The organism is Pseudomonas sp. TE36184 (assembly GCF_054060055.1).
Genome location: NZ_JBSSCU010000001.1, coordinates 3,970,764 through 4,086,106, shown reverse-complemented (window position 1 = coordinate 4,086,106; position 115,343 = coordinate 3,970,764). Strand labels below are relative to the sequence as shown.

At 62.7% G+C, this 115,343-nt stretch carries 90 protein-coding genes, 5 pseudogenes and 1 riboswitch (2 of these 96 cut by a window edge); of the genes and pseudogenes, 50 read left to right on the top strand and 45 right to left on the bottom strand.

The window, feature by feature from the left end; translation table 11 throughout:
- Window positions 1-1,164, bottom strand: partial view of a penicillin-binding protein 1A gene (locus ACVWZP_RS18365; RefSeq protein ID WP_457370397.1) — the start only. It extends 1,299 nt beyond the left edge of the window; only the first 1,164 of its 2,463 coding nucleotides appear in the window; its start codon is at window positions 1,162-1,164; its stop codon lies beyond the left edge, outside the window.
- Window positions 1,165-1,384: 220 nt separating this feature from the next.
- On the opposite strand from ACVWZP_RS18365, the gene pilM reads away from it, so the two are divergent.
- The 11 genes and pseudogenes from pilM to ACVWZP_RS18310 all read left to right on the top strand — a co-directional run bounded on the left by pilM (window position 1,385) and on the right by ACVWZP_RS18310 (window position 16,544).
- Entirely contained in the window at window positions 1,385-2,038 is a 654-nt protein-coding gene (gene pilM, locus ACVWZP_RS18360; protein ID WP_046385359.1) for a type IV pilus biogenesis protein PilM, read from the top strand.
- The gene (locus ACVWZP_RS18355; protein ID WP_046384969.1) at window positions 2,035-2,589 is read left to right on the top strand and encodes a PilN domain-containing protein; all 555 of its coding nucleotides are present in this window, start codon (window positions 2,035-2,037) and stop codon (window positions 2,587-2,589) included. Before pilM ends, ACVWZP_RS18355 begins: the two co-directional genes overlap by 4 nt.
- A complete protein-coding gene (locus tag ACVWZP_RS18350; RefSeq protein ID WP_128192086.1) occupies window positions 2,586-3,557 on the top strand; it encodes a pilus assembly protein PilP in 972 nt (323 codons plus the stop codon). Before ACVWZP_RS18355 ends, ACVWZP_RS18350 begins: the two co-directional genes overlap by 4 nt.
- A 141-nt stretch (window positions 3,558-3,698) precedes the next feature.
- Window positions 3,699-4,952 (top strand): annotated as a pseudogene (locus ACVWZP_RS18345) (type IV pilus secretin PilQ); the annotation flags it as partial.
- 4 nt (window positions 4,953-4,956) lie between these two features.
- The gene (aroK, locus tag ACVWZP_RS18340; RefSeq protein WP_026140392.1) at window positions 4,957-5,475 is read left to right on the top strand and encodes a shikimate kinase AroK; all 519 of its coding nucleotides are present in this window, start codon (window positions 4,957-4,959) and stop codon (window positions 5,473-5,475) included.
- A 125-nt stretch (window positions 5,476-5,600) separates the two neighbouring features.
- Window positions 5,601-6,701 (top strand): 3-dehydroquinate synthase, encoded by a 1,101-nt coding sequence (aroB, locus tag ACVWZP_RS18335; RefSeq protein ID WP_017849857.1) that lies wholly within the window; start codon window positions 5,601-5,603, stop codon window positions 6,699-6,701.
- Between the two features lie 10 nt (window positions 6,702-6,711).
- On the top strand, window positions 6,712-8,280 hold the full coding sequence (locus ACVWZP_RS18330) for an SPOR domain-containing protein (protein ID WP_057003635.1): 1,569 nt from the start codon (window positions 6,712-6,714) through the stop codon (window positions 8,278-8,280).
- A 351-nt stretch (window positions 8,281-8,631) separates the two neighbouring features.
- Window positions 8,632-13,077 carry a glutamate synthase large subunit gene (gene gltB / locus ACVWZP_RS18325; protein ID WP_457369996.1) on the top strand — a complete coding sequence of 1,482 codons (4,446 nt, stop codon included), beginning with the start codon at window positions 8,632-8,634 and terminating at the stop codon, window positions 13,075-13,077.
- Between the two features lie 32 nt (window positions 13,078-13,109).
- Window positions 13,110-14,528: an FAD-dependent oxidoreductase gene (locus ACVWZP_RS18320; RefSeq protein WP_017849854.1), complete on the top strand. Its 1,419-nt coding sequence runs from the start codon at window positions 13,110-13,112 to the stop codon at window positions 14,526-14,528.
- 241 nt (window positions 14,529-14,769) lie between these two features.
- On the top strand, window positions 14,770-15,837 hold the full coding sequence (hemE, locus tag ACVWZP_RS18315) for a uroporphyrinogen decarboxylase (protein WP_017849853.1): 1,068 nt from the start codon (window positions 14,770-14,772) through the stop codon (window positions 15,835-15,837).
- 197 nt (window positions 15,838-16,034) lie between these two features.
- On the top strand, window positions 16,035-16,544 hold the full coding sequence (locus ACVWZP_RS18310; protein ID WP_017849852.1) for a cytochrome b/b6 domain-containing protein: 510 nt from the start codon (window positions 16,035-16,037) through the stop codon (window positions 16,542-16,544).
- Between the two features lie 11 nt (window positions 16,545-16,555).
- Here the strand turns inward: ACVWZP_RS18310 and ACVWZP_RS18305 are convergent, their stop codons facing one another.
- Entirely contained in the window at window positions 16,556-17,824 is a 1,269-nt protein-coding gene (locus ACVWZP_RS18305; protein WP_108526045.1) for an MFS transporter, read from the bottom strand.
- Window positions 17,825-17,948: 124 nt separating this feature from the next.
- On the opposite strand from ACVWZP_RS18305, the gene ACVWZP_RS18300 reads away from it, so the two are divergent.
- Entirely contained in the window at window positions 17,949-18,863 is a 915-nt protein-coding gene (locus ACVWZP_RS18300) for a LysR family transcriptional regulator (RefSeq protein ID WP_017849850.1), read from the top strand.
- A gap of 108 nt (window positions 18,864-18,971) precedes the next feature.
- On the opposite strand, the gene ACVWZP_RS18295 is transcribed toward ACVWZP_RS18300, so the two are convergent.
- The 20 genes from ACVWZP_RS18295 to ACVWZP_RS18200 are packed head-to-tail and all read right to left on the bottom strand — an operon-like array spanning window position 18,972 to window position 36,272.
- Window positions 18,972-19,367, bottom strand: a complete 396-nt coding sequence (locus ACVWZP_RS18295) for a hypothetical protein (RefSeq protein WP_017849849.1) — start codon at window positions 19,365-19,367, stop codon at window positions 18,972-18,974.
- Between the two features lie 27 nt (window positions 19,368-19,394).
- Window positions 19,395-20,621, bottom strand: coding sequence for a beta-ketoacyl-ACP synthase (locus ACVWZP_RS18290; RefSeq protein ID WP_046384962.1), 1,227 nt, complete (start codon window positions 20,619-20,621; stop codon window positions 19,395-19,397).
- Complete coding sequence (fabG, locus tag ACVWZP_RS18285) at window positions 20,621-21,349, bottom strand: 3-oxoacyl-ACP reductase FabG (protein ID WP_057003639.1); 729 nt, start codon at window positions 21,347-21,349, stop codon at window positions 20,621-20,623. Before fabG ends, ACVWZP_RS18290 begins: the two co-directional genes overlap by 1 nt.
- On the bottom strand, window positions 21,346-21,807 hold the full coding sequence (locus ACVWZP_RS18280; protein ID WP_017849846.1) for an ApeP family dehydratase: 462 nt from the start codon (window positions 21,805-21,807) through the stop codon (window positions 21,346-21,348). Before ACVWZP_RS18280 ends, fabG begins: the two co-directional genes overlap by 4 nt.
- Window positions 21,804-22,970, bottom strand: coding sequence for a beta-ketoacyl-[acyl-carrier-protein] synthase family protein (locus tag ACVWZP_RS18275; RefSeq protein WP_457369995.1), 1,167 nt, complete (start codon window positions 22,968-22,970; stop codon window positions 21,804-21,806). Before ACVWZP_RS18275 ends, ACVWZP_RS18280 begins: the two co-directional genes overlap by 4 nt.
- The gene (locus ACVWZP_RS18270) at window positions 22,967-23,449 is read right to left on the bottom strand and encodes a hypothetical protein (protein WP_017849844.1); all 483 of its coding nucleotides are present in this window, start codon (window positions 23,447-23,449) and stop codon (window positions 22,967-22,969) included. Before ACVWZP_RS18270 ends, ACVWZP_RS18275 begins: the two co-directional genes overlap by 4 nt.
- Entirely contained in the window at window positions 23,446-24,180 is a 735-nt protein-coding gene (locus ACVWZP_RS18265) for a class I SAM-dependent methyltransferase (protein ID WP_261754549.1), read from the bottom strand. The genes ACVWZP_RS18270 and ACVWZP_RS18265 overlap by 4 nt, the downstream gene beginning before the upstream one ends.
- Window positions 24,177-25,424: an NAD(P)/FAD-dependent oxidoreductase gene (locus ACVWZP_RS18260; RefSeq protein WP_026140390.1), complete on the bottom strand. Its 1,248-nt coding sequence runs from the start codon at window positions 25,422-25,424 to the stop codon at window positions 24,177-24,179. Before ACVWZP_RS18260 ends, ACVWZP_RS18265 begins: the two co-directional genes overlap by 4 nt.
- A gap of 33 nt (window positions 25,425-25,457) precedes the next feature.
- Entirely contained in the window at window positions 25,458-27,788 is a 2,331-nt protein-coding gene (locus ACVWZP_RS18255; RefSeq protein ID WP_457369994.1) for an MMPL family transporter, read from the bottom strand.
- Window positions 27,760-28,446, bottom strand: a complete 687-nt coding sequence (locus tag ACVWZP_RS18250) for an outer membrane lipoprotein carrier protein LolA (protein ID WP_046490798.1) — start codon at window positions 28,444-28,446, stop codon at window positions 27,760-27,762. Before ACVWZP_RS18250 ends, ACVWZP_RS18255 begins: the two co-directional genes overlap by 29 nt.
- The gene (locus ACVWZP_RS18245) at window positions 28,440-28,868 is read right to left on the bottom strand and encodes an acyl-CoA thioesterase (protein ID WP_079442692.1); all 429 of its coding nucleotides are present in this window, start codon (window positions 28,866-28,868) and stop codon (window positions 28,440-28,442) included. Before ACVWZP_RS18245 ends, ACVWZP_RS18250 begins: the two co-directional genes overlap by 7 nt.
- Window positions 28,861-30,402 (bottom strand): HAL/PAL/TAL family ammonia-lyase, encoded by a 1,542-nt coding sequence (locus ACVWZP_RS18240; RefSeq protein WP_457369993.1) that lies wholly within the window; start codon window positions 30,400-30,402, stop codon window positions 28,861-28,863. Before ACVWZP_RS18240 ends, ACVWZP_RS18245 begins: the two co-directional genes overlap by 8 nt.
- On the bottom strand, window positions 30,386-31,321 hold the full coding sequence (locus ACVWZP_RS18235; RefSeq protein WP_057003644.1) for an LpxL/LpxP family acyltransferase: 936 nt from the start codon (window positions 31,319-31,321) through the stop codon (window positions 30,386-30,388). The genes ACVWZP_RS18240 and ACVWZP_RS18235 overlap by 17 nt, the downstream gene beginning before the upstream one ends.
- Window positions 31,318-32,052 (bottom strand): glycosyltransferase family 2 protein, encoded by a 735-nt coding sequence (locus tag ACVWZP_RS18230; protein ID WP_079442695.1) that lies wholly within the window; start codon window positions 32,050-32,052, stop codon window positions 31,318-31,320. The genes ACVWZP_RS18235 and ACVWZP_RS18230 overlap by 4 nt, the downstream gene beginning before the upstream one ends.
- A complete protein-coding gene (locus tag ACVWZP_RS18225) occupies window positions 32,045-33,715 on the bottom strand; it encodes an ApeI family dehydratase (RefSeq protein ID WP_457369992.1) in 1,671 nt (556 codons plus the stop codon). The genes ACVWZP_RS18230 and ACVWZP_RS18225 overlap by 8 nt, the downstream gene beginning before the upstream one ends.
- Window positions 33,712-34,257 (bottom strand): COG4648 family protein, encoded by a 546-nt coding sequence (locus ACVWZP_RS18220; protein WP_017849834.1) that lies wholly within the window; start codon window positions 34,255-34,257, stop codon window positions 33,712-33,714. Before ACVWZP_RS18220 ends, ACVWZP_RS18225 begins: the two co-directional genes overlap by 4 nt.
- Entirely contained in the window at window positions 34,254-34,508 is a 255-nt protein-coding gene (locus tag ACVWZP_RS18215) for an acyl carrier protein (RefSeq protein ID WP_017849833.1), read from the bottom strand. Before ACVWZP_RS18215 ends, ACVWZP_RS18220 begins: the two co-directional genes overlap by 4 nt.
- Before the next feature lie 9 nt (window positions 34,509-34,517).
- The gene (locus ACVWZP_RS18210) at window positions 34,518-34,787 is read right to left on the bottom strand and encodes a phosphopantetheine-binding protein (RefSeq protein WP_046384951.1); all 270 of its coding nucleotides are present in this window, start codon (window positions 34,785-34,787) and stop codon (window positions 34,518-34,520) included.
- Entirely contained in the window at window positions 34,765-35,577 is an 813-nt protein-coding gene (locus ACVWZP_RS18205; protein WP_017849831.1) for a lysophospholipid acyltransferase family protein, read from the bottom strand. Before ACVWZP_RS18205 ends, ACVWZP_RS18210 begins: the two co-directional genes overlap by 23 nt.
- Window positions 35,553-36,272 (bottom strand): beta-ketoacyl synthase chain length factor, encoded by a 720-nt coding sequence (locus ACVWZP_RS18200; protein ID WP_126588444.1) that lies wholly within the window; start codon window positions 36,270-36,272, stop codon window positions 35,553-35,555. Before ACVWZP_RS18200 ends, ACVWZP_RS18205 begins: the two co-directional genes overlap by 25 nt.
- 337 nt (window positions 36,273-36,609) lie before the next feature.
- Here ACVWZP_RS18200 and ACVWZP_RS18195 point away from each other — a divergent pair, with 337 nt between their 5' ends.
- Window positions 36,610-37,380 (top strand): ParA family protein, encoded by a 771-nt coding sequence (locus tag ACVWZP_RS18195; RefSeq protein WP_017849829.1) that lies wholly within the window; start codon window positions 36,610-36,612, stop codon window positions 37,378-37,380.
- A gap of 41 nt (window positions 37,381-37,421) precedes the next feature.
- Here the strand turns inward: ACVWZP_RS18195 and trxC are convergent, their stop codons facing one another.
- Complete coding sequence (trxC, locus tag ACVWZP_RS18190) at window positions 37,422-37,856, bottom strand: thioredoxin TrxC (protein ID WP_017849828.1); 435 nt, start codon at window positions 37,854-37,856, stop codon at window positions 37,422-37,424.
- A 238-nt stretch (window positions 37,857-38,094) separates the two neighbouring features.
- Here trxC and ACVWZP_RS18185 point away from each other — a divergent pair, with 238 nt between their 5' ends.
- Complete coding sequence (locus ACVWZP_RS18185) at window positions 38,095-38,391, top strand: type II toxin-antitoxin system HigB family toxin (RefSeq protein ID WP_457369991.1); 297 nt, start codon at window positions 38,095-38,097, stop codon at window positions 38,389-38,391.
- Window positions 38,388-38,789, top strand: a complete 402-nt coding sequence (locus ACVWZP_RS18180) for a helix-turn-helix domain-containing protein (RefSeq protein ID WP_046384949.1) — start codon at window positions 38,388-38,390, stop codon at window positions 38,787-38,789. The genes ACVWZP_RS18185 and ACVWZP_RS18180 overlap by 4 nt, the downstream gene beginning before the upstream one ends.
- Before the next feature lie 6 nt (window positions 38,790-38,795).
- On the opposite strand, the gene selO is transcribed toward ACVWZP_RS18180, so the two are convergent.
- From selO to ACVWZP_RS18155, 5 genes and pseudogenes are all read right to left on the bottom strand, one after another.
- Entirely contained in the window at window positions 38,796-40,259 is a 1,464-nt protein-coding gene (gene selO / locus ACVWZP_RS18175) for a protein adenylyltransferase SelO (protein ID WP_057003646.1), read from the bottom strand.
- A 48-nt stretch (window positions 40,260-40,307) separates the two neighbouring features.
- Window positions 40,308-43,691 (bottom strand): mechanosensitive channel MscK, encoded by a 3,384-nt coding sequence (gene mscK / locus ACVWZP_RS18170; RefSeq protein ID WP_046384947.1) that lies wholly within the window; start codon window positions 43,689-43,691, stop codon window positions 40,308-40,310.
- A gap of 49 nt (window positions 43,692-43,740) precedes the next feature.
- On the bottom strand, window positions 43,741-45,483 hold the full coding sequence (locus ACVWZP_RS18165) for a potassium/proton antiporter (RefSeq protein WP_046384946.1): 1,743 nt from the start codon (window positions 45,481-45,483) through the stop codon (window positions 43,741-43,743).
- Between the two features lie 231 nt (window positions 45,484-45,714).
- Window positions 45,715-46,314, bottom strand: a pseudogene (locus tag ACVWZP_RS18160) (methyl-accepting chemotaxis protein); the annotation flags it as partial.
- Between the two features lie 303 nt (window positions 46,315-46,617).
- Window positions 46,618-47,274, bottom strand: a pseudogene (locus ACVWZP_RS18155) (MCP four helix bundle domain-containing protein); the annotation flags it as partial.
- Between the two features lie 342 nt (window positions 47,275-47,616).
- On the opposite strand from ACVWZP_RS18155, the gene ACVWZP_RS18150 reads away from it, so the two are divergent.
- Complete coding sequence (locus ACVWZP_RS18150) at window positions 47,617-47,847, top strand: hypothetical protein (RefSeq protein ID WP_017849821.1); 231 nt, start codon at window positions 47,617-47,619, stop codon at window positions 47,845-47,847.
- Complete coding sequence (locus ACVWZP_RS18145) at window positions 47,844-48,137, top strand: cell division protein ZapA (RefSeq protein WP_017849820.1); 294 nt, start codon at window positions 47,844-47,846, stop codon at window positions 48,135-48,137. The genes ACVWZP_RS18150 and ACVWZP_RS18145 overlap by 4 nt, the downstream gene beginning before the upstream one ends.
- Here the strand turns inward: ACVWZP_RS18145 and ACVWZP_RS18140 are convergent.
- Both ACVWZP_RS18140 and putA read right to left on the bottom strand, forming a co-directional pair.
- Window positions 48,134-49,936, bottom strand: a complete 1,803-nt coding sequence (locus ACVWZP_RS18140) for an acyl-CoA dehydrogenase (protein ID WP_261754550.1) — start codon at window positions 49,934-49,936, stop codon at window positions 48,134-48,136. The two genes, ACVWZP_RS18145 and ACVWZP_RS18140, sit on opposite strands and share 4 nt — an antisense overlap.
- Before the next feature lie 243 nt (window positions 49,937-50,179).
- Window positions 50,180-54,133 (bottom strand): trifunctional transcriptional regulator/proline dehydrogenase/L-glutamate gamma-semialdehyde dehydrogenase, encoded by a 3,954-nt coding sequence (gene putA, locus ACVWZP_RS18135; protein WP_457369990.1) that lies wholly within the window; start codon window positions 54,131-54,133, stop codon window positions 50,180-50,182.
- Window positions 54,134-54,214: 81 nt separating this feature from the next.
- Here putA and ACVWZP_RS18130 point away from each other — a divergent pair, with 81 nt between their 5' ends.
- Window positions 54,215-54,472: a hypothetical protein gene (locus ACVWZP_RS18130; protein WP_457369989.1), complete on the top strand. Its 258-nt coding sequence runs from the start codon at window positions 54,215-54,217 to the stop codon at window positions 54,470-54,472.
- 123 nt (window positions 54,473-54,595) lie between these two features.
- On the top strand, window positions 54,596-56,080 hold the full coding sequence (gene putP, locus ACVWZP_RS18125) for a sodium/proline symporter PutP (RefSeq protein WP_046384943.1): 1,485 nt from the start codon (window positions 54,596-54,598) through the stop codon (window positions 56,078-56,080).
- A gap of 81 nt (window positions 56,081-56,161) precedes the next feature.
- Here the strand turns inward: putP and ACVWZP_RS18120 are convergent, their stop codons facing one another.
- Both ACVWZP_RS18120 and ACVWZP_RS18115 read right to left on the bottom strand, forming a co-directional pair.
- Window positions 56,162-56,536, bottom strand: a complete 375-nt coding sequence (locus ACVWZP_RS18120; RefSeq protein WP_017849815.1) for a hypothetical protein — start codon at window positions 56,534-56,536, stop codon at window positions 56,162-56,164.
- A 229-nt stretch (window positions 56,537-56,765) separates the two neighbouring features.
- Window positions 56,766-58,043, bottom strand: a complete 1,278-nt coding sequence (locus ACVWZP_RS18115; protein WP_017849813.1) for an O-acetylhomoserine aminocarboxypropyltransferase/cysteine synthase family protein — start codon at window positions 58,041-58,043, stop codon at window positions 56,766-56,768.
- 250 nt (window positions 58,044-58,293) lie between these two features.
- Between ACVWZP_RS18115 and ACVWZP_RS18110 the strand changes: the two genes are divergently transcribed.
- Window positions 58,294-59,130 carry a 23S rRNA (adenine(2030)-N(6))-methyltransferase RlmJ gene (locus ACVWZP_RS18110; RefSeq protein WP_017849812.1) on the top strand — a complete coding sequence of 279 codons (837 nt, stop codon included), beginning with the start codon at window positions 58,294-58,296 and terminating at the stop codon, window positions 59,128-59,130.
- A gap of 129 nt (window positions 59,131-59,259) precedes the next feature.
- On the opposite strand, the gene msrA is transcribed toward ACVWZP_RS18110, so the two are convergent.
- The 4 genes from msrA to aceE all read right to left on the bottom strand — a co-directional run bounded on the left by msrA (window position 59,260) and on the right by aceE (window position 67,288).
- The gene (gene msrA, locus ACVWZP_RS18105; protein WP_017849811.1) at window positions 59,260-59,907 is read right to left on the bottom strand and encodes a peptide-methionine (S)-S-oxide reductase MsrA; all 648 of its coding nucleotides are present in this window, start codon (window positions 59,905-59,907) and stop codon (window positions 59,260-59,262) included.
- Window positions 59,908-59,980: 73 nt separating this feature from the next.
- On the bottom strand, window positions 59,981-62,674 hold the full coding sequence (locus tag ACVWZP_RS18100) for a putative bifunctional diguanylate cyclase/phosphodiesterase (RefSeq protein WP_079442701.1): 2,694 nt from the start codon (window positions 62,672-62,674) through the stop codon (window positions 59,981-59,983).
- 304 nt (window positions 62,675-62,978) lie between these two features.
- On the bottom strand, window positions 62,979-64,631 hold the full coding sequence (gene aceF, locus ACVWZP_RS18095) for a dihydrolipoyllysine-residue acetyltransferase (RefSeq protein WP_457369988.1): 1,653 nt from the start codon (window positions 64,629-64,631) through the stop codon (window positions 62,979-62,981).
- A gap of 11 nt (window positions 64,632-64,642) precedes the next feature.
- The gene (gene aceE, locus ACVWZP_RS18090; protein WP_046384939.1) at window positions 64,643-67,288 is read right to left on the bottom strand and encodes a pyruvate dehydrogenase (acetyl-transferring), homodimeric type; all 2,646 of its coding nucleotides are present in this window, start codon (window positions 67,286-67,288) and stop codon (window positions 64,643-64,645) included.
- A gap of 383 nt (window positions 67,289-67,671) precedes the next feature.
- Between aceE and glnE the strand changes: the two genes are divergently transcribed.
- The 15 genes from glnE to ACVWZP_RS18015 all read left to right on the top strand — a co-directional run bounded on the left by glnE (window position 67,672) and on the right by ACVWZP_RS18015 (window position 85,491).
- On the top strand, window positions 67,672-70,611 hold the full coding sequence (gene glnE, locus ACVWZP_RS18085) for a bifunctional [glutamate--ammonia ligase]-adenylyl-L-tyrosine phosphorylase/[glutamate--ammonia-ligase] adenylyltransferase (RefSeq protein ID WP_457369987.1): 2,940 nt from the start codon (window positions 67,672-67,674) through the stop codon (window positions 70,609-70,611).
- A gap of 204 nt (window positions 70,612-70,815) precedes the next feature.
- Window positions 70,816-71,850 carry a lipopolysaccharide heptosyltransferase II gene (gene waaF, locus ACVWZP_RS18080; RefSeq protein ID WP_017849806.1) on the top strand — a complete coding sequence of 345 codons (1,035 nt, stop codon included), beginning with the start codon at window positions 70,816-70,818 and terminating at the stop codon, window positions 71,848-71,850.
- Window position 71,851: 1 nt separating this feature from the next.
- Window positions 71,852-72,913: a lipopolysaccharide heptosyltransferase I gene (gene waaC, locus ACVWZP_RS18075; protein ID WP_046384936.1), complete on the top strand. Its 1,062-nt coding sequence runs from the start codon at window positions 71,852-71,854 to the stop codon at window positions 72,911-72,913.
- Window positions 72,913-74,037, top strand: a complete 1,125-nt coding sequence (locus ACVWZP_RS18070; RefSeq protein ID WP_046384935.1) for a glycosyltransferase family 4 protein — start codon at window positions 72,913-72,915, stop codon at window positions 74,035-74,037. Before waaC ends, ACVWZP_RS18070 begins: the two co-directional genes overlap by 1 nt.
- Complete coding sequence (gene rfaP, locus ACVWZP_RS18065; RefSeq protein WP_046384934.1) at window positions 74,034-74,840, top strand: lipopolysaccharide core heptose(I) kinase RfaP; 807 nt, start codon at window positions 74,034-74,036, stop codon at window positions 74,838-74,840. Before ACVWZP_RS18070 ends, rfaP begins: the two co-directional genes overlap by 4 nt.
- Window positions 74,840-75,574, top strand: coding sequence for a lipopolysaccharide kinase InaA family protein (locus ACVWZP_RS18060; protein ID WP_046384933.1), 735 nt, complete (start codon window positions 74,840-74,842; stop codon window positions 75,572-75,574). The genes rfaP and ACVWZP_RS18060 overlap by 1 nt, the downstream gene beginning before the upstream one ends.
- A complete protein-coding gene (locus ACVWZP_RS18055; RefSeq protein WP_046384932.1) occupies window positions 75,571-76,323 on the top strand; it encodes a lipopolysaccharide kinase InaA family protein in 753 nt (250 codons plus the stop codon). The genes ACVWZP_RS18060 and ACVWZP_RS18055 overlap by 4 nt, the downstream gene beginning before the upstream one ends.
- Window positions 76,323-77,774 carry a lipopolysaccharide kinase InaA family protein gene (locus ACVWZP_RS18050; RefSeq protein WP_046384931.1) on the top strand — a complete coding sequence of 484 codons (1,452 nt, stop codon included), beginning with the start codon at window positions 76,323-76,325 and terminating at the stop codon, window positions 77,772-77,774. The genes ACVWZP_RS18055 and ACVWZP_RS18050 overlap by 1 nt, the downstream gene beginning before the upstream one ends.
- A 399-nt stretch (window positions 77,775-78,173) precedes the next feature.
- On the top strand, window positions 78,174-78,482 hold the full coding sequence (locus ACVWZP_RS18045) for a hypothetical protein (RefSeq protein WP_424800626.1): 309 nt from the start codon (window positions 78,174-78,176) through the stop codon (window positions 78,480-78,482).
- A gap of 341 nt (window positions 78,483-78,823) precedes the next feature.
- Window positions 78,824-79,177, top strand: a complete 354-nt coding sequence (locus ACVWZP_RS18040) for a YceK/YidQ family lipoprotein (RefSeq protein ID WP_057003658.1) — start codon at window positions 78,824-78,826, stop codon at window positions 79,175-79,177.
- 142 nt (window positions 79,178-79,319) lie between these two features.
- Window positions 79,320-81,077 carry a carbamoyltransferase family protein gene (locus ACVWZP_RS18035; protein ID WP_288082088.1) on the top strand — a complete coding sequence of 586 codons (1,758 nt, stop codon included), beginning with the start codon at window positions 79,320-79,322 and terminating at the stop codon, window positions 81,075-81,077.
- A complete protein-coding gene (locus ACVWZP_RS18030) occupies window positions 81,078-81,974 on the top strand; it encodes an antimicrobial resistance protein Mig-14 (RefSeq protein ID WP_457369986.1) in 897 nt (298 codons plus the stop codon).
- On the top strand, window positions 81,971-83,377 hold the full coding sequence (locus ACVWZP_RS18025; RefSeq protein ID WP_457369985.1) for a PIG-L deacetylase family protein: 1,407 nt from the start codon (window positions 81,971-81,973) through the stop codon (window positions 83,375-83,377). Before ACVWZP_RS18030 ends, ACVWZP_RS18025 begins: the two co-directional genes overlap by 4 nt.
- Before the next feature lie 87 nt (window positions 83,378-83,464).
- Window positions 83,465-84,613 carry a glycosyltransferase family 4 protein gene (locus tag ACVWZP_RS18020; protein WP_017849794.1) on the top strand — a complete coding sequence of 383 codons (1,149 nt, stop codon included), beginning with the start codon at window positions 83,465-83,467 and terminating at the stop codon, window positions 84,611-84,613.
- Complete coding sequence (locus ACVWZP_RS18015; protein WP_017849793.1) at window positions 84,610-85,491, top strand: glycosyltransferase; 882 nt, start codon at window positions 84,610-84,612, stop codon at window positions 85,489-85,491. The genes ACVWZP_RS18020 and ACVWZP_RS18015 overlap by 4 nt, the downstream gene beginning before the upstream one ends.
- Before the next feature lie 54 nt (window positions 85,492-85,545).
- Here ACVWZP_RS18015 and ACVWZP_RS18010 read toward each other — a convergent pair whose 3' ends face one another.
- Entirely contained in the window at window positions 85,546-87,414 is a 1,869-nt protein-coding gene (locus tag ACVWZP_RS18010; protein ID WP_457369984.1) for an O-antigen ligase family protein, read from the bottom strand.
- A 159-nt stretch (window positions 87,415-87,573) separates the two neighbouring features.
- On the opposite strand from ACVWZP_RS18010, the gene msbA reads away from it, so the two are divergent.
- On the top strand, window positions 87,574-89,379 hold the full coding sequence (msbA, locus tag ACVWZP_RS18005; protein ID WP_046384924.1) for a lipid A export permease/ATP-binding protein MsbA: 1,806 nt from the start codon (window positions 87,574-87,576) through the stop codon (window positions 89,377-89,379).
- Window positions 89,380-89,506: 127 nt separating this feature from the next.
- On the top strand, window positions 89,507-90,931 hold the full coding sequence (gene hldE / locus ACVWZP_RS18000) for a bifunctional D-glycero-beta-D-manno-heptose-7-phosphate kinase/D-glycero-beta-D-manno-heptose 1-phosphate adenylyltransferase HldE (protein WP_026140386.1): 1,425 nt from the start codon (window positions 89,507-89,509) through the stop codon (window positions 90,929-90,931).
- A 33-nt stretch (window positions 90,932-90,964) separates the two neighbouring features.
- Here the strand turns inward: hldE and ACVWZP_RS17995 are convergent.
- From ACVWZP_RS17995 to ACVWZP_RS17980, 4 genes and pseudogenes are all read right to left on the bottom strand, one after another.
- A pseudogene (locus ACVWZP_RS17995) lies at window positions 90,965-91,934 on the bottom strand (metal ABC transporter ATPase).
- 40 nt (window positions 91,935-91,974) lie between these two features.
- Window positions 91,975-92,787 (bottom strand): aldo/keto reductase, encoded by an 813-nt coding sequence (locus ACVWZP_RS17990; protein WP_017849788.1) that lies wholly within the window; start codon window positions 92,785-92,787, stop codon window positions 91,975-91,977.
- On the bottom strand, window positions 92,784-93,959 hold the full coding sequence (locus ACVWZP_RS17985) for an NAD(P)/FAD-dependent oxidoreductase (RefSeq protein ID WP_046384922.1): 1,176 nt from the start codon (window positions 93,957-93,959) through the stop codon (window positions 92,784-92,786). The genes ACVWZP_RS17990 and ACVWZP_RS17985 overlap by 4 nt, the downstream gene beginning before the upstream one ends.
- An 86-nt stretch (window positions 93,960-94,045) precedes the next feature.
- Window positions 94,046-94,381, bottom strand: coding sequence for a DMT family transporter (locus ACVWZP_RS17980; RefSeq protein WP_026140385.1), 336 nt, complete (start codon window positions 94,379-94,381; stop codon window positions 94,046-94,048).
- 103 nt (window positions 94,382-94,484) lie between these two features.
- Here ACVWZP_RS17980 and ACVWZP_RS17975 point away from each other — a divergent pair, with 103 nt between their 5' ends.
- Both ACVWZP_RS17975 and waaA read left to right on the top strand, forming a co-directional pair.
- Window positions 94,485-95,375 carry a LysR family transcriptional regulator gene (locus ACVWZP_RS17975; RefSeq protein ID WP_017849785.1) on the top strand — a complete coding sequence of 297 codons (891 nt, stop codon included), beginning with the start codon at window positions 94,485-94,487 and terminating at the stop codon, window positions 95,373-95,375.
- A 23-nt stretch (window positions 95,376-95,398) separates the two neighbouring features.
- A pseudogene (waaA, locus tag ACVWZP_RS17970) lies at window positions 95,399-96,677 on the top strand (lipid IV(A) 3-deoxy-D-manno-octulosonic acid transferase).
- 62 nt (window positions 96,678-96,739) lie between these two features.
- On the opposite strand, the gene ACVWZP_RS17965 reads toward waaA, so the two are convergent.
- A complete protein-coding gene (locus ACVWZP_RS17965) occupies window positions 96,740-98,179 on the bottom strand; it encodes a TolC family outer membrane protein (protein WP_057003665.1) in 1,440 nt (479 codons plus the stop codon).
- 195 nt (window positions 98,180-98,374) lie between these two features.
- Window positions 98,375-98,480, top strand: a riboswitch (TPP riboswitch).
- 148 nt (window positions 98,481-98,628) lie between these two features.
- Here ACVWZP_RS17965 and thiC point away from each other — a divergent pair.
- Entirely contained in the window at window positions 98,629-100,518 is a 1,890-nt protein-coding gene (thiC, locus tag ACVWZP_RS17960; RefSeq protein ID WP_457369983.1) for a phosphomethylpyrimidine synthase ThiC, read from the top strand.
- Window positions 100,519-100,662: 144 nt separating this feature from the next.
- Entirely contained in the window at window positions 100,663-101,952 is a 1,290-nt protein-coding gene (cytX, locus tag ACVWZP_RS17955; RefSeq protein WP_448125714.1) for a putative hydroxymethylpyrimidine transporter CytX, read from the top strand.
- On the opposite strand, the gene ACVWZP_RS17950 is transcribed toward cytX, so the two are convergent.
- A complete protein-coding gene (locus ACVWZP_RS17950) occupies window positions 101,921-102,667 on the bottom strand; it encodes an RsiV family protein (RefSeq protein WP_046384917.1) in 747 nt (248 codons plus the stop codon). The two genes, cytX and ACVWZP_RS17950, sit on opposite strands and share 32 nt — an antisense overlap.
- Before the next feature lie 192 nt (window positions 102,668-102,859).
- On the opposite strand from ACVWZP_RS17950, the gene ACVWZP_RS17945 reads away from it, so the two are divergent.
- The 8 genes from ACVWZP_RS17945 to ACVWZP_RS17910 all read left to right on the top strand — a co-directional run bounded on the left by ACVWZP_RS17945 (window position 102,860) and on the right by ACVWZP_RS17910 (window position 111,698).
- Window positions 102,860-103,477 (top strand): NUDIX domain-containing protein, encoded by a 618-nt coding sequence (locus ACVWZP_RS17945; RefSeq protein WP_017849779.1) that lies wholly within the window; start codon window positions 102,860-102,862, stop codon window positions 103,475-103,477.
- Entirely contained in the window at window positions 103,468-103,917 is a 450-nt protein-coding gene (locus ACVWZP_RS17940; protein ID WP_003209507.1) for a DUF1249 domain-containing protein, read from the top strand. The genes ACVWZP_RS17945 and ACVWZP_RS17940 overlap by 10 nt, the downstream gene beginning before the upstream one ends.
- A gap of 98 nt (window positions 103,918-104,015) precedes the next feature.
- Window positions 104,016-104,831, top strand: a complete 816-nt coding sequence (gene cpdA, locus ACVWZP_RS17935) for a 3',5'-cyclic-AMP phosphodiesterase (RefSeq protein ID WP_457369982.1) — start codon at window positions 104,016-104,018, stop codon at window positions 104,829-104,831.
- A gap of 82 nt (window positions 104,832-104,913) precedes the next feature.
- Window positions 104,914-105,522, top strand: coding sequence for a YqiA/YcfP family alpha/beta fold hydrolase (locus tag ACVWZP_RS17930; protein ID WP_017849777.1), 609 nt, complete (start codon window positions 104,914-104,916; stop codon window positions 105,520-105,522).
- Window positions 105,523-105,576: 54 nt separating this feature from the next.
- Complete coding sequence (gene parE / locus ACVWZP_RS17925) at window positions 105,577-107,481, top strand: DNA topoisomerase IV subunit B (protein ID WP_057003668.1); 1,905 nt, start codon at window positions 105,577-105,579, stop codon at window positions 107,479-107,481.
- The gene (locus tag ACVWZP_RS17920) at window positions 107,481-108,476 is read left to right on the top strand and encodes an esterase-like activity of phytase family protein (protein WP_457369981.1); all 996 of its coding nucleotides are present in this window, start codon (window positions 107,481-107,483) and stop codon (window positions 108,474-108,476) included. The genes parE and ACVWZP_RS17920 overlap by 1 nt, the downstream gene beginning before the upstream one ends.
- A 73-nt stretch (window positions 108,477-108,549) precedes the next feature.
- Window positions 108,550-110,814 carry a DNA topoisomerase IV subunit A gene (gene parC / locus ACVWZP_RS17915; protein WP_017849774.1) on the top strand — a complete coding sequence of 755 codons (2,265 nt, stop codon included), beginning with the start codon at window positions 108,550-108,552 and terminating at the stop codon, window positions 110,812-110,814.
- A gap of 173 nt (window positions 110,815-110,987) precedes the next feature.
- Window positions 110,988-111,698, top strand: coding sequence for a PqiC family protein (locus ACVWZP_RS17910; RefSeq protein ID WP_026140384.1), 711 nt, complete (start codon window positions 110,988-110,990; stop codon window positions 111,696-111,698).
- Window positions 111,699-111,879: 181 nt separating this feature from the next.
- Here ACVWZP_RS17910 and ACVWZP_RS17905 read toward each other — a convergent pair whose 3' ends face one another.
- On the bottom strand, window positions 111,880-113,409 hold the full coding sequence (locus ACVWZP_RS17905; protein ID WP_079442718.1) for an AhpA/YtjB family protein: 1,530 nt from the start codon (window positions 113,407-113,409) through the stop codon (window positions 111,880-111,882).
- A 134-nt stretch (window positions 113,410-113,543) separates the two neighbouring features.
- Here ACVWZP_RS17905 and serB point away from each other — a divergent pair, with 134 nt between their 5' ends.
- Window positions 113,544-114,758, top strand: a complete 1,215-nt coding sequence (serB, locus tag ACVWZP_RS17900; RefSeq protein ID WP_017849771.1) for a phosphoserine phosphatase SerB — start codon at window positions 113,544-113,546, stop codon at window positions 114,756-114,758.
- Between the two features lie 131 nt (window positions 114,759-114,889).
- Here serB and asd read toward each other — a convergent pair whose 3' ends face one another.
- Window positions 114,890-115,343 carry the 3' portion of an archaetidylserine decarboxylase gene (gene asd / locus ACVWZP_RS17895; protein ID WP_017849770.1) on the bottom strand. The gene runs 407 nt beyond the window's last position, so the window shows 454 of its 861 coding nt (coding positions 408-861); its start codon lies off the right edge, out of view; its stop codon occupies window positions 114,890-114,892.

Genomic DNA, 115,343 nt, shown 5'->3' with positions numbered 1-115,343 from the left:
CATCGGCCCCATGCTGTTGGTGTTCAGGAATGGGCGCGCCCATTTCATGCTGTCCCACGCCACATGCGCTTCGCCGGTGCGGGTCAGTACCTGCACGCCGTCCTTCTTCACCTGGGTGACGATGGCCGGTTCCAGGCCGCTGATCGTGCGCTGTTTGCCGAGTTCGGTGGTCCAGGCGCTCAGGGTCTTGCCCGGCAGGCGCGATTCGGGGCCGCGGTAGCCATGGCGCTGGTCGTAGGAGATCAGGCCTTCATGCACCGCGTTGTTGGCGATTTCCTGCAAGTCGCTCGGAACGGTCGTGGTCACACGGAAGCCTTCGGTGTAGGCCTCGCTGCCATAACGGCCGACCATCTCGGCCCGTGCCATCTCCGCGATATAAGGGGCGTTCACTTCCGGGGTCGGTACGTGGTAACTGGCGTTCAGCGGCTCGGCCACTGCGCTTTCATAGGCGCTCTGGCTGATTTTGCCCAGCTTGTACATGCGCCCCAGAATCCAGTCGCGCCGCTCTTTGCTGCGTGCCGGGTTGGCCAACGGGTTGAAGCGCGAGGGTGCCTTGGGCAGGCCGGCAATCATGGCCATCTGCGCCAGGCTGGCGTCGCGAATCGACTTGCCGTAGTAGACCTGGGACGCGGCTTCGATGCCGTAGGCGCGGTTGCCCAGGTAGATTTTATTGACGTACAGCTCAAGGATCTCGTCCTTGGTCAGCTGTCGCTCGATCTGCAGTGCCAGCAGGATCTCGGTGGCTTTGCGTGAAAAGCTGCGTTCGCTGGTGAGGAAGAAGTTCTTCGCCACCTGCATGGTGATCGTGCTGCCGCCGGATTGAATGTGTCCGCTTTTTACCAATTGCGTGGCGGCCCGCACCAGGCTGCTGGGGTCGACGCCGTAGTGGTTGGCGAAATTATCGTCCTCGGCCGACAGCAGGGCGTTGATGAAATTGGGTGGAATATCCGCGAAACGAATCGGGGTACGGCGCATTTCGCCGAACTCCGCGATCAGTTTTTCATCGCTGCTGTAGACCCGCAAAGGAATCTGCAACTGGATGCTTCTCAGGGCCTCTACGGAGGGCAAACCCGGACTAAGGTAGAGGTAGGCGCCGCTGAGGACGAGCAGCAGCCCGCAAACGATGGCGACAATGGAGTACCCGAAAAACTTCAGCAGACGAATCAAGGCTTTTGGATTTCCAGAGAAAAGAATGGGTTAGGCGCCGGGGCATGCATGGCAAACGATGAATCGACCCTGGCTGCAGATAAAAAGCGGGAAAAAACGCTGGGCATTAAAGCATTTTCGGCTTGGGGCGTCATTCGCGCCTCGCAAACAAGGCGACCGAATGCACGCTGCCACGCGCCAATCAGGCGGTATGACAGGGAAAGTTTTAGGGAGTTTTATGGAAAAGGGATTTTTCAGGCGAAAAGTCGATACCGTCCTGGGCGTCGACATCCAGGACACCGGCATCCGGTTGATCGAGCTCGGCCGCTCGCCCACTGGCTACAACGTGCAAAGCTACGCCACACAGGCGCTACCGCCCCAGGCGGTGGTCGACAGCAGCGTGCTCGACCTCGACGGCGTGGGGCAGACGTTGTCCCAGGCATTGGCCCGCTCGCGCACCTCGGCCCGCCACGCGGCCGTGGCCGTGGCGGGAGCTTCGGTGATTACCCGGGTGATCGAGTTGGAGGCGGGGCTCAGCGAGGAAGAAATGACCTGGATGATCCAGATGGAGGCCGACCAGTACATCCCTTATCCGCTGGATGAGATGGCCCTGGATTTCCAGGTTCGCGGGCCATCGGCCCAGAACCTGGCGCGGGTTGATGTATTGCTCGCGGCGTGCCATAAGGCCCAGGTAGAGGCTCGGGTCGCGGTTTTGACCCTGGCTGGGCTGGTGCCGAAGGTGGTGGATGTGGAAGCATTTGCATTCGCACGCGCTTGCAGTCAGGATTTCGCCAGCTTCACGCCGGGCCATCGAGTCGATGGCGCACAATGGGCCGCGGATGCCCGCGGGATGGGAATTGCTTGCGGGTTGGCCCTGAGGAGTTTCGCTTGAAGACACTAATCAACCTTTTGCCCTGGCGCCAGGCGCTGGCGGAACGGCGGCGCAAATTCTTTCTGGGGTTGCTGCTGGCGTTTGCCTGCGTGGCGTTCGCAACCGTGTGGTTGGCCGATCAGGTGATCGACCGGGCGATTGATCGACAGGTGACGCGCAATAGCCACCTGGACAAGGACGCTGCCGTCCTCGACTCGCGCATCAAGACCATCGATGACCTGCAGGAACAAAGCCAGCAATTGGCGGAGCGCATGAAGGTCGTGCAGGACTTGAACGAAGCCCGCTCGGCCGGTGCCCAGCTCTTGGATCAGTTGGCCCGCGCGGTGCCAGACGGCGTGCATTTGCACGAGGTCGTGGCGAAGGGCGATACGGTCAGCATCCGTGGCAGCGCCGATTCCAGCCAGGACATCGCCCAACTGATGCGCCGCCTGCAAGCCTCCGAAGGCGCCCATGCCACTCGGCTGCAACATGTGCGGATGGAAGATGGCCAGGGCAGCAACGAGTTTCAATTGATGGTGCGCCAGGGAGAGTCCGCCGAGGCTCAACCGTGAGCCTGCCCAGGCTCGACTTTTCCGCTCTCACCCACAACGCTGCGAAATGGCCCTTGCCCGCCAAGGTCGTGCTCGGCTGCGCGCTCGCCGGCCTGGTGCTGTGGGTGGGCGATGGGACGTACCTGAGTCCCTCGCGGCAACGGTTGCAGGCGGTCGAGGCGCAGGGCGTCGTCTTGCAGCGACAGGTGGCCCAGAAGGCTGGCCTTGCCGCCAGCCTGGAGGCGCGCAGCCAGCAGCTTCAGGCGATGCAGGCGCGTTTTGCCGGGCTGATGCAGCAGTTGCCCGGTGCATCCGGGGTACCCGCATTGCTCGAAGATATCGCCCGGCTGGGGGCGGCCAATGGGGTGCTCGTCGACGCTATCGTGGTGTTGGATGAGCAGCCCCGGCCACTCTATATCGAGCAGCCGTTACGCCTGGACGTCACCGGGGCTTATCACGACCTGGCGATGTTTGTGAGCGCTTTGGGCGGCTTACCGCGCATCGTCACGGTGCATGATGTGGCGCTTCGGGCTGATGCGGCCGGGTTGCGCCTGGAGTTGGTGGCCAAGACCTATCGCAATCCGTCGTCGGGCGGTCAGTCGACCCCGGCCGTCGAGCCGGGGCCGCGCTTTGTCTATGACGCGCTGGCCTTGCGTGATCCGTTCCAGCCGCGCGCCTTGCAGGTCGGTCACGTACCCGGCCGGCCCGCGCTCGCACCGGACCTCGGGCGTGCCCGCGGTGCCCTGGAAGGTATCGCCGTCGACCAGTTCGAAATGGTCGGCACGCTGTCCCGAGGCGCGCAGACCTTCGCTCTGCTGCGTGCCGCTGCCAGCGTCCACAGGCTGGCGGTCGGCGATTACCTGGGGCCGGACCACGGTCGGGTCACGGCTATTGATGAGGGCCATGTGGAATTGCTCGAATTGTTTCCCGATGAACAGGGCGCGTGGCTGGAACGCCCGCGGACCCTCGTGCTGAACGTCAACTCATAACGGAATCAAACAATGAAAAGGACTTTCTCGTCCTTCGGTGTGGCGCTATGGATAGCGTTCACGGCACCGATGGCTGCTGCTGTGCCCAATCGTGTGGATCTGATCCAGCTGCCGCCTCCCGGCGGTGCGGCATCAGGTACCTATACCGGCGACAAGCTGAACCTCAACTTCCAGAACATCGAGCTGCGCGCCGTGTTGCAGCAGATTGCCGATGTGGCGGGCCTGAATCTGGTCGCCAGCGACGATGTGCAAGGTTCGATCACCCTGCGGCTCAAGGACGTGCCTTGGGACCAGGCGCTGGACCTGGTGTTGCAAAGCAAGGGGCTGGACCAGCGGATAAAGGCCGGGGTGCTGTTGGTGGCGCCCGCCGACGAGTTGGCCGCGCGCGAGCTGCTGACGCTGGAGTCGCGCAAGCAGATGGCTGAACTGGCGCCATTGCGGCGCGAACTGTTGCAGGTCAATTACGCCAAGGCTGCGGACCTGGCCAAGTTGTTCCAATCGGTGGCCGGCCTGGAAGGCACCACCGACGAACGCGGCTCGGTGGCGGTGGATGACCGCACCAATAACATCATCGCCTACCAGACCGGCGAACGCCTGGAAGAGCTGCGACGCATCGTGGCGCAGCTGGATATTCCGGTGCGCCAGGTGATGATCGAGGCGCGGATTGTCGAGGCCAATGTCGACTACGACAAAAGCCTGGGCGTGCGCTGGGGAGGGCGGATCAATCGCGGCAACTGGGGCGCCGGCGGTGTCGAGAAACCTCCGGAGCCAGGCACCGAGCCTGTGGAAAACCCGTCCGGCTCGCCCTTTGTCGACTTGGGGGCGCTCACCAACACTTCTGGCCTGGGTGTCGCGTTTATCACCGACAACCTGCTGCTGGACCTGGAACTGACCGCGATGGAAAAAACCGGCAACGGCGAGATTGTCTCGCAGCCCAAGGTGGTCACGTCCGACAAGGAGACCGCGCGCATCCTCAAGGGCACCGAGATTCCCTACCAGGAGTCCAGCTCCAGCGGCGCCACCTCGGTGTCGTTCAAGGAGGCTTCGCTGTCCCTGGAAGTCACCCCGCAAATCACCCCCGACGACCGCGTGATCATGGAGGTCAAAGTCACCAAGGATGAGCCGGATTACCTGAACAAGCTCAACGACGTACCGCCGATCAAGAAAAACGAGGTCAACGCCAAGGTGCTGGTCAGGGACGGCGAGACCATCGTCATCGGCGGAGTTTTCTCCAATACCCAAAGCAAAGTGCTAGATAAAGTGCCATTTTTGGGCGATGTGCCGTATCTTGGCCGCCTTTTCCGGCGCGATGTGCTGGCAGAAAAAAAATCCGAGCTGCTGGTATTCCTGACTCCGCGTATTATGAATAACCAGGCGATTGCTGTGAGTCGTTGATTCTGTGCGAAATTTGATTCTTGTAGGACCGATGGGGGCTGGAAAAAGCACCATCGGCCGTTTGCTGGCCAAAGAGCTGCGCCTGCCATTCAAAGACTCCGATAAGGAAATTGAAGTGCGCTCGGGTGCCAATATCCCGTGGATCTTCGATAAGGAAGGCGAACTGGGCTTTCGTGACCGTGAGCAGGCGATGATTGCCGAGCTGTGCGCTTGCGATGGCGTGGTCCTGGCGACCGGCGGCGGTGCCGTGATGCGCGAGGAGAACCGCCGGGCATTGCATGCCGGTGGTCGGGTGGTCTATCTGCATGCGTCGGTCGAGCAGCAGGTGGGGCGCACCGCGCGTGATCGCAATCGCCCACTGCTGCGCACCGCCGACCCGGCGAAGACCCTGCGGGATCTGCTGGCGCTGCGCGATCCGCTGTATCGGGAAATCGCCGATCTGGTGGTGGAAACCGATGAGCGGCCACCTCGGATGGTGGTGCTCGACATTCTCGAGCGCCTGCAACGGCTGCCACCCCGTTAAAGCCAGGCCCGAAATGCGCTATTCTCGGCGGCGCGTCATCACCCTGCGGGGTGTGGCGTAGAGCCATCAGGCGACGTCGGATCACGACGTTGCCGGTCGTTAATACATCTTCAACGCGGGGACACATGCAGACACTTAAGGTCGATCTAGGCGAGCGCAGCTACCCGATCCATATTGGCGAAGGTCTGCTCGACCAGCCCGAGTTGCTCGCACCGCATATTGCCGGGCGGCAAGTGGCGATCATCTCCAACGAAACGGTCGCGCCGCTGTATCTTGAGCGTCTGAGCCGCAGCCTGGCGGCGTACTCGGTGATCTCCGTGGTGCTGCCCGACGGCGAAGCCCACAAGAACTGGGAAACCCTGCAACTGATCTTCGATGGCCTGCTGACCGCACGCCATGACCGGCGCACCACCGTGGTCGCCCTCGGTGGCGGCGTGATTGGTGACATGGCCGGTTTTGCGGCCGCCTGTTACCAGCGCGGCGTGGATTTCATCCAGGTGCCGACCACCTTGCTGTCCCAGGTCGATTCGTCGGTGGGCGGCAAGACCGGCATCAACCATCCGCTGGGCAAAAACATGGTGGGCGCGTTCTACCAGCCCCAGGCTGTGCTGATCGACACCGCGACCCTCAACACCTTGCCCCCGCGCGAGCTGTCGGCGGGCCTGGCGGAAGTCATCAAGTACGGGCTGATCTGCGACGAGCCGTTCCTGACCTGGCTGGAAGAACATGTCGACGCCCTGCGCGCGCTGGACCAGGTGGCGCTGACCGAAGCGATCTCCCGTTCCTGTGCGGCCAAGGCGCTGGTGGTGAATGCCGACGAACGGGAGTCCGGTGTACGGGCCACCTTGAACCTGGGCCACACCTTCGGCCATGCGATCGAAACGCACATGGGCTATGGTGTGTGGTTGCATGGGGAAGCCGTAGCGGCTGGCACAGTGATGGCATTGGAGATGTCGCAACGCCTGGGCTGGATCAGCGCCCAGGAGCGGGATCGGGGCATCCGCCTGTTCCAGCGCGCCGGGTTGCCGGTGATCCCGCCCGAGGAAATGAGCGAGGCGGATTTCCTCGAACATATGGCGATAGACAAGAAAGTGATCGACGGTCGACTGCGACTGGTGCTGCTGCGCCGCATGGGCGAAGCGGTGGTGACCGACGATTATCCGAAAGAGATTCTACAGGCCACGCTGGGAGCGGATTACCGCGCCCTGGCCCAGCTTAAAGGTTAATAAGAGCCCGATGACTAGTTTGCATGCCGACGAGGCGTTCCTCGGCCATTACCAGTTAAGCCACGACCCCTTCGCTCCACGGGTGCCTGGTTTCAAATTCTTCCCTGCGCAGCGCAAGCCGGTGCTCGGGCAGTTGCATCACCTGGCGCGCTACAGCCAGTTGTTGCTGGTCGTCACCGGCCCGCTGGGCAGCGGCAAGACCTTGCTGCGCCAGGCGCTGGTCGCCAGCACCAACAAGCAATCGGTGCAAAGCGTAGTGGTGTCGGCGCGTGGCGCCGGCGATGCGGCGGGCGTGCTGCGTCAGGTGGCCCAGGCCCTGGACGTTGCCAGCGCCGAGCCGAATGCGATTCTCAAGCAAGTGGTGCAACTGGGCCTGACCGGCCAGGAAGTCTACCTGCTGGTGGACGACGCCGAGCAGCTTGACGAGTCGGCCCTCGAAGCGCTGCTGGCGCTGGCGGCGGGTACGCCGGAAGGTCGTCCGCATGTGTTCCTGTTCGGTGAATCGTCCCTGATCGCCGCTCTGGAGCAGATCAGCGGCGAGCAGGAGCTGTTCCACGTCATCGAATTGCAGCCGTATGAAGAGGAAGAAACCCGCGAATATCTGGCACAACGCCTCGAAGGCGCCGGGCAGGGCATCGAACTTTTCTCCGCTCAGCAGATCTCTGATATTCACGAAAGCTCCGACGGCTGGCCTGGCACCATCAACCAGGTTGCCCGCGATGCGATGATTGAAGCCATGATTGCCAGCCGCTCTGCGGTCAAGCGTCCAAAGATGGGGTTCACTATGCCTAAAAAGCACGTATTGGCTATTTCCGCCGTTGTCGTGGTCGCTGTCGCCGCCGCCTGGTTGATCCCAGGTCGCAGCAAGGCACCGACGCCTGCCGGCGCGCCAACCGAACAGGCGCAGTTACCACTGGGTAAACCCACGCCGAATGTCGAGTTCGCCAACTCCGGCCAACCGACCAACCTGCCGATGGTCGGCCAGCCCGTCATGCGCGGCCCGCTCGCCGAAGCGGCCGGCGGTATCTCCGAAGGCGACGACGGCGTGCCAGTGGAAGGCTCCAGCAGCACACCGCCGACCGTGACCACCACCGCGCCGCCAGTGGGCGTGCCTGCCGGTCAACCGGCGGCAAAACCAACGCCTGTGCCTGTACCTGCGCCTACGGTCGCGACCGCCAAACCGGCGCCTGTCGCCAAGCCGGTCGCGCCAGCGCCTGTCGCCAAGCCAGCTCCGGCCCCGGCCGCCAAACCGGCGGAAAAACCGGTGACTGTCGCCAAGGCCGGCGCCACCGGCAGCAGCTGGTACACCAGCCAGCCCAGCGGTAACTTCGTGGTGCAGATCCTCGGCACCAGCTCCGAAGCCAATGCTCAAGCCTTCGTCAAAGAGCAGGGCGGCGAGTACCGTTATTTCAAGAAGGTGCTCAACGGCAAGCCGCTTTACGTGATCACTTACGGCAGCTTCTCCAGCCGTGCCGCCGCCGATACCGCTATCAAAGCCTTGCCAGCGAAGGTTCAGGCTGGTAAACCTTGGCCTCGCACTGTTGCCAGCGTTCAACAAGAACTGGCAGCAACTCGCTGAAGATTCGGCGGCCTTACCCAGGCCGCCCTCCCGGCACCTCAAAAAAAACCGCAAGTGCGTGCAGCCCTCAAGGCCGCGCGCATTGTGGTGTCTGCGTCACAGTGGCTTTTGAGTCGTAGCGGTCAAAATTAAAAAAGTTTTGACTAGCACAGCATATCGCTTTAAACCTTTCATAAATGCGACATAGATTTGCGACATCTCGTCGCTAAATTTGTGAGCGTCTGTGTCGGTGTGTACAATGACCTCCCTTTTGCCCCTGCAAAGCCGGCGAACGTTCGGCGTGGAAGGTAACTGGTTGAATTGAAAAGAAATTTGCCTCGATATAAGAGGCAGCCTGGTGAGAAAGTGTCTATGAAAGCAGGTCTGTACCAACCCGATGAATTCAAGGATAACTGCGGTTTCGGCCTGATTGCCCATATGCAGGGCGAGCCCAGTCATACCCTTTTGCAAACGGCCATCGAGGCCCTGACCTGCATGACCCACCGCGGTGGGATCAACGCCGACGGCAAGACCGGTGACGGTTGTGGCTTGCTCATTCAAAAGCCCGACCTGTTCCTGCGCGCCATCGCCAAACAGCATTTCGCGGTCGAGCTGCCCAAGCAGTACGCCGTGGGCATGGTGTTTTTCAACCAGGACCCGGTCAAAGCCGAAGCCGCTCGCGAGAACATGAACCGCGAAATCCTCGCGGCCGGCCTGCAACTCGTCGGCTGGCGCAAAGTGCCGATCGACACCAGCGTGCTCGGCCGCCTGGCCCTGGAGCGCCTGCCGCAGATCGAACAAGTGTTCATCGCAGGCGACGGCCTGAGCGACCAGGACATGGCGATCAAGCTGTTCACCTCGCGTCGTCGCTCGTCCGTGTCGAATGCCGCCGACACCGACCACTACATCTGCAGTTTTTCGCACAAGACCATCATTTATAAAGGCCTGATGATGCCGGCGGACTTGACCGCCTTCTATCCGGACCTGAGCGATGAGCGCCTGCAAACCGCGATCTGCGTGTTCCACCAGCGCTTCTCCACCAACACCCTGCCGAAATGGCCGCTGGCCCAGCCATTCCGCTTCCTCGCCCACAACGGCGAGATCAACACCATCACCGGCAACCGCAACTGGGCCGTGGCCCGTCGCACTAAGTTCGCCAACGATTTGATGGACCTGGAAGAGCTCGGCCCGCTGGTCAACCGCGTCGGCTCCGACTCCTCCAGCATGGACAACATGCTCGAACTGATGGTCACCGGCGGCATCGACCTGTTCCGTGGCGTGCGGATGATCATTCCGCCTGCGTGGCAGAACGTCGAGACCATGGACCCCGATCTGCGGGCGTTCTATGAGTACAACTCGATGCACATGGAACCGTGGGACGGCCCGGCCGGCGTGGTCATGACCGACGGCCGCTACGCGGTGTGCCTGCTCGACCGTAACGGTCTGCGCCCGGCGCGTTGGGTCACCACTACCAACGGTTTCATCACCCTCGCGTCGGAAATCGGCGTGTGGAACTACCAGCCGGAAGATGTGATCGCCAAAGGCCGCGTCGGCCCTGGCCAGATCCTCGCCGTGGACACCGAAACCGGGCAGATCCTCGACACCGATGCGATCGACAACCGCTTGAAGTCCCGTCACCCGTACAAGCAATGGCTGCGCAAGAATGCCCTGCGCATCCAGGCGACCATGGAAGACAACGACCACGGTTCGGCGTTCTACGACATCGACCAGCTCAAGCAGTACATGAAGATGTACCAGGTCACGTTCGAAGAGCGCGACCAGGTGCTGCGTCCGCTCGGCGAGCAAGGCTACGAGGCGGTCGGCTCGATGGGCGACGACACGCCGATGGCCGTGCTGTCCCAGCGCGTTCGCACGCCATACGACTATTTCCGCCAGCAGTTCGCCCAGGTGACCAACCCACCGATCGACCCGCTGCGTGAAGCCATCGTGATGTCCCTGGAAGTGTGTCTCGGCGCCGAGCGCAACATCTTCCAGGAATCGCCTGAGCACGCCTCCCGTGTGATCCTCAGCTCGCCGGTCATTTCCCCGGCCAAGTGGCGTTCGCTGATGACCCTGGAGCGTCCGGGCTTCGACCGCCAGATCATCGACCTGAACTACGACGAGAGCCTCGGCCTTGAAGCCGCGGTGCGCAATGTCGCGGACCAGGCCGAAGAAGCCGTGCGCGCCGGGCGTACCCAGATCGTGTTGACCGACCGTCACATCGCACCGGGCAAGTTGCCGATCCACGCCTCCCTGGCCACCGGCGCGGTCCATCACCGCCTGACCGAAAAAGGCCTGCGCTGCGACTCCAACATCCTTGTGGAAACCGCCACCGCCCGAGACCCGCATCACTTCGCGGTGCTGATCGGTTTCGGCGCCTCGGCGGTGTACCCGTTCCTCGCCTACGAAGTGCTCGGTGACCTGATCCGTACCGGTGAAGTGCTGGGCGACCTCTACGAGGTGTTCAAGAACTACCGTAAAGGCATCACCAAGGGCCTGCTGAAGATCCTGTCGAAGATGGGCATCTCCACCGTCACTTCCTACCGTGGTGCGCAGTTGTTCGAGGCCATTGGCCTGTCGGAAGAAGTCTGCGAGCTGAGCTTCCGTGGCGTACCGAGCCGCATCAAGGGTGCGCGTTTCGTCGACATCGAAGCCGAGCAGAAAGCCCTGGCGGCCGAAGCCTGGAGTGCGCGCAAGCCGATCCAGCAAGGCGGCCTGCTCAAGTTCGTACACGGTGGCGAGTATCACGCCTACAACCCGGACGTGGTCAGCACCCTGCAAGCCGCCGTGCAGCAGGGCGACTACGCCAAGTTCAAGGAATACACCGCGCTGGTGGATAACCGCCCGGTGTCGATGATCCGCGACCTGTTCAAGGTGAAAACCCTGGATACGCCGCTGGCCCTCAGCGAAATCGAACCGCTCGAATCGGTCCTCAAGCGCTTCGACTCCGCCGGTATTTCCCTGGGCGCCTTGTCGCCCGAGGCGCACGAAGCCCTGGCCGAAGCCATGAACCGCCTGGGTGCGCGTTCCAACTCCGGCGAAGGCGGCGAAGACCCGGCGCGCTATGGCACCATCAAGAGCTCGAAAATCAAGCAAGTGGCGACTGGCCGTTTCGGTGTAACCCCGGAATACCTGGTCAACGCCGAAGTGCTGCAGATCAAAGTCGCCCAGGGCGCCAAGCCCGGTGAAGGCGGCCAGCTGCCAGGCGGCAAGGTCAACGGTCTGATCGCCAAGCTGCGTTATGCGGTGCCGGGCGTGACCCTGATCTCGCCACCGCCGCACCACGACATCTACTCGATCGAAGACTTGTCGCAGCTGATTTTCGACCTCAAACAAGTCAACCCGCAGGCCCTGGTCTCGGTGAAACTGGTCGCCGAAGCCGGCGTGGGCACGATCGCCGCCGGTGTGGCCAAGGCCTATGCCGACCTGATCACCATCTCCGGCTACGACGGCGGCACCGGCGCTTCGCCGCTGACCTCGATCAAGTACGCCGGCGCTCCGTGGGAGCTGGGCCTGGCCGAGACGCATCAGACCCTGCGCGGCAACGACCTGCGCGGCAAGGTCCGGGTGCAGACCGACGGCGGCCTGAAAACCGGCCTCGACGTGATCAAGGCCGCGATCCTCGGCGCCGAAAGCTTCGGCTTCGGCACCGCGCCGATGATCGCCCTGGGCTGCAAATACCTGCGCATCTGCCACCTGAACAACTGCGCCACCGGCGTCGCCACTCAGAACGAGAAGCTGCGCAAGGATCACTACATCGGCACCGTCGACATGGTGGTGAATTTCTTCACCTACGTCGCCGAAGAAACCCGTGAGTGGCTGGCCAAGCTGGGCGTGCGCTCCCTCGAACAGCTGATCGGCCGCACCGATCTGCTGGACATCCTCGAAGGCCAGACCGCCAAGCAACAACACCTGGACCTGACGCCGCTGTTGGGCAGCGATCACATCCCGGCCGACAAGCCGCAATTCTGCCAGGTGGACCGCAACCCACCGTTCGACAAGGGCCTGCTGGCCGAGAAGATGGTCGAGATGGCCGCTTCGTCGATCAACGACGCCAGCGGCGGCGAATTCAGCCTGGACATTTGCAACTGCGACCGTTCCATCGGCGCACGCATCTCCGGCGAAATCGCGCGCAAGCACGGCAACCAGGGCATGGCCAGGGCGCCGATCACCTTCCGCTTCACGGGCACCGCGGGCCAGAGCTTCGGCGTGTGGAACGCTGGCGGCCTGCACATGTACCTGGAAGGTGACGCCAACGACTACGTGGGCAAGGGCATGACCGGCGGCAAGCTGGTGATCGTTCCGCCTAAAGGCAGCGTCTACAAGACCCAGGACAGTGCCATCATCGGCAACACCTGCTTGTACGGCGCCACCGGTGGCAAGCTGTTCGCCGCGGGGACCGCCGGTGAGCGTTTCGCCGTGCGTAACTCCGGTGCCCACACCGTGGTGGAAGGCACTGGCGATCACTGCTGCGAGTACATGACCGGGGGCTTTGTCGCAGTACTGGGCAAGACCGGTTACAACTTCGGTTCGGGCATGACCGGCGGTTTCGCCTACGTGCTCGACCAGGACAACACCTTCGTCGACCGGGTCAACCACGAGTTGGTCGAGATCCAGCGGATCAGCGGCGAAGCGATGGAATCCCACCGTAACCACTTGCAGCACGTGCTGGACGAGTATGTCGAGGAAACCGGCAGCGAATGGGGTCGTAACCTCGCCGAGAACCTTGATGATTTCCTGCGTCGTTTCTGGCTGGTCAAGCCCAAGGCTGCCAACCTGAAATCGTTGCTTTCCAGCATCCGTGCCAACCCGCAGTGATATGCGCCTGAAGAGTTTGATGAGGTTTTAACATGGCTGAACGTCTGAATAACGACTTCCAGTTCATCGATGTCGGGCGCAAAGATCCGAAGAAGAAACTGTTGCGTCAACGCAAGAAAGAGTTCGTGGAAATCTACGAACCCTTCAAACCCCAGCAGTCGGCCGACCAGGCCCACCGCTGCCTGGGGTGCGGTAACCCGTATTGCGAATGGAAGTGTCCGGTACACAACTTCATTCCCAACTGGCTGAAACTGGTGGCCGAGGGCAACATCCTCGCCGCCGCCGAGCTGTCGCACCAGACCAACACCCTGCCGGAAGTCTGCGGCCGGGTGTGCCCGCAGGACCGTCTGTGCGAGGGTGCCTGCACCCTCAACGACGGTTTTGGCGCGGTGACCATCGGTTCGGTGGAGAAGTACATCACCGACACCGCCTTCGCCATGGGCTGGCGCCCGGACATGTCCAAGGTCAAGCCGAACGGCAAGCGCGTCGCGATCATCGGCGCGGGCCCGGCGGGCCTGGGCTGTGCCGACGTGCTGGTGCGTGGCGGCGTGACCCCGGTGGTGTTCGACAAGAACCCGGAAATCGGCGGCCTGCTGACCTTCGGCATCCCCGAGTTCAAGCTGGAAAAAACCGTGCTGAGCAATCGTCGTGAAGTGTTCACTGGCATGGGCATCGAGTTCCGCCTGAACACCGAAGTCGGCAAAGACGTGACCATGGAACAACTGCTCGCCGAATACGATGCGGTGTTCATGGGCATGGGCACCTACACCTACATGAAGGGCGGCTTTGCCGGCGAGGACCTGCCGGGCGTGTACGACGCGCTCGACTTCCTGATCGCCAACGTCAACCGCAACCTGGGCTTTGAAAAGTCGCCGGAAGACTTCATCGACATGAAAGGCAAGAAGGTCGTGGTGCTGGGCGGTGGCGACACCGCGATGGACTGCAACCGTACCTCGATCCGCCAGGGCGCCAAGTCGGTGACCTGTGCGTATCGTCGTGACGAAGCGAACATGCCAGGCTCGCGCAAAGAGGTGAAGAACGCCAAGGAAGAAGGCGTGAAATTCCTCTACAACCGCCAGCCGATCGCGATTGTCGGTGAAGACCGCGTCGAAGGCGTGAAGGTGGTCGAGACCCGTCTCGGCGAACCGGACGCCCGTGGCCGTCGCAGCCCTGAGCCGATCCCGGGTTCCGAAGAGATCATCCCGGCCGACGCCGTGGTCATCGCCTTCGGCTTCCGCCCAAGCCCGGCGCCGTGGTTCGAGCAGTTCCAGATCCAGACCGACAGCCAGGGCCGCGTCGTCGCCCCGGAACAAGGCCAGTACAAGCACCAGACCAGCAACCCGAAGATCTTCGCCGGTGGCGACATGGTGCGCGGCTCTGACCTGGTAGTGACGGCGATCTTCGAAGGCCGCAACGCCGCCGAAGGTATCCTGGACTACCTGCAGGTCTGACCCATTTCATCTTTGAAATGTGGCCAAAATGTGGGAGGGGGCTTGCCCCCGATAGCGGTAGTCCAGTTAAAGATACTGAGACTGACACACTGCAATCGGGGGCAAGCCCCCTCCCACATTTGGTTTTGATGTGCCCAAGAGATTGTCGTAAATCAACCCGATAGATAAAAGGCACGGCTCATCCCGTGCCTTTTGCGTCGCGCTCTGAGAAAATGCCCGTACTTTTTTTGCGGATGCCGACATGACTGCCCTCAAGAACGACCGTTTCCTTCGTGCCCTGCTCAAGCAGCCCGTAGACGTCACCCCTGTGTGGATGATGCGTCAAGCCGGTCGCTACCTGCCGGAATACCGCGCCAGCCGCGCCCAGGCCGGCGATTTCATGAGCCTGTGCATGAACCCGGAGTTCGCCTGCGAAGTCACCCTGCAGCCGTTGGACCGCTACCCGGAGCTGGATGCGGCCATCCTCTTCTCCGATATCCTCACCATTCCTGACGCCATGGGCCAAGGCCTGTACTTCGAGACCGGCGAAGGCCCGCGTTTCAAGAAAGTCATCAGCACCCTGGCCGACATCGAAGCGCTGCCGATCCCGGACCCGCACAAAGACCTCGGTTACGTGATGGACGCCGTCAGCACCATCCGCCGCGAGCTCAATGGCCGCGTGCCGCTGATCGGCTTCTCCGGCAGCCCCTGGACCCTGGCCACCTACATGGTCGAAGGCGGCTCGTCGAAAGACTTCCGCAAGACCAAGGCCATGCTCTACGACAACCCGCAGGCCATGCACCTGCTGCTGGACAAGCTGGCGCAGTCGGTCACCTCGTACCTCAACGGCCAAATCATGGCCGGCGCGCAAGCGGTGCAGATCTTCGACACCTGGGGCGGCAACCTGTCGGCGGCGGCGTACCAGGAGTTCTCCCTGGCCTACATGCGCAAGATCGTCAGCGGCCTGATCCGCGAACACGAAGGCCGTAAAGTGCCGGTGATCCTGTTCACCAAGGGCGGCGGCCTGTGGCTGGAAAGCATCGCCGATGCCGGCGCGGATGCCCTGGGCCTGGACTGGACCTGCGACATCGGCGACGCCCGCCGTCGCGTCGGCAACCAGGTTGCGCTGCAAGGCAACATGGACCCGACCGTGCTGTACGCCAAGCCAGAAGCCATCTGCACTGAAGTCGGGCGCATCCTGGCCAGCTACGGCAAGGGCAGCGGGCATGTGTTCAACCTGGGTCACGGCATTACGCCGGAAGTGAACCCGGAACATGCCGGCGCGTTCTTGCGCGCGGTGCATGAGTTGTCGGCGCAGTATCACGAGTAACAGCGTCCCCGCCTGAATCGAGCCCCCGTCTGCCCGGCAGGCGGGGGCTCGTTGCGCTTCAGCTCTTGTTAAGTCCTGCCTTGGTAGTCTGTGGTCTTTAGGACTTCTCCTACGGCTGCCGTTGTCCGCCCAAGAAAAAATCCTGCCCAACTTTTCCACTCGCCAGTGATTGGCGTCCGTTGTCAGGTGATCGCTGGATGAATACCGCTGACTATTCAACGTGCCAGAAACTGCTGCATTGGGTTTCGGCCGTCATCATCGTGTGGGCGCTATTGTCAGGTTCTGTCGTGGCGATATTCGCCGTGCCGGCCTCGGTCAAAGCGTGGGTGTTTTTTTTCAATGTGTCATTGACCACCCTGTACATCCCGGTGTTTGTCGTGCGGGTTTATTGCTCCTTTACCCACGGCCTGGATTTTTCCGTCAGGCGTTCACCACGGGAATACCTGGCGCTATGGGTGCATAAGGCCATGTATGTGGTGTTGGCAATGGTGCTGGCAACAGGGGTACTGATGATGGATCGCCCGATCAACCTCTTTAACCTGGTCTCCTTCGCACCGTTTCACAGTGACCCGGCCAGCATCGTCTGGTACTCCCGCGTGCATGTGCTGTCCTGCGTGGCCTTGTTGCTGATGCTGGTGATGCACATCGGTGCCGTGGTTATGCACGAGCGCCGGGGCAAGCGGGTGATGGTGCGGATGTCGTTCTAGGGCGCTGCGCCTCAAGCCGAGGCCAGCGGCGGCAATTTCGCCAACTTCAACGCCACCAGCAACGCGCCGAGCAACAGCGCGACGATAAACCCGCCAATCCCGTTCCACCCGGCCAAATGCCAGAAGAACCCCCCCGTGGTGCCGGCGACGCTTGACCCCGCGTAGTAGCAGAACAGGTACAGCGACGACGCTTGCCCCTTGGCTTTCACCGCGCGACGGCCGATCCAGCTGCTGGCCACCGAGTGCGCGCCGAAGAAACCGAAGGTGAACACCAGCATGCCGGGTATCACCAGCCACAGCGGAGTGAACAGGGTCAGGCCGATGCCGCCAAGCATCGACACGATGGTGGCCCACAGCACACGGCGGCGGCCGAGGCGGTCGGCCAGCGCGCCGATTTTCGCCGAGCTGTAGATGCCCGAGAGGTACACCAGCGACAGCAGGCCGACCACGGCCTGGCTCAGGTCATACGGGTCGGCCAGCAGGCGATAGCCGATGTAGTTGAACATCGTCACAAACGCGCCCATCAGCAGGAAGGCTTCGAGGAACAACCACGGCAGGCCCGCGTCCTTGAAGTGCATGACGAAGCCGTCCACCAGGCTGCGCGGCTTGAGGCTGCTGGCGCGGAAGTTGCGCGATTCGGGGAGGATTTTCCAGAACACCGTCGCGGCGATCAGGGCCAGGGCGCCGATGATCAGCACGGCGGTGTGCCAGCTGACGAAGTCGATCAATACGCCGATGATCAGGCGCCCGCTCATGCCGCCGATGGCGTTACCGCCGATGTACAGGCCCATGGCCAGGCCGATGTGCTGCGGGTGGATCTCTTCGCTCAGGTAGGTCATCGCCACGGCGGCCAGGCCACTCAGCGACAGCCCCAGCAGCGCGCGCATCAGCAGAATCCCTTCCCAGCTCGGCATCAGGCCGCTGGCGATGGTGGACAGGGCGGCACAGAACAACGCGGCGACCATCACCGGCTTGCGCCCCAGGGTGTCGGAAATCGGCCCGGTGATCAGCAGGCCCAGGGCGAGCATCGCCGTGGACACCGACAGCACCAGGCTGCTTTGCGCCGCGTTGATGGAAAATTCGTGGGACAACGCCGGCATCATCGGCTGCACGCAATACAGCAGGGCAAACGTCGCGAAGCCGCCGCAGAACAGCGCCAGCACGGTCCGCATGAACATCGGTGTACCTTTTTCGATGTACGTGTCAGTGAGCTGCTCCACCCTCTTATCCAGGGCGGTCGGCGGGACTTCTTGAGCGAATGGAGCGACAGCAGATTTCACGGGGACCTCGGGGAGGAAAAGCCTGCCAGGACCGGCAATGCAAAAAAGAATATAGCTGCCTAATGATTCTTTCCAATATATTGTTCGACCTGTTTGATAGCTTTAACGACCTAATGAGGCTGCTATGGAATTACGTCACCTGCGGTACTTCATCGCCGTCGCCGAAGAGCTGCATTTTGGCCGGGCCGCGCAGGTGCTGGGCATCTCGCAACCGCCTCTGAGCCAGCAGATCCAGGCGCTGGAGCACGAGGTGGGCGCGCGTTTGTTCGAGCGGACCAACCGTCGGGTCGAACTGAGCGAAGCCGGGCGCTTGTTCCTGCACGAGGCGCGACTGGTGCTGGCGCAAGTCGATAAGGCCGCGGATGTGGCACGCCGGGCGCAGTTGGGTGAGCTGGGCGAACTGAAGATCGGCTTCACGTCGTCGGCGCCGTTCAATTCGAGCATCCCCCAGGCGATCTTTGCGTTTCGCCAGGCGTTCCCGGCAGTCCACCTGAGTTTGCAGGAAATGAGCAGCACCGAGGTGGCCGAGTCGCTGGTGGATGAGTCGATCCAGGTCGGCTTGATGCGGCCGTTGCCGTTGCCGGACTCGCTGAGTGTGGTGGAGTTGATGCGCGAACCTTTGGTGGCGGTGCTCAACGCCGATCATCCCTTGGTGCAAGGCAGCGAGCGGGGCTTGCACCTGGCGCAGTTGGCCGAGGAGCCGTTCGTGTTTTTCCCGCGCAGCTACGGCAGCGGTCTCTACGCGCAACTGCTCAACCTGGCCCGCGACGCCGGCTTCAGCCCGCGCTTTGCCCAGGAAGCCGGGGAGGCGATGACGATCATCGGGTTGGTCGCGGCGGGGTTGGGCGTGTCGGTGCTGCCGGCGTCTTACCAGCGCATCCGCATCGATGGCGTGGTCTATCGCACCCTGCTCGACCAGGAGGCGGTGACGGCGGTATGGCTGGTGCAGCGCAAGGGCGCGCAAACGCCGATGGCGCAGGCGTTCGTGGAGTTGTTGACGCGTAAGGCGGCGGTTCGCAGCGCGCTTGGGGGGCGGTGAGTTCAGCTGTGTTTTGCCAGCGCTTGCAGAGCCAGGCAGGACGCGGCGATGACAAGCCCACCGGTTTGTGAAGAGGGCGCCGAACGGCGCCCTTTGTCGTTTCCGGGGTTACTGCATCCCCGCTGAACGCAACCCCGCCATGATGTCCCGATCCAGCATGCTCACCCAACGGTTGTAGTTGCGATGGATCTTGCCGTCCTTGTAGCCCAGGTCGCGGCTGTCGCGGTAAGTGATGGCGTAGCTGTTGCGGGTGTAGCGGATGTCGATGGCGGCGTAGAACTGATTGCGCACGGTGATCTCGGCCTGCACCAGTTGCGGGCTCAGGCGTTGCACGGTCCATTCGCGTTTTTGCAGGGCGGTGACGATCACCTGTTTGACTTGTTCTTCGCTGACCTGGGCACCCGCCGGCAAGTCGTGCTGGGTGTTGAGCACCGGTTTGCTGGTGCAACCGGCGCCGGTCAGCAGGGCCAGGGTGATCAGGGTGGCGCGTAGCAAGGAAGACATTCCGTTTTCTCCAGTCGATGTAAAAAGTCAGGACCAGCGGCGGAAGATCAACGAGGTGTTGACGCCGCCGAAGGCAAAATTGTTGTTCATCACGTAGTCGTGATGCATCTCGCGAAACTCACCTTGCAGGTAATCCAGCTCGCCGCACTGCGGGTCGACGGAATCCAGGTTGAAGGTGTGTACGTACTGGTCGCGGTTCATCATCTCGATGCTGAACCACGACTCCAGCGCCCCGCACGCGCCCAGGGTGTGGCCGAGGAAGCTCTTCTGCGAGCTGATGGGCATGCGGCTGCCGAACAGGCTGTTGGTGGCCAGGGTTTCGGCGATGTCGCCCTGGTCGGTGGCGGTGCCATGGCCGTTCACGTAGCCGATGACCGAGGGCTCGAGCCCGGCGTCTTCCAGGGCCAGCTCCATGGCGCGGCGCATGGTTTTCTGTTCCGGGCGCGTGGTGTGCTGGCCGTCGGCGTTGCTGCCGAAACCGACAATTTCGGCGTGGATATGCGCGCCACGGGCCAGGGCGTGTTCCAGTTCTTCGAGCACCAGCATGCCGCCGCCTTCGCCGATCACCAGGCCGTCGCGGCCGCTGTCGTAGGGGCGCGGGCTGGTCTGTGGCGCATCGTTCTTCAGGCTGGTGGCGTAGAGCGCGTCAAACACCATGGCTTCGGTGGGGCACAGCTCTTCGGCGCCGCCGGCGAGCATCAGCGGCAGGCGTCCGAACTTGATCGCCTCATAGGCATAGCCGATGCCCTGGCTGCCGCTGGTGCAAGCGCTGGACGTGGGAATCAAGCGCCCGGTGAGGCCAAAGAAGATGCTGATATTCGCCGCCGTGGTGTGGGGCATCATGCGGACATAGGAGTTGGCGTTCAGCCCCTCGGCCACCGAGTTGAGCAGCATGTTGCCGAACGCCTTGATCTCGTCGGTGCTGCCGGTGGACGAGCCGCAGGCCACGCCCATGCGCCCGTCCTTGATCGACTCGTCACCGAGCAAGCCGGCGTCTTTCAGCGCCTGCTCCGCCGCCCACACCGCCAGGCGCGATACGCGGCCCATGCTGCGCAGTTGCTTGCGGGTCCAGTGCGCGGGCACGACGAAGTCGTCGATCGGCCCGGCCAGGCGCGTGTTCAATTCGCTGAAACGGTCCCACTCGTCCATGCGCCGGATGCCGCTGCGGTTGGCGCGAAAGTTGGCGGCGATGGTGTTCCAGTCGCTGCCCAGGGAGGTGATGCCGGCCATGCCGGTTACGACCACGCGCTTCATCAACACAGACCTCCGTTCACGGCCAAGACCTGGCGGGTGATATAGCCGGCTTCGGCCGACATCAGGAAATTCACCGCGCCGGCCACTTCTTCCGGCGTGCCCATGCGCTGCGCCGGGATCATTTTCATCAGCTCTTCGACCGGTACGTTTTCATCGAGCATCGCGGTGTCGATCAGGCCCGGTGCGACGCAGTTGACGGTGATCTTGCGCTTGCCCAGCTCGATGGCCAGGGCCTTGGCCGCGCCGATCAGGCCGGCCTTGGAGGCGCTGTAGTTGACCTGGCCGCGATTGCCGATCAGCCCGGACACCGAGGTGATGCACACGATACGCCCGGCGGCGCGACGGCGGATCATCGGCATCATCACCGGGTGCAGCACGTTGTAGAAACCGTCGAGGTTGGTACGCATCACCACGTCCCAGTCGTCTTCCGACAAGGCCGGGAACGCGCCGTCGCGGGTCAGGCCGGCGTTGAGCACCACGCCGTAATACGCGCCGTGTTGTTCCACGTCGGCTTCGAGGATTGCCTTGCACTCGGCCCGCTCGGAAACGTCGAATTGCAGCACCCGCGCCTTGCGGCCCAGGGCTTCGATCTCGACCTGCACCGCGTCGGCTTCTGCTCGACCGCTGCGGCAATGCAACACGATGTCGTGCCCGGCCTGCGCCAGGCGCAGGGCAATGGCGCGGCCGATGCCACGGCTGGAGCCGGTGACCAGTACGGATTCAGTCATGGCGTTTCGTCCTTCGATTCATCTAAATAGGTGGCCGCCTGGGGCGGTCGAAATACGTTCAAGCGGGCGCTGGCGTGGATACCGTCGCCGGTCAGGTGGCATTCGAACACACCCATGCCGTTGTCGTCTTCCAGGGAGCGCAGGCCGTGGATGGTCAACTCGGCACCGGCCGGGAAGTGCTCCACGTTGCACTCGAACTTACGCGTGCCCAACAGGAAGCCCAGCTCCACCGCCTGGCCGTTCTGGCGCGCGCGGCAACCGGCATAGGCGGCAACGCTTTGCGCCATCAGCTCGATGCCGACCCAGGCCGGCAGGCTGCCGTCGGGGCGGTTGAACAAGCCACCGGGCTTGACGGTGAGGCGGGTGTGAATCTGCTCTTCGTCGAACGACAGCACCTGGTCGATCAGGATCATGTCGCCCGCGTGGGGCAGCAGTGCGGCGAGTGGCCAATCGATCATGGGGCCTCTGCGATAATCAGGCTGACATTATTGCCGCCGAAGGCAAACGAGTTGCTCATCAGGCAGCGTTTTTTCAAGGTGTCACCTCGGCGTGCCCACTGCAAGGCGGGCAGCGCCGGGTCAGCCTGGCCGTCCCATACGTGGGGCGGCAGCCGGCCGTGGGCCAGGCTCAGCCAGCAGAACGCCGCTTCCAGCGCGCCGGCCGCGCCCAGGGTGTGGCCGCTCATCGGTTTGGTCGATGAACAGGCCACGCCGTCGGGGAACAGGTTGGCGACGGCCAGGCTTTCCATGGCGTCGTTGTGTTGGGTGGCGGTGCCGTGCAGGTTCAGGTAGCCGATCTGCTCCGGCTTCAAGCGCGCGCTGGCCAGGGCCTTGCGCATCGCCAGCAACGCGCCTTTGCCAGAGGGCTCCGGCGCGGAAATATGGTGTGCATCGCAACTCGCGCCACTGCCCAGCAGCGCGATGGGGGCGGGCTCGCGAGTCATCAAAAACAACACCGCCGCTTCGCCGATGTTGATGCCGTTGCGGTTCACCGAAAACGGGTTGCAACGCTCGCTCGAGACCGCCTCCAGCGCGGTAAAGCCGTTAAGCGTCAGCTTGCACAGGCTGTCGACGCCGCCGCAGATCACCGCATCGCACAGGCCCAGCTCCAGCAGGCGCCGGGCACTCATCAACGCGCGGGCGCTGGAGGTGCAGGCGGTGGAAATCACATAGGCCGGGCCGCTCAGTTGCAGCCAGTCGGCGAGGAAGTTCGCCGGGGCGCTGAGTTCCTGTTGCTGGTAGTCGTAGTCGTCGGGGAACCGGTGATCGCTCAGGTAACGGGCAATGCCGCGACTGGCTTCGTCGATGCCCGAGGTGCTGGTGCCGAGCACAATGCCGACCCGCGCCGCGCCGTAGCGTTGGATCGCCTGGCGGATCTCGCCGTCGATCTGCAACGCGGCTTCGAGCAGCAACTGGTTATTGCGGCTGCTTTGCTGGCCCAGCTCGGGCGGGATGGTCGCCAGTGCGCCCGATACGCCGGCAACCGGCAACACGCGCTCCAGCACCCAGTCGCTTTCGGCGCGCATGCCGGAGCAGTCGCCGGCAAACAGGCTGCGGCTGACGTCGGCCTGGCCGCGCCCGAGAGCGCAGATCACGCCGAGGGCATTCAGATACGCGGTCATCGCGCCATTCCCAGCGGGGTGATGCGATAGCTCAGCGGTTGCCCGTGCATGTTCACGCTGAACACCTCGGATGACTGATAGACGATTTGCCAATGGCCCGGCAGGGTGCGTGTCAGGTCCATCGCTTGGGCGTTCGGGTACAGCGCGCGGAGGTCATCCGCCGAAGTCAGTGCAAACAGCAACGCGGCGAACAGCTCGCGCGCCTGGGGATTGGGCGGCAGCAACCCGTCGGCCTGCCACTGGCCGTCGATCAGCTTCTGCCGGGCCTGGGGGATGCCCAGCGGGTCCATCATCGACCAGCGGATCGCGTTGCCTTCGTGCTGGATCACCAGCAACCAGTCCTGGCTCTGGCCGTCCGCCAGGCGCTGCACGTGCAGTTGCATCGGCAGGGCCAGGGCCGGGTTTTTTGCCGGCAAGGGCGGTTGGCTGGCGCAGGCGCTCAGCAGCAACAGGCAGCCGATCAGCAGCGCACGCATCATGGTGCCGCGCTCGCCAGGGGTTTGCGTGCCACGCAGTTGACCAGGGTTTCTTCGCGCTGGCCCACCGGCGGAGCCTGGCGCAGGCCCCAGCGTTCCAGCAGGCCGAAATCGCTGGCCCGGCTCCACCACAGGTATGGGTAGGAGACGTTCTGCGCGCCGAATTCAAAGCCCTGCTCGTGCAGCATCTGCAGGTACTCTTCGGCGCTTTTCTGCACCTGCATAGGGTGGCGGAACAGCCAGCGAATCACCCAGGTGTCGATATAGGCTTCGGTGGACTCGGCAAACAGCAGGTAGCCGCCGGGCTTGAGGACCCGGTAGAACTCTTTCAATGCACGGTGCTGCTCAACCAGATGATGGAAGGTCTGGTGGCAGAACAGGATATCGACGCTGGCGTCGGCGATGTCGAGGGTGGCGCAGTCGCTGCCGATCAGCTCGACGTCCAGCCCCTGGTGCGCGGCTTCCGCCTTGCTCAGCTCAAGGCTGTGCGGGTCGGCGTCCAGCCCGATCAGGCGGGACGGCGCAAACACTTGCTGCAACAGCTTGAAGGATTTGCCCTGGCCGCAGCCGGCGTCCAGCAGTACCGGCGCCACCGGCAGCGGTTCGCTGAACAGGCTGCGCAGGTCGTTGATCGCCACGCGCAACACATGGTGCTGCCAGGTGTGGCTGCGCAGGAACCAGAAGCCGAACTTGGTTTCTTCGACGTAGTTCTTACTCAAGTACTGACTGCTCACACGGCATCCCCTGCACAAATTTCCGACAACATCCGTAACCGCCGCTTGGGCTCGCTGACAAACGGGTTGCGCTCGTCCCAGGCGTAGCCGGCGAGGATCGAACTGATCATCCGGCGAATCTCCGGCGAGCTGCCGGCGTGAAAAATAACATCCTGGAACGTCCCGGCGTACCAGCCTTCGACGTAGCAGCGGAAGGTGTCGACGCCGCGCTTCAACGGCTCGGCAAACTCGCGCTGCCAGTCCACGGTTTCGCCGTTGAGCTGACGATGCAGCACGCCCGCGGCCATGCTCGCCGAACGCATGGCGATGGTCACGCCGGAGGAGAACACCGGGTCGAGGAATTCTGCCGCGTTGCCCAGCAGCGCGAAGCCCGGGCCGTGCAAGGTTTTGACGTTGGCCGAGTAGCCGCCGATGGTACGCGCGGGGGTATCCCACACGGCGTTCTGCAGCACGCTGCTGAGGCTTGGGGTTTCGTCGATGAACCCGCGCAGGCACGCGTCCAGGTCGTTGTCGCGGCCGGCGAAATGTTCCTTGGCCGCCACTACGCCCACGGAGCAGCGGCCGTTGCTGAACGGGATGGTCCAGAACCAGATGTCGCGCTGGGTCGGGTGGGTCGTCACGAGGATCTTGGTGCGGTCGAAGCCTGGGTGTTCGATGCGGTCCTCGACATGGCTGAACACCGCCTGGCGCAACGGGAAATCCGACGGCGCTTCCAGGTCCAGCAGGCGCGGCAGGACGCGGCCGTAGCCGCTGGCGTCGAGCACGAACTTGGCTTTGATGTGGTACTCGCTGCCGTTCTCCCGGCGCACATGCAGGTAGTGGGTTTCACCGCTGAAATCCACGCCGACGATGGTTTCGCCGTAACGGATGTCGACGCCTTGCAGCGCCGCCTGATCGGCCAGCAACTTGTCGAACTCGCCGCGCTGCACCTGGAAGGTGGTCGGCTTGCCGTGGCTGAACGTATCGCCGAAATCAAACGCACTGTAGCGCTCGCCCCAGGCGAATGCGGCACCGGTTTTCACCTGGAAACCCGCGGCCTGCACGGCGTCGAGCATGCCGGCCTCTTCGATAAAGTCGATGCAGTGCGACAGCAGGCTTTCACCGATCGAAAAGCGTGGGAAATGCTGGCGCTCGATAATCAATACATCATGCCCTTTACGCTTTAACAGCGCTGCAGCGATGGCACCGGACGGGCCGGCACCGATCACCACCACCTGGCGACGTTCCATTTCAACTATGGGCACGAGGGCTCCTTGCCGCTTTGGCGATAATCACATTCATGAGGCGTGCTTCTGTCGGCCGGCCCAGGGCGCCAGCATAAAGCTGAAGGCCAGGCCCAGGCTGACCGACAGGCCGAAATTACTCACCGCGGGTGTACTCGACAGCGCCAGCAGGCCGAACGACAACCAGGTCGTCAGTGCCGCCAGCAGTGTTCCTAATAGGCTGACCGCAGGCCCGCCGATCTGTTCACGCATCAGGATCGCGTAGTCGACGCTGATGGCGGTGACCAGCAGCAGGCCGAACAGGCTGAACAGCGTCAGCGGCTGGCCCAGCCAACCGAGGCTGGCCAGGCTGCACAGCGCGGCCAGCAACGGCAGGGCGACGATGCGCAGCGCGCCGCCAAAGCCGAAGGGCACGATCAGCAACAGCACGATCAGCCCGCACGACATCAACTTCAATTCAGCCGCGCTGATCTGCGTGGCGGCGAACACCCGGTTCAACTCCCCCAGGCGATCCACCAGTTGCACCCCCGGCAAATCCGCGGCCTGCACCTGCAGCAGCGCCGGGTCGCTCAAGCCTTGCAGGCTGATCATGGCTGCCACACCGCCGTCGACCGGGCCCAGCCACAGCGTGCGCCAGGGTTCGGCCAGTGGCCCGAGCAGCGCAGCGTCGATGTCTTGGGTGGGCAGCGCTTGCAGTTGAGCGACTTCGGCTTGCAGCGCGCCGACGGGCACGCCGAGGTCGAGCAGCGGTTGCCAGTGCGCGGGAAGTGCATTCAGCGCCTCGCGCAGCTGTTGTTGCTCGGCGGGCAGGTTGACCAGCTGGTTCAGCGCCAGATAACCCTGGAGTTTGTCCATATTCACCAGCTGTTCCAGGCGCTGGCCCAGGGCGGCCTGGCGTTCCAGCAACTGCTGCTGATTGTCGGCGCGCACCAGGAAGAACTGGCTGGTGGGTTGGAACCCGGTGATCCGCGCCACGGCCTGGGCTTCCTGCAGCAATTGCGGCGGGGCGCCGATCCACTGGCGCAGATCGTTTTTACTGTTCAACTGCCACAAGCCGCCGGCGCAAAACAGCAGCACCCACACCAGCAGCACGGCGCTCGGCACACGCTTGATCAACCCGGAACGCATCAGCCACAGGCGCTCGGCGATGTGCAACGGCCATTGCGCCGGGCGCAGGTCGACACCCTGGAGCAGCGCCGGCAACAGGCACACGGCCGACAGGTACGCACCGACCAGGCCGGCAGCGGAGAATACGGCGATCTGGGTCAGCGCCGGGAACGGCGTCCAGGCCAGCGCCAGGTAACCGATGCAACTGGTCGCCAGGCTCAGGCTCAGGCCCGGCAGGGTCAGGCGCAACGCCGGCCAACTGCGCCACGGCTGCAGGCTCCAGCTTTTCGACAAATAGTGCAGCGGGTAGTCCACCGCCACGCCGATCAGGCTGGAACCGAGCACCAGTGTCATCACATGCATATGCCCGAACAGCGCCACACAGGCCACTGCGCCGAACAGCATGCCCACCAGCACCGGCACGAAGGCCAGCAGCACGCGCCAGCGGCGGAACGCCAGGAGCAACAGCAGCAGAATGCCGAGGGTGGCGCCGCCGCCGACCCAGGTGATTTCGCGGCTGGCTTGCTGTTGCCCGCTGGCAGCGTAGAGCAAACCGCTGGCCGCGAGCAGTTGCGCGCCGTGCTCGGTGGCTTGGGCGCGACTGGCCTGGAGCAGGTCCGCGACCTGCAGCGGCAGTTTCATATCGAAGGCATTGCCGGTGGTGCGCGCACGCAACAGCACCCAGCTCTTGCCGTCGGCATCGGCGATCAATGCGCCGCTGCCGATATCCAATTGCACCGCGCCGCTCTGCGGCTGGCTGTTCTGAATGCGTCCGGTCAGGCCCAGCCAGTCGTCCTGGCTCGGCACCAGGCTGAACCCGGTGAACGGGTCGAACAGCGCTTGCACGCGCTGCTGGATGAAGGCGTCGGGGTGGTCGATCAGTTGCTCGCGGTCCTTGGCCGCGAGCATCGACAAACGCCCGCGCAACAATTGCGCGCGCAGTGCCGGCAGGTCGGCTTGCAGGTTCCATTGGACCTTTTCAAACAGGCCGCTGGCTTGCCAGCGCGCGCCCAGTTGCTCGGCCACGTTGACCGCCTGCTGGCGGTCGGCGTGCCCCACGAGGACCAGGATTTCGCGGTTCAACGGTTCCTGCATGCGCTGTTCGGCTTGCAGTTCGAGGGCGTCCGGCGTGTTGCCCGGCACCAGTTCCATCAGGTTGGCCGACAACGGCGCGCCATGGCGCCATTGCCAGCCGGCCAGGGCCAGCACGGCCACCAGCAGGATCAGGAACAGGCGCGGCAATAAACGCTCACTGGGCAAAGTCGTGTTGCTCCGCATCGCTCAGAGGAAGGTCGGCGCTGCTGTCCTGCATGCGCAGCACGGTGCTGTCGCCCTGGGTTTCCAGCAGTTCGATGCTGTGGACCAGCGTGCCGCCGTCGATATTGATCTGCTTGAACACTTGCTTGAGCAGCAGCGAGCGCGGGGTCAGCGTCAACTGCCACTGCTCGGCTTCGCCCTGCAGTTGCAGGTCGAAGTCACGCTGCAAGCCGCTGCTGTCGCCCTGCAGCACGGCGAGGAACAGGCGGTTCTGCTCGGCCCCGGCGCTCTTGTTCGGCAGCGTCTGCCAGCCGTTGGCGTCACGCCGCGCAATGCCTTGGGTACTGATGCGGTAATCCTGTTGCAGCGGGGTTTTGAGCAGCCACAGCAGGCCGTGGTCTTTGGCCAGGACGAAGGTGCCTTTGCTGACCAAGGGCTGCGGCAGGGCGCGCAGGTGTTTTTCCTGGATGAAGCTGCCGTGGATCACGCTGGGTTTGGCCAACTGATCGCTCAGTTGCTGTAAGTCGAACCCATGGGCCGCCGCCGAAAAACCAAACAACGCGAACACTGTAGGAGCGAGCTTGCTCGCGAAAAACCGGAGGGCACCACGGGGTGTCAGGTGGCCAGCGTTATCGTTGACGATCTTCGCGAGCAAGCTCGCTCCTACAGGGGTCAGCATTTCAGGGCCCTTTCGATCGCGTCGATGAAGACGGTAGGGGACGCCAGTTGCATCTCGCGGCTGGCGATTTGTACCGCTACTTGTACCGTGCTGGCACGGGTCAAACGCTCGCCGCTGGTACGGTCGGTGATCAGGTAATTGACCTTCAAACGGTTCTCCCACTCCACCAGGCTGGCGCGCACGTTGAGCGTCTGGCCGAAGGTGGCGCCGCGCACATAGCGCAGTTGCATGTCGATCACCGGCCAGGCGTAGCCCGACTCGAGCATCGCTGCGTAGTTATGGCCGATCTTGTCGAGCAGGGCGCAGCGGGCGATTTCCAGGTACTTCACGTAGTGCCCGTGCCAGACCACGTTCATGGTGTCGATGTCGAAAAACGGCACGAGGATTTCAGTGTCGCAATGCAACACGCCCGGGCTACGCATGCAGCCTCCAGTGTTGCTCGGCGATGCGTTTGAGGCACAGGCGCAGCTCGCCTTCGAGGGCGCGGTCTTCGATCACCGGCGGGAAGTCCTTGGCCAGCTCGCTGTGCATCGCTGCCAACGCCGGCGGCAATGGGCGCGCCTCGACGGCCTGGGCGCGCAGCCACACGCCCTGGTTGGCGGCGAGCAGGGTGGCGGCGGCGACCTGTTCGGTCAGCTCCAGCACACGGATCGCATCGCGGGCGGCGATGGTGCCCATGCTCACTTTGTCCTGGTTGTGGCACTCGGTGGAGCGTGAAAACACGCTGGCCGGCATGGTGTTCTTCAGCGCTTCGGCGGTCCAGGCGCTGGTGCCGATCTGCACCGCCTTGAAGCCGTGGTTGATCATCGCGCGGTCGGCCGGGGCGCCGGACAGGTTGCTCGGCAGGCCGTGGTTGTAACGCACGTCCACCAGCAGGGCGAGCTGGCGGTCGAGCAGGTCGGCGACGTTGGCCACCAGGGTCTTGAGGCTGTCCATGGCGAAGGCGATGTGCCCGCCGTAGAAGTGCCCGCCGTGCAGCACGCGCTCTGCTTCGGCGTCGATGATCGGGTTGTCGTTGGCGCTGTTGAGTTCGATCTCGATGAACGAGCGCAGCCAGTTCAGGCTGTCGGCCAGCACGCCGAGAACGTGGGGCGCGCAACGCAGCGAGTAGCGGTCCTGCAAACGGTGCAGCGGCGCAGTCGGCGCATCGATGGCCAGGTCCTGGCGCAACCACGCGGCGACTTGCATCTGCCCCGGGTGCGGCTTGGCGGCGAACAGGCGCTCGTCGAAGTGTTCCGGGTTGCCTTGCAGCGCCACCACGTTCAGCGCGGTGATGCGCGTGGCCAATTGCAGCAGGTAATCGGCGCGGGCGAAGGCCAGGCAGGCGAGGCCGGTCATCACGGCGGTGCCGTTCATCAGTGCGAGGGCTTCCTTGGGCCGCAGGACCAGCGGCGCCCAGCCCAGTTCGCGGTGGACGTCGATGGCCTGGCGGCGTTCGCCACGGAACAGCACGTCGCGTTCGCCGGAGAGCGTCGCGGCCACGTAGGACAGCGGCGTCAGGTCGCCGCTGGCGCCCACCGAGCCTTCTTCCGGGATCAGCGGCAGCACGTCGTGTTCGAGGAACGCGTGCAGGCGTTCGAGCAGTTCCACGCGCACCCCGGACACGCCGTGGCACAGCGACTGCAAACGCGCCGCGAGCACGGCGCGGGTGGCTTGCGCGTCGAGCAACTTGCCCAGGCCGCAACCGTGGAAGGTGTACAGGTGCCGCGGCAGGGCTTCGACGTGCTGCAACGGCACCGCCACCACGCACGAGTCGCCATAGCCGGTGGTCACGCCGTAGATCACGCCTTCCTTGTCCAGCAGCGAGTCGAGGAACTGCGCGCCCTTGGCGATGCGCTGGCGATACGCGGCATCATCCTGCAAGTGCGTGGGCGCCTGACGATTGGCCAGGGCCAATACGTCTTCAATGCGCAAAGCGCGTTCGCCAAACGTTACCGGCTCAAGATGCGTCGTCATCGGTCTTCCAGAAAGGGTAAAAGTTGAACCATTGTTGGGGCGCTTCCAGGCAGAACTGGCCCAGGCGTGCGGCGTAGCGTGCGGTCCACAGGGCGATGACCTGCTCGCGGGTGCTGCGTTTCCATTCGATCAGTTGGGCAAACGGTTCGATGCTCAGGCGATAGCGGCCCTGGTGCTTGAGGCACATCAGCAGGTTGACCGGGCATTTCAGCAGGCCGGCCAGCAGCCACGGGCCCTGGGGGAAGGCGGCGTCATGGCCGAGGAAGTCCACGCGCACCGTGCGCCCGCCGTGCAGTGGCACGCGGTCGCCGGCAATCGCCAGCCATTCGCCGTCGTCCAGGCGCTGGCTGAGCAGCAGCATGGTCGCCGGGTCCAGCTCGCTGACCTGGATCAGGCGCAAATGGGTCGCGCCGGCTTCGCCCAGCAGGCGGTTGAAGCGTTCGGCGTGCTTGGTGTGGACCAGCACGTTCATGGTGACTTTTTCGCCGATCTCCGCGAGCGCGCGGCACACTTCGAGGTTGCCCAGGTGCGCGCCCACCAGCATCTGCCCGCGTTCGCCGCGCAGTTGGCCGCGCAATTGCGCCGGGTCGTGGATTTCGATCTGCTCGATGCGCAGCTTGCCGTTCCACACGTCGAGCTTGTCCAGCAGCGCATCGGCAAATGCCATGAACTGGCCGAAGACTTTGCGCCGGGTCGGGCGCAGCTCATCACGGCCGCTCCATTGCGCCAGACGCTGCTGGTATTGCCAGGTGCTCTGGCGCGCGGTGCGGCCGAACAGGAAGAAGTACAGCACGATGCCGTACAGCAGCGGGCTCAACAGCCGGCGCCCGAGCAGCCTGGCGGCGACTGCGGTGAGTTTCATCAGCCAGAAACTGCCACGCTCTTCGCGGTCGGCCCAGTGTTTGCTGCTGTCGCTCATGCCTGCCACCGTCGCCACAGAATCATCGGTGCGCGCACCAACATGCCGAAGAACAGCCGGGTGTGCATGGCCGAGATACGCACGTTGTCGCGAAACAGGCGGAAGTGCGACAGGCCGTCGGCGGGGTAATGCACCTTTGTCGGCAGCCAGCGCATCGGCTGGTTGCGCCAGGCCAGGCGCACCAGGATGTCCGAGTCGAAATCCATGTGGGTGCCGATGTAGGCCGAGTCCATCAGCGCCAGGGTCGGCCCCAGCGGGTACACGCGAAAGCCGCACATCGAATCGCGAATCTGCAGCGACAGGGTGTTGATCCACACCCACACGTGGGTCAGGTAGCGTGCGTACAGGCGGCCCTTGGGCACGCTGTCGTCGTATTCGGGGTAGCCGCAGATCACCGCCGTGGGGTGTCGGCGCGAGGTGTCGATGAAGCTCTCGACTTCGCGCAGGTCATGTTGGCCGTCGGCGTCCACTTGCAGGGCATGGGTGAAGCCCAGGCGCGCCGCTTCGCGAAAGCCGGCCATCACCGCGCTGCCCTTGCCTTGGTTGTTCGGCAGGGTGAGCAGGCTGACGTTGTCGAGGGTCGCCAATTGCGCCAGCACCGCCGCGCACGCCGGGCTGCTGCCATCGTCCACCAACAGGCATGGCAGGCCGCTGTCGAGCAGGCTGTGGACCACGGCCGGCACGGCGGTTTCATGGTTGTAGACCGGGATCAGGGCGCAGGGGTTATGCATGCGCAGGCTCCAGTTGAATCCGGCCACTGGAGCAGGCCGCGACGCCGTTGCGGTAGGCGAAATACAGCTTGCTGCGTTGCGGGTCGAAGCGCAGGTGCAGTTCGACGTGGTCGCCGGGGCGCACCAGTTGCTGGAACTTGAGCACTTCCATGCCGGCAAAGGTCGCCGGCAGGTCGAGCAGTTGCTGGCCGAGGTTGAACGCCCACTCGACCTGCACCACGCCCGGCAGCACCGGCGTCACCGGGAAGTGGCCGCTGAAGTAGGCCAGGTCCGGCGGGATGCTCAGTTGCAAGGTCCATTCGCCATCGGCTTCGACTTGCTCCAGCACCTCAGGGGTTTTCGGCCGGGGCGCCAGCAGCAGCGCTTCGATCTCGGCCTGGGGCAGCTTGCCTTGGCTGTTCAGCGGCAACTGTCGCAGTAAACGCCAGCGACGCGGCAAGGCCAGGGCTTCGCAGTGCTGGCTCAAGTGTTGGCGCAGGGTTTGCGTGACGGTACGCCGGCCCTGGTTGCGCAGGGCATGCAGGCCGTCGGCGCTCAGCACCACGAGGGCGCCGAGGCTGGCGCGGTTTTCCTGGACCACGCCCAGGCGCGTTTCGGCGACCCAGGGGTGCGCCATCAGGGCCTGTTCGAGCATGGGCAGGGAGATACGTTTTTCTTCCAGTTTGACGATGCGATCCAGGCGCCCGAGCAGCTCGAAGCGGCCGTCGGCATGCAGGCGGGCGGCGTCGGCGGTCTGTTCGATATGCCCGGCGGGCAGGTACGGCGAGGCAATGCGCAGGGCACCGTCGGCGTCCTGGCTCAGTTCTACCCCGGCGAACGGCTGCCACGGCTGCGCGCCTTGGCGCCAGGCAATGCCGCCGGTTTCCGAGCTGCCGAGGATTTCCGTCGGCCATTGTTGCAAGCGTTCGTACAGGCTGGCGGCCGCGTCGATGGGCAGGGCGCCGCCGGAGGAGAACACCCGCGACACTCGGCTCAGGGCCGGCCAGTCGAGGTTGTCGCCCATCCGCTTGAGCAGCGCCGGGCTGGCGACCCAGGCGAACCGTGGGTGCTCGCGGCTGGCGCGCTGCAAGTCCTCCGGGAAGGCCAACTGGCGGCGCACGAAGCTGCGGCCGGCGCACAACGGCCACAGCACGCGGAACAACAGGCCGTAGATGTGTTGGGTGGCGACGCTGCCGATGATGCAGGCGTCGTTGAGGTCCGCGCCCCACAGCGTTTCCAGGGCCTGCACCTCGTTGGCCAGCTGGCGCAGGGTCTTGTCGATGCGCTTGGGTTCGCCGCTGGAGCCGGAGGTACACAGGCTCAATTGGCACGCATCCAGGTCGAGGGCGGCAGGGCTCAACGGCGCCTGATACAACGCGTCCAGGTCCGCGGCGTCGGTCAGCCAGGTGTCGACGGCGTCGGCCCAGCGTTGGCGAGTCTGCGGTTGCAGGTCGGCGGGCAGCAACACGCCGACCCCGGCGCGCCAGGCCCCCAGCAGGGCGATCGCCAGCAGGCCGGCGTCTTCCAGATGCACCGCCACGCGCTGGATACCGCGCGCGTGCAGGCCTGCCGCCAGGCGCAGGGATTGCTCCCACAGCTGGGCGTGATTCATCGCAGGCTCGGTGGTGACCAAGCGCTGTTCCAACGGCTCAAGCAGCAGGTGCTCAAGTTTCAACCCATTCATACGCGGCCTCGAACCCTTTGTCGTACCAGCCATTCCACGGCAAACAACAGCCCCATCAGCCCGTAGGCGATCAGGCCGTTGTACAACGTCCACCAACTCAGCGGCGCCCACAGGGTGAGGGCGGCGGCCAGCAGGCCATTACACAGAAAAAACACGCTCCACACCACGGTGACCTGGCGCGTATACACAATGGCTTTCGGCGGCAGTTGCGGGTCGGTCATGCGTGCCAGGCGCTCGACCATCGGCGGGCCGTATTTCAGGCTCAGGCCGAACAGCGCCAACATGAACGCGCTGACCAGGCTCGGGTACCAGCGCAGCAGGTGCGGGTTGTCGAACCAGGCCAGGGCCAAGCAGAACAGGATGATCGCCACCGCCATCCAGCGGCTGCCGGGGCGCCGCGCACCCGTGAGCGCGCGCAGCAACCACAGGCTGCCGAGCAGCAGGCCGAATTGCCACGGTGCAAAGTGCTCGGTGCCGTAATACACCGCGAAAGGGTACAGCAACCCCGCCAGCAACAGGCCAAGGCCGATCAGCCGGCTCATGCGGCCGGTTGGACCAGACGGTACACCGCCTCAACCACGTCGTTCACGGTACGCACAGCCTTGAACTCTTCGGCGGCGATTTTTTTGCCGGTCTGGCGTTTGATGTGGTCGATCAGGTCCACGGCGTCGATGCTGTCGATTTCCAGGTCCTGGTACAGGTTGGCTTCGAGGGTGATGCGTTCAGGTTCCAGTTCAAACAGTTCCACCAAGGCAGCGCGCAGGGTGTTGAAAATATCGTCACGAGTTTGCATGGTACGGTCTCAAGCTGCCTGTTTGGCCGTGACGAACGCCGCAAGGCTGGCCACGTTGGTGAAGTGATTGCGGGTGTCCTTGGCGTCGGCATCGATCTTGAAGCCGTACTTTTTCTGGATCGCCAGGCCCAGTTCCAGGGCGTCGACTGAGTCCAGGCCGAGGCCTTCGCCGAACAGGGTTTGGTCGCTGTTGATGTCGTCGACGCTGATGTCTTCCAGGCCCAGGGCCTCGATGATCAGCGTCTTTATGTCGTGCTCAAGGCTGTTTGAGTTGCTCATCTTCGGCGAGCTCCTTAATAAAATAGTGATGCAGGTAATCGTTGAGCTTGCGTGAGGCCTGGGGCGCGGGGCCGAGTGCGGCGAACGCTTGTGGTTCTATATCGGCACCCACCCGTAAACTGAAGTGAAAGCGGCGTTTGGGAATGCGATACCAGGGTTCGGCCTTGGTCAGGGTGGTCGGGCTGACCTTGATTACCACGGGGGTGATGATTGTCGCACCACGCAACGCAATCGCGGCGCCGCCGCGATGAAAGGCAGGCGCCGCGCCGGGTGTGGTGCGGGTGCCTTCTGGAAAGATGATCAGGGTCTGACCTTCGCGCAGCGCATCGGCGGCGGCGTCGAGCATGTCCGCGCTGCCGTCATTGCTGATGTAGCCGGCATCGCGCACCGGCCCACGGGTGAACGGGTTTTGAAACAGGCTCTGCTTGACCACGCAGTTGGTCTGGCGCATCAGGCCGATCAGGAACACCACGTCGATCAGTGACGGGTGGTTGGCGACGATCATCTGGCCGGGGCGTCCGAGTTTGTCGGCACCGTCGACGCTGAACGTGAGAATGCCCAGGCGCTGCATCCACCGAATGAACAACCAGAACAGGCGACTGATGGTATGCCGCGCGCGCCGTTGGTGCTGCTTGGCAGTCCCCGGCAGGCAATTGAGCAACGGAAACACCAGTAAGCGCAGGCACAGCCCGCCGACGCCAAACAGCGCGAAGCTGGCGGCGGTGGCGAACAGGCGCCAGTAGTAGGCGTCCCGTGGCTTGTCGTTCAGGGCTTGCGTTGCCAGTTCCATACGCGGTTCTTCCAGGCGTGTTGGCAGGCGCCCTGTTCGGTCAACAGGGTGCGTAGCAGGTTCAGGGCATGAGGCCACTGGGTGTGAGTGTGTTGGACAGTGCCGGTGCGCAGTTCCAGTTGCCACTCGTCGCCCGGCGTCAGTAACAGGCCGAGGGCGTAGGGGAAGGGCACGTCGTGGATCCAGTTGGCGTAGGCCTCGGGTGGCTGTTCCTCGCTGATCACCAGCAATACCGCCGGGGCGCCTTCGTTGAGCAGGGCCGCTGCTTCGAGCATGCCGTGTTCCAGGCCATCGCCGGCGGCGGCGAGGGCGGTCATTTCGCTGGTTTCATTGCGCAGGATCGACCACAGACCAATCACCGCGTTATGCACCGACAGGCTGAACTGAGTCGGCGACAGCGGCTGGTCGTTGGCCAGGTCGCTGAGGATCTCGAGGGTGCGCGGGGTTTCGCCGTGGCGGGAAACGAACACCAGCGGCAGGTCTTGCAGGCCCTCGGCCAGCGGCCAGCCCACGCTGAAAGCCATGCGCGCCAGACGGCTCAGGCGGCGGCGCTGCATGGCCGGTAAAAACGAGACGTCGGGGGAGGCTTCGCTGGCGGGTAGCAACACTGGCGCCTGGCACCAGGCGCGCCAGTCGTCCGCACTTTCGAGGCCCGGAGCCCAGGCGCGCCATTGGCTGATATTGAAATTGATCACTGAGAAGATATCCCGCCCCTGCGGGCTTCCATGCGCGGCCACTGGCCCCGAATACCGGGACAGGGAGCAGCAGCCGAATGGCGCGCATTATCCCGGTGCTGTGGGGTTCTAGCAAACTTTGGTAAATATTTGTTCACGGCCGATTACAATTTGCTGGGGAAGATTTACAGATTGTCCTTCACTGAGAACCGAGCTGGATTGTCGGACTGTTCCTTTTCATTTGTACGTTAGATGCTAGCCCGGACCATTAATGCAGCAGTGCATGGATGAACGAGGTAGCTAACCGGCGCTTTTGCCCTCTACACTCGGGCATTCATTGGTACACGGAGGTTTTTCCATGCGGCGCGTGGTGTTCAATCAAAAAGGCGGGGTTGGCAAGTCCAGCATCGCCTGCAACCTGGCGGCGGTCAGCGCCAGTGAAGGTTATCGAACCCTGTTGGTGGACCTCGATGCACAAGCCAACTCTACTCAGTACCTCACCGGGCTGACCGGCGACGATATACCGATGGGTATTGCCGAGTTCTTCAAGCAAACCCTGTCTTCCGGGCCGTTCGCCAAGAAAAACCGGGTGGATATCTACGAAACGCCCTTCGACAACCTGCACGTGATCACCGCCACCGCTGAGCTGGCGGACTTGCAGCCCAAGCTCGAAGCCAAGCACAAGATCAACAAGCTGCGAAAGCTGCTGGATGAACTGAGCGAAGACTACGACCGGATTTACCTGGATACCCCGCCAGCGTTGAATTTTTATGCGGTTTCGGCGCTGATTGCTGCTGATCGTGTGTTGATCCCCTTCGATTGCGACAGTTTCTCGCGCCAGGCGCTGTATGGCCTGCTGGCGGAAATCGAAGAATTGAAGGAGGACCACAACGAAGGCCTGGAAGTCGAAGGCATCGTGGTCAACCAGTTCCAGGCGCGGGCGAGCTTGCCGCAGCAGATGCTCGATGAGTTGATTGCCGAAGGCTTGCCGGTGCTGCCGGTGTACCTGGCGAGTTCGGTACGCATGCGTGAGTCGCACCAGCAGAACAAGCCGCTGATCCACCTGGACCCACGGCACAAGCTGACGCAGCAGTTTGTGGAGTTGCATAACCTGCTGGAAAACGCCTGACCTAAAGCACCACACTGGCCTGCGTTGTGCTCAAGGTCGAGTTACACCCCTTGGCTACGCAACCAGCTCATCAACTGCGGTAACGGAAACGCCCCACTCTGACGCGCCACTTCGCGGCCGTTCTTGAACAGAATCAAGCTGGGAATCGAGCGAATCCCCAACTGCGCCGACAACTGCTGATTGGCCTCGCTGTCCAGCTTGGCCAACCGGCACTTGCCTTCCAACTGCGCAGCGGCCTGCTCGAAGATGGGTGCGAACGACTTGCACGGCCCGCACCAATCGGCCCACACATCCACCAGCAACGGCAGGTCGCCCTTGATCTGGCTGGCGTAGTCGCCCTGTTTCAGTTCAAAAGGTTTGTTCAGCAGCACCGGCTGCTTGCAGCGCCCGCACTTCGGCGCATCGCCCAGGCGTTCGCCGGGGATGCGATTGAGGCCGTTGCAGTGCGGGCAGGGAATGACGAGAGGGTTGGACATGGTGGCGCTCCTTTGAGACTGGCCAATAGATCCTATTTGGAGTCAGGTCTGGGGTTTATCAAGGCGTGGGAGCGGTGACTCATCCGTTCACAGTTTCTGCCATGTCGATGTGAAGCCGCTTATCTAGGCTGTTGGAGCGCGTTCTGTTTCCCGCCATCTGTCTGTTTGCGGTTATAGCAAATTGCGATAGTTTGAGTTCGGGTTTAACCTTCATAGCAAGATGCGATAAGGATGTTGCATGCGAGTGATTAGTGAGAAAAGGATCTGGGAAGCAAAGGAAAAGTGGCCGCGCTCAGCGAGTGCTTTGGATGAGTGGTACCGACGGATAAAGCGCAATAGCTCAGGAGATTTCGCGTCAATGAAAGGCATTTTTCCTGCGACGGATAAAGTCGGGCAGTTCCATGTGTTCGACATCGGTGGCAATAAACTGAGGTTAATTGCTTTCGTGCGGTACCCAGCACAACGAATTTACATCAAGCATCTGCTCGATCACCGCGAATACGAACAAGACAAGTGGAAGGAGACAATCAGATGAGCGCACTCATTCAGCTCGCCGCTGAACATTGGCAATTTGTTTCACCATTACTGCGCAAGCCAAAAAACGAGGCGGATTACGATGCACTGGTTGCTGCCCTCGACGAGTTGCTGGATTTGGTCGGGGAGGACGAATCAAATCCGCTTATGAGTTTGGTGGATATTCTCAGTGACTGGATCGAAGCCTACGATCACGAGCATCGTCCGATGCCCATCGTCAGTGGTGTTGACGTGTTGCGCGCGATGATGCGCGAACACGGCTTGAATCAAAGTGATCTGCCAGGCTTAGGCAAACAGTCAGTCGTTTCCGAGATTCTGAGCGGTAAGCGTAAGCTCAATCTGCGACAGATTAAATGGTTGGCCGAACGCTTTGGGGTTTCCGTGGAGACGTTCATCTAGCCGACTCTACGAAGAACAACTGATCTCCAAATGCTTGCCCCAATCCGGCGGCCGCTGCGCGTACTGCTCCATCCCGGCCTGCTCCTCGAACGGTTTGCGCAACACCTCATGCAGCCGCCGCACTTCGCTGTAATCCCCAGACTCGGCGGCGGTGATGGCGTTCTGTGCGAGGTAGTTGCGCAGGATGTACAGCGGGTTGACCGCATGCATCCGTGCTCGGCGCTGTTCTTCGCTGTACTCGCCATCGCGCGCCACGCGGGCCTTGTACGCGTCCGCCCAGGCATCGAAGCCGTTCCTGTCGACAAACTCGTCGCGCAACCGCGCCACTGCGAGCGCCGCCGGTTCATCGCCCAGGCGGCGGAAGAACAGCGTGTAGTCCACGCCGCTGTTCTGCATCAATTGCAGCAGGCGCTCCAGCAGTTTCTGGTCATCGTCTTCGGCGCTGGTCAGCCCCAGCCGGCGGCGCATCAGGTCCAGGTAGTGCGCCTGGTACAGCGGCAGGTACAGGCCGAGGGTTTCCTTCAAGGCGTCGACGCTGATAAACGGTGTGAGCGCCTGCGCCAGCGCGCTGAGGTTCCACTGCCCGATCGGCACCTGATTGCTGAAGGAGTAGCGCCCTTCATGATCGGAGTGGTTGCAGACGAAGTGCGCGTCAAAATCGTCGAGAAACGCAAACGGCCCGAAATCGAAGGTGATGCCGAGTATCGACATGTTGTCGGTGTTCATCACCCCATGGCAGAAGCCATAGGCCTGCCATTTGGCGATCAGTGCGGCGTTGCGTTCGACGACTTCGCGGAACATCGCCAGGTACGGTTCGGGCTGTTCCCGGCACTCGGGGAAGTGCAGCTTCAACACGTGCTCGGCCAGTGCCGCCTGCTGCTCGGTCTTCTGGGTGTAGTAGAAGTATTCGAAATGACCGAAGCGCACATGGCTACGGGCCAGGCGCAACACCATCGCCCCGCGTTCCTGCTTCTCGCGCCAAACCGGCGTGCTCGAGCCGATCACACACAGCGCCCGGCTGCTAGGGATGTTCAATGCATGCAGGGCTTCTGACGCCAGAAACTCCCGAATCGAAGAGCGCAGCACGGCGCGGCCATCGCCCATCCGCGAGTACGGCGTCTGCCCGGCGCCCTTGAGGTGCAAGTCCCAGTGTTCGCCGGCGCGGTTATACACCTCGCCGAGCAGCAAGCCACGGCCATCGCCCAACTGCGGGTTGTAGGAGCCGAACTGATGCCCGGAATACACCATCGCCCGCGGTTCGGCTTCGGCCCACAGCTTGTGGCCGCCGAACAGTTCGGCGAACACCGGCGTTTCGGCCACGGCCGGGTCGAGGTCGAGCAGGGCCATGGCGGCGTCGCTCGCCACGACCAGGCGCGGTTCGTCGAGTGGCTCGGGCAGGACGTGGGTTGAGAACGCGTCGCCCAGGCGTGCGAAGCGATTGTCGAAGGTCAGTTCGTCGAGGGCTTTCACCGGCCATCTCCAGCAGAATGTCCGAGCATTCTGCTGGGGATAGGCGTTTTAGTCGAGCTTGGAGGGTGGCGGCTCGGGGGCGTCCACCACTTTGCCCGGCGGCGGTTCCGGTGCGTCGTGCGTCTCGGCCGGGTTGGCGATGGTGCGTTTTTCGTCTTCTACCGGCACCAGCTTGTACTCCTGGCCGTGCAGGTTCTTCAGGTAAACCTCCATCTGCCGGAACGAGATGTTGATGTGGTTGTTCTTGAACTCGCGGTTGATAAAACGGTTCACCTCGTCGATCACCGGGTTGCGGTCACCGAGGTCGCGCACGTGCATGCGCAGTTCGTGGTCGAGGGTGCTTTCGCCGAAGTTGAGGAAGTACACGTGGGGTTCGGGTTCTTTCAGCACCCGCGGGTTTTCGCGCGCGGCCTGGAGCAACAGGGCTTTCACCAGGTCGAGGTCGGAGCCGTAGTCCACGCCGAGCTTGAGGGTGACCCGGGTGATGGTGTCGGTCAGCGACCAGTTGATCAGTTGCCCGGTGATGAACGTCTTGTTCGGGACAATGATGTCCTTGCGGTCGAAGTCGGTGATGGTGGTGGCGCGGATGCGGATCTTGCTCACCGTGCCCGACAGGTTGCCGATGGTGATGGTGTCGCCGATCCGCACCGGGCGCTCGAACAGGATCATGATGCCGGAGATAAAGTTGGCGAAGATCTCCTGCATACCGAAGCCCAGGCCCACCGACAGCGCCGCCACCAGCCATTGCAACTTGTCCCAGCTCACGCCGAGGGTCGATAGGGTCGCCACAAACCCCACGCCGGCAATCACGTAGGACAGCAACGTGGTGGTGGCGTAGGCGCTGCCCTGGGCCAGGTCCAGCTTGGACAGCACCAGCACTTCCAGCAAGCCGGGCAGGTTGCGCGCCAGGGCGAAGGTGATGCCGATGATGATCAGCGCGCCGAGCATGTCGCCGATGCTGATCGGCACCATGCTGATATTGGCCCCGGTGCCGCTGGTGTATTCGTAGAGGGTGACGTTGTCGAGGTAGGAGAACACCGAGATCAGGTCCGACCACACCCAGTACAGCGCCGCGATGAAGCCGCCGAGCAGGGCCAGGCGGATCAGGCGCATGGATTGTTCGTTGACCTGTTCGATGTCCAGGGTCGGCTCTTCGATCACCGCTTCGCCTTCGCCGGCTTCCTTGGCGGCCTGGCGTTTTGCCAATGCCCGCGAATAGGCCAGGCGCCGGGCGGCGACGCCCAGGCCGCGGGCGAATGTGGCTTCGATCACCAGCCAGAACATCAACAGGTACAGGGTGTTGATCAACCGGTCGCTGAGCTTCAGCGCGGTGTAGTAATAGCCGAAGCACACGGCGATAAACAGTGCGATGGGCAGCGCGGTAAACAACAGGCCCGCGGTTTTGCGGAACAGTGAGGCTTTCTCGTGGGTCGTGCTGTGCAACAGCAGGCGACCCAGCAGCCAGGCCATCAGCGCATAGCAGGTCAGCACCACGCCGATGCCCAGCACGTCGTCGGCCAGGGCTGCCGGCTGGTGCTCGGCAATGGCCACCACGGCCACCAGCGCCAGCACCACCAGCCCGAGCTTGCGTACCCAACCTTGCAGGAATGCGACCTGCGGTCGTTCCCAGCGGAAGTGCAATTCGGCGACGCCGCCTGGCGCGAGGATTCGGTAGGCGGTGTAGAACACCAACCACGCCTGGGCGATCTGCAACAGCGCGGCACCCAGGTTGGCGTTTTGCCCGCGGGCATCGATCTGCAACGCATAACCGCATAACGCCAGGCCCAAGGCCACGGGCATGGCCAGCAGGATATTCACCAGGATCGCCTGGGGCGTGTGCCATTGGCTGTCACGCTTGAAGTGGCCGATGTCCATGTGCACCTTTTTCAGCCGCGCGTACAAGGCATTGCGCCGCCACAACAGTGCGCCGATCAACAGCAGCAACGGCAGGAACAGCAGCGGGCGCTGGGTCAGGCCGTCGTACAGTTCGCTGACGCTGGAGGCCCAGGGCAGGGAGGTGACTTGCTTGCTCAGGTGATCCGGGACGGTTTCCAGCCACTCGGTGTCCAGCGGCTTGTTGCTGGGAATCCAGAACATCTGCTCATCGAGGGTCGCACGCAGGGTGGTGGCGGTGCTCAGCAGTTGTTTCTGGTTCAGTTGCAGGGTGATCGATTCATTGAGCAGCGCGCTCAGTTCGCGGCTCAGGCGCTCGAGCAGGTCGCTGCGGGTGATCGCCAGTTCCAGCAGAGTGCGCCGCAATTGCGGGGTGACCTCATCCGGCGGCTGGTTGGCCAGCAGGTTATCCACATAGGTGCTGGGCGAGCTGATCAGTTCGCGCTGCTGGTTGACCTCGAACTGGTACAGGCGAATGTTGGCGATGTCGTCGGCGAGGTTGCGGTCGACCGTGAGGCGCGGCAAGGCCTGTTTCTGTTTGTACAGAATCTTCGACAGCAGCAGGCTGCCCTTGAGCACGTTGATCTGTTCGTCCAGCGCCGAGTCGCTCTGGGTCACGGTGTCCAGTTGCTGCTTGGTCTGCAGGTTCTTCTGGGTCAGGTCGTTGAGGCGGTCGGTGCTTTTGAGCAGGTAGTCGGACAGCTTCAGGTTGGCCGCGCTTTCCGTGGCCAACAGGCTGCTGCTGCCGGCTTTCTGCGCTTCGATGGACTGTTGGGTCACCGTCTGCTGGGACTGGGCCAGGCGTTTCTGGTTGATCAGGGTTTGCAGGTCCTGGATCTCTTGTTCCAGGCGCGCGGTTTTTTCCACCACCAGGTCATGCTGGCTGTTGCCCAGGTCTTGCAGTTGGCTGTTGCCGGCCAGTTCCTGGCGGCGCAGTGGGATCAGGGCATTCAGCGACGCCAGTTCGGCGTTCAACTGGTTGCGTTGGTCGGCGCTGAGGGTTTTGCCATTGTCCTTGCCGGCCTTGAGGGTCGCGTTGATCTGCTGGATGCGCGTCTGGCTGCTGCTGATTTCGGTCTGCGCGCGCTCGGGGCGGGTCTGGGCGGCGATGGTCAGGCTGTTGGCGTCGGCCAGGTCTTTTTGCAGGTCGCCTTGCTGGGTGGTGCGCTGCACCAGCAGTTGTTCCAGTTGCGGCACCGGCAAGGTGGCGTAGCGCTGGGCCACCGGGACGACTTTGGTGGCCTTGAGCCGGGTCAGTTCGCGCTGGTTTTCGCTGGTCTGGCGCGGGGCGTCTTGCAACTGGCGCTTGAGATCGACCAGGCGCTGCTCGTAATCCTGCTTGTTGCCCAGGTGAGTCAGCGTCTGCTGCAGGATCGCCTGCAGCGCCTTCATGTCGGCGTCGGGCAGCTTGCGGTCGGGCAGCTTGTCCAGGGTTTGCTGGATAGCGTCGGCGCTGGGCGGGTCGGCGGCGTATACGCTGCCGACACAAAGGGTCAGGCCCAGCAGGGCAGTGGCGAGAAAAGTGCGCAGGGTTGGCATAGAGACCGGTCGAGCAAGGTGAAGAATCGGGGCAGTATTGCCCCGCAGTTTAGAGGAAGAGTCCGGGGCCCGGGCGACTTCCTTCGGGGAATCTGACGCCGACTTTGCCAATCTTGTTCCCGTCCATGACGGCGACGGTCCAGATCGTGTTGTTCCACTCCACCTGGTCGCCGACCACCGGCGCGCCGCCGACTTTCTGGGTGATGAAGTGGCTCAATGGCATGTCCGGGTCGATGCCTTCGAGTTGCAGGCCGTACAGCGCCGAGACTGCGCCCAGTTGGGCGTCGCCTTCGAGGATGAAGTCGCCGAAGAAGCGCAAATCCAAGCCGCGTTGCGGCGCCTGGCTGAACAGTTTGCCCAGGGCTGGCAGGTTGTGTTCGTGACCGATCACACAGAGCAGATCGTCGGCTTCCAGCACCGTACTACCCGACGGATGGAGCAGTTGCTGGCCACGGAACAGTGCAGCGATACGCGTGCCTTCGGGCATTTTCAGCTCGCGCAGGGCTGCGCCGATGCACCATTTTTCCGCGCCCAGGCGGTAGACGAACAGCTCCCACTCACTGGTGACGTGAACTTCCAGGGCGGCGCGGGAAATCGGCGCCGGCTCCGGTGGCACGGTCACTTTCAGCAGCTTGGCGACCCACGGCAGGCTGGTGCCTTGCACCAGCAGCGAGACCAGCACGATAAAGAACGCCAGGTTGAAGTACAGCTGTGCATGGGGCAGGCCGGCCATCAGCGGGAACACCGCAAGAATGATCGGCACCGCGCCGCGCAGGCCGACCCAGGCGATAAAGGCTTTTTCGCGGCCGTGGAACGCCTTGAACGGCAGCAGGCCGACCATCACCGACAGCGGCCGCGCAAACAGGATCATCCACAGCGCCAGGCCCAGGGCGGGCAGCGCAATCGGCAGCAGGTCGTGGGGCGTGACCAGCAGGCCCAGCACCAGGAACATGCCGATCTGGGCGAGCCAGGCCATGCCGTCGAGCATATGCAAAATGCCATGACGGCTGCGTACCGGGCGGTTGCCGATCACCAGGCCGCACAGGTACACGGCGAGGAAGCCGCTGCCGTGCAGGGCGTTGGTCAGGGCGAAGACGAACAGGCCGCCGGCGATCACCAGGATCGGGTACAGGCCGTTTGCCAGGTTGATGCGGTTGACCATCTGCAGCATCAGCCAGCCGCCGCCCAGGCCGATGAGGCCGCCGATGCCGAACTCGCGCACCAGGTGCAACAGCAGGTTCCAGTGCAGGCCGGTCTGGCCGCTGGCGAGCATGTCGATCAGGGTGACGGTGAGGAACACTGCCATCGGGTCGTTGCTGCCGGATTCGATTTCCAGGCTGGCGGAGACCCGTTCGTTGAGCCCCTTGCCGCCGAGCAGCGAGAACACCGCGGCGGCGTCGGTGGAGCCGACAATCGCGCCGATCAGCAAGCCTTGAATGATGTTGAGGTCAAACAGCCAGGCCGCGGCCATGCCAGTGAGGCCGGTGGTAATCAACACCCCCACCGTGGCCAGCGACAACGCCGGCCAGAGTGCCACGCGAAAACTCGCCACCCGGGTGCGCAAGCCGCCGTCGAGCAGGATCACGGCCAGGGCGAGGTTGCCCACCAGGTAGGCGGTCGGGTAGTTATCGAAGATGATGCCGCCGCCGTCGACGCCGGCGACCATGCCCACGGCCAGGATGATCACCAGGATCGGAATGCCCAGGCGGGACGAAAGAGAGCTCACCAGAATGCTCGCACTCACCAGCAACGCGCCGATCAAGAACAGGCTGTTGATGGTGGTCGCATTCAAAGGCAGTACTCCATGGGCAAAATAAGACGGACGCATTCTGACCATGCAGTCTGCGTGCCAGCGATTCTAACCTGTTGAATTGCCGCGCTGTCAAAAAGCTTTTAGCGACGGGCGCCGATCTAAATGTGGGAGGGGGCTTGCCCCCGATTGCGATTTGTCAGCTAGCTTATCTACAGCTGACCCACCGCAATCGGGGGCAAGTCGAATCGTCGCACCGCCCCTCCCACATCTTTAGAGGCGAAACCGCCCGACCATCCCGTTCAAGTCCACCGCCAGGCGCGACAATTCGCTGCTCGCAGCACTGGTCTGGCCGGCGCCGGTTGCCGATTGCACCGACAGATCACGAATGTTCACCAGGTTGCGGTCCACTTCCCGTGCCACCTGCGCCTGTTCCTCCGCCGCGCTGGCGATCACCAGGTTGCGTTCATTGATCTCGACAATCGCCGTGTTGATCGTATCCAGCGACATCCCCGCGCCTTTGGCGATGTTCAGCGTCGATTCCGCGCGCTCGGTGCTGTTGCGCATCGAATCCACGGCATGCTCGGTGCCGGCCTGGATACTGCCGATCATCCGTTCGATCTCGCTGGTCGACTGCTGGGTGCGATGCGCCAGCGCACGCACTTCGTCGGCCACTACGGCAAAGCCACGGCCGGCTTCCCCGGCGCGTGCGGCTTCAATCGCCGCGTTCAGGGCCAGCAGGTTGGTCTGGTCGGCAAGGCCACGAATCACGTCGAGCACCTTGCCGATGTCGCGCGACTCATTGGCCAGGTCGCCGATTAGCGTCGCGGTGGCTTGCACGTCGCCGCTCATGCGCTCGATGGCGCTGACGGTTTCCTGCACCAGGTCGCGGCCGTCACCGGCGGAGGTGGTGGCGTTGCGCGAGGCCTCGGAGGTGCTCACCGCATTGCGCGCGACTTCCTCGACGGCGCTGGTCATCTCGTTGACCGCGGTGGCGGCCTGTTCGATTTCGTTGTTTTGTTGGGTCAGGCCACGGGCGCTTTCGTCGGTCACGGCGTTAAGCTCTTCGGCGGCAGAAGCCAACTGAGTGGCCGAGCCGGCGATGCGTTGCAGGGTGTCGCGCAGCTTGTCCTGCATCTTGGCCATGGCAGCCAGCAGGCGGCCGGCTTCGTCGTGGCCATCGACCTTGATCGGGCGTGTCAGGTTGCCTTCGGCGATTTCTTCAGCCGCGTCCAGGGCCTGGGCGATCGGCAGGGTGATGCTGCGGGTCAGCAGCCAGGCGAACAACAGGGTCAGCGTCGTGGCGATGACCAGCAGCCCAACCACCAGGTCGAAGGCCAGGTTGTATTGGTCTTTGGCCTGCTGATTGGTGGTCAGGGCCATCTTGTTGTTGATGTCCGCCAGGCGCGCCAGCACGGCGTTGGTCTGCTCGGCGTTGCTCAGCAACTCGCTGTTGAGCAACTCGCGCAGCTCGTCGACCTGATTGGCCCGCGACATGCTCTTCATGCGCTCTTCGATCTGATGGTACTGGGCTAGCAGGCGCACGTATTCGTCGTAGGCCGCGCGTTCTTCGCTGCTGTCGATGAGTTTTTCGTAGATGCCCTGGGCGGTCCGAATCTGCTGGTTGCGCTGTTCGATGGTTTCCAGGGTTTTTTGCTGCACGTCTGGCCCGCGGTTGGTCAGCAAGCGGTATGACAGCACCCGCAGGCGCAATGTCAGCTGGGTGAACTCATCGAGGGCGCGAATACTCGGCACGCTGGACAGCGTGATGTCTTCTGCCGCCGCGCGGATTTTGCTCATTTGGTTCAGGGCGAACACACCGAGAAACAACATGAGTGCACCAATCAACGCGAAGCCTAGGAACGCGCGCGGCGCGATATTCATATTACGAAGAGACATGCGGGAGTCCTGGGAAGAAGCGCGATCCATGCGGCTATGAGACAGGGTGAGTATTACCTATCGGCAGTACGACTAAAGTCTAAAGTGGCGTGTGTTTTTATCGCATCTGACGAGGGGCCGGGTCGATTCAGGAACCAGATGGGGGAAATGCAGTCACTAAGGCTCGAAAGTGCGGCCCGGCCCTTAACAATCGGGCTGCGCGCCGGGGATAACCCTGGCATCCGAGGTGAATTTTCTTTATCGTCACCGCCCTTTTAAAAAGCCCAGGAAATCAAAATGTTAGAAGCATCCCTCAGCCAACTGGAACAACTGGTCAGCGACCTGGTACAGCAGAATCAAGACCTGCTGGGCACCAATGAATCCCTCAAGGCGCAATTGGCCCGCGCCAAGGATGAGAATGACAGCCTGCAATTGAACCTGATGGAACAGGAAGAAAAGAACGGCGCGACCGCTGCGCGTATCCAGGCGTTGGTTGAGCGTGTGAGCGCAGGGCCTGTCAGCGCATGAACGAAGGGATAAAGGTCGTTTCGATTCTCGGAGAGGATTACTCGATCAAGGCTCCGGCCGGGGAAGATCAAACCCTGATGCACGCCGTGACCCTGCTCAAGGCCTCCCTGGCCACCACCAAGAAAAAGTACCCGACCCTGATCGGTGACAAGCTATTGGTACTGGCCGCGCTGAACCTGTGCGCCGAGCAGATCGAAATGCAACAGCGTCACCAGCAGGAACTCGACCGTTACCAAGAGCAAGTCAGCGCCACGGTCGAGGTGATTTCCAAGGCTATCGGACAGCCTTAGAACCACTCATCCTGCATGCCGAGGCACGTATCGTCGCGGGCCTCCAGTATTGCCAGTTCATGATGGCAGCCCGGTACTTCCCAGGTCAGGAAGTAGCGGGCCGCCTGGAGCTTGCCTTTATAGAACGCGGTGTCCGCCGCATTGCCCTTGGCCAGGCCTTCTTCGGCGCGAATCGCCTGCTCCAGCCAGCGCCAGCCAATCACCGTGTGCCCGAACACCTTCAGGTACAGCGCCGAATTCGCCAGGCTGCTGTTGACCTTGCCTTGGGCGAGATCCGTCAGCAGGCCGATCGTCACGCTTTGCAGGCGTGCCACCAACTGTTCCAGCGGTTCTCTCATGGCCTTCAGCGATGGATATTGCTGCGCCCGTGCGCCTGTTTCGGCGATCAACCGAATCAGTTGCTTCAGGCCTGCGCCGCCGTTTTGCGCGAGCTTGCGCCCCAGCAGGTCGAGGGACTGGATACCGTGGGTGCCTTCATGGATCGGGTTGAGGCGGTTGTCGCGGTAATACTGTTCCACCGGGTATTCGCGGGTGTAGCCGTGGCCGCCGAGGATCTGGATCGCCAGCTCGTTGGCCTTGAGGCAGAACTCCGAGGGCCAGGATTTGACGATCGGCGTCAGCAGGTCGAGCAGTTCGTGAGCGTGCTTGCGTTCGACGTCGGTTGCCAGGGTGGTGGTGTCGTCGAACAGGCGCGCGGCAAACAGGCCGAGGTCGAAGGCGCCTTCGACGTAGGCTTTCTGGGTCAGCAACATGCGTTTGATATCGGCGTGCTGGATGATCGACACCGGCGCGGTACTCGGGTCTTTGCTGTCCGGCAGGCGGCCTTGCGGGCGTTCGCGGGCGTATTCCAGGGAATACAGGTAGCCGGCGTAACCGAGCATCACCGCGCCCATGCCGACGCCGATGCGCGCTTCGTTCATCATCTGGAACATGCAGCTCAGGCCCTGGTGCGGTTTGCCCACCAGATAGCCGACACAGTGCCCGTTATCGCCGAAATTCAGCGCCGTGGACGTGGTGCCGCGCCAACCCATCTTGTGAAACAGCCCGGCCAGCAGCACATCGTTGCGCTCACCCAGGCTGCCATCGTCGTTGACCAGGAATTTGGGCACGATAAACAGCGAAATGCCCTTCACCCCGGCCGGCGCGTCCGGCAGTTTGGCCAGCACCATATGCACGATGTTTTCCGACAGCGGGTGGTCGCCGCCGGAGATAAAGATCTTGTTGCCCTTGAGCCGATAGCTGCCGTCCGCCGCAGGCTCTGCGCGGGTACGAATGTCCGACAGCGACGAGCCGGCATGCGGCTCGGTCAGGGCCATGGTGCCGAAGAAGCGGCCCTCGATCATCGGCTGCAGGAAGCGTTGCTTCTGCTCCTCGGTGCCGAAACTTTCGATCAGGTTGGCGGCGCCCATGGTCAGGAACGGGTAGGACGTTGACGCCGCGTTGGCCGCCTGGAAGTGCGCGAAGCAGGCCTGGGACAGCAATGTCGGCAACTGCATGCCGCCGGCTTCGAAACTGCGCGCAGCATTGAGGAAGCCGGCTTCCAGGAAGGCGTCCACGGCCGGTTTGACTTCCGGGATCAGGATGGCCTTGCCGTCCTCGTAGCGCGGTTCGTTTTCGTCGTTTTTGCGGTTATGCGGTGCGAAGTACTTTTCGGCAATGGTGCGGGCGGTACTGATGGCCGCGTCGAAGGTTTCGCGATTATGTTCGGCAAACCGCTCGCGCTGGGTCAGGCCCTCGGCATCGAGGACTTCGTACAGCTCGAAAGCCAGATTGCGGGAACTGAGGAGCGTCTCGGACATGGCGGCTTACCTGTGTGGGAAGGAGCCTGAGTCTAAGTGCGCGAATAGAGGCTGGATAGCAAGATTGATCTGGGTGATGGAGGGGCAGAACGCGGACGAGGAATTGAAATACAGCCAAATGTGGGAGGGGGCTTGCCCCCGATTGCAGTGTGTCAGTCAGTTCAGCTGTTACTGATCCACCGCCATCGGGGGCAAGTCGAATCGTCGCACCGCCCCTCCCACATGTTTACCGCGTTCCGGCAGTTAGCCGATGGTCATCAGGCTGGCGTTACCGCCCGCCGCTGCGGTGTTGACGCTCAGCGCACGCTCGATCACCAAACGCTCCAGGGCAATTGCTGTCTCGCCTTGGGACAAACCATGTACCCCGACGATCGCCCCGCCACGCTGGGCCACTTGCTGGCAAACCGCGCGCAGTTGATCGGAATCGCCGTGGTGCAGGACTGCGTCGAACAGCACATCGTCCTTGGTCCAGTCGGCCACGCGCTTGATCTTCCCCTGAATCTCTTTCGGCAGGCGTGGGAACAAGGCTTTGGTCAGCTCGGTTTCCGGCCATACCGCCGAACCGCCGACGGCCAATACCGCCGCCAGTTGGGTCAGCAGGTCACCTTCTACTTCTGCCAGGCACAGTACGTGCTCGCGGGGCAGGATGGCGTAGCTGTTGCGCTCGCCGGTCGGGCCGGCCAACAGGCGGGTGATACCGCTTTGCGATTGCGTGGCGAACCGGCTGCACAGGGCGCTCAGGTCGCTGAGCGTGTGGCTGTCGGCCCAGGCTTTCAAAGCGGTCAGCGGTTGGCTCATGGCGTCGCGCAAGCGCACATCCGGTGCGGACAATGCATCGCCGCGAACGAAGGACTGCTCGATCGCATCGGTAGGACGCGTCGACAGCAGGCGGTACAGGTACAGCGGACCACCGGCTTTCGGGCCGGTGCCCGACAAACCTTCGCCGCCAAACGGCTGCACGCCGACCACCGCCCCGACAATGTTGCGGTTGACGTAGACGTTGCCGGCATGAACGTTGTCGATCACCTTGGCGATGGTCTCGTCGATGCGCGTGTGTACGCCCAGGGTCAGGCCGTAGCCGGAAGCGTTGATCTGGCCGATCAACTGGTCGATCTCCTTGCGCTTGTAGCGCACCACGTGCAGCACCGGGCCGAAGATCTCCCGTTGCAGCTCGTCGAAGCTTTCCAGTTCGATCAGGGTGGGCATCACGAAGGTGCCGCGCTTGATCTCTTCGCCGTCGGCGATCGCCACTTGGTACACCGCGCGGCCTTTGTCGCGCATGGCCTGGATGTGTTTCTCGATGCCGGCCTTGGCTTCGGCGTCGATCACCGGGCCGATATCCACCGACAGGCGCTCCGGGTTACCCAAGCGGCATTCAGCCATGGCGCCCTTGAGCATTTCGATGACGCGGTCTGCAGAGTCTTCCTGCAGACACAGTACACGCAGGGCCGAGCAACGCTGGCCGGCGCTGTCGAAGGCCGACGACACCACGTCGATGACCACTTGTTCGGTCAGGGCCGAAGAGTCGACGATCATCGCGTTCTGGCCACCGGTTTCGGCGATCAGCGGGATCGGTCGGCCCTGGGCATCCAGGCGTCCGGCGACATTGCGTTGCAGCAGGCGCGCGACTTCGGTGGAACCGGTGAACATCACGCCTTTGACGCGATCATCGCCGACCAGGCGCGCACCAACGGTTTCGCCCTGGCCCGGCAGCAGTTGCAGCACGCCTTCCGGAATACCGGCTTCGAGCAGGATACGTACCGCTTGTGCGGCCACCAGCGGGGTTTGCTCGGCAGGCTTGGCCAATACCGGGTTGCCGGCGGCCAGTGCGGCGGCGACTTGCCCACTGAAAATCGCCAGCGGGAAGTTCCACGGGCTGATGCAGACCACCGGGCCCAATGGGCGGTGGGCGTCGTTGGTGAAATCGTGACGCGCCTGCACCGCGTAGTAACGCAGGAAATCCACGGCTTCGCGCACTTCGGCGATGGCGTTGGCGAAGGTCTTGCCGGCTTCGCGGGCCAGCAGGCCCATCAGCGGCTGGATCTCGCCTTCCATCAGGTCGGCGGCGCGTTCAAGGATCGCGGCGCGCTCGGCGGGCGGGGTCGCCTGCCAGATCGGGCCGGCGTTGATGGCGCACTGGATCGCGTTGTCGACGTCATCGACGGTCGCTTCCTGTACGTGGCCGACCACGTCACGCAGGTCGGACGGGTTCAGCACCGGCGTCGCAGCTTCATTACTGGCGGCGCAACCCAACATCGGCGCGGCTTTCCAGTGATTGTGCGCGGTGGCCAGCAGGGCGCAGGACAACGACGCCAAACGGTGTTCGTTGGCCAGGTCGATACCGGCCGAGTTGGCGCGGTCGCTGCCGTACAGGTCACGCGGCAGTGGAATACGCGGGTGCGGCAGGCCGAAGCCGCCTTCCAGCGTCGCCATTTGCTCGATGCTGGCCACTGGATCGGCCACCAGCTCCTGGATCGAGATGGACTGGTCGGCAATGCGGTTGACGAACGAGGTGTTGGCGCCGTTTTCCAACAGGCGACGCACCAGGTAGGCCAGCAGGGTTTCGTGGGTGCCGACCGGGGCGTACACGCGGCACGGACGGTTCAGCTTGCCCTCGGCCACTTTGCCGACGACCTGTTCGTAGAGCGGTTCGCCCATGCCGTGCAGGCATTGGAACTCGTACTGGCCGGGGTAATAGTTCTGACCGGCGATATGGTAGATAGCCGACAGGGTGTGGGCGTTATGCGTGGCGAACTGCGGGTAGATGACTTCCGGCACCGACAGCAGTTTGCGTGCGCAGGCAATGTAGGACACGTCGGTATAAACCTTGCGGGTGTAGACCGGGTAGCCTTCCAGGCCTTCGACCTGGGCGCGCTTGATTTCGCTGTCCCAGTACGCGCCTTTTACCAGGCGGATCATCAGGCGGTGGCGGCTGCGGCGCGCCAGGTCGATGACGTAGTCGATCACATACGGGCAGCGCTTCTGGTAGGCCTGGATCACGAAACCGATGCCGTTCCAGCCGCTCAGTTGCGGCTCGAAGCACAGGCGTTCGAGCAGGTCCAGGGACAGTTCCAGGCGGTCGGCTTCTTCGGCATCGATGTTCAGGCCGATGTCGTATTGCTTGGCCAGCAGGGTCAGGGACAGCAAGCGCGGGTACAGCTCGTCCATCACCCGTTCGTACTGGGCACGGCTGTAACGTGGGTGCAGGGCCGACAGCTTGATGGAAATGCCCGGGCCTTCATAAATCCCACGGCCGTTCGAGGCTTTGCCGATGGAATGAATGGCTTGTTCGTAAGAGGCGAGGTACTTCTGTGCATCGTGTTCGGTGAGTGCGGCTTCACCGAGCATGTCGTAGGAATAGCGGAAACCTTTGGCTTCGAACTTGCTCGCATTGGCCAGGGCTTCGGCGATGGTTTCGCCGGTGACGAACTGCTCGCCCATCAGGCGCATGGCCATGTCGACGCCCTTGCGGATCATCGGCTCGCCGCTCTTGCCGATGATGCGGCTCAGGGATGAGGTCAGGCCCGCTTCGTTGTGGGTGGCGACCAGTTTGCCGGTCAGCAGCAGGCCCCAGGTGGCCGCGTTGACGAACAGCGACGGGCTGTTGCCCAGGTGCGGTTGCCAGTTACCGGTGCTGATCTTGTCGCGGATCAGTGCGTCGCGGGTGCCTTTGTCGGGGATGCGCAGCAGCGCTTCGGCCAGGCACATCAGTGCCACGCCTTCCTGGGACGACAGGGAGAATTCCTGCAGCAAACCCTGGACGATGCCGGCACGGCCGCCGGCGCTCTTCTGGTTGCGCAGTTTTTCTGCAATCGACGCGGCCAGCTTATTCGTGGCTTCGGCCATCTGGGCCGGCAGGCGAGCCTGTTCGATCAGCATCGGCACCACTTCCGGCTCCGGGCGGCGGTAAGCGGAGGTGATCGAGGCGCGCAGTACGGATTGCGGCAGGATGCTCTCGGCGAACTCGAGGAAGCACTGATGGGCGTGGTCGGCCTGGACCTCGCCGGCGTCATCGGCCTCCTTGCTGCTCAAGCCATTGAGCTCGGTCAGGGTTGCACCACCCTCGAGTTTCTCCAGGTAATTGAAAATCGCCTGCTTGATCAGCCAGTGCGGCGTGCGATCAATGGAGGTCGCGGCCGCCTTCAGGCGCTCGCGGGTCGGGTCGTCGAGTTTGACCCCAAGGGTGGTTGTAGCCATTTTCTTATCCTCATGGGTGCCACTACCGAGTGGCATCAGCTGGCGGCAAGATTAGCTTCGGTCTGGAAGAGGTGCAACCGGGTGCAACCCTTTTTATGCATGAATTTTTCGCCGTTCCATCGGGAAAAAACCGACACTCGACCGAATCCGCTGCACTTTGGTGCATTTGCTTCTGAGATCGGCTGTTCTTGCTCCGAAAAGGAGCAAAAACGCGGTGTTTTCTGTAAAACACATCAAGGTGCAACTTATTCGCGAGAAACTGGTTGCACCTTATTTGCTTTGTTGAATAGCATTCGCAGCCAAGGTGCAACCACACGCATGGTGTGGTTCATCGGCTGACGGCTTTCCTGGGGAAACGTCAGTCATAAATGCGCGCGATGCAGCTACGTTTACTCACTGGATCAGTGGGTGGCCGTCTGACAGACCGCCGCTACATAAAAACAAAGCCAGGGCGTCACTTCTATGAGCGTTAGTAATCCAACCCTGATCACGTTCGTGATCTACATCGCAGCAATGGTGCTGATCGGCTTCATGGCCTATCGCTCCACCAACAACCTTTCCGATTACATCCTGGGCGGTCGCAGCCTCGGTAGCGTGGTGACTGCCTTGTCAGCCGGTGCTTCCGACATGAGCGGCTGGTTGTTGATGGGCCTGCCGGGCGCGATCTACATGTCCGGCCTGTCGGAAAGCTGGATCGCCATCGGCCTGATCGTCGGTGCGTACCTCAACTGGCTGTTCGTGGCCGGTCGCCTGCGCGTGCAGACCGAGCACAACGGCGACGCCCTGACGCTGCCGGATTACTTTTCCAGCCGTTTCGAAGATAAAAGCGGCCTGCTGCGGATCATCTCCGCAGTAGTGATCCTGGTGTTCTTCACCATCTATTGCGCTTCCGGCATCGTGGCCGGTGCCCGCCTGTTCGAAAGCACCTTCGGCATGTCCTACGAGACTGCGCTGTGGGCCGGCGCGGCGGCGACGATTGCCTACACCTTCGTCGGTGGTTTCCTGGCTGTGAGCTGGACCGACACCGTACAAGCCACCTTGATGATCTTCGCGCTGATCCTGACGCCGATCATCGTGCTGCTGGCCACCGGCGGTATCGATACCACGTTCCTGGCGATCGAAGCGAAGAACCCCGACAACTTCAACATGCTGAAAAACACCAGCTTCATCGGCATCATCTCGCTGATGGGCTGGGGCCTGGGTTACTTCGGCCAGCCGCACATCCTCGCGCGCTTCATGGCGGCGGATTCGGTGAAGTCGATCGCCAAGGCGCGTCGCATCTCCATGACCTGGATGATCCTGTGCCTGGGCGGCACCGTGGCCGTGGGCTTCTTCGGCATCGCCTACTTCTCGGCGCACCCGGAAGTGGCCGGCCCCGTGACCGAGAACCACGAGCGCGTGTTTATCGAGCTGGCCAAGCTGCTGTTCAACCCATGGATTGCTGGCGTTCTGCTGTCGGCGATTCTGGCGGCGGTCATGAGCACTTTGAGCTGCCAATTGCTGGTGTGCTCCAGCGCCCTGACCGAGGACTTCTACAAGACCTTCCTGCGCAAGAACGCTTCCCAGGTTGAGCTGGTGTGGGTCGGCCGCGCCATGGTGCTGCTGGTGGCCGTGATCGCCATCGGCCTGGCCGCCAACCCGAATAACCGCGTATTGGGCCTGGTGAGCTACGCCTGGGCCGGCTTCGGCGCCGCGTTCGGCCCTGTGGTACTGATCTCGGTGATCTGGAAGCAGATGACCCGTAACGGCGCACTGGCTGGCATTCTGGTCGGCGCGATCACCGTGATCGTGTGGAAGCATTTCGAATTGTTGGGCCTGTACGAAATCATCCCAGGCTTCATCTTCGCCAGCCTGGCGATCTACATCGTCAGCAAGCTGGGCGCGCCGACTGCGGGTATGGTTGAGCGCTTTGATGCTGCGGAGAAAGACTACAACCTCAACAAATAAAACCTCAGGCGTTATGCGCCTGATGTGTTGAAGAAAACGGCTCGCTATCTTTTGGATAGCGGGCCGTTTTTTCTCAACTGGTCAGTCAAAGTAAATGACGATCAGACCTATCAATCCGGCTGCGCCAATAAGCGCCGTGCCATGAAGCATGAGCTTTGTGCTGCGCGGAAAGGCTTGTACCTGCGGGAGGTCAATGACTCCCCGTCTTGCATTTAGCCTGGGTAGTGCGACGGCCACATACACTGCGCAAAGCCTCATCATCCTTTCGCGCGGTGAGTTTCCCCAGTAGCTGCTGTGGAAGGCGACTAGGCGGCACTTGTTCAAGAGCGCTTCCATGGGTTCAAGTTTTCGGTAACACAAGAAGAGCCCGATGATGGTGGTGGTGATGACTGCGGATGCAGAGCTGATGGCAATCAAGGAAGTAGCAGGGAGGTTCAAGAAGTCATCAATACTCATACAAAAGCTCTCCTACCTTCTCGCCGCCTTCCCCACCTAGTGTCGTGGTTTTGGCGGGGGATTTTTCGGTGGTTTTTTGCTTTTGGGAAAAGGGCTACTGAGTTGCGCCAGGTTTCCGACAGAGGCGTGAATTTTCACTGCCTTTACGCTGACGACCTTGCGGCACAAGGTCGCCTGCTTCACGCGCCATGCAGATGTTAGCCATGGCGCGCGGGTCGCTTATCTGGCCTCAGGCGTGTGTTGCAGCCAGCGCCTGTTGCAGATCCTCGATCAAATCTTCAATCGCCTCGATCCCCACCGACAGGCGAATCATCTCCGGTTTCACGCCGGCCTTGGCCTGTTCCTGCTCGTTCATCTGGCGATGGGTGGTGGACGCCGGGTGGCAGGCCAGGGATTTGGCGTCGCCGATGTTCACCAGGCGTTTGAAGATTTGCAGGGCGTCGTAGAAGCGTACACCGGCTTCGTAACCGCCCTTCAGACCAAACGACAGGATCGCCGACGGTTTGCCCTGCATGTATTTCTGCGCCAGGGCGTGGTGTGGATGATCGGGCAGCCCGGCGTAGCTGACCCATTCGACTTCGGCGTGATCTTGCAGGAACTGCGCGACCTTCAAGGCATTCTCGGTGTGGCGTTCCATGCGCAGGGCCAGGGTTTCCAGGCCTTGCAGCAGCAGGAAGGCGTTCATCGGCGCCAACGCTGCGCCGGTGTTGCGCAGCGGTACGGTGCGGGCGCGTGCGATGAAGGCGGCGGGGCCGAATTTTTCGGTGTAGACCACGCCGTGGTAAGCCGGTTCGGGCTGGTTGAGGCCGGGGAATTTTTCGGCGTATTTCGCCCACGGGAACGTGCCGCTGTCGACAATCACGCCGCCCAGGGAGTTGCCATGGCCGCCGACGTATTTGGTCACCGAATGCACCACGATATCGGCACCGAACTGGATCGGTTTGCACAGGATCGGCGTGGCCACGGTGTTGTCCACCATCAGCGGTACGCCACGGGCGTGGGCCACGTCGGCGAGGGCTTGCAGGTCGATGATGTTGCCCGCCGGGTTGCCGATGCTCTCGCAGTAGACCAGTTTGGTGTTGTCGTCGATCAGTTCGGCGATGGCGGCGGCGGAATCGTCGCGGGCGAAGCGCACATCGACGCCAAAGCTCGGCAGCAGGTGGGCGAACAGGGTGTAGGTGCCGCCATAGAGCTGCGGCGTGGTGACGATGTTGTCACCGGCGCGGGTCAGGGTCTGGATCGCATAGTGGATCGCTGCGCTGCCGGCGGACACGGCCAGCGCGGCGATACCGCCTTCGAGCGCGGCCATGCGTTGCTCCAGCACATCGTTGGTCGGGTTCATGATCCGCGTGTAGATATTGCCGGGTACGTCCAGGTTGAACAGGTCGGCGCCGTGCTGGGCGTTATCGAATTCGAAGGCGACGTTCTGGTAGATCGGCACCGCGACGGCCTTGGTGGTCGGGTCGGACTTGAAGCCGTGGTGCAGGGCGATGGTGGCGTCTTTCATGGTTATTGTTGACCTCCTTGGTTTTAAGGGCGCCCCCGGGCAGGGTGGGAGCTGGCTTGGCTGCGATGGCATCATCGCGGAGTGCAGGTAATACCGCGTCGCTTGTGTCGCGGGCAAGCCCGCACATGCTGTAAGGATTAGATTGTTTTCACAAGGACGCCTGTCTTTGCGGCATAAGGACCGCCCGGCATGCGGCCCTGCACCTTTGCCCGTGTAGCAGGTAAACTTCGCCCCCTGCGCAGGAGCAACCATGAATTATCGTCACGCCTTTCACGCCGGCAACCACGCCGATGTCTTCAAACACCTGACCTTGACCCGCCTCATCGCCTTGATGTCGCGCAAGGAGCAGCCGTTCGCCTACCTCGATACCCATGCCGGGATCGGTCTGTACGACCTGCAGGGCGATCAGGCCAACCGTACCGGTGAATACCTGGAAGGCATCGCCCGTCTGTGGGGCAAGAGCGATCTGCCGCCATTGACCGCCGACTACATGCGCGTGCTGCACGAGATGAACCCGGATGGCCAGTTGCGCTACTACCCCGGTTCGCCGGAACTGGCACGCCGCCTGACCCGCCCCCAGGACCGCGTGCTGCTCAATGAAAAGCACCCGGAAGACGGCGTGCTGCTCAAGGACAACATGAAGGGCGATCGTCGCGTCAAGGTTCACCTGGGCGAAGGCTGGCATGTGCCACGTGCGTTGCTGCCGGTGCCGGAAAAGCGTGCGCTGATGCTGATCGACCCGCCGTTTGAACAGCTCGACGAAATGCAGCGCTGCGCGGCGTCGCTCAAAGAGGCGGTCGGCCGCATGCGCCAGACGGTCGCCGCGATCTGGTACCCGGTGAAGGACCAGCGCATGTTGCGCCGTTTCTACCAGGACCTGGCCGGCACCGGTGCGCCGAAGCTGCTGCGCGTCGAATTGCTGGTGCATCCGTTGGACACGCCCAACACCCTGACCGGCTCGGGCCTGGCGATTGCCAACCCGCCGTGGGGCTTGGAAGAGGAGTTGCGTGAGCTGCTGCCGTGGCTGTCCAAGCAACTGGGCCAGACCCAGGGCGGGTGGCAGATGGATTGGCTGATTGCTGAGTAACCGAGTCTGGCGCAGGCCCATGTGGGAGGGGGCTTGCCCCCGATAACGGTGTGTCAGTCCATACATCTGTACCTGATACATTGCTATCGGGGGCAAGTCGAACCGTCGCACCGCCCCTCCCACATTTTTTTAGATCGGGCAGGTCACGCCTGTACCGCCGATCCCGCAATAGCCCTGCGGATTCTTCGCCAGGTACTGCTGGTGATACGCCTCGGCGAAGTACACCGTCGGGGCCTCGTCGATTTCCGTGGTGATGGGGCCCAGGCCAGCCTTGGTCAGCTCTTGCTGATACGCCTGCGCACTGGCCTGCGCCGCCGCCAATTGCTCCGGCGTGGTGGCGTAGATCACTGAACGGTACTGGCTGCCGATGTCGTTGCCCTGGCGCATGCCCTGGGTCGGGTTGTGCAGTTCCCAGAACATCTTCAGCAAGTCTTCGTATTTCACCTTGGCCTGGTCATACACCACCAGCACCACTTCGCTATGGCCGGTCAGGCCCGAGCAGACTTCTTCGTAGGTCGGGTTCGGCGTGTAGCCGCCGGCATAACCGACCACGGTGCTGACCACGCCATCGCGCTGCCAGAATTTGCGTTCTGCGCCCCAGAAGCAGCCCAGGCCGAAGATCGCGAAGCCGACGTCGTCGAGGAACGGGCCGAGCAGCGGGTTGCCGTTGACGAAGTGCGTCTCCGGCAGCGTCATCGGGGTTTCGCGGCCAGGCAAAGCTTGTTCTGCAGTAGGAAGCACGTTTTTGTTCACCAGAATTTCCGAGCGCAAGACCATGAGCAGTCCTCTCGTCAGGTTGAGTTAACAGTAAAGAATCAGACAGCCAGTGTGCCCGAGTGTTACAGCGCTGTCAGGCGATTGGCCCGCGAGGGTAGCGTTTAAGCTTCTCGAGCAGCTCTGAACCGGGGATGGGCCGGTCGAACAGATAGCCCTGGCCGACGTCGCAACGGTGCCGACGCAGGAACGCCAACTGCTCGGCGGTCTCGATGCCTTCGGCCACGACCTTGAGCTTGAGGTTGTGGGCCATGGCGATCACGGCGGAGGTGATTTCCATGTCGTCCTGGTTGTCCGGGATTTCGTGGATAAAGCTGCGATCGATCTTGATGATGTCGATCGGGAATTTTTTCAAGTAGCTCAGCGACGAGTAACCGGTGCCGAAGTCGTCCATGGCCAGGGTCAGGCCCAGGCTTTTCAACTGGTCCAGTTGCAGACGGGTGTCCTCGGTGGCCTCCAGCAGCAGGCCTTCGGTCAACTCAAGTTCGAGCAGGTTGGCCGGCAGTTCTTCTTCCTTGAGGATCGAGGCAATCGAGGCCACCAGGTCCGGGTCGGAGAACTGTTTGGGCGACAGGTTGATCGCCACCTGCAGGTTGCCCAGGCCGGCGGCGCTCAGTTGCTTGCTCATGCGGCAGGCCTGGCGGGCGATCCATTTGCCGATGGGGATGATCAGGCCGGTTTCTTCGGCCACGCTGATGAACTGGTCGGGGCGGATCATGCCCTTTTCCGGGTGGTTCCAACGCAGCAGCGCCTCCATGCCCAGCAAGCGGCCACTGCGCAGGCACAGCTTGGGCTGGTAGAACACGTCCAGCTCGTTCTGGGTCAGGGCGCGGCGCAGGTTGTTTTCCACGAACAGTTTGTAGCTGGCCTCGGCGTTCAGCGCTTCGGTAAACACTTGTACCTGGTGTTTGCCGTTGGCTTTGGCCTTGTGCAGGGCCAAGCCGGCGTTGCGCATCAGGGTTTGCGGGTCGCGGCCATGCAGCGGCGCGCAGGCCAGGCCCACGGAGCCGGTGACGCTGATCAATTGGTTGTCGACGAACATCGGCTTGTCGAGGGTCGCCAGCAGTTGGCTGGCAACGAGCTGGCCGCTCTCCAGGTCGGTGTCGTCGAGCAATACCGCAAATTCGTTACTGGCAAAGCGCGCCAGGCTGCCACCGGCGCTGAGGCTGTTGCGCAGGCGCCGGGCCAGGCTGATCAGCAGCTTGTCGCCGGTCTGGTGGCCGAGGCTGTCGTTGATCCGCTTGAAGTTGTCGATGTCCACCAGCAACAGACAGATCGGGCTGTCGCTGTCGCGGGCAAAGCGTTCGTCGAGGTTGCGGATAAACGCCGGACGGTTGCCCAGGTTGGTCAGGTTGTCGGTATAGGCCAGGCGCTCGATGCGCTGCTGGGCCAGCTTGGTCTGGGTGATGTCTTCGTAGATGCCGATGTAGTGGGTCAGCTCGCGATTGTCGCCATAGACCTTGGAGATCGACAGCTGGCCCCAATAGGGTTCCAGGTTCTTGCGTCGGCTCTTGAACTCGCCCTGCCAGCTGTTGCTCTTGGCCAGGCTCGACGGCGCGTCGAACAGCAATTCGCTGAGGTTTTCCAGCGCGGGCAATTGCGCCAGGCGATGGCCGTGGACCTCTTCGGTACTGTACTGGGTGATCGCGGTAAAACTGGGGTTGACGTACTCCACCACGCCATCGCAATTGACCAGCAGGAAGGCGTTGGCGCTTTGTTCCACCGCGCGCTGAAACAGGTGCAGGGCGCTGGTGGCGGTACGACGGTTGTGATTGTTGATCACTTGCGCGAACTGATCCGCCAGCTCGCCGGCAAAGGCGATCTCGTCGGACTGCCAGACGCGTGTGCAGCCGCTTTGTTCCAGGCACAGCACACCCACGACCTGGCCATCGACACGGATGCTCGCGTCGAGCATTGCATGCACGTCGTTGGCCTGCAGCGATTCGGCCATTTCGCGGGTGCGTGGGTCGCGCATGACATTGGTAGCATCGATCGCCCGGCTGGTTTGCAGGGCTTCGAGATAGTCCGGAAAGCCACTGGCATCAATCGGCTCGGGCAAGTGGTGGCGCTGATCGGCGCGCTGGTACGCCGAGATCGGTACCAGGCGCTGGCCTTCGAGGTTCCAGATGCTGGCGCAATCGATCTGATAGATATCGCAGGCGCTGCGGGTAATCAGCTCGGCGGCTTCCTGCAGCGAATTATTCGTGGTGTAGCGCTGGCGTGCGAGCAGCAGGATCAGCTCTTGCTGGGCGCGTACCCGTTCCAGGTGCAGCAACTGTTCCTGTTGCGCGCGCTGGTTGAGTTCCAGGGCAATCTGCAGCCGGCTGTTCTGGCTTTCCAGGTCTGCTGTCGGCGCTGTCGACGGGATCTCGCTGAACAGGCCGTCGACCACCATCAGGTAGCCCCGCAGCAGGTGGCGATTGTGTTGTTTGTAGGCTTCGCCCAGTTCCAGCAGGCTTAGAGGGCCGTCGTTGGTGTGCAGGGTGTAGCGCACCAGGTAATGAGGGCTCTCGGCCAGTTGCTGCTGGATGGCATCGTGCAGTTGATAGCGCGCCTGTGGCTCCATCAGGCTGGCGTAGGGCGAGCCGATCAGCGCGCACAGTTCAACCGCCGGCAGGCCGAATTGGCGCTCGCAATTGGGGTCTAGGTAGAGCAGGGCCCAGCTTGCCTCATTCAGCCGCTCGAAACGCAGCATACCGAGGCGCGAAGGCACCGGTAATTGCGTCACTACCTCGGCCGCCGTCCGGGCGACATCGGGTTGGCTTTTCATGGGGAAGCTCACTTGAAAAAACGCACTCGGCGCCGGGCTCACGCCCTCTTTACTGTTGCCTGCAGCAAGGTTGCATCATGCAGCCCAGGCTGACAAGAGAGGATGAAGGCTAAGTGCTATAAGGGTTATATCGGCTACGCGGTCGATTTCTGCAATCGGGGTGATAGGTGGTGTACAACCCTGTTTTTACTGTCCAAGAAACGCGCAAAAAAAGCCCCGCCAAGTGGCGGGGTTGAGGTACGAGCGTGGCGCTCGGAAATCGATGCAATCGGGCCTCCCTCGTGCAAGGGAGGCCCGTCGCGGCTTACAGCAAGATGGTGCGGATATCGTTCAGCAGTTGGCTCAGGCGCTGGGTGAAGCGTGCCGCCGCGGCGCCGTTGATCACGCGGTGATCGTAGGACAGCGACAGTGGCAGCATCAGCTTCGGCTGGAAGGCTTTACCGTCCCATACCGGCTGGATGGTCGCCTTGGAAACGCCCAGGATCGCCACTTCCGGCGCATTGACGATTGGCGTGAAGCCAGTGCCGCCAATGTGGCCGAGGCTGGAGATGGTGAAGCATGCGCCCTGCATGTCGTCCGCGGTGAGCTTCTTGTCGCGGGCCTTGGCAGCCAGCGCAGCGGCTTCGGCAGCCAGTTGCAGCAGGCTCTTCTGGTCGACGTTCTTGATGACCGGTACCAGCAGGCCATCCGGGGTGTCGACGGCAAAGCCGATGTGAACGTACTTCTTGCGAATGATCGCCTTGCCGCTTGGCGCCAGCGAACTGTTGAAGTCCGGCAGCTCCTTGAGCAGGTGCGCGCAGGCCTTGAGCAACAGTGGCAGCACGGTCAGTTTCACGCCGGCCTTCTCGGCCACGGCTTTCTGCGCAACGCGGAAAGCTTCCAGGTCGGTGATGTCGGCCTGGTCGAACTGGGTTACGTGCGGGATGTTCAGCCAGCTGCGGTGCAGGCTCGACGCGCCGATTTGCATCAGGCGGGTCATCTGCACTTCTTCGGTTTCACCGAAGCGGCTGAAGTCCACGACCGGGATCGGCGGAATGCCCGCACCACCGGTAGCATTGCCGGCAGCCGGGGCTTCCTTGGCTTTCTGCATCATGGATTTGACGTAAACCTGCACGTCTTCCTTGAGCACGCGACCGTGCGGGCCGGTGGCCGTGACGGCGTTCAGCTCGACGCCGAACTCGCGGGCCAGTTGGCGCACGGCAGGACCGGCGTGAACCTTGGCACCGCTTCGTGCCGGTGCCGCCGCCGGGGCCGGTGCGGCCTCGGCGTTTGCGGCAGGGGCCGGAGCTGGAGCCGCGGCGGCCGGTGCGGCTTCAGCCTTGGCAGCCGGCGCAGCGGCCGGTGCTGGGGCAGCAGCCGACGCAGCGCCTTGGACTTTCAGCTTGAGGATGAAGTCGCCAGTGCCGACTTCGTCTTCCAGCTTGACCGCGATGCTTTCCACCACGCCGGCAGCCGGCGAAGGGATTTCCATGGAGGCCTTGTCGGACTCCAGGGTGATCAGCGACTGGTCGGCTTCGACGGTGTCGCCGACCTTGACCAGCAGTTCGATGATCTTGGCCTTGCCCGACGAGCCGATGTCCGGGACATGAATGTCCTGGATGGTGGCTGCGGCCGGTGCGGCAGCCGGGGCCGCAGGGGCCTCGGCAGCAGCAGGTTTTTCAGCCGGCGCTGGCGCTGGCGCTGGCGCCGGTGCAGCTGCGGCAGCTGGAGCCGCAGCGGCGGCGCCCTCGATTTCCAGCTCCAGCAGTTCGTCGCCTTCTTTCAGGCGATCGCCCAGCTTCACTTTCAGGCTCTTGACCACGCCGGCCTTGGGAGCAGGGATTTCCATGCTCGCCTTGTCCGATTCCAGGGTCAGGATGCTCTGGTCGGCTTCGACGGTGTCGCCGACCTTCACAAACAGCTCGATTACTTCACCTTCACCGCTGCCGATGTCAGGTACGCGAATGAGTTCGCTCACAAAAAGTCTCCTCAGCAGTCCAGTGGGTTGCGTTTTTCCGGGTTGATCCCGAACTTGACGATGGCGTCAGCCACCACCTTGGGTTCGATCTCACCGCGGTCAGCCAAGGCTTCCAGGGCTGCCAACACCACGAAGTGACGGTCGACTTCGAAGAAGTGACGCAGCTTCTTGCGGCTGTCACTGCGGCCGAAACCGTCGGTGCCCAGGACTTTGAATTCCTTGGACGGGACCCACTGGCGAATTTGTTCCGCAAACAGCTTCATGTAGTCGGTGGATGCGATGACCGGACCTTTACGGCCAGTCAGGCATTCTTCGACGTAGCTCAGCTCAGGCTTCTGACCTGGGTGCAGGCGGTTGTTGCGTTCTACGGCCAGGCCGTCGCGACGCAGTTCGTTGAAGCTGGTCACGCTCCACACGTCGGCGCCGACGTTGAATTCGTCACGCAGGATCTTCGCCGCTTCACGCACTTCGCGCAGGATGGTGCCGGAGCCCATCAGTTGCACGTGGTGTGCTGCTTCCTTGGTGTCTTCTTCGAGCAGGTACATGCCCTTGATGATGCCTTCCTCGACACCGGCCGGCATGGCAGGTTGCTGGTAGGACTCGTTCATCACGGTGATGTAGTAGAAAACGTCCTGCTGCTCCTGGGTCATCTTCTTCATGCCGTCCTGGATGATCACCGCCAGCTCATAGCCGTAGGTTGGATCAAAGGTGCGGCAGTTCGGAATGGTGGCCGCCAGGATGTGGCTGTGACCGTCTTCGTGTTGCAGGCCTTCGCCGTTCAGCGTGGTGCGGCCGGCGGTGCCGCCGATCAGGAAGCCACGGGTACGGCTGTCGCCTGCTGCCCAGGCCAGGTCGCCGATACGCTGGAAGCCGAACATCGAGTAGAAGATGTAGAACGGCAGCATCGGCTGGTTGTGGCAGGAGTACGACGTACCGGCCGCGATGAAGGAGCTCATGGCGCCCGCTTCGTTGATGCCTTCTTCGAGGATCTGGCCCTTCTTGTCTTCCTTGTAGAACATCACCTGGTCTTTATCGACTGGCTCGTAGAGCTGGCCGACGGAGGAGTAGATGCCCAACTGACGGAACATGCCTTCCATACCGAAGGTACGGGCTTCGTCCGGGATGATCGGCACGATGCGCGAACCGACTTCCTTATCCTTGACCAGCTGCGCGAGGATCCGCACGAAGGCCATGGTGGTGGAGATTTCACGGTCGCCCGAGCCGTCGAGGATGGCCTTGAGGGTATCCAGCGCCGGTGTTGGGATGTTGACGCTCTTGGCACGGCGCTGTGGCACGAAACCGCCCAGTGCGGCACGACGCTCGCTCAGGTAACGGGCTTCGGCGCTGTTCGGCTCTGGCTTGAAGAACGGCAGGTTTTCCAGCTCTTCGTCCTTGACCGGGATGTCGAAGCGGTCGCGGAACAGCTTCAGGCTGCCGACGTCGACTTTCTTGGTGTTGTGCGCAGTGTTCTTCGCTTCGCCGGCACCGGTGCCATAACCCTTGATGGTCTTGGCCAGGATGACGGTCGGTTGTTCTTTGTGGTTGACCGCTTCGTGGTACGCCGCGTAGACCTTGTACGGGTCGTGGCCGCCACGGTTGAGTTTCCAGATCTCGTCGTCGGACAGGTCGGCAACCATCGCCTTGAGTTCAGGCGTGTTGAAGAAGTGTTCACGCACGAACGCGCCGTCTTTGGCCTTGTAGTTCTGGTACTCGCCGTCGATGACTTCGTCCATGCGACGTTGCAGGATACCGTCGACGTCCTTGGCCAGCAGTGGGTCCCAGAAACGGCCCCAGATGACTTTGGTCACGTTCCACTGAGCACCGCGGAACACGCCTTCGAGTTCCTGGATGATCTTGCCGTTGCCGCGAACCGGGCCGTCGAGGCGCTGCAGGTTGCAGTTGATGACGAAGATCAGGTTGTCCAGCTTCTCGCGGCCGGCCAGGGAGATGGCACCCAGGGATTCCGGCTCGTCGCACTCGCCGTCGCCCAGGAAGCACCAGACTTTCTGCTTGCCTTCGGGGATGAAACCACGGGCTTCCATGTACTTCATGAAGCGCGCCTGGTAGATCGCCTGGATCGGGCCCAGACCCATGGAAACGGTCGGGAACTGCCAGAAATCAGGCATCAGCCAAGGGTGCGGGTAGGACGACAGGCCCTGGCCGTCGACTTCCTGGCGGAAGTTGTTCATCTGTTCTTCGCTGATGCGACCTTCCATGAACGCACGGGCGTAGACGCCTGGCGAGGTGTGGCCCTGGAAGTAGATCAGGTCGCCGCCGTGTTCGTCGGTCGGGGCCTGGAAGAAGTAGTTGAAGCCGATGTCATAGAGCGTTGCGCTGGAAGCGAAGCTGGAGATGTGACCGCCCAGGTCAGAATCTTTCAAGTTCGTACGCATTACCATCGCCATGGCGTTCCAACGTACCAGCGAGCGAATGCGGCGTTCCATGAACAGGTCGCCAGGCATGCGTGCTTCGTGGGTAACAGGGATGGTATTGCGATATGGCGTGGTGATGGCGTAGGGCAGTTGCGAGCCGCTGCGGGTCGCGAGTTCGCCCATACGGGTCATCAGATAGTGAGCACGGTCTTCGCCTTCTTTGTCGAGAACCGATTCCAGGGCGTCCAGCCATTCCTGGGTTTCGACGGGATCGAGGTCTTGCATGGCTTGCTCCAGGGCGGAAAGGCTACCAGAATCGGTTGCCTGAAGTTTGCGACTGGCCTTGTGGGCAGACGACATAAATTCTTGGATGGCCGGAGGTTGCTCCGGCGTCCTGTAGTTTTACTACAAATCGTCGGCCATTTCAGCCTTTCGAATGTATATACGAGTAGTAAAACTACACAAGACTGAGCGGATTGCTCGGTCCGTTAGGTGAGCATAATCGTTATTGTTGATCTTTTGCGAAGAAGAAAAGGTAGAAATTTAATGTTACCTGCCAAAATTTATGAATTTTCAGCTATTTCTAACTTTTGTTCGACAGTCATTCATCGCGCCTGCCTCCTGCGTTCACCGCAACAAGCCCTTTACGCGCCGTTCAAGGATAGACCATGAGCCTTCCAACGCTGGCCGAGCTGCCGGCCGTTCTCTTGCCGTTCGCCATTCGGGCCGAACAGTCATTCCGTGACGCAGTGGCCGCGCTGGACGACGATCATGGCCTTTCTGAATGGACGCCGCAACGCTGGGCCGATTTCGCGCGGGTGTGCGCGGCCAGTGATTTCGTGATTGAACAGAGTGTTCGTGACCCGTTGATGTTGCTCGAACTGGTCGCCTGGGGCGAGTTGGACCGTGGCTTTGCGCCGGGCGAGCTGTGCGGGCAGATCGCCGGTGCCGTGCAACAGGCTGAAACAGAAGATGAGTTGGGCCGCGTGCTGCGCCGCCAGCGTACCCGCCAGCAAGTCCGCATCATCTGGCGCGACCTGACCCGCCAGGCGGATCTGGTGCAAACCTGTCGCGACCTCTCCGACATGGCCGACGCCAGCATCGACCAGGCCTACCAGTGGCTGTACCAGCGCCATTGCGCGCAGTTCGGCACGCCGACCGGGCGCCGCAGCGGTGAGCCGCAGCAGATGGTGATCCTCGGCATGGGCAAGCTCGGCGCGGTGGAGCTGAACCTGTCATCCGACATCGACTTGATCTTCGCCTACCCCGAAGGCGGCGAGACGGTGGGGGTGAAGCGCGCCCTGGATAACCAGGAGTTCTTCATTCGCCTGGGGCAAAAACTGATCAAGGCCCTCGACCCGATGACCGTCGACGGTTTTGTCTTCCGTGTCGACATGCGCCTGCGGCCTTACGGTTCGGCGGGCGCGCTGGTGCTCAGCTTCAATGCGTTGGAACAGTATTACCAGGACCAGGGCCGCGACTGGGAGCGCTACGCCATGATCAAGGCGCGCGTGGTGGCCGGCGATCAGGTGGCCGGTGCGCAACTGCTCGACATGCTGCGACCGTTCGTCTACCGCCGCTATTTGGATTTCTCCGCCATCGAAGCGCTGCGCACCATGAAGCAGTTGATCCAGCAGGAAGTGCGGCGCAAGGGCATGGCCGACAACATCAAGCTCGGTTCGGGCGGCATCCGCGAAGTGGAATTTATCGCCCAGGCGTTCCAGCTGATCCATGGCGGGCGCGACCTCAGCCTGCAGCAACGGCCGTTGCTCAAGGTGCTGGGCACCCTGGAAGGCCAGGGCTACCTGCCGCCGGCGGTGATCGCCGAGTTGCGCGATGGCTACGAATTCCTGCGTTACACCGAGCATGCGATCCAGGCGATTGCCGACCGCCAGACCCAGATGCTGCCGGACAGCCCCGAAGACCAGGCGCGCATTGCCTTTATGCTCGGCTTCGCCGATTGGACCGCGTTCCATGAGCGCCTGATGTACTGGCGTGGGCGGGTGGACTGGCACTTCCGCCAGGTGATCGCCGATCCGGATGAAGAAGACGGCGAAGAAAGCGAATTGGTCGTCGGTGGGGAATGGTTGCCACTGTGGGAAGAGTCCCAGGACGAAGACGCGGCCTGCCGCCAACTGGCCGAAGGTGGCTTCACTGACGCGCCCAAAGCGCTCAAAGCCTTGGCCGGCCTGCGCGGCAGCCCGCAATTGCGCGCCATGCAGCGCCTCGGTCGCGAGCGCCTGGATGCGTTTATCCCGCGTCTGCTGGCGCAGGCCGTCGAGCACGCCAACCCGGACCTGGTGCTGGAGCGCGTCTTGCCGCTGGTGGAAGCCGTCGCCCGGAGGTCAGCCTACCTGGTGTTGCTCACGGAAAACCCCGACGCCCTGCGGCGCCTGTTGACCTTGTGCGCCGCCAGCCCGTGGATCGCCGAACAGATCACCCGCTTCCCGCTGCTGCTCGACGAATTGCTCAACGAAGGCCGCTTGTTCAAGCCGCCGTTGGCGCCGGAACTCGCCGCCGAACTGCGCGAACGGCTCACGCGTATCCCCGAAGACGACCTTGAGCAGCAGATGGAAGCGCTGCGGCACTTCAAGCTGGCTCACCGCTTGCGGGTGGCTGCCTCGGAAATCGCCGGCAGCCTGCCGCTGATGAAAGTCAGCGACTACCTGACCTGGCTCGCCGAAGCCATCCTCGAACAAGTGCTGGCCCTGGCCTGGCGCCAGACCGTCGCCCGCCACGGCGCGCCGCAGCGGTTGGATGGCAGCGTGTGCGATCCTGGATTCATCATTGTCGGTTATGGGAAAGTCGGCGGCATCGAATTGGGGCATGGTTCGGACCTGGACCTGGTGTTTATCCATGACGGCGACCCGCAGGCCGAAACCGATGGCGCCAAGCCGATCGACGGCGCGCAGTTTTTCACGCGCCTGGGCCAGCGGATCATTCACTTGCTGACCACGCAGACCAACTCGGGGCAATTGTATGAAGTGGACATGCGCCTGCGGCCGTCGGGCGCATCCGGTTTGCTGGTGAGTTCCCTCGGCGCCTTTGCGCGCTATCAGGAAAACGAAGCCTGGACCTGGGAACATCAGGCGCTGATCCGCGCGCGGGTGTTGGTGGGCAGCCAGGACGTGGGCCGCGCCTTCGAACAGGTGCGGGCCAAGGTGTTGGGCCGTGAACGCGACTTGACGAAGCTGCGCCAGGAGGTCAGCGAGATGCGCGCCAAGATGCGCGATAACCTCGGGACCCGGGCCACGGCGGCCGGTACCGGCGCGAATGCCTTCGAACCGACGGTGGCGTTCGACCTCAAGCAGGACGCCGGAGGTATCGTCGATATTGAATTTATGGTGCAATACGCCGCTTTGGCATGGTCTGCGCAACATCCGTCGTTGCTGCGCTACACCGACAATATCCGCATTCTGGAGGGCCTGGAGCAGGTCGGGCTGATGCCCGCCGCCGATGCCCATTTACTGCGCGAGGTATATAAGGCCTACCGTTCCGCGGCGCACCGCCAGGCTTTGCAGAACGAAGCCGGTACGGTGGCCGGGGATCAGTTCGCCGACGAACGGCGCCAGGTGATGCGAATCTGGCAGGCGCTGGGGTTAAGCTGACACTCGATTAAATGAGCGACGCCAATCTAATGTGGAAACCGGCTTCATGTGGGAGCAGGCTTGCTCGTGATGCAGGCGCTGCGGTCTGTCTAGCGGACCGCGGTGATGCTATCGCGAGCGAGCCCGTTGCCACACAAAGTGCGATCTACAGTAATCATCGAGGCGGGGAGGCGTAAGCCTCCCCGCATCGTTTGTGGAAACTACATGAATATTCTGATCGTTGGGCCCAGCTGGGTCGGTGACATGGTGATGGCGCAGACACTGTTCCAGTGCCTCAAACAACGTCATCCCGACTGCCAAATCGACGTGCTCGCCCCTGAGTGGAGCCGGCCGATCCTTGAGCGCATGCCGCAAGTGCGCCAGGCCTTGAGCTTCCCGCTCGGCCATGGCGCCCTCGAACTGGCGACCCGCCGTCGCATCGGCAAATCCCTGGCCGGGCAGTACGACCAGGCGATCTTGCTGCCCAACTCGATGAAGTCGGCGCTGGTGCCGTTTTTCGCCGGCATTCCCAAACGCACCGGCTGGCGCGGCGAGTTTCGCTACGGTCTGCTCAACGACGTGCGCAAGCTCGACAAGGCGCGCTACCCGCTGATGATCGAACGCTTCATGGCCCTGGCCTACGCGCCGGGTGCCGAGTTGCCGACGCCGTATCCGCGCCCGAGCCTGCAGATCGACCCGATCACCCGCGACGCGGCCCTGGCCAAGTTCAGCCTGGCCCTCGACCGTCCGGTGCTCGCGCTGTGCCCCGGTGCCGAGTTTGGCGAGTCCAAGCGCTGGCCGTCGGAGCATTACGCCAAAGTCGCGGAGACGAAGATCCGCGAAGGCTGGCAGGTGTGGCTGTTCGGCTCGAAGAACGACCATGCGGTGGGTGAAGACATCCGCCAGCGCCTGATCCCCGGCCTGCGCGAAGAAGCGGTGAACCTCAGTGGCGACACCTCGCTGGCCGAGGCCATCGACTTGCTGTCCTGCGCGGATGCGGTGGTGTCCAACGACTCCGGGCTGATGCACGTCGCGGCGGCGCTGAACCGCCCGCTGGTCGCGGTGTACGGCTCGACCTCCCCAGGGTTTACCCCGCCGTTGGCCGACAAGGTCGAAGTGGTGCGCCTGGGCCTGGAATGCAGCCCGTGTTTTGACCGCACCTGCCGTTTCGGCCACTACAACTGCCTGCGCCAGTTGTTGCCGCAACCGGTCAACGAAGCCTTGCAGCGGTTGCAGGGCACTGTGGTCGAGGTTCACTGAGTTGCGGGTACTGGTAATCAAGACCTCATCCCTGGGCGACGTGATTCATGCGTTGCCGGCACTGACCGATGCGGCGCGGGCGATCCCGGGCATTCGATTCGACTGGGTGGTGGAAGAAGGCTTTGCCGAGATCCCCACCTGGCACCCGGCGGTGGACAAGGTGATCCCGGTGGCGATTCGCCGCTGGCGCAAGAACCTCTGGCAAACCTTCAAAAGTGGCGAATGGCGGCGCTTCAAGCAGCGTATCCAGTCAACCAAATACGACCTGGTGATCGACGCCCAGGGCCTGCTCAAAAGCGCCTGGCTGACCCGCTACGTGCGCGCCCCGGTGGCCGGGTTTGACAAAAACTCGGCGCGTGAACCGATCGCGGCGCGCTTTTATTCGCGGCGCCTGGCCGTGGCCCGCGGGCAGCACGCGGTGGAGCGCCTGCGCCAACTGTTCGCCGTGGCCCTCGGCTATGACTTGCCCAAGGCGCTGGGCGACTACGGCCTGAGCGTCGACAAGCTGCTCGGCCTGCCGCCGAAAAAGCCGTTTGTGTTGTTGCTGCACGGCACCACCTGGGACACCAAGCACTGGCCCGAAGCCTACTGGCGCGAGCTGGCCGAGCGCATGGGCCGCCTGGGCGTGGACGTGAAGTTGCCATGGGGCAATGCCGCCGAAAAGGCCCGCGCCGAACGCCTGGCCCAGGGCCTGGACAACGCCGAGGTGCTGCCCAAACTGAACCTGGCCGGGGTCGCCCGCGTGCTCGCCGGCGCCCGCGCCTGCGTTGCGGTGGACACCGGCCTCGGGCACCTGGCCGCAGCCCTGGACGTGCCGACCATTTCGCTGTTCGGCCCCACCAACCCCGGCCTGACCGGCGCCTACGGCAAGAGCCAGATTCACCTGGCCAGCGACTTCCCGTGTGCGCCCTGCCTGCTGAAACAGTGTACCTATCAACCCACGGCCGACGATCTGCGTCGGTTCGACATCAAGCGCGAATCGCCCCTGTGCTTCACGCGGCTGAACCCCGAGCGTGTGGCGAGCCGGCTGAGCACGTTGTTACTGGCCGAGGAGATGCACTGATGCAACTGGCGTTTGTTCTGTACAAGTATTTCCCGTTCGGTGGCTTGCAGCGCGACTTCATGCGTATTGCCCTGGAGTGCCAGCAGCGCGGTCATCAGATCCGTGTCTACACCCTGATCTGGGAAGGCGATGTACCGCCCGGTTTCGAAGTGCTGGTGGCGCCGGTCAAGGCGCTGTTCAACCATCGCCGCAACGAAAAACTCTACGCCTGGATTCAGGCCGACCTGGCCAAGCGCCCGGTGGACCGCGTGGTCGGGTTCAATAAAATGCCCGGGTTGGACCTGTACTTCGCCGCCGATGGCGTGTTTGAAGACAAGGCACAAACCCTGCGCAACCCGATGTATCGCTGGTTCGGCCGCTACAAACACTTTGCCGAGTACGAGCGCGCCGTCTTCGAACAGAGCGCCAAGACCCAGATCATGGTGCTCTCGGCCCATCAGCAGGAATTGTTCACGCGTTACTACGGCACCCAGGCGCAGCGCTTTCATTTGCTGCCGCCGGGCATCGCCCGTGACCGGCGCGCGCCGCCGAATGCCGCGCAGATCCGCGCACAGTTTCGCGATGAGTTCGGCCTGGCCGAGGACGATTTGCTGTTGGTGCAGATCGGTTCCGGCTTCAAGACCAAGGGCGTCGACCGCAGCCTCAAGGCCGTGGCCGCATTGCCGTCGGCGCTGAAGAAACGTACCCGGCTGTTTGTAATCGGCCAGGACGACCCCAAAGTATTCCAATTACAGAGCGCCGCACTGGGCCTGGGCGAGCAAGTGCATTTCTTCAAGGGGCGCAGCGATATTCCGCGCTTTCTGCTGGGGGCCGACCTGTTGATCCACCCGGCCTACAACGAAGCGGCCGGCATGGTGCTGATCGAGGCGGTCGTCGCCGGCCTGCCGGTGCTGGTGAGCAAGGTCTGCGGTTACGCCTTCTATATCGACAAAGCCGGCAATGGCCGGGTGTTGGACGAGCCGTTCGAACAGGCGCAACTCAATCAATACCTGGTCGATATGCTCGACGATCCACAAGCGCGCGCGACCATGAGTCGCAATGGTCTGGCCTTCGCCGAGACGGCCGACCTCTATAGCATGCCGCAGTACGCTGCGGACCTGATCCTGGCGGAGCCGAACCGATGAAGTTGATGCTTGCCGAACCGTTCAAGACCCTTTGGGCCGGACGCGATGCGTTCGCCGAAGTCGAGAAGCTGGACGGCCTGGTGTACCGCGAACTCGATGCCCGTCGTACCTTGCGTACAGAGGTCGAGGGGCGCGGTTATTTCGTGAAGATTCACCGTGGTATCGGCTGGGCCGAAATCCTCAAGAACCTGATCACCGCGAAGTTGCCGGTATTGGGCGCCGGCCAGGAATGGCGGGCGATCCAGCGCTTGCAGCAAGTCGGCGTGCCGACCATGACCGCCGTGGCTTATGGCGAAAAGGGCAGCAACCCGGCCGACCAGCATTCGTTTATCGTCACCGAAGAGCTGGCGCCCACCGTCAGCCTCGAAGACCTGAGCATGGACTGGCTCAAGCAACCGCCATCGCCAGTCATCAAGCATGCGCTGATCGCCGAAGTGGCGCGCATGACCGGCATGATGCACCGCGCCGGGGTCAACCATCGCGACTGCTATATCTGCCATTTCCTGCTGCACACGGACAAGCCGCTGGTGGCCGACGATTTCAAGTTGTCGGTGATCGATCTGCACCGTGCGCAGGTGCGCTCGAAGATCCCGCTGCGCTGGCGCAACAAGGACCTGGCGGCGCTGTATTTTTCGGCGCTGGATATCGGCCTGACCCAGCGTGACAAGCTGCGTTTTCTCAAGGGCTACTTCCAACAGCCGTTGCGCCAGATTCTCGCCGAAGAGGCCGCACTGCTGCAGTGGCTGGAGCACAAGGCGGCCAAGCTCTACGCGCGCAAACAACGTTACGGGGATGCGCTCTGATGGCGGGTTGGAACCTGGAACCCGCATACGCCGGCCTCGCGGATGATTTTGGAAGCCTTGAAGCGGTGTTCGCCCTGCAAGGCGAGCGGCTGACCCGCGACCCGCTGTCGGAAGTGATCCGGGTGGCGCGCGGCGGGGTCAATTATTACGTCAAGCGCTACGTCGGTGCCGGCAAGGGTCTGCGCCGCTACCTGGGCAAGCCGCGGGTGAAGTCCGAGTGGCAGAACCTCAAGCGTTTCGCCAAGTGGGGCATTCCCACCGCCGACGTGGTCGCCTGGGGCCTGGAGCGCAATGGCCTGGCCTACGCCCGGGGCGCGCTGATCACCCGTGAGTTGCCCAAGACCGAAGACTTGTCGGTGCTGGCCGAGCGCAGCGACGTGCGCCTCAAAGACCCCAAATGGGTCGATGCGGTCAGCCGCCAGCTCGCCGAATACACGCGTACCATGCACGATCATCACTTCACCCATAACGACTTGAAGTGGCGCAACCTGCTGATCGACGACCAGCACACCCTGTACCTGATCGATTGCCCCAACGGCGATTTCTGGCGCGGGTTCTGGCTCAAATACCGCATCACCAAAGACCTGGCCTGCCTGGACAAGGTGGCCAAGTATCACCTGTCGGCCACCCAGCGCCTGCGCTTCTACCTGCAATACCGCCAGCGCGCGCACCTGAGTGCGTCGGACAAACAGCGAATTCGCCATGTGGTGAAGTTTTTCGAGGGACGCGAATGAGTGATTTCCTGGCGGCCGAAGACCGCGCTCTGCTGGAGCGCAACGGTCTGGCCAGTTTCGATGCCCTGTGGGCCAAGCAACTGGACGCGGTGGACGAGCCGAACACCAGCCGTGGCGGCTGGAGCAGCGTGTTCCGCCTGGAGCTCGACGGCCACGGTTACTACCTCAAGCGCCAGAGCAACTACCTCACGCGCAGCTTGCACCGACCGTTTGGCGAACCGAGTTTTTCCCGCGAATTTCGTAACATCAGCCGTTATCGCGCGCTGGGTATCCCGGCCTTGCAGGCGGCGTTCTACGGTGAGCGCAAAGTCGCTGGCGAGCACCGCGCGATGCTGTTGACCCGTGCCCTGGACGGTTGGAATGACCTGGACTCGTTGCTCGAACAGTGGCCGCAACTGAGCGACCCCCAGCACCGTGCGATCCTGTTGGCCTGCGGCCAATTGGCGCGCCGTCTGCACGGCGTGGGACAGGTCCACGGGTGTTTTTACCCCAAGCATATTTTCCTGCAGGCCACCGGCGACGGTTATGCCGCGCAGTTGATCGACCTGGAGAAAACCCGCCCGTTGCTGTTTGGCTGGCGTGACCGGGTCAAGGACCTGGAGCCGCTGTTGCGCCGTGCGCCGCAGTGGTCGGATGCGCAAACGCGTCACCTGCTGGCGGCGTATCTGGAACAACCTGAAGACAGCCCGCTGGTCGCCACCTGGCAGCAGCGCCTGACCGCTCGCCGCAGCCACAAGGAGCACCGTTGATGCGTTTATCCGCGCTGAAACAGGCCGGCCGCAGCCCAAGCCTGCCGCTGACCATCGAACTGGCGGACGCCGCAGGCCCTGGTCAATTGCAATTGCTCAGCCTGTTGCGCGTGTTGCCGGGCCAGCGCTATGTAGGTGCCGGTGTCTGGCGCGGTCGCGCGGTGTTGGCCAAGTTGTTGGTGGGCAGCAAGGCGGCGCGGCATTTTCAGCGTGAGCTCAACGGCGTGCGCCTGCTGGCCGAACAGGGCCTGACCACGCCGCTGCTGCTGGCCGACGGTTTGCAGGAAGGTGAGGGCGGCTGGCTGCTGTTTGAGTTTATCGACGGCGCCGAAAGCCTGGCCGATGCCTGGCAAGCGGTCGAAGGCCTGCCGCCGTTGGCCGATGAGCAGACCGCTGTGCTCGCCGAAGCGCTGGACGCGATCGCCCGTATGCACGCCAAGGGCCTGTGGCAGGAAGACCTGCACCTGGACAACCTGCTGCGCCAGGGCGGCAAGCTGTACCTGATCGATGGTGCGGGGATCTGCGTGGAACAGGCGGGCCAGCCGCTGTCGCGCAACCGGGTGCTGGAAAACCTCGGGGTGTTTTTCGCCCAGTTGCCGAAAAACCTCGCGCCGTTTACCGAAGAGTTGCTGGTGTATTACCTGCTGAGCAACGGCGAGCATGCGTTACCGCTCGAAGCCCTGGAGAAGCAGGTGCGCAAGGTCAGCGCCTGGCGCCTGAAGGACTTCCTCGACAAGGTCGGCCGCGAATGCACGCTGTTCAGCGTGGTGCGCGGCGCGTTTGGCTTGCGGGCGATCCGTCGCGAGGAGGAGCGCGCGATGCTGCCGGTGCTGGAGCAGGCCGATGCCTTGCTCGACCAGGGGCATTTGTACAAGACCGGCGGTGCGGCCAGCGTGGCCAAGGTCGAAGTGGCCGGCCGGCCGCTGGTGATCAAGCGCTACAACATCAAGGGCTTCGCCCATTGGCTCAAGCGTTTCTGGCGCCCGAGCCGCGCCTGGCATTCCTGGCGCGAAGGCAATCGCCTGGCGTTCCTCGGCATTGCCACACCCAAGCCGCTGGCCGTGCTGGAAAAGCGCTTTTTCTGGCTGCGCAGCCGCGCTTACCTGGTCACTGAATACCTGCCGGGGCCGGACATTATCGAGCGCTTCGCGCCGTATGTGGAGCAGGGCGACGCGCCTGAAAACGAACTGCTGGCGCTGGACCACCTGTTCGCCGAGCTGATACGCGAGCGCATCAGCCATGGCGATTTCAAGGGCCATAACCTGTTCTGGCACGACGGCCGCTGGGCCTTGATCGACCTGGATGCGATGCGCCAGCACCGCTCCGACGCCAGCTTCGCCGCGGCGTTTGCCAAGGACCGCGCACGCTTCATGCGTAATTGGCCGCAAGGCAGTGCGCTGTATCAGGTCATCGATCAGCGTTTGCCGAAGGAAGTCGGCGGCGCCGGCTGACGGTCGAGCGGGTTTTTCAGGTAGGACGCGGTCAAGTGTGGGGGCGGGCTTGCAGGGGCCTGTCCCCCAGCAGCCAGTTGGCCTGCACGAACCACTCGAATCTGGCAATTATGTATCATTTTATACAATGCCCGGTTGCGAGGCTGTCTTGATACGGGTTGCGGGCTTTAAGTAAGTTAGAAGTTGAAACGGATTCGGCGGATAGCGCGAAGTGTGCTGGTTTATATCTGACTTGTCCTAGAGTAATTTATTGGGGCAAGGTATTTGTTTGGTTGTATTGTACTTCTTGTTTTAAACGGATACATGTGTGGCGCATGTTGCGGGTTGAGCATTCTTTTATCGTTCTATAAATTTGTTCTACAGCCGATGAGGTTGTTCAATTATTTATAGGAGGTTTTTATGTCGTCTATCAATGCTAACTCAAACGTGGCTGCTGATTATCAGAGGTACGAAAGTAATAACTTTAATGAGACGGGGCAAAACAATCCGCTGGATCAGGCGGCCGGGGAAGATGCTGAGTATTTGGATGCGCAAAATCAGCCGATTGATCATGAGATTCAATCCGACGGTAACGGTGGTTTCTATCAGCCAGGTACGGGCAGGGGGCAGCCGGGTAATGGTGAACCAGGGTTAGGAAGCATCAACGTTGGCGCGGGGCATCAAATTGACTTTGATGGTGCGGAGCCTCCGCGGTCGCTGCACTATTAAGGCGCCCGTGGGCGTGTAAGGTCGAAAAGAATGCTGCTGCATGGGTATGCGCAGCATTCATGCCGTCTCGTCGCTATTGCGTTTTTTGGGTAATGGGTTTTATGCCGTTGATCATGTTGATAGTTGCAGGTACGGTTTAAAGGAAGGGTTGGTTTGAGCGTTAACCAAGCGTATTGATTTGCCCGTCAGTGCTCTTTGCTCCGGTGTGTTTGCGGCGCGAAGCAACTAAGTCTGTATTGTCTTCTCGGAACTTTCTCACAGAACGTATCGGTGTGTCGGTGTAGGCTATCTTCGCTGGCGATGTTAGTGTGGTTGACCCTCTATGCTGAACGGTGTCGTTCATGATCCGTATGTACCCTGTGTTGCTTGCTGCTCTCCTGGCAATCTCCGGTTGCGGGACCATCAACACCGTCTTTCGCCCGGACGCTGTCGCCAGCCAGAACCTCAAGGAGTCGCGCAGCTACTGCGAAAACATCCCGCGCATCTACAGTGGGGTGATCTACGGGTTTTGTACGCTCAATGCTGAGCCCGCCCCAGAAAAAAGCCTGAATGACCGAGCCCTGTCGGACCACGAGAACAATGCTTTCCCGATCATCGCCATCGAGTTCATCGGCTCTGGCGTGCTGGACACCCTGGTCCTGCCCTACACGATCTACCGTCAGAACAAGGACGGCAGCATCGAGATCTTCCGCTGAACCTCCTCGACGCTCGCCGCTAACAGCTTCCTCCTGCTTTTGAGCTATAATCCCGCCCTTTAGCTGTTTCTCGCCCAGGCGAGAGGCACACTTTTTTCAGGCGTAACGCGCCTGCATGCAGACTAAAAGAGGCTAGACCCCTGTGGCATTGACGATTCTTGGCCTGTCCGGCGCCCTTAGCCATGATCCTTCCGCAGCCCTGTATATCGACGGCAAGCTGATCGCGGCCGCCGAAGAAGAACGCTTCGTGCGCGACAAGCATGCAAAGCACCGCATGCCCTACGAATCGGCGAAATTCTGCCTGGAACAGGCCGGCATCAAGCCTTCCGACGTTGATGTGGTCGCGATCCCGTTCGCCCCGATCAGCCTGTTCGGCGAAGCGCGCTGGCACTATGCCAAGCGTTACTGGTACGCCCCGGACCGCGCTCTCGATGCGATCCTGATGGGCAACCGGCGCTACAAGCGCTACCGCAACAAGATCGTCTGGTGCCTGGAACAGCTGGGCTTCGATGCGAAGAAAATCAAGATCGAGCCGGTTGAACACCACTTGGCCCACGCCTCCAGTGCCTACCACTGCTCCGGCTTCAAGGAGAAAACCGCGATCCTGGGGATCGACGGCAAGGGTGAGTACGCCACCACGTTCTTCGGCTACGGCGAAAACGGCAAGATCCACAAGATCAAGGAATTCTACGATCCGGACTCCCTCGGCGGCCTGTACGGCGCGGTCACCGAGTTCCTCGGTTTCGAGATGCTCGACGGCGAGTTCAAGGTCATGGGCATGGCGCCTTATGGCGATGCCAGCAAGTACGATTTCTCGCGCCTGGCCTCCTTTGAAAACGGCGAGCTGGTGATCAACACCGACTACGCCAACGTCATCGGCCTGCGTCGTTATAAAGAGAAGGGCAAGGGTTTCTACTTCTCGCCCAAACTGATCGAGTGGCTGGGGCCCAAGCGCGAAGGCGACATCGCCGACGAGCCGTACATCCACTACGCGGCCAGCATGCAGGCGCTGTTCGAGAAGCTGTCCCTGCAGATGATCGACTACTACCTGGGCGACATCCTCAAGGAAACCGGCAAGCTGGCCTTCGCTGGCGGCTGTGCGCTGAACGTCAAGCTGAACCAGAAGATCATTGCCCGTGACGACGTGAAAGAGCTGTTCGTGCAACCGGCGTCCGGTGATGCCGGCACCGCCGTGGGCGCCGCCGCTTACGTGTCCAACGCCCGTGGTGTGCCGGTGGAGAAGATGGAACACGTCTACCTCGGCCCGTCCTACAGCAACGAAGACGTGATAGCCGCTTGCGCCAAGCACCCGAGCAAGCCGGACTGGCGCAAGATCGACAGCATGCCTAAGCGCATTGCCAAGATCATGGTCGACGGCAACCCGGTGGCCTGGTTCCAGGGGCGCATGGAGTTTGGCCCGCGTGCCTTGGGCGGTCGTTCGATCATTGGCTGCCCGAGCGCTACCGGCGTGGCGGACCGCATCAACCACCAGATCAAGTTCCGCGAGCGCTGGAGGCCTTTCTGCCCGTCGATGCTCGACACCGTGGCCCCGCTGATGATCAAGGTCGATCACCCGGCGCCGTTCATGACCTTCACCTTTGAAGTGTCGGAAGAGTGGAAAACCCGCGTGCCGGAAGTGGTCCATGAGGACGGCACGTCCCGCGCCCAGGTGCTCAAGCGCGAATACAACCCGCGCTACTACGACATGATGAAAGAACTCGAAGTGCTGACCGGCAACGGCGTGTCCCTGAACACTTCGCTCAACCGTCGTGGCGAAGCGATGATCTGCTCGCCGACCGATGCGCTGAACATGTTCTTCGGTTCCGACCTGCAGTACCTGATCATGGAAGACATCCTGGTGGTCAAGGACGGCGTGGACCCTTATGACGCTGTGGTTTAAATGCTGAATCGCTTCCAGGGTTGGCGTGAACGCGGCTGGGTACCTGTCGAGGCCGAGGTCTACGCCCAGGCCTGGCAGCGGTTTGGCGGCAGCGTGGCGACGCATCCGCTGATCGTCGAGCGGTTGGCGGACCTGGCGCAGATTCCGGTGCGCTACCTGGGCTGGGAGCAGGACGGCGAGCTCAAGGGTGCGATTGCCACCTGGGGGCGCGACCTGGCCTTGTCCAAGGACGTGCTCAAGCGGCGCGGCAAGAAAGGCGTGTTCGATCTGGGCAATGCCGAAATCATCCTGCCGATCGCCGCCGACGCGCAGTTGCCGGTGCGCCACCGTGGGCGCTACCTGTCGGCGTTGAACGAGGGGCGCGTCAGCACCCTCAAGCCCCAGGCCGAGCAGTTGGCCATGGCGCGCACCCCGGAAGACCTATCGAAGAAGTTTCGCTACAACCAGCGCCGCGAATTGCGGTTGCTCGAAGAAGCCGGCGGCGTGGTGCGGGCGGTGAGTGAGTTTTCCAGCGGCGAGCTGGCGGCGATCTACTGCGACCTGTTCCAGCGCCGCTGGGGCTTCCCGGCCACCGGCGCCGAGCATCTGGCGCAGGTGCTGGGCTTGCTCAAGGAGTTCCTGGTGGGCTCGGTACTGTTTCTCAACGATGCGCCGATTGCCGTGCAACTGGTGTATCGCGTCGAGGCGCCCGAGTGGGTCAGCATCGAATACGTCAACGGCGGTGTCGACCCCCAGACTCGTGAATTCAGCCCCGGCAGCGTGTTGAGTTTCCTCAATACGCAAAGCGCCTGGGAACAGGCGCGGGCCATGGATAAACCGCTGCGCTTTTCCTTCGGGCGCGCCGACCGTGAATACAAGGAGCGCTGGTGCAACCCGGTGCCGGTGTTCAGCCTATGAGCCGCAAGCAGCAACTGCTCAAGCGTCATCGGCGCACCAAGCGCATCGCGCTGCTGATTGGCTTGCTGGTGCTGATCGCGGCCGGTGTGCTCGTGGCCTGGTGGCTGCCGTTGATTCTGGCGGTGGTGCTGTGGGCGGCCCATGAAGCCTGGTTTGCCGATCATCTGTTTTATTCGCCCAACGAGGATTATGCCTACGCATTCCCTCACGGCAGTGAAGTGCCAGGCCTGCGCCTGGACGCGGGGCGGCTGTTGCTGGACGCGCCGCTGGCGGCGGACGACACCCTGATCGTCGGCATCGAGCTGCGCAGCTCGTGGCTCGGGCGTTTCATCGACCCGGCGGTGGAACTGCTGGGCCTGCAAACGCCGGACCGGCAAGTGTTCGAGCGTGGCGTCGGCGGGCGTCGTTACCTCAACCTGACCGGCGCCGCCGACGCATTGGCCGCCGGCAAACTGCGGGTGCGCGGGCGTTTTTGCCGGTTCAACGGCCAGCCGACGCTGTGGCGTTTCCGCCAGCCGGATTATCGCCAGCAACGCGTGATGGTGATTGCGCCCCACGCCGACGACGCCGAACTGGCGGCCTTCAGCCTGTACAGCCAGGCGGCCGAAAGTTGGATCGTCACGTTGACCGCCGGTGAAATCGAAGCCGAGCATTATCAACAGATGGGCCTGCCCAAGGCGCAAGCGGCGCAACTCAAAGGGCGCCTGCGGGCCTGGGACAGCATTGCCGTGCCGCGCTGGGCCGGCGTTCCCGAAGCACAGTGCGTGCAATTGGGCTACTTCTGCATGCAGTTGGCGGCCATGCAGGCCGCGCCGGACCAGGCTCAAGCCTCCCGCGAGGCGCAATTGAGCGATACGCGGCTGTTTCGTCAGTTCAATGCCTTTGCGCTGCCCGGCGACGTGGACGGCGCGCCGACCTGGCACAACCTGATCGCCGACTTGCGCGCGCTGCTGCTCAAGGCGCGACCGCAGGTGATCGTGCTGCCGACGCCGTTGCTCGACCCGCACGCCGACCATATCTGCGCTCACGCGGCGATACTGGAAGCCCTGGAAGGCCTGGCGTGGCAGCCCGACACATTGCTCGGCTACGCCAATCACTTGCATGATAACGACCGCTGGCCCATGGGCGACTCGGGCGCCGGCATGGCCCTGCCGCCGCGTTTCGACACCGCGGATGAACTGGTCCCCTGCAGTTTCACGCTCGCCTTGAGCCAGCAGCAGGACAAGGCCATGGCCCTGGGCATGATGCACGACCTGCAACCGCGCGCGCCGTTCAAGCGCCGTGTGCGTCGCTGGTTGCAACAGGTGCTGGCCGGGCGTAGCCCATCGCCATACGGAGAGAACGAATTCTTCCGCAAGGCTGTGCGTCGGCATGAATTGCTGTGGGTCCTGAAACAGGACTGAGACCTTATTTACGGCAGACCGCATCCGTTTGCCGCACCATTTTTTGCCGGGCTGCGCGCCCGCAGCCAGATCGCTGCATGGAGAGTTATGAAGCCTCGTTTCAAGGTTTTGCAGTTACAGCCGGACTACAACGTCAAGACCAATGACTTCGCCGACCTGGGTGAGCAGATCGTCAAATCGTTGCCGGTTGAACGCTTCGAGGTGACATCGGGGTATCTCAGTGGCCGCCCGTTACCGGGCCAGCCGCTGAGCGTGGCCGAGCACTCCCACTATTTCGAACTGCCGGAGAAGTCCCTCAAGGGCATCCGCTTTGGCGCCATGTGGCAGATCTACAAGTATTGCCGCGAGCAGAAGTTCGATGTGGTCATCTGCAACCGCTTCAAGTCGGTGAACATGATGCTGTCCCTCAACCGCTGGTTGAAGATCCCGCTGTGCATCGGCATCTCCCATGGTTTCGGCGAGTACGCCCGTGGCTACCGCCGGCGTCAGACCCAGCGCTGGGTGAGCCCGGCGTGGCGCTTCGTCGGCGTGTCGGAGGCGGTGCAGGAGTACCTGGTGGCGCTCAATTGCGGGTTCACCCGTGAAAACACCACCTATGTCACCAACGCCATCGACATCCCGCAGGCAGAAGCCTTGCAGTTGCCACGCGATGAAGCGCGCAAGGCCCTGGGCCTGCCGCTGGACGCGCGGATGATCGGCGCCCTGGGCCGCCTGGTGCCGATCAAGGGCCACACGCATCTGCTGCAGGCGTTTGCCACGCTCAAGGACAAATACCCGCAGGCACAGGTGGGGATCATCGGTTCCGGCCGCGCCGAAGCCGACCTGCGTGCCGACATCGAGCGCCTCGGCCTGACCGGTCGCGCGCACCTGTTGGGGTTCCGTGAAGACGGCATGAAGTACGTGCGCGGTTTCGATATCTGGACCATGCCGTCGCTGTTCGAAGGCCTGGGCCTGGCGCTGCTGGAAGGCATGAGCGGGCATTTGCCGGTGATCGCCTCCAACGGCCCGGCGATGCTGCCGCTGGTGCAGGGCGCGGGCGGGCTGTCTCACGATCCGGGCAACGTCGAGCAACTGGCCGCGGCGCTGGATACCTACCTGGCACTGAGCGATGAGCAATTGCGTGCCAAAGGGGAGGAGGTGTTCCGTTACCTGGTAGCCAACCACACCCTGGACGAGTTCAAGCACAAGTACCTGACCCTGATTGAAACCGGTTTGCGTGAAGTAGGTAGAGCATGAATCAGCCACAACCCCTGGTCTCGGTGATCATCGCGTCCTACAACCATGGCCCGTACATCGAGCAGAGCATCCTCAGCGTGCTGGGGCAGACCTACGCGAACATCGAACTGTTGGTGGTCGACGATGGCTCCAAGGACGACAGCGTCGAGCGCATCCGGCGCTTGCAGGCCGAGCACGGCTTTGATTTCCAGGTCCAGCAGAACCAGGGGCTGACCAATACGCTCAACGGCGCGATCGCCCGGGCCAAAGGCACGCTGATCGCGCCGTTCGGTTCCGACGACATCATGTTGCCCGAGCGCATTGCGGCCCAGGTCGCCTATATGGAAGGCAAGCCCAAGGTCGGCATCTGCGCGGGCAACATCGAGTTGATCGATGGCGATGGCCAGCCCTATCCCGACAAGAAGCAGCACCGGGACCTGCCGTTTCGCAGCCTGGACTTCGATGACCTGTTCCTGGACCGCAAGCCGTTCCCACCAGCACCGACCCTGTTGATCCGCCGCGAAGCGCTGGAGCAGGTGGGGGGCTTCGATCCGCTGATTCCGCTGGAAGACTTGCTGATCGAATTGAAGATCACCCACGCCGGCTACACCATCGACGTGTTGAACATGGTCATGGCGCGCTATCGCCAGCACGCCACCAACACGTACAAGAACCATCGCTACATGATTCAGAACATCCTCAAGACTTATGGATTGTTCAGCGAACACCCGTCGTATGACGCGGTGCGCTACAACTTCCTCAACTCGATGTTCCTCAAGACCGCCGACCGTGACCGGCCGCTGGCGCGGGAGATCCTCAAGCAGATCCCGTTGAAGTTCTGGGGGCGCAAGACCCTGCGCGGGCTGGTGCGGTTGTATCTGGCGCCCCTCAGAAGCTGAGGCGGCGGTGGCAGTGAAAAAGGCGACTATCAGCAGTGATAGTCGCCTTTTTTATCAGGCGGCCGGGCTAGCCAGGCCCTGGACCTGCTCGCGGATTTTTGCCGTGGCTTTTGGGCTGGCGATGCTGGCGTAACCCTTGGCCAGTTGCTCGAAGTGCGCTTCGAACAGCCAGTTGCGGTCCTGCGGGTAACGTTGCATATGGCGCAGGTTGCGTTGGCGCAAGGCATTGCGCAGGGCCGACGGGAAGATGCGCAGGTCGGCGATATCGATCAGCGCGAACTCGCCGTCATCCATCAGCAGCACGTTGCCCAGGTGCAGCGAGCGGAAGTACACACCACGCTCATGCAATTGGGCCATGAATCGACCGAAGCGCTCGATCAGCGATTCGCGCAGGCTGCTGTCCAGGCTTTGCAGGGCCTGGCGCAGGGTCAGGCCGGGCAGTGGCGAGTAGGTGACGGCACTGCTGGCGTCGCGCAGGCTGTACACGCCGAGGATCTGCGGGGTGGGAATGCCCAGGCTGCGTAATTGTTCGGCGTTGTTGGCAAACCGCTCGGAATAAGGGTTGAAGCTGCCCGAGGTGTACCAGCGGCGCGCGCGGAAAACCTTGAGGAAACTGCCGTCTTCCAGGCGCAGGACTTTCGGGCCCAGGCCGTCGGCTTCAATCACATGGGCGTTGTGGCACAGTTGATCGAAGGCCTCGGCCTTGAGGGTTTGCACCGGCATGCGCAGCAGGCTGTGGCGGCGCTGGGCGATGCTCAGGCCGGCGATGATCGCCAAAGGAATCCACAGCAGGAACCAGTGTTCCTTGGGCCGCGACAGGATGCCGCCGCCCTCGGTCAGGCCGGCGCCAATGCCGTAGGCCAGCAGGGAGGACGCAAGGATGAACAGCGGTTGCGCCCGCTCTTTGAGGCTTTTGTACAGGCCCCAGCCGAGCATGAAGATCCACGGGATAAAGCCGATGATGCCGACGTAATACAGCACGCCCAGGGCAAAGCTGTGGGGTTCGCGCAGTTGGAAGCCGTTGGCCTGAGCCAGGGTCAGGTACAGCTCGGAATCGTAGCTGTGGCCTATCCACGGGTGTTCGGCGATGCGCTGCAGCGTCATGCTCCACAGTTCGAAGCGGAATGAACTGCCGCGGTTGGTGATCAGTTCAGGGTAGAACAGCAAGAGCGCCGCGGCGCCCAGGACCAGGCCCGCGATCATCAAGACCGAGCGGCGGTTGCGGCTGACAAAACTCATCCACAGGATGGCCAGGGTCAGGGCCACCAGCGGCGTGCGGGAACCGGTGGCCAGCACCGCGAGGGTCATGATTGCCAGGGCCGGTACGCTGAACCACAGCACCTGAAAGCGCTGGCTGGTCATGCAGACATACAACCAGTAGACGCTGAAAAAACCGAACACGTGGGAGCTGAGCAGCGGGTTGTCGAGGGCGCCGCGGCCGCCGATCATGCGTATTTCAAGGCCCGGCTCAAACCCCTTGGCGAAGGCCACCAGGTCACACAGGGTCGCCACCAGTGCGATCACTGCCGCGCTGAAGAACACGGGCTTGAACAGGTCGTTGCGGTAATGCAGCAACAGCCCGCAGCCGGCAAACAACATGAACGTGTGCAGCGGTCGCTTGAACAGGTCGGTGTCGGGATGAAACTCCGGGCTCCAGAACAGGCTGGTCAGGGCCCAGGCGGAGAAGACCAGGAATGCGATGGCCAGCGGCTCACGCAGCAATTCCATGAATTCCCTGGGGCGCAGGCACAACAGCAACAAGGTCGGCGCGCTGAACAGGACGTAGTAGAACCTGTGCAGCACGTTGCGATTGGTGACGAAGAACAGCGAACTCAGCAGAAGCAACAAGCCAATGGGCAAAATCCATAGGACCAGGAAGTCGAAGACGCGATTTGAGCCATAGGTAAGACGCTTGCACTGCATACGGTAAAAGCCATTTCAGAAATAGAAAGCCGACCATCTTAAAGTAGTGGCTATATAATGTCGCCGGTTGGATTTCGCCGGCCCGCGGGTCATGTGGGGTGCAAGTACAACAGAGAAGCTGTGCTAAAGTCAGCCTCCTTTTTTAAAACGCCGCGTGATATGACCGACTCCAGTCCGAGCGCAAGCCCTTCGAGCTTGAAAATATACTTCCGCCTGCTCAGTTACGTCAGGCCCTATGCGGGTTTGTTCGCGCTGAGTATTGTCGGATTTCTGATTTTCGCGTCGACCCAGCCGATGCTGGGGTACATCCTCAAGTACTTTGTCGACGGCCTTTCGAACCCGCAAGCCGTGTTGTTCCCCAGCGTGCCGTTCCTGCGCGACCTGCAATTGCTGCAGGCCGTGCCGCTGCTGATCATCCTGATCGCCGCCTGGCAGGGCCTGGGTTCGTTCCTCGGTAACTACCTGCTGGCCAAGGTTTCCCTGGGCCTGGTCCACGACCTGCGGGTGCAACTGTTCAACAACCTGCTGACACTGCCCAACCGCTACTTCGACAATCACAACTCCGGGCACCTGATTTCCCGCATCACCTTCAACGTGACCATGGTCACGGGGGCGGCGACCGATGCGATCAAGGTGGTGATTCGCGAAGGCATGACCGTGATCTTCCTGTTCGCTTCGCTGCTGTTCATGAACTGGCGCCTGACGCTGGTGATGATCGCCATCCTGCCGTTGATTGCGGTGATGGTCAGCACGGCCAGCAAGAAATTCCGCAAACAGAGCAAGAAGATCCAGGTGGCCATGGGCGACGTGACCCACGTGGCGTCTGAAACCATCCAGGGTTACCGCGTCGTGCGCAGCTTCGGCGGCGAGATCTACGAGGAAAAACGCTTCCTCAAGGCCAGCCAGAGCAACACCAACAAGCAACTGCGCATGACCCGCACCGGGGCGATCTACACCCCGGCGCTGCAACTGGTGATCTACACCGCCATGGCCGTGCTGATGTTCCTGGTGCTTTACCTGCGCGGCGACGCATCGGCGGGCGACATGGTGGCCTACATCACTTTGGCCGGTCTGCTGCCTAAGCCGATCCGCCAGTTGTCGGAAGTCAGCTCGACCATCCAGAAGGGTGTGGCGGGCGCCGAAAGTATTTTCGAACAGCTGGACGAAGAGGCTGAAGTCGACAACGGCACGATTGAGCGCGACAAGGTCAGCGGCCATCTGGAAGTGCGTCACCTCAACTTCACCTATCCCGGCACCGAACGTCCTGTACTCAAGGACATCAGCTTTACCGCCGAGCCTGGGCAGATGATCGCCCTGGTGGGGCGCTCGGGCAGCGGCAAGTCGACCCTGGCCAGCCTGATCCCGCGTTTCTACCACCATGCAAGCGGTGAAATCCTGCTCGATGGCGTCGAGATCGAAGACTACAAACTGCTCAACCTGCGCAAGCACATCGCCCAGGTGACCCAGCACGTGACCCTGTTCAGCGACACGGTGACCAACAACATCGCCTACGGCGACCTGGCCGGCGCACCACGGGCCGACGTCGAAGCCGCCGCGATGGATGCCAACGCCAAGGACTTCATCGACCAGTTGCCTAAAGGCTTCGACACCCAGGTCGGCGAAAACGGCGTGCTGCTGTCCGGCGGTCAACGCCAGCGCCTGGCAATTGCCCGCGCCCTGCTCAAGAATGCGCCGCTGCTGATTCTCGACGAGGCCACCTCGGCCCTCGACACTGAGTCCGAGCGCCACATTCAGGCGGCGCTGGACAAGGTCATGCAAGGCCGCACGACCCTGGTGATCGCGCACCGCCTGTCCACCATCGAGAAGGCCGACCTGATCCTGGTGATGGACGACGGGCGTATTGTCGAGCGCGGCACCCACGGTCAATTGCTTGCACAGAACGGCTACTACGCCCGCCTGCATGCCATGGGCCTGGATGCCCCGGTGTCGGCGGATATCACCTGATACCCTTGGTGGGGCGGGCAATCCGCCTCACCAACGTTCCTGCAACATCTTCTGTCACACCCCCACAAGCCTTCTGTAACCCTGTGCTAATATCGCGCCCCTGTTCATTTTGTATGTGGGTTGCTCCATGAAGTTGTCCATGCCGCGATTCGATCAAGCCCCTGTCTTGGTGGTCGGCGATGTCATGCTCGACCGTTACTGGCATGGCGGAACCTCACGGATTTCCCCTGAGGCGCCGGTACCGGTAGTCAAGGTCGAGCAAATCGAAGACCGTCCAGGCGGTGCTGCCAACGTTGCCCTCAATATTGCCGCCCTCGGCGCCCCAGCCTCCCTGGTGGGCGTGACCGGCGACGACGAAGCCGCCGACAGCCTGGCCAACAGCCTGCGCGGTGCCGGCGTGCGCGCGCTGTTCCAGCGCATCGCCCATCAGCCGACCATCGTCAAGCTGCGGGTCATGAGCCGTCACCAGCAATTGCTGCGCATCGATTTCGAAGAACCCTTCGCCACCGACGCCCTGGCCCTCAGCGCGCAGGTCGATGAGTTGCTCGAAGGCATCAAGGTGCTGGTGTTGTCCGACTACGGCAAAGGCGCGCTGAAGAACCACCAGATGCTGATCCAGGCCGCCAAGGCCCGCAATATTCCGGTGCTGGCCGATCCCAAGGGCAAGGACTTCTCGATTTATCGCGGCGCCAGCCTGATCACGCCGAACCTCAGCGAGTTCGAAGCCATCGTCGGCGGTTGCGCCGATGAGCACGAACTGGTGAGCAAGGGCGCGACGCTGATGGCCGAACTGGACCTGGGCGCCTTGCTGGTGACCCGTGGCGAACACGGCATGACCTTGCTGCGCCCGGGCTATGCGGCGATGCACCTGCCGGCGCGTGCGCGTGAAGTGTTCGACGTCACCGGCGCCGGCGACACCGTGATTTCCACCCTGGCCGCCTCCATCGCGGCCGGCGAGGAATTGCCCCACGCCGTGGCCCTGGCCAACCTGGCGGCGGGCATCGTGGTCGGCAAGCTCGGCACCGCCGCGATCAGCGCGCCCGAACTGCGCCGTGCGATCCAGCGTTCCGAAGGCTCCGAGCGTGGAGTGTTGAGTCTCGAGCAATTGCTGCTGGCGATTGACGACGCGCGCGCCCACAACGAAAGCATTGTGTTCACCAATGGCTGTTTCGACATCCTGCATGCCGGTCATGTGACGTACCTGGAACAGGCGCGCGCCCAAGGCGATCGCCTGATCGTCGCGGTCAATGACGATGCGTCGGTCAGCCGCCTGAAAGGTCCGGGCCGGCCGATCAACAGTGTCGACCGACGCATGGCGGTCCTGGCCGGCCTGGGTGCGGTGGACTGGGTGATCAGCTTCCCCGAAGCCACCCCGGAAAACCTGCTGGCCCAGGTCAAGCCCGATGTGCTGGTCAAGGGCGGCGACTATTCCGTCGACCAGGTGGTCGGCGCCGACATCGTCAGCGCCTACGGCGGCAAGGTCAAAGTGCTGGGGTTGGTTGAGAACAGCTCGACGACCGCGATCGTGGAAAAAATCCGCAATCACGAATAAGGCTTGCGGCCGTAGGCGCGGGCCTGCTCGCTCCTACGGTCTGGCCTTCTTTGGCACGATCTTGCGCAACATCTGCCGGGCCTTGCCGGTCAGGCGCTTGAGCTTCGACTCTTTCTCCGGGACGGCCAGGCCTTGCTGCCTGAGCCAATCCTTCCAACGAATCCGCTCGTCGCGCACCACCCAGCCGTCCTGCTGGGCGAAGCTCTCCGCCAGGTACAAACCCCGCGTGCTCGCCGGGTACAGCTGATCTTTCTTGACCGTATACAGTTCGGCGAGCGGCTGCCCGTCCTTCAAGGGCATCAGGTACAGGTCCGGGCGCTGGCGGTCCAGGCGCGCGACCAGTTGATCGCCTTCGAGTCGCTCATCCACATGGAACAGGCTCAAGGATTTGGCTTCCTTGGGCACCTCCAGGCGCAAGTCATAAATCAATTGCAGCGAGGCCGTAGGCAAGTGGACGTAGGCCCGTGGGCGCTCGATCAGTTGCGTGGTCGCGCAGCGCACCGGGCGGGCCGCGCCGGACAAGGGGCTCAAGCGAAACGGCAAGGCTTCGCGGTAGTGCAGCGCGGCGGAGTAGGGCGCCGGCAGCCAGGTGTCGTTGAAGCGCCCGCTGAGCCAGCCTTCGGGCGTCTCCAGCAGGCACTCTTCGGCGATTTCCTGGATGGCGGTGTGCAGCGGCAGGTTCAGCTCATGGGCGGGGACGTAGCCGGAAATCAGCTTGAGCACCACGTCGCCACGGTCCTGGCGGCGTTGGCGCACCAGCACCCACCCAGTAATCCTTGTTTTGCCAATGCAGGGTCAAACGCACCGACACGCCGAGGTTGGCCAGCTCGAGGGCGAAACGCTCCGGGTCTGTCACTTCTACCGGCTTGCGCCGTTGCAGGGTCTGGGCAAAGTTGAGCGGCATGCCGACGCTCTGGTAGCTCAGGCCTTCGGGGGTGGCTTCGACATGCAGTGGCAGAGTCTTGAAGTTGCTGGGGTTTTTTCTTATGAGCGTTCGCGACATGTCGGCTCCTTCTTACGTCGGGGCGGCCGCGTCGGCGGCATCAGAGTTGACGAATGACCTGGGCAGCGGTCGCCACGTTGTGAGCCAGGTGCAGCGGATTAATGGTCCCGACAATAGCACTGGCGACACCCGTTTGCGCAAACAACAACATGAAACTGGCACGTATGGGGTCCATTCCCGGTTCCAGGCAGACGTGGCCGCTGGCGAGGGCTTTTTTCACCAGGATGCCTTTGCCATGGGCGGCCGCATAATCAATGACGGCTTTCTCGGCCTGTTCGTTCAGATTGTAGGTGACCATTGCGCAATCGCCCTGTTCCAGAGCCTTCACGCCGCCTTCGACGGTTTTGCCGGAGAAACCGAAACCGCGGATTTTGCCCTCTCGTTTCAGGTCCGCGAGGGTCTGGTACACCTCGCAGTCGTTGAGAATGTGCAGGTCGTTGCCGTCGGAATGCACCAGCACCAGGTCGATAAAGTCGGTTTCCAGTCGTTTCAGGCTGCGTTCGATCGACATCCGGGTATGGGCCGCGCTGAAGTCGTGACGGGACACGCCGTTGTCGAATTCTTCGCCGACCTTGCTGACAATCACCCACTCGTTGCGCTGGCCCCGCAACAGCGGCCCCAGGCGTTCTTCGCTGCGGCCATAGGCCGGCGCGGTATCGATCAGGTTGATGCCCAACTGACGGGCCTGGCGCAGCAGCAGGCGCGCTTCGTCGTCATCGGGAATCTGGAAGCCGCTGGGGTATTTCACCCCTTGGTCGCGACCGAGCTTGACGGTGCCCAGGCCCAGCGGCGACACCAGCAGGCCGGTACTGCCCAGCGGGCGGTGCAGGTCGTGCAGGGTGGGCAGGCTCATGGCAACAGTTGCTCCCAGGCCGGTTGGCCGATGGCGGGTTTGGGCAGCTCGGGCAGCGGGGTGGCAGGCCCGGGTTGGATGCCATCGCGTTCGAGGGCGTGGAGCACCCGGTCGGCGAAGTCCGGTGCCAGGGCCAGCTTGGTCGGCCAGCCCACGAGCAGGCGGCCCTGTTCGGCGAGGAAGGCGTTGTCGGGGCGAGTCAGGCCCGATTGCAGCGGCTCGGCACGTTCGACGCGCAGGGTGGCCCATTCGGTATGGCTCATGTCGATCCACGGCAGCAGAAGCGCCAACTCGTGCTGCGCGGTGGCGATCTGTTCCTGTGGCGTGCGTGCTACGCCGTCGGCCTCGGCGATGTCGCCGCCCATGTACCACACCCAGTTGCCATCGGCGGCCGGGTGCGTGGTCACGGTGAGGCGCGGTTTGGTGCCGCCGCCCAGGCAGTGAGCGTACAGCGGTTTCAGGCCTGGGCCTTTGGCGATGATCATGTGCAGCGCACGCTTTTGCATGGCCGGCTCGCTCAGGCCCAGAGCGGCGAGCAGATCGGCAGTGCCGCCGCCGGCGCTCAAGACGATGCGCTGGGCGCGGATCTCGCGGCCGTCGACTTTCAGACCGACCAGTGCGTCGTTTTCCCGCAGCGGTTCGATGTGTTGTCCGGCGAGCAAACCATCGCCGGCCAACTGCGCCAGGCGTCCGATCAGGCTCGGCACGTCGACCACCAATTCCGACAGGCGATAGACCTTGCCCTTGAAGCGGCGGTCTTGCAGGGCTGGCGGCAGGGCGTCGCCCTTGACCTGATCGACACGGCCGCGCACGGCCTTGCTGGCGAAGAAGCTGGTGAGGTTGCCGGCGAGCGTGCCAGGGGACCACAGGTAATGGGCTTCGGAGAGCAGGCGCACGCCGGTCAAGTCCAGTTCGCCGTGACCGGCCAGGGCCTCACGCCAGCGCCGCGGCATATCGGCAATCGCTTCGGAGGCGCCGGTGAGTGCACCGTGCAGCGCGTATTTCGCACCGCCATGAATGATGCCTTGGGACTTTACGCTTTGCCCGCCTCCCAGGGTGGCGTTTTCCACCACCACCGTGGAAAACCCCTGGCGGCGCAGGCGCGCATTCAGCCAGAGGCCGGCAACTCCGGCGCCGACAATCAGAACGTCGGTGGAAATAACGGATGGCATGGGCAACCTCAGTGTTCAAATCAAGGTGCCAAGTATACAGACTCAACGAATGGATCTTTGCGCGGGATCAATATTGACGCGTGAGGTCAGTGCCCTGCCGTTTTCGAGAACAGTTGAATCACCACCACGCCCAACACAATCAAGCCCATCCCCAGCATTGCCGGCAGATCGAGCTTCTGCCCATAGATGAACAGCGCCGCGACGCTGACCATCACGATGCCCATCCCAGCCCACACGGCATACGCCACGCCGACCGGCACTGTACGCACCACCAGGGTCAGCATCCAGAACGCCACGCCGTAGCCGACGATCACCAGCAGCAGTGGGATCGGTGTGCTCCAGCCCTTGATGGCTTTCATGGAAACGGTGGCGATGACTTCCGAGCAGATGGCGATGGCCAGGTAGTAGTAGGCAGGGGTCATGGTGCGGTCCTCGGTGTGTAGCGCGCTGGATAAGGTCGGCATTCTAGAGGCTCGTCAGATGGGGTAAAGTCATTACCTATCCGAATTGAAGATGGGTTGTGCCATGAATGTGCAGTGGAACCTGGAACAGATGCGCCTGTTCGTCAGCGTCGCCGAGCAGCGTTCTTTTTCGGCGGTGGCGCGTCAGCAGCGCAAGGCTCAGTCGGCAGTCAGCAACGGGATCGCCTTGCTGGAAGCGGACCTGGGCGTCAGCCTGTTTGAACGAAGCAGCGGCCGCCAGCCGCGCTTGACCGAAGCCGGCACGGTGCTGCTCGAAGAGGCTCGGGAAGTGCTGCGCCAGTGCGAACGCCTCAATGGCCGCGCACTGTCGTTGGTGCGCGGCGAAGAAGCCTGCCTGCGCCTGGCCCAGGATGAAGCGATGCTGTACCAGCCGGTCCTCGACAGTCTCGACGCCTTGGCCGGCCAGTTTCCCAACCTCGAGGTGCAGCTTTCCAGCGCTGCCCAGGGCGATGTCGCACGCAAACTGGTGGAGCGCAGGGCCGACCTGGGCATGTTGTTCTATCACGATCAAATCCCCGAAGCGTTGGAGCGGCGGGTCGTCGGCAGTGTGGAAATGGTCACGGTGTGCGGGCGTCGCCATCCGCTGGCGGCGCAGCAAACCGTGGACTGCCAGGGGTTGGCGCAGTATCGCCAGTTGCTGATGTCGACCCAGACCAGCGTCTACCCCGGCAGCGAGGCCGCCAGCCCGCAGGTGTGGCGCGCCGACAGCTTCTACGTGCTGGCCGAATGGCTTATCCGTGGCCTGGGTTGGGCCTGGTTGCCCCGGCATGTGGTGCAATACCCCGCGTACCAGAACCAAATGGTCGAACTCGACAGCGAATGGACCCCGCCGGCGCTTGTGGTCGAGCTGGTGTGGCGCCGCGATGAACCCCTGGGCCCTGCCGCGCGCTTTCTCGCCGAGCGTTTTGCCGAGTGCTTGCAGGCGATCGATTGAAAAAGCCGATAAACTCCGCCGCCATGAATAGAACTCTCTACAGCTGTCTGTTTTACCTGGCGCTGCCGTTGGTGGCTTTACGTCTATGGCTGCGCGCGCGCAAGGCGCCGGCCTACGCCAAGCGCGTGGGCGAGCGCTTTTCCTACGGCTTGCCGCGGATGCAACCGGGCGGGATCTGGGTGCATGCGGTGTCGGTGGGCGAAAGCATCGCCGCCGCGCCGATGATCCGTGGCCTGCTGGCGCGTTATCCGCAGTTGCCGATGACGGTCACCTGCATGACACCCACCGGCTCCGAGCGTATCCAGGCATTGTTCGCCGATGAACCGCGCGTCCAGCATTGCTACTTGCCCTATGACTTGCCCTGCGCGGCCAAGCGTTTTCTCGACCGTGTCCAGCCGAAACTGGCCGTGATCATGGAGACCGAGCTGTGGCCCAACCACATCCACGCCTGCGCCCAGCGCGGGATTCCGGTGGCGCTGGCCAATGCACGCTTGTCGGCGCGTTCGGCCAAGGGCTACGCACGTTTTGCCAGACTGACGGCGCCGATGCTGGCAGAAATGAGTCTGATCGCCGTGCAGACCGAGACTGAGGCCGAGCGTTTCCGCAGCCTGGGTGCGCGTGCGGACACGGTGCAAGTGACCGGCTCGATCAAGTTCGACCTGACCATCGACCCGCAACTGCTGGCGCGCGCGGCCGCGTTGCGCGAACAGTGGGGCGCCGGCGAGCGCCCGGTGTGGATCGCGGCGAGTACCCACGAAGGCGAAGATGAGGTGGTGCTGGCGGCCCATCGCCAACTGCTCGCCAGCTATCCCAATGCGCTGCTGAATTCTGGTGCCGCGTCATCAGGAACGCTTCGGCCCGATGTTTGAGCTGTGCGAGCGACAAGGGTTCGCCACGGTGCGTCGCTCCAGCGGCGAGCCGGTCACCGCGCACACCGCCGTGTTGCTCGGCGACACCATGGGCGAGTTGCTGTTTTTGTATGCCTTGGCCGACAGCGCGTTGGTGGGTGGCAGCCTGGTCGCGACCGGCGGGCACAACCCGCTGGAACCGGCGGCGTTGGGCAAGCCAGTGATCATGGGGCCGCACCGGTTCAACTTCCTCGAAATCAGCGCAATGCTGCGTGACGCCGGGGCGTTGCGTGAGGTGGATGATGCCGAAGGTTTGGCCGAGGCCGTGCGGCAGCTGTTCGAGCTACCGCAGGATGCCCAGCGGATGGCGCAGGCGGGGCTTAAGGTGATGCAGGCCAACCAGGGCGCTTTGAAGCGACTGTTGGATGGCCTTGATCGCCTGATAACTCACTGACGCAATACCGATCCAAATGTGGGAGGGAGCAAGCCCCTTCCCACATTGGTTCTGTGGTGCGATCAATAACCCGGGCGGGCCTTGAGCTGCTCGGCGGCGGCCTTGGCCAGGTCCGGCGGCAGGAAGTCGCGGTCCGGGTTGTAGTCGGCCTTGAGATAGCGCGTCAGGTCTTGCAGGTCCCCAGGGTTCAACGTGCCGGCTGCCTGCTTCAAGCGCAGGTTGTCGAGGATGTAGTCGTAGCGGCTGTTGTTGTAGTTGCGCACCGACGCATAGAGCTGGCGCTGGGCGTCGAGCACGTCGACGATATTGCGCGTACCCACCTGATAACCGATTTCCGTGGCTTCCACCGCGCTCTGGTTGGAGATGATCGACTGGCGGCGTGCCTGCACCTGCTCCACGTCGGTGTTGACCGCGCGGTGCAGGTTGCGCGTGTTTTCCACCACCTGGCGGCGCAGGCCTTCGCGTTGCTGCTCGGTCTGGCCCAGGCGCGAGTACGATTCGCGCACTTGCGAGCTGGTCAGGCCACCGCTGTACAGCGGGATATTCAGGCGCAGGCCAATGGTGCGTTGCGAGACATCGCCGCCATAAGGCGTGCCGAAGGCATTCGGGTTGCTGAAGCCGAGCGCGTCGTTATCGCCCTTTTCATACTGCGCCACGGCGTCCAGGGTCGGCGCGTGCCCGGCCTTGCGCTGCTTGAGGGTTTCCTCGGCGGCGGTGACGGCGTAGTTGCTGGCGAGCAGGTTCAGGTTCTGGCGGCCGGCGGTTTCGACCCAGGCCTTGGCGTCGTTCGGCAGCGGCGGCAGCACCGGCAGTGTATGCACAATGCCCTGGATCGAATTGTATTGACGGTTGGTCAGCGCGATCAGTGCTTCGAAGGCGTCGTCCACCTGGCGTTGCGCGACGATCCGGTTGGCCCGCGCGGTGTCGTAGCTGGCCTGGGATTGCAGCACGTCGGTCTTGTCCGACAGGCCCACGTCGAAGCGTTCGTTGGACTGGTCCAGTTGGCGCTTGAAGGCGTTTTCTTCGGCCTTGGTGGAGGCCAGGTTGTCCTGGGCGCGCAGCACGGCGAAGTAGTTCTCGGCGCTTTGCAGGATCAGGTTCTGTTCGGTGGCTGAAAGTTGCAGCGCAGCCTGTTCGTTGACGGCTTCGGCGGCTTGCAGCTGGAACCAGCGGTCGGCGCGGAACAGCGGCTGGCTCAAGGTCGCACGCCAGGAATGCGCGTCGCGGTTGGCGGTGGCGGCCGGGGTGTCGATCTGGGTGCGCGAATTGTTGATATCGGCACCGGCCGACAGGTTGGGCAGCAAACCGGCGCGGGCCTGGGGCACCACTTCTTTCTGCGCACCGTACTGGGCGCGGGCGGCGGCCAGGTCGGCGTTGTTGTCCACCGCTTCCTGGTAGACGCTGACCAGGTCGGTTCGGGCGGACAAGGGCGCTTCAGCTGCCCAGACCATTCCGTTGGTCGCACAAGACACGGCGAGAGCCAGTGAGAGTTTGCGCAGCATGAATTGATCCCTAGGTTTAATATTACGATGATAATTTAACGCCCAAGGCTACGGTTGGCCATTCCTGGCGTCAAGCGTCGGGGCAGTCACCGAGTGTAGTGGTGGTTACACGGCGCAACAATCCTGCAATTGCGCCATTCATCACGCTGAATGCTCCGTTATTGGCAATTTGCCCTCACCCTGTCTAGACTGGCCGGGTTCTTGTCGGGGTGCCTTGTTGGAAGGCTGAGATCGGTAAATACCGGATCCCGTTGAACCTGATCAGGTTAACGCCTGCGTAGGGAACAAGATTTCTCGTCACCCGGCGAGTCCTCTTGTGCTTTGTCCGGGATGTTGTTCGACCTTCGAACAACCCTCGAGTACCCAGCACAGCACTGCTTCCAGTGCGTCCATCCGCCACAGGTTCGCTCCGACAAAAATCCACCGCCTGGATAGTTGGAGAGCCCGTGATGAGTACAAAACCAAAAAATACCGTGCATTTGAGTGAATCGGCCAAGGTCGACTCCGGCTCCGTGCAACCGTTTACCCGCTCGCAGAAAATCTACGTGCAAGGCACCCGTCCGGACATCCGCGTGCCGATGCGTGAAATCAGCCTCGACGTCACCCCCACCGATTTCGGTGGTGAGATCAACGCCCCCGTGGTGATCTACGACACCTCCGGCCCCTACACCGACCCCAACGTCATCATCGATGTGCGCAAGGGCCTGGGCGATGTGCGCTCGCCGTGGATCGAGTCGCGTGGCGACACCGAACGCCTGTCGGGCCTGAGCTCGCACTTCGGCCAGCAACGCCTGACCGATGCCGAACTGACCGCGCTGCGCTTCGCCCATGTGAAGAACCCGCGCCGCGCCAAGGCCGGTGCCAACGTCACGCAGATGCACTATGCGCGCAAAGGCATCATCACCGCCGAGATGGAATACGTCGCCATCCGCGAAAACATGAAGCTCGAAGAAGCCCGCGCCAGCGGCCTGCTCGAGCAGCAACACGCCGGCTACAGCTTCGGCGCCAGCGTGCCGAAGATCATCACCCCGGAATTCGTGCGCGAAGAAATCGCCCGCGGCCGCGCGATCATCCCGGCCAACATCAACCACACCGAACTGGAACCGATGATCATCGGCCGTAACTTCCTGGTGAAGATCAACGGCAACATCGGCAACAGCGCCCTGGGCTCGTCCATCGAAGAAGAAGTGGCGAAACTGACCTGGGGCATTCGCTGGGGCTCGGACACGGTGATGGACCTGTCCACCGGCAAGCACATCCACGAAACCCGCGAGTGGATCATCCGCAACTCGCCGGTGCCGATCGGCACAGTGCCGATCTACCAGGCCCTGGAAAAAGTCGGCGGCGCCGCTGAAGACCTGACCTGGGAGCTGTTCCGCGACACCCTGATCGAACAGGCCGAGCAGGGCGTCGACTACTTCACCATCCACGCCGGCGTGCTGCTGCGCTACGTGCCGCTGACCGCCAAGCGCGTTACCGGCATCGTCTCCCGCGGCGGCTCGATCATGGCCAAGTGGTGCCTGGCGCACCACAAAGAGAACTTCACCTACACGCATTTCGACGAAATCTGCGAAATCATGAAGGCCTATGACGTCAGCTTCTCCTTAGGCGACGGCCTGCGCCCGGGTTCGATCGCCGACGCCAACGATGCCGCGCAATTCGGCGAGCTGGAAACCCTCGGCGAGCTGACCAAGATCGCCTGGAAGCACGACGTGCAAACCATGATCGAAGGCCCCGGCCACGTGCCGATGCAACTGATCAAGGAGAACATGGACAAGCAGCTCGAATGCTGCGACGAGGCGCCGTTCTACACCCTCGGCCCGCTGACCACCGACATCGCGCCGGGCTACGACCACATCACCTCCGGCATCGGTGCGGCGATGATCGGTTGGTTCGGTTGCGCCATGCTCTGCTACGTCACACCCAAGGAACACCTGGGCCTGCCGAACAAGGATGACGTGAAGACCGGGATCATCACTTACAAGATCGCCGCCCATGCAGCCGATCTCGCGAAAGGTCATCCGGGCGCGCAGATCCGCGATAACGCACTGAGCAAGGCACGCTTCGAGTTCCGTTGGGAAGACCAGTTCAACCTCGGCCTCGACCCGGACACCGCGCGTTCGTATCACGACGAAACCCTGCCGAAGGACTCGGCCAAGGTCGCGCATTTCTGCTCGATGTGCGGGCCGAAGTTCTGCTCGATGAAAATCACCCAGGAAGTGCGTGAGTACGCGGCCAACCAGCGCATCGATGCGGTGGATGTGGAGGTGGCCAAGGGCTTGGCCGAGCAGGCGGAGCGGTTCAAGCAGGAAGGCAGCCAGCTCTACAAGAAGGTCTGATCCGAGGTTGTAGGCGCTTTCAAGGGCCTTATCGGGGGCAAGCCCCCTCCCACATTTTGAATTGTGAACACATTCAAGTGTGGGAGGGGGCTTGCCCCCGATAACAATCTTTCAAACAACAAATGCCCCTCAGAGATTCCATCCTTGAGCATTCAACCCAGCACCTATTCCCCCGATATCGCGGTGTCTGCTGACAAGCGCGTTTTCGGCGCCCGCGATCTGTTTTCCCTGTGGTTCTCCCTCGGCATCGGCCTGATGGTCCTGCAAACCGGCGCGCTGCTCGCGCCCGGCCTGGGCCTGGCCGGTGGGTTGTTGGCGATTTTCCTCGGCACCCTGGTCGGCGTGCTGCTGCTCGCCGCTGTCGGCGTGATCGGCAGCGACACCGGGCTGTCCGCCATGGCCGCGCTCAAGCTCAGCCTCGGCGCCAAAGGCGCGAGCCTGCCGGCATTGTTGAACCTGCTGCAACTGATCGGTTGGGGCGCGTTTGAAATCATCGTCATGCGCGATGCCGCCAGCCTGTTGGGCGCGCGGGCCTTCAGCGACGCCAGCCTGTTGGCCAGCCCGATGCTGTGGACCCTGTTTTTCGGTGGCCTGGCGACCTTGCTGGCGGTCAGTGGCCCGCTGACGTTCGTGCGCCAGATCCTGCGTAAATGGGGCATCTGGCTGCTGCTCGCGGCCTGCCTGTGGTTGACCTGGAACCTGTTCGCCAAAGCCGATCTCGCCACGCTATGGGCCCAGGCCGGTGACGGTTCGATGCCCTTCGCGGTGGGGTTTGACATCGCCATCGCCATGCCGCTGTCGTGGCTGCCGCTGATCGCCGATTATTCGCGCTTCGGCAAACGCGCGAAAAGCGTGTTCGGCGGCACGGCGCTGGGCTTTTTTATCGGCAATTTCTGGCTGATGAGCCTGGGCGTGGCCTACACCCTGGCGTTTGCGCCGAGCGGTGAAGTCAACGCGCTGTTGCTGGCGCTGGCCGGCGCGGGGCTGGGGATTCCGTTGTTGCTGATCCTGTTGGATGAGTCGGAAAACGCCTTTGCCGATATTCACTCGGCGGCCGTCTCCAGCGGGATTCTGTTGCGCCTGAAGGTCGAGCACCTGGCCTTGGCCATCGGTGTGCTCTGCACGTTGATCGCCTGCTTTGCTCCGTTGGCGCAGTACCAGAACTTTCTGCTGTTGATCGGTTCGGTATTCGCGCCGCTGTTTGGCGTGGTGCTGGTCGATCATTTCATCCTGCGCCGCCGCGGCCAGGGCGCGCTTGCCACGCTACGCTGGACGGCGTTGCTGGCCTGGCTGGGCGGCATCGGCACCTACCACTTGCTGGCCAACCTGTATCCGGATATCGGCGCGACCCTGCCGGCACTGGCGCTGGCAGGGCTGTTGCAGTTCATCCTCGGGCGCGTCTTCAGCGGCGCGCGGGCACCAGCTCAGGCTTGATGATGCCTTCCAGGCGCGAGTAAGGAATCTGCAACTCGATGTGGCCCAGGGCATACGGCGCGATCGTGGTGGTGGGGTACTTGAGGGTCACGCTGGCGGAGGTCAGCGCCACGTTCGGGGTTTTCTGGAACGGGTAGCGCTTGACGAACTCCGGCTCCAGGCTCAGGCGGGTGCTGATCAGCCAGCTGTTGTGCGCCACCTGGGCGGCCTTCCAGAATGCTTCTTCCTTGCCGGGCAGCAGCATGTCGCTCAGCGACAGGGCTTTTTGCTGCGGGCGCGAATAGTTGATGAAGGCGCGGCCCGGTTCGCCGTGGGTGGCGCCCTGGTCCAGGTAGCTGGACAGTTCGATGATCACCAAGCCGTCATGCTGCTCGCGTACCTTGGCCTGCAAGTACATGCTGTTGCGTGGCGCGGCGGTGCTCAGGAACTGCTCGCGGTACGTCGCCAGGCTCGACGGCAACGGGTCGCTCGACCGGGTGCGGGTCATTTCCAGCAGGCGTTGTTCGATCAGTGCGTCGAGCTTGGGCTCCTTGGCAAAATGCACGGTGTCGATATTCACCAGCGGGCAATCGGCGTTGGCGCAGTCCGGCTTGCTTTGCTCGCTGGCGTCGCGGGTGGCTTCCAGCGGGGTGCTGTAGTTCGGTTGGAACAGGCTCTGGCAGGCGCCGAGCGTCAAGGCGATACACGCCACGGAGGCGATTTTTAAAAGTGACATGTAGGGTCTTCGTCCGTCGATAAGAGCGAAATTCGTGGAGCTTCGACTACCGGCATGGCAGTCAGTTCGCCACTAAGCTCATTAGAGTGAGTTTGACGCCCGCCGTCTATCCCGGCAACCGTAAAGGGGCTGCGCCAACGGGCGGGAGCGCGTTAGGATGGCGCCAATTGCACGGGCATAACGAGGAAGGATATGACGGACATCGCGAAATCGACGCCGAGCACGATCGAGATTGTTCAGCGCGACAATGCCTATCAGGGTTTCTACAAGCTCGATCGCGTGCAACTGCGCCACGAAAAATTCGACGGCGGCATGAGCCGGGTGATCAACCGCGAGGTCTTCGTGCGGCATGACGCCGTGTGCGTGCTGCCCTACGACCCGCAGCGCGATGAAGTGGTGCTGATCGAGCAGTTTCGCGTAGGCGCCATGGGCCGCGCCGCCAACCCGTGGCTGGTGGAAATGGTCGCCGGCCTGATCGACAAGGACGAACAACCGGAGGAGGTTGCACACCGCGAAGCCGAGGAGGAAGCTGGACTGACATTCTCCGCACTGTGGCCGATCACCCAATATTTCCCTTCGCCCGGCGGCAGTACCGAATTCGTCCACTTGTACCTGGGCCGTTGCGACAGTTCGGGCGCCGGTGGCGTCCATGGACTGGAAGAGGAGGCAGAAGATATCCGCGTCAGCACCTGGGCTTTCGAAGATGCCTTGCAAGCGGTGCGTGATGGTCGGATATCCAATGCGCCCAGCATTATTGCCTTGCAATGGCTAGCGCTCAATCGCGCGGAAGTGAGGGGGTTATGGCAGTAAAGGCACGGGAACGATACCGGGTTGACCTGATCGGGCTGCAAGCCGCCTGCGAGGCCAACTATGCGCGGCTGATGCGCCTGCTGCCGGACATGCGCCACACGCCCGAGGCACGGCGCATCGCCGTGACCCATGGCGACCAGATGCTCGGCGTGCTGACCCTGGAAGTCATCGTCAATTGCCCATACACCACCACCCTGCGCGTGCGCCAGGAGCACAGCCTGCCATGGCTGCCGGTGCCGCAACTGGAAGTGCAGGTGTACCACGATGCGCGAATGGCCGAAGTCATCAGCGCCGAACATGCGCGACGCTTTCGCAGCATCTATCCTTACCCCAATGTGTTCATGCACCAGCCCGATGAGAAAGCACAGCTTAATGTGTTCCTCGGTGAATGGTTGAGTCACTGTCTGGCCCTGGGCCACGAGTTTGAAGTCGTGCGGTAGATGTGAACTGCATCTGCTTCCCTGGGTTTCCTCTTTGTGTCCTGCCCCAGCATAATCGCGCCATACGTCCATTCCTGTGATTGCCTTGGGAGAGCACCTTGCCCCGCGTACCCACCGTGACCCCCGATGCACCGGCATTGCTGGTGCAACTGTCCGACAGCCATCTGTTTGCCGAGGCCGACGCCACGCTGGTGGGCATGAACACCCGTGAGAGCTTGCAACGGGTGATTGGCCTGGTGCGCGAGCAGCAGCCCCGGATCGACTTGCTGCTGGCCACGGGGGACTTGTCCCAGGACGGTACGTTGGCGTCCTATCAGCACTTCCGGGAGATGACCGCACCCTTTGGCGTGCCGGCGCGCTGGATTCCCGGCAACCACGATGAGCCGCAGATCATGGCCCACGCCGCCCTGCACAGCGACCTGCTGGAACCGGTGGTCGACGTCGGCAATTGGCGCATTACCCTGCTCGACTCCGCCGTACCCGGTTCGGTGCCGGGTTATCTGCAGGACAGCCAGCTGCAACTGCTGGCTCAAGCCTTGAGCGAAGCGCCGCACCGCCATCATCTGGTGTGTTTCCACCATCATCCGGTGCCCATCGGCTGTGCGTGGATGGAACCCATCGGCCTGCGCAACCCCGAGGCACTGTTTGCCGTGCTGGACCGTTTCCCTCAGGTCCGGGCCTTGCTCTGGGGGCATGTACACCAGGAGATCGACCGCGAGCGCAACGGCGTGCGCCTGCTGGCGTCGCCGTCCACCTGCATCCAGTTCACGCCGGGCAGCGAGGACTTCAACGTCAGCACCGAGGCACCGGGCTATCGCTGGCTGCGTCTGCATGCCGACGGGCGGTTGGAGACCGGGGTGGAGCGGGTCAAAGGCTTTGCCTTTACCGTGGATTACGCCAGCAACGGCTACTGAAGGTGGGAGGGGAAGACAGGGGACTCACCACTCCGATCCCTGTAAACTGCGCCTTTTTTGGCGCAAGCACGGAGAGCCCGGCATGTCCGCTTCGATCCTGTATATCCACGGTTTCAACAGCGCGCCTGCGTCGAACAAGGCCAGCCAGTTGATCCGCGTGATGGACACCCTCGGCCTGGCCGACCAACTGCGCGTGCCGGCCCTGCATCACCACCCTCGCCAGGCGATTCCTCAATTGGAGGCGGCCATCGCAGAACTGGGGCGGCCGCTGCTGGTCGGCAGCTCGCTCGGCGGCTACTATGCAACCTGTCTTGCCGAGCGCCATGGCCTCAAGGCGCTGCTGGTCAACCCGGCGGTCAGCCCCCATCGGATGTTCGACGGTTACCTGGGCACCCAGAAGAACCTCTATACCGATGAAACCTGGGAACTGACCCACGATCACGTCACGGCGCTGGCCGAGCTGGAAGTCCCGGCGCCCCAGGATGCCGCGCGTTATCAGGTGTGGTTGCAGACCGGGGACGAAACCCTGGATTATCGCCTCGCCCAGCAGTATTACCGGGCCTGTGCCTTGCGCATCCAGGCCGGTGGCGACCACGGTTACCAGGGGTTTGCCCGGCAGTTGCCGGCGTTGTTGAGCTTTGCCGGCATTGGCGCGGATCAGTATCAATCCTTCGATTTCTCGGCACTGTAATTGCCTTGGAAACCGCAGGTCACTTTTTAATCGAACGACTCACGACGAGACCCCATGGCCACTCCCAGCGCTAGCTCTTATAACGCCGACGCCATCGAAGTCCTCTCGGGCCTCGACCCGGTGCGCAAACGCCCCGGCATGTACACCGACACCAGTCGGCCGAACCACCTTGCCCAGGAAGTCATCGACAACAGCGTCGACGAAGCCTTGGCCGGGCACGCCAAGTCGGTGCATGTCATTCTCCACGCTGACCACTCCCTGGAAGTGTCCGACGACGGTCGCGGCATGCCGGTGGACATTCACCCGGAAGAGGGGGTGTCGGGCGTCGAGTTGATCCTCACCAAGCTGCACGCCGGCGGCAAGTTCTCCAACAAGAACTACCAGTTCTCCGGTGGCTTGCACGGTGTCGGTATTTCCGTGGTCAACGCCCTGTCGACGTTGGTGCGGGTGCGGGTCAAGCGCGACGGCAACGAATACGAGATGACCTTCGCCGATGGCTACAAAGCCACCGACCTGCAGGTGATCGGCACCGTTGGCAAGCGCAACACCGGCACCAGCGTGTACTTCGCCCCGGACCCGAAATACTTCGATTCGCCGAAATTCTCCATCAGCCGCCTCAAGCATGTGCTCAAGGCCAAGGCCGTGTTGTGCCCGGGCCTGCTGGTCACCTTTGAAGACAAAGGCAGCGGCGAAAAGGTCGAGTGGCACTACGAAGACGGCCTGCGCTCCTACCTGGAAGACGCCGTCAGCGATTTCGAACGCCTGCCCAACGAGCCGTTCTGCGGCAGCCTGGCCGGGAACAAAGAAGCCGTCGACTGGGCGCTACTGTGGTTGCCTGAAGGCGGCGACAGCGTGCAGGAAAGCTACGTCAACCTGATCCCCACCGCCCAGGGCGGCACCCACGTCAACGGCTTGCGCCAGGGCCTTCTCGACGCCATGCGCGAGTTCTGCGAATACCGCAGCCTGCTGCCGCGCGGCGTGAAGCTGGCGCCGGAAGACGTGTGGGAGCGCATCGCGTTCGTGCTGTCGATGAAAATGCAGGAGCCGCAATTCTCCGGCCAGACCAAAGAACGTTTGTCATCCCGCGAGGCGGCGGCGTTTGTCTCCGGTGTGGTCAAGGATGCGTTCAGCCTGTGGCTCAACGAGCACCCGGAATTGGGCCTGGCCCTGGCGGAACTGGCGATCAACAACGCCGGCCGTCGCCTCAAGGCCAGCAAGAAGGTCGAGCGCAAACGCATCACGGCGGGCCCGGCACTGCCGGGCAAGCTGGCCGATTGCGCCGGGCAGGACCCGATGCGCTCCGAGCTGTTCCTGGTGGAAGGTGACTCCGCCGGCGGTTCCGCCAAGCAAGCGCGGGACAAGGAATTCCAGGCGATCCTGCCGTTGCGCGGCAAGATCCTCAACACCTGGGAAGTCGACGGCAGCGAAGTCCTGGCCAGCCAGGAAGTGCACAATATTGCCGTGGCCATCGGCGTCGACCCCGGCGCGGCGGACATGAGCCAGTTGCGCTACGGCAAGATCTGCATCCTCGCCGACGCCGACTCCGACGGTCTGCACATCGCCACCTTGCTGTGCGCGCTGTTCGTGCAGCACTTCCGCCCGTTGGTGGACGCCGGTCACGTCTACGTCGCGATGCCGCCGCTGTACCGTATCGACCTGGGCAAGGAGATTTTCTACGCCCTCGACGAAGGCGAGCGCGATGGCATCCTCGACCGCCTGATCGCCGAGAAGAAACGCGGCAAGCCGCAGGTCACGCGATTCAAAGGCCTGGGTGAGATGAACCCGCCGCAACTGCGCGAAACCACCATGGACCCGAACACGCGGCGCCTGGTGCAGTTGACCCTGGACGACTTCGCTGCCACCTCGGAAATGATGGACATGCTGCTGGCGAAGAAACGCGCGCCGGACCGCAAGTCCTGGCTGGAGTCCAAGGGCAACCTCGCCGAGGTCCTGGGCTGATGCGTACAGGTTTCGCCCTGGCGATCCTGATGTTGAGCGGGTTGGCGGCCACCCAGGCGGTCGCCGCGCCCGTGGCTGAGCTCAAGCTGGTGTCCGAACATCCGGTGGACGGCATGCGCGGCGGTAACCTGTCGGGCCTGGCTTTGTGTGGCAACGCGTTGTGGACGGTTTCCGACCGCGACGACGACCAGATCTACCGCCTGGATATCAGCGCGCCGACCTGGCAGGCCGAAACGGTGAAGCTCGACGTGCCGCCCGTGCCTGACTCCGGCCTGCCCTGGGGGCTGCGTTCGCGCACCAAGGCGGCGTCGCTGATTCGCGGTGGCGACCTGGATTTTGAAGGCGTCGGCTGCGATGCCGCGGGTAACCGCTACGTGGTCAGCGAAGCCCATGCGGCGGTGCTGAAAGTGCCGGCGAGCGGTGCGCCCGAGTGGTTGAAGATCGCCCCCGGCATGGTGCGTGAGGCCCGCGCCAGCGGCATGTTGCTGCATTTCAATGCGTTGTTCGAAGGCCTCGCGGTGAACCCCGAGGGCAATCAGATCTGGCTGGCGGCGGAGCGTGAACGGCGCGGGCTGATTTCCATCAAGCGCCAGCAAAGCGTGTGGGATTGCGCGGGCGCGTGCGTGCTGTTGAGCGAGGCCGGCCAGGAGGTGCAGCCGGCGCAGTTCCCCAGTGCCAAGGCGGTGTCCAAGGACTTTTCCGACCTGGCGCTGTTCAACGGTAAGTTGTTTACCCTGGAGCGCAATGCGTTCCAGATTTGTCGGCGCGATGCGCTCACGGCCAAGGTCGAGCTGTGCTGGTCGTTCGCCGACGAGACCCTGACGCCCGAACGGCGCTACGCCCAGCCTTATGGCCTGGCCGAAGCCCTGGTGCTGGATGCAGACGGTGCCTGGTTGGGCATCGACAATAATTTCGGCGCCCGCGCCGATGGCGAAAAACGCCCGGTGGTCTATCGTTTCGCCGCCCCCGCCGGTGGCTGGAGCGCCCAGCCATGAGCCACCCCTGTTTTGAATTGACCCGGCGCCGCGGCATTTCCGCTGCGCCTTACCAAACAATGATGAGGCCCGCATGAGTGACATCCTCGCAGACAGCTTAGACGGCGTAGAACGCCGGTCGCTGGCTGACTTCACCGAAAATGCCTACCTCAACTACTCCATGTACGTGATCATGGATCGTGCCTTGCCGCATATCGGCGACGGCCTGAAGCCCGTACAACGGCGCATCATCTACGCCATGAGTGAGTTGGGCCTGGACGCAGATTCCAAGCACAAGAAGTCGGCGCGTACCGTCGGTGACGTGCTCGGTAAGTTCCACCCCCACGGCGACTCGGCCTGCTATGAAGCCATGGTGCTGATGGCCCAGCCGTTCAGCTACCGCTACACGCTGGTAGATGGCCAGGGGAACTGGGGTGCGCCGGATGATCCCAAGTCTTTCGCGGCCATGCGTTACACCGAGGCGCGCCTGTCGCGTTATTCGGAAGTGCTGCTCAGCGAACTGGGCCAGGGCACCGCGAACTGGGGCCCGAACTTCGACGGCACCCTCGACGAGCCCCTGGTGTTGCCGGCACGTTTGCCGAACATCCTGCTCAATGGCACCACCGGCATTGCCGTCGGCATGGCCACCGACGTACCGCCGCACAACCTGCGGGAAGTCGCCACGGCCTGCGTGCGCTTGCTCGATGAACCCAAAGCCACGGTCGAGCAGCTCTGCGAGCACATCCAGGGCCCGGATTACCCGACCGAAGCGGAAATCATCACGCCGCGTGCCGACCTGCTGAAAATGTACGAAACCGGCAAGGGCTCGGTGCGTATGCGCGCCGTGTACCACGTCGAAGACGGCGACATCATCGTCACCGCGTTGCCGCATCAGGTGTCCGGCGCCAAGGTGCTGGAACAGATCGCCGCGCTGATGCAGGCCAAACCGTCGAAATTGCCGCAGGTCGCTGACCTGCGCGACGAGTCCGACCACGAAAACCCGTGCCGCATCGTGATTATTCCGACCAACAGCCGGGTCGACCATGAAGTGCTGATGCAGCATCTGTTCGCCAGCACGGACTTGGAGTCCAGCTACCGGGTCAACATCAACATCATCGGCCTGGACGGCAAGCCGCAGCTGAAGAACCTGCGCAATCTGCTGGTGGAGTGGCTGGAGTTCCGCGTCCAGACCGTGCGTCGTCGCCTGCAGTTCCGCCTGGACAAGGTCGAGCGCCGCCTGCACCTGTTGGACGGCTTGCTGATTGCCTACCTCAACCTGGATGAAGTGATCCACATCATCCGTACTGCCGAGCACCCGAAAGCCGAGCTGATCGCGCGTTTCGAGCTGAGCGAGATCCAGGCCGACTACATCCTCGACACCCGCTTGCGTCAGTTGGCGCGACTGGAAGAAATGAAGCTGCGCGACGAACAGGACGCGTTGCTCAAGGAGCAAGCCAAGCTGCAAGCCCTGCTGGGCAGCGAAACCAAGCTCAAGAAGCTGGTGCGCAGCGAGCTGATCAAAGACGCCGAGACCTATGGCGACGACCGCCGTTCGCCGATCGTTGAGCGCGCCGAAGCGAAAGCGCTGACAGAAACCGAGCTGCTGCCAAACGAGAAAATTACTGTCGTTCTGTCGGAAAAGGGTTGGGTCCGTTCCGCCAAGGGGCATGATATCGATGCGACCGGCTTGTCGTACAAGGCTGGCGACGGCTTCAAGACCGCCGCCGCCGGGCGGTCCAACCAGTTTGCGGTGTTTATCGACTCCACCGGGCGCAGTTACTCGGTGCCGGCCCACACCTTGCCGTCTGCGCGCGGGCAGGGCGAGCCGTTGACCGGGCGCCTGACGCCGCCACCGGGGGCGAGTTTCGAATGCGTGCTGCTGCCGGACGACGACTCGCTGTATGTGATCGCCTCCGACGCGGGTTACGGCTTTGTGGTCAAGGGTGAAGACCTGCAGGCCAAGAACAAAGCCGGTAAAGCACTGTTGAGCCTGCCGAATAACGCCAAGGTGATCCTGCCGCGGCCGGTGGACGATCGCGAGGGTAATTGGCTGGCGTCGGTGACCACGGAAGGGCGTTTGCTGGTGTTCAAGATCAGCGACCTGCCGCAGTTGGGCAAAGGCAAAGGCAACAAGATCATTGGTATTCCCGGCGAGCGGGTGGCCAGTCGCGAAGAGTACGTGACAGACATCGCAGTGATCCCGGAAGGTTCTACCCTGGTGCTCCAGGCCGGCAAGCGCACGTTGTCGCTGCGCCCTGACGACCTTGAGCACTACAAGGGCGAGCGTGGCCGACGCGGTAATAAACTGCCTCGTGGCTTCCAGCGCGTGGATGCTTTACTGGTGGAAACGCCGGTTTAGCGCGGATTAGAGCTCTTGATCTACGATTTAACGCGTAGATCGACGCTTTCGCGCTGGAGTCATGGCGCATATTCACGGATGATATGGCCTTTCCAGCGCCGGCGTGGCCGAGCGTGTTTAGGTTATTTTTAGTATTACATTGTGGTTTGCCTTGTGGCAGCCGCCTGGATGGGATGATGACTGCTCCACGCCTTCCTTTTATTTTTATGCTCGCTGGCCTTCTGGGGTTGGCGGGTTGCAGCACGCACCAGCCGGTGTCGCTGTACCAGCTGGACAGCGGAAGTCCCGCTCAGCCAGCTCAATCGGCCGGCATGGCCGTCTTGCTGGGCCCGGTCGTCGTCGCTGACTACCTGCAACGCGAAACATTGCTGCAACGTCAGAACGACGGCAGCCTGCAAGGTTCCACCGATGGTCGTTGGGCGGGTAGTTTGTCGTCCGACATCAATCAGTTGATGTTGCGCCAGGTGGCGGGTCAGTTGGACAGTCAGCGTGTGGTCCTGGCGCCCGCGCCCGCCGGTTTTTCCCCGGATGTGCAGGTGTTGCTGACCATTACCCGACTCGACTCCGGCACCTCGCAACCGGCGATCCTCGATGCGCAATGGCGCTTGATCGACCGCCGCGGCCAGGTGCGTGATAGCCGCATCGTGCATCTGCAGGAAGAGCATGCCGGCACCACGGCGTCCCAGGTCCAGGCCCAGGGCGTGTTGTTGCAGCATCTGGCGCAGCAGTTGTCGGTGGCCCTCAAGCCATTGGCCAACCAGCCACCAGTCGCCGAGGCGCCGCGCAAGCAAGCGCCGGTACAGGCCAAACCGGCGGCTCCGGGGAAACCGAAAATGCCGATGGCTACGCCGATCCGCACGGATATGGAAGTGTTCAGGTTCTGATCTGAATGGCTCCAACCCAAAAGGCCCGCTTATTCAGCGGGCCTTTTTGTTTGTGCGCGATTTACTTGAGGCTTGTGGAGTCCAAATGTGGGAGGGGGCTTGCCCCCGATAGCGATGTGTCAGTTGCCGCCGTTTTGACTGACGCGCCGTCATCGGGGGCAAGCCCCCTCTCACATGTCAGTCAGGGCTTGGCACGGGACTCGTGCATCCGCGCCAATTGCCGCTCCAGCATCGACGGATACGGCTCCATCAAGCGCTCTACGCAACTGGCGCCCTCGGGGCTGGCAATCGGACGGATGCGCGCGCGTTGGCGGATCAGCGTGTCTTCGCTGATCTTGCGCTCCACCAGCAGCAGGTTGCGGCTGTGTTGGGACAAGGCCAAGGCGTCCTGGGCGATTTCGGTCAGCAGCAGGTCGATCTGGCTCATGCCGAACAGGTCGTCGCCAACGGTCAGGCCCAGTTGCAGTTGCAGCGTGATGCCGCTGTCGGCCACTTCGATCTGCAACTCATGACCCAGGGCGCGCAGCAGTTCGCCGCAGCAGATGGCGTTGGTCAGGTAGTCTTCGCCGCTGTCTTCGCTGTGGAACAGCATCAGTGTGCTGCCATCGTTCAGGGTGTGCAGCTCGCTCTGGTAGAGCGAGGCGGCCTGGTCGAGGCAGTCGCGGTAGCGTTCCAGCAATTCCGTCAGGCGGGCGCGGGGCAGGCGGCGCAGTTGGTCCTGGGCGCCCAGTTGCACGGCCAGGACCGCACTGTGTTGGGGTTCGGCGTTCTTTGCCGGCACGGGCTTCGGCGCGATGGCCGGGCTGCTGGCCGAGGTGTCGCGCAGGTCGGCGAACGGGTCTTCGTCGTCCAGCTCGTCTTCTTCGGCCTTGATTACATGGCGTGGCGCAGGCTTCAGGCCCGCGACCGGCGCGCTTTCGTCAAAGCCCGGGTCGCGCAGGTTGCGCACTTCAAAGGCAGGTTCGTCGTAATCGCTGTCGTCGAACTCGGGCTCGGGTTCAACCTCGTGTACCACCGGTTCCGGGGCGAAGCTGGCGTGAAGCTGGCGCGCAAGGTCGCCGATCTCGTCCTGACGATCGGTGGCCGGGGTGTGCTCGTCGATATCCCGCAGCCAGATGCGCAGTTGCATCAACGGCGTGGAGATATGCCGCCCCAGGCGCAGGCTCAAGGCCAGGGCCAGCGCCAGCAGGATCGCGCTGAGGATGCCCATGCTTTGCAGGCTGATGGTCATCGGCTGCTGGAATTGCTGCATGTCCAGGCTGATGCGCAATTGGCCGGCTTTCACATCCTGAAACGTGATATTGCTCTGGTACAGGCCTTCGGCCTCACCCAGCAGGCCGTTTTTCGGGCGTTGCCCGGCTTCGGCCATGATCCGGTTGTCCACGCTGTAGATGGCGGCGTGGGCCACCAGCGGGTTCTTGGTCAGGTTGTTGAGCAGCACGTTGAGGCTGAGGATGTCGTTGGACACCAGCAGCTCGGTCGCCGAGGTGGCGGTCTGGGTGGTCAAGCTCTCGCCCAGGGCATCGGCTTGTTCGTGCATGGCCTGTTTGAACTGCAAACCCATCACGCAGGCGTAGATCACCAGGGCCAGGGCGACCAGGATCACGTTATGGCTGGCGATGCGTAATGCGATCGGTACACGGCGGTGGCGCAGTGCCCGGAAGATCAGCAGGAAGAAGTTGTCGGTTTTTACTGGCGTGGGCCGGTTCACTTGAGCTCGGCTCTTTAGTCCGTGAAGTTGACGCGCAGTATAGCGACAGGCCCAAGACCGGCAAAGCGCTGGCTGTGCCCGATGGTCACTGAAAGTGGGTAGAATGCGGTTTTTTTCCAGCCTGGGGGTGCGCTTTGCGCGAAATTGTCCTGATTAACATCACGGGGGAAGACCGGCCAGGTCTGACCGCCGCCATTACCGGTGTTCTGGCCCAGGGTGGTGTGAACATTCTCGACATCGGCCAGGCGGTGATCCACGACACCCTGTCCTTCGGGATTCTGGTGGAAATCCCCAGCACCGAGCAGGCGTCGTCTGTCCTCAAGGACATCCTGTTTACCGCGTACAAGCTGGATCAGCAGGTGCGTTTCACCCCGGTGTCCGAAGAGGATTACCGGCATTGGGTGTCCGGCCAGGGCAAAAAACGCCATATCGTGACCTTGCTGACCCGCAAGGTGACGGCCGAGCAGTTGCAGCGCGTCAGCTCGATCACCGCGCAATATGGCTTGAATATCGACCATATCGACCGTCTGTCGGGCCGCATGCCATTGGACACGCCAGATGACCAGGGCAAGGGCTGCATCGAGTTTTCCGTGCGCGGCGAACCGGCCGATCCCCAAGCCTTGCGTGCCGACTTCCTGAGCGTGGCGCAGGAGCTGAATGTCGATATCGCCTTCCAGGAAGATTCGCTGTTCCGCCGCAACCGCCGCCTGGCGGTGTTCGACATGGACTCCACGCTGATCGAAGCCGAAGTCATCGACGAACTGGCCAAGGCTGCCGGTGTGGGTGAGCAAGTCTCCGCGATCACCGAGCGCGCCATGGCCGGCGAGCTGGATTTCCGCGCCAGCTTCAAGGAGCGCCTGGCGTTGCTTAAGGGCCTGGATGTCAGCGTGCTGGATTCGATCGGCGCCTCCCTGCGCCTGACCGAAGGCGCCGAAACCCTGTTCGCCGAACTCAAGCGCCTGGGCTACAAGACTGCGATCCTGTCCGGCGGCTTCAGCTACTTCGCCAAGCAATTGCAGGCCAAGCTGGGCATCGACTATGTGTTCGCCAATGAGCTGGAAGTGGTGGATGGCAAGGTGACCGGCGTGGCCGTGGAGCCGATCGTCGACGCGCAGCGCAAGGCCGACTTGCTGCGGGAATTGGCCCACAAGGAAGGTTTGCGTCTGGAGCAGACCATTGCGGTCGGCGACGGTGCGAATGACTTGCCGATGCTGGCGATTGCCGGGTTGGGCGTGGCGTTCCGCGCCAAGCCGCTGGTCAAGCAATCGGCCAAGCAGGCGATTTCGACCCTTGGGTTGGACGGTGTGTTGTATTTGCTGGGCTTTCGCGACCGCGACGGGCAGCTCTAACTGAAACAATGCGCTTAAAAATGTGGGAGGGGGCAAGCCCCAGATGGCAGTGGTTCAGCTACAAATAAGTGACTGAGCCACCGCTATCGGGGGCAAGCCCCCTCCCACATTGGATTTTTGCAGGTTTCGGATCAGGCTTTCGGTAACGCGATGCCCTGGCCCATCTGCACCGGCGAACCCGCCACCAGTGTTTCTGCCCACTGCACCTGATCCGGCCCGAACAGCACGATCGCGGTCGAACCCAGCTTGAAGCGACCCAGCTCTGCGCCTTTCTCCAGGTGAATCGGCGCACGCGCGGCTTCGTCGTAGCGGAAGGTTTTCAGCTCGCGCTTAGGCGGCGTGACCAGGCCGGCCCACACGGTTTCGATCGACGCCACAATCATCGCGCCCACCAGCACCACGGCCATCGGGCCGCGTTCGGTGTCGAACAGGCAGACAACCCGCTCGTTACGCGCAAACAGCTCCGGCACGTTTTCGGCGGTGGTCTGGTTGACCGAGAAAATCCGCCCTGGCACGTAGACCATCTCGCGCAAGGTGCCCGCCAGTGGCATATGCACCCGGTGGTAGTCTTTCGGCGACAGGTAA

What these genes read in the sequence shown, in the direction of transcription:
- ACVWZP_RS18205 (WP_017849831.1), bottom strand. Translation starts at nt 35,577, where the DNA reads ATGGAACTGGCAACGCAAGCCCTGAACGACAAGCCACGGGACGCCTAC.
- ACVWZP_RS18250 (WP_046490798.1), bottom strand. Translation starts at nt 28,446, where the DNA reads ATGCTGACCCCTGTAGGAGCGAGCTTGCTCGCGAAGATCGTCAACGAT.
- thiC (WP_457369983.1), top strand. Translation starts at nt 98,629, where the DNA reads ATGAGTACAAAACCAAAAAATACCGTGCATTTGAGTGAATCGGCCAAG.
- ACVWZP_RS18055 (WP_046384932.1), top strand. Translation starts at nt 75,571, where the DNA reads ATGAGTGATTTCCTGGCGGCCGAAGACCGCGCTCTGCTGGAGCGCAAC.
- ACVWZP_RS18030 (WP_457369986.1), top strand. Translation starts at nt 81,078, where the DNA reads ATGCTGAATCGCTTCCAGGGTTGGCGTGAACGCGGCTGGGTACCTGTC.
- ACVWZP_RS17990 (WP_017849788.1), bottom strand. Translation starts at nt 92,787, where the DNA reads ATGAGCCTGCCCACCCTGCACGACCTGCACCGCCCGCTGGGCAGTACC.
- pilM (WP_046385359.1), top strand. Translation starts at nt 1,385, where the DNA reads ATGGAAAAGGGATTTTTCAGGCGAAAAGTCGATACCGTCCTGGGCGTC.
- ACVWZP_RS17930 (WP_017849777.1), top strand. Translation starts at nt 104,914, where the DNA reads ATGTCCGCTTCGATCCTGTATATCCACGGTTTCAACAGCGCGCCTGCG.
- ACVWZP_RS17950 (WP_046384917.1), bottom strand. Translation starts at nt 102,667, where the DNA reads ATGTCACTTTTAAAAATCGCCTCCGTGGCGTGTATCGCCTTGACGCTC.
- ACVWZP_RS18010 (WP_457369984.1), bottom strand. Translation starts at nt 87,414, where the DNA reads ATGCAGTGCAAGCGTCTTACCTATGGCTCAAATCGCGTCTTCGACTTC.
- ACVWZP_RS18320 (WP_017849854.1), top strand. Translation starts at nt 13,110, where the DNA reads ATGGCTGAACGTCTGAATAACGACTTCCAGTTCATCGATGTCGGGCGC.
- ACVWZP_RS17940 (WP_003209507.1), top strand. Translation starts at nt 103,468, where the DNA reads ATGGCAGTAAAGGCACGGGAACGATACCGGGTTGACCTGATCGGGCTG.
- msbA (WP_046384924.1), top strand. Translation starts at nt 87,574, where the DNA reads ATGACCGACTCCAGTCCGAGCGCAAGCCCTTCGAGCTTGAAAATATAC.
- gltB (WP_457369996.1), top strand. Translation starts at nt 8,632, where the DNA reads ATGAAAGCAGGTCTGTACCAACCCGATGAATTCAAGGATAACTGCGGT.
- waaF (WP_017849806.1), top strand. Translation starts at nt 70,816, where the DNA reads ATGAATATTCTGATCGTTGGGCCCAGCTGGGTCGGTGACATGGTGATG.
- ACVWZP_RS18145 (WP_017849820.1), top strand. Translation starts at nt 47,844, where the DNA reads ATGAACGAAGGGATAAAGGTCGTTTCGATTCTCGGAGAGGATTACTCG.
- aroB (WP_017849857.1), top strand. Translation starts at nt 5,601, where the DNA reads ATGCAGACACTTAAGGTCGATCTAGGCGAGCGCAGCTACCCGATCCAT.
- ACVWZP_RS17980 (WP_026140385.1), bottom strand. Translation starts at nt 94,381, where the DNA reads ATGACCCCTGCCTACTACTACCTGGCCATCGCCATCTGCTCGGAAGTC.
- hemE (WP_017849853.1), top strand. Translation starts at nt 14,770, where the DNA reads ATGACTGCCCTCAAGAACGACCGTTTCCTTCGTGCCCTGCTCAAGCAG.
- ACVWZP_RS18060 (WP_046384933.1), top strand. Translation starts at nt 74,840, where the DNA reads ATGGCGGGTTGGAACCTGGAACCCGCATACGCCGGCCTCGCGGATGAT.
- ACVWZP_RS18115 (WP_017849813.1), bottom strand. Translation starts at nt 58,043, where the DNA reads ATGAAAGACGCCACCATCGCCCTGCACCACGGCTTCAAGTCCGACCCG.
- ACVWZP_RS18110 (WP_017849812.1), top strand. Translation starts at nt 58,294, where the DNA reads ATGAATTATCGTCACGCCTTTCACGCCGGCAACCACGCCGATGTCTTC.
- ACVWZP_RS18210 (WP_046384951.1), bottom strand. Translation starts at nt 34,787, where the DNA reads ATGAGCAACTCAAACAGCCTTGAGCACGACATAAAGACGCTGATCATC.
- trxC (WP_017849828.1), bottom strand. Translation starts at nt 37,856, where the DNA reads ATGTCCAACCCTCTCGTCATTCCCTGCCCGCACTGCAACGGCCTCAAT.
- ACVWZP_RS17945 (WP_017849779.1), top strand. Translation starts at nt 102,860, where the DNA reads ATGACGGACATCGCGAAATCGACGCCGAGCACGATCGAGATTGTTCAG.
- parC (WP_017849774.1), top strand. Translation starts at nt 108,550, where the DNA reads ATGAGTGACATCCTCGCAGACAGCTTAGACGGCGTAGAACGCCGGTCG.
- ACVWZP_RS17985 (WP_046384922.1), bottom strand. Translation starts at nt 93,959, where the DNA reads ATGCCATCCGTTATTTCCACCGACGTTCTGATTGTCGGCGCCGGAGTT.
- ACVWZP_RS18185 (WP_457369991.1), top strand. Translation starts at nt 38,095, where the DNA reads ATGCGAGTGATTAGTGAGAAAAGGATCTGGGAAGCAAAGGAAAAGTGG.
- mscK (WP_046384947.1), bottom strand. Translation starts at nt 43,691, where the DNA reads ATGCCAACCCTGCGCACTTTTCTCGCCACTGCCCTGCTGGGCCTGACC.
- hldE (WP_026140386.1), top strand. Translation starts at nt 89,507, where the DNA reads ATGAAGTTGTCCATGCCGCGATTCGATCAAGCCCCTGTCTTGGTGGTC.
- glnE (WP_457369987.1), top strand. Translation starts at nt 67,672, where the DNA reads ATGAGCCTTCCAACGCTGGCCGAGCTGCCGGCCGTTCTCTTGCCGTTC.
- ACVWZP_RS18230 (WP_079442695.1), bottom strand. Translation starts at nt 32,052, where the DNA reads ATGCATAACCCCTGCGCCCTGATCCCGGTCTACAACCATGAAACCGCC.
- ACVWZP_RS18295 (WP_017849849.1), bottom strand. Translation starts at nt 19,367, where the DNA reads ATGTCTTCCTTGCTACGCGCCACCCTGATCACCCTGGCCCTGCTGACC.
- fabG (WP_057003639.1), bottom strand. Translation starts at nt 21,349, where the DNA reads ATGACTGAATCCGTACTGGTCACCGGCTCCAGCCGTGGCATCGGCCGC.
- ACVWZP_RS18255 (WP_457369994.1), bottom strand. Translation starts at nt 27,788, where the DNA reads ATGCGGAGCAACACGACTTTGCCCAGTGAGCGTTTATTGCCGCGCCTG.
- ACVWZP_RS18310 (WP_017849852.1), top strand. Translation starts at nt 16,035, where the DNA reads ATGAATACCGCTGACTATTCAACGTGCCAGAAACTGCTGCATTGGGTT.
- ACVWZP_RS18120 (WP_017849815.1), bottom strand. Translation starts at nt 56,536, where the DNA reads ATGAGTATTGATGACTTCTTGAACCTCCCTGCTACTTCCTTGATTGCC.
- ACVWZP_RS18100 (WP_079442701.1), bottom strand. Translation starts at nt 62,674, where the DNA reads ATGAAAAGCCAACCCGATGTCGCCCGGACGGCGGCCGAGGTAGTGACG.
- ACVWZP_RS18220 (WP_017849834.1), bottom strand. Translation starts at nt 34,257, where the DNA reads ATGAGCCGGCTGATCGGCCTTGGCCTGTTGCTGGCGGGGTTGCTGTAC.
- ACVWZP_RS18280 (WP_017849846.1), bottom strand. Translation starts at nt 21,807, where the DNA reads ATGATCGATTGGCCACTCGCCGCACTGCTGCCCCACGCGGGCGACATG.
- ACVWZP_RS17920 (WP_457369981.1), top strand. Translation starts at nt 107,481, where the DNA reads ATGCGTACAGGTTTCGCCCTGGCGATCCTGATGTTGAGCGGGTTGGCG.
- ACVWZP_RS18015 (WP_017849793.1), top strand. Translation starts at nt 84,610, where the DNA reads ATGAATCAGCCACAACCCCTGGTCTCGGTGATCATCGCGTCCTACAAC.
- aceE (WP_046384939.1), bottom strand. Translation starts at nt 67,288, where the DNA reads ATGCAAGACCTCGATCCCGTCGAAACCCAGGAATGGCTGGACGCCCTG.
- ACVWZP_RS18020 (WP_017849794.1), top strand. Translation starts at nt 83,465, where the DNA reads ATGAAGCCTCGTTTCAAGGTTTTGCAGTTACAGCCGGACTACAACGTC.
- ACVWZP_RS18070 (WP_046384935.1), top strand. Translation starts at nt 72,913, where the DNA reads ATGCAACTGGCGTTTGTTCTGTACAAGTATTTCCCGTTCGGTGGCTTG.
- ACVWZP_RS18240 (WP_457369993.1), bottom strand. Translation starts at nt 30,402, where the DNA reads ATGACGACGCATCTTGAGCCGGTAACGTTTGGCGAACGCGCTTTGCGC.
- ACVWZP_RS18225 (WP_457369992.1), bottom strand. Translation starts at nt 33,715, where the DNA reads ATGAATGGGTTGAAACTTGAGCACCTGCTGCTTGAGCCGTTGGAACAG.
- putP (WP_046384943.1), top strand. Translation starts at nt 54,596, where the DNA reads ATGAGCGTTAGTAATCCAACCCTGATCACGTTCGTGATCTACATCGCA.
- putA (WP_457369990.1), bottom strand. Translation starts at nt 54,133, where the DNA reads ATGGCTACAACCACCCTTGGGGTCAAACTCGACGACCCGACCCGCGAG.
- ACVWZP_RS18140 (WP_261754550.1), bottom strand. Translation starts at nt 49,936, where the DNA reads ATGTCCGAGACGCTCCTCAGTTCCCGCAATCTGGCTTTCGAGCTGTAC.
- ACVWZP_RS17910 (WP_026140384.1), top strand. Translation starts at nt 110,988, where the DNA reads ATGATGACTGCTCCACGCCTTCCTTTTATTTTTATGCTCGCTGGCCTT.
- ACVWZP_RS18235 (WP_057003644.1), bottom strand. Translation starts at nt 31,321, where the DNA reads ATGAGCGACAGCAGCAAACACTGGGCCGACCGCGAAGAGCGTGGCAGT.
- parE (WP_057003668.1), top strand. Translation starts at nt 105,577, where the DNA reads ATGGCCACTCCCAGCGCTAGCTCTTATAACGCCGACGCCATCGAAGTC.
- ACVWZP_RS17975 (WP_017849785.1), top strand. Translation starts at nt 94,485, where the DNA reads ATGAATGTGCAGTGGAACCTGGAACAGATGCGCCTGTTCGTCAGCGTC.
- ACVWZP_RS17965 (WP_057003665.1), bottom strand. Translation starts at nt 98,179, where the DNA reads ATGCTGCGCAAACTCTCACTGGCTCTCGCCGTGTCTTGTGCGACCAAC.
- ACVWZP_RS18150 (WP_017849821.1), top strand. Translation starts at nt 47,617, where the DNA reads ATGTTAGAAGCATCCCTCAGCCAACTGGAACAACTGGTCAGCGACCTG.
- ACVWZP_RS18245 (WP_079442692.1), bottom strand. Translation starts at nt 28,868, where the DNA reads ATGCGTAGCCCGGGCGTGTTGCATTGCGACACTGAAATCCTCGTGCCG.
- ACVWZP_RS18025 (WP_457369985.1), top strand. Translation starts at nt 81,971, where the DNA reads ATGAGCCGCAAGCAGCAACTGCTCAAGCGTCATCGGCGCACCAAGCGC.
- ACVWZP_RS18215 (WP_017849833.1), bottom strand. Translation starts at nt 34,508, where the DNA reads ATGCAAACTCGTGACGATATTTTCAACACCCTGCGCGCTGCCTTGGTG.
- ACVWZP_RS18270 (WP_017849844.1), bottom strand. Translation starts at nt 23,449, where the DNA reads ATGATGCGTGCGCTGCTGATCGGCTGCCTGTTGCTGCTGAGCGCCTGC.
- ACVWZP_RS18330 (WP_057003635.1), top strand. Translation starts at nt 6,712, where the DNA reads ATGACTAGTTTGCATGCCGACGAGGCGTTCCTCGGCCATTACCAGTTA.
- ACVWZP_RS18040 (WP_057003658.1), top strand. Translation starts at nt 78,824, where the DNA reads ATGATCCGTATGTACCCTGTGTTGCTTGCTGCTCTCCTGGCAATCTCC.
- ACVWZP_RS18275 (WP_457369995.1), bottom strand. Translation starts at nt 22,970, where the DNA reads ATGACCGCGTATCTGAATGCCCTCGGCGTGATCTGCGCTCTCGGGCGC.
- ACVWZP_RS18050 (WP_046384931.1), top strand. Translation starts at nt 76,323, where the DNA reads ATGCGTTTATCCGCGCTGAAACAGGCCGGCCGCAGCCCAAGCCTGCCG.
- msrA (WP_017849811.1), bottom strand. Translation starts at nt 59,907, where the DNA reads ATGGTCTTGCGCTCGGAAATTCTGGTGAACAAAAACGTGCTTCCTACT.
- ACVWZP_RS18290 (WP_046384962.1), bottom strand. Translation starts at nt 20,621, where the DNA reads ATGAAGCGCGTGGTCGTAACCGGCATGGCCGGCATCACCTCCCTGGGC.
- rfaP (WP_046384934.1), top strand. Translation starts at nt 74,034, where the DNA reads ATGAAGTTGATGCTTGCCGAACCGTTCAAGACCCTTTGGGCCGGACGC.
- ACVWZP_RS18195 (WP_017849829.1), top strand. Translation starts at nt 36,610, where the DNA reads ATGCGGCGCGTGGTGTTCAATCAAAAAGGCGGGGTTGGCAAGTCCAGC.
- ACVWZP_RS18300 (WP_017849850.1), top strand. Translation starts at nt 17,949, where the DNA reads ATGGAATTACGTCACCTGCGGTACTTCATCGCCGTCGCCGAAGAGCTG.
- ACVWZP_RS18180 (WP_046384949.1), top strand. Translation starts at nt 38,388, where the DNA reads ATGAGCGCACTCATTCAGCTCGCCGCTGAACATTGGCAATTTGTTTCA.
- ACVWZP_RS18045 (WP_424800626.1), top strand. Translation starts at nt 78,174, where the DNA reads ATGTCGTCTATCAATGCTAACTCAAACGTGGCTGCTGATTATCAGAGG.